The sequence below is a fragment of the Campylobacter hyointestinalis subsp. hyointestinalis genome (genome assembly GCF_013372145.1).
Taxonomy (GTDB): Bacteria; Campylobacterota; Campylobacteria; order Campylobacterales; family Campylobacteraceae; genus Campylobacter; species Campylobacter hyointestinalis.
Window position 1 is genome coordinate 626,633 of sequence record NZ_CP053827.1, and the last position, 115,343, is coordinate 741,975.

The 115,343-nt window shown below is 33.8% G+C and carries 119 protein-coding genes and 1 pseudogene (2 of these 120 running past the window's edge); 69 read left to right on the forward strand and 51 right to left on the reverse strand.

The features are described 5' to 3' along the window. The 4 genes in view from CHHT_RS03385 to CHHT_RS03400 are tightly spaced (at most 3 nt apart) and all read left to right on the forward strand, a layout consistent with a single transcriptional unit that may run on beyond the window. On the forward strand, window positions 1-949 hold the 3' portion of the coding sequence (locus CHHT_RS03385; protein WP_034962738.1) for an efflux RND transporter periplasmic adaptor subunit. The gene continues 233 nt to the left of window position 1, outside the view; the window shows 949 of its 1,182 coding nt (coding positions 234-1,182); its start codon lies off the left edge, out of view; its stop codon occupies window positions 947-949. Then, on the forward strand, window positions 946-2,871 hold the full coding sequence (locus CHHT_RS03390; protein ID WP_034962740.1) for a MacB family efflux pump subunit: 1,926 nt from the start codon (window positions 946-948) through the stop codon (window positions 2,869-2,871). Before CHHT_RS03385 ends, CHHT_RS03390 begins: the two co-directional genes overlap by 4 nt. A gap of 2 nt (window positions 2,872-2,873) precedes the next feature. Next, window positions 2,874-4,172 carry a TolC family protein gene (locus tag CHHT_RS03395; RefSeq protein WP_034962742.1) on the forward strand — a complete coding sequence of 433 codons (1,299 nt, stop codon included), beginning with the start codon at window positions 2,874-2,876 and terminating at the stop codon, window positions 4,170-4,172. Between the two features lie 3 nt (window positions 4,173-4,175). Beyond that, window positions 4,176-5,450 carry a ComEC/Rec2 family competence protein gene (locus CHHT_RS03400; protein WP_034962744.1) on the forward strand — a complete coding sequence of 425 codons (1,275 nt, stop codon included), beginning with the start codon at window positions 4,176-4,178 and terminating at the stop codon, window positions 5,448-5,450. Here CHHT_RS03400 and CHHT_RS03405 read toward each other — a convergent pair. From CHHT_RS03405 to CHHT_RS03415, 3 genes are all read right to left on the reverse strand, one after another. Further along, on the reverse strand, window positions 5,440-6,666 hold the full coding sequence (locus tag CHHT_RS03405) for an ArsS family sensor histidine kinase (RefSeq protein WP_034962746.1): 1,227 nt from the start codon (window positions 6,664-6,666) through the stop codon (window positions 5,440-5,442). The two genes, CHHT_RS03400 and CHHT_RS03405, sit on opposite strands and share 11 nt — an antisense overlap. Then, entirely contained in the window at window positions 6,663-7,337 is a 675-nt protein-coding gene (locus tag CHHT_RS03410; RefSeq protein ID WP_034962747.1) for a response regulator transcription factor, read from the reverse strand. The genes CHHT_RS03405 and CHHT_RS03410 overlap by 4 nt, the downstream gene beginning before the upstream one ends. A 78-nt stretch (window positions 7,338-7,415) precedes the next feature. Further along, window positions 7,416-8,831 (reverse strand): Do family serine endopeptidase, encoded by a 1,416-nt coding sequence (locus CHHT_RS03415; protein ID WP_034962749.1) that lies wholly within the window; start codon window positions 8,829-8,831, stop codon window positions 7,416-7,418. 163 nt (window positions 8,832-8,994) lie between these two features. On the opposite strand from CHHT_RS03415, the gene CHHT_RS03420 reads away from it, so the two are divergent. The 10 genes from CHHT_RS03420 to CHHT_RS03465 all read left to right on the forward strand — a co-directional run bounded on the left by CHHT_RS03420 (window position 8,995) and on the right by CHHT_RS03465 (window position 19,060). Continuing rightward, window positions 8,995-9,858: a DnaJ family protein gene (locus CHHT_RS03420; protein ID WP_034962751.1), complete on the forward strand. Its 864-nt coding sequence runs from the start codon at window positions 8,995-8,997 to the stop codon at window positions 9,856-9,858. Between the two features lie 10 nt (window positions 9,859-9,868). Next, window positions 9,869-10,240, forward strand: coding sequence for a heat shock protein transcriptional repressor HspR (locus CHHT_RS03425; protein WP_034962753.1), 372 nt, complete (start codon window positions 9,869-9,871; stop codon window positions 10,238-10,240). A 5-nt stretch (window positions 10,241-10,245) separates the two neighbouring features. After that, window positions 10,246-11,874 (forward strand): cation:proton antiporter, encoded by a 1,629-nt coding sequence (locus CHHT_RS03430; protein WP_034962755.1) that lies wholly within the window; start codon window positions 10,246-10,248, stop codon window positions 11,872-11,874. A 17-nt stretch (window positions 11,875-11,891) separates the two neighbouring features. Further along, on the forward strand, window positions 11,892-13,328 hold the full coding sequence (locus CHHT_RS03435) for a potassium/proton antiporter (protein WP_034962756.1): 1,437 nt from the start codon (window positions 11,892-11,894) through the stop codon (window positions 13,326-13,328). A 61-nt stretch (window positions 13,329-13,389) separates the two neighbouring features. Further along, entirely contained in the window at window positions 13,390-14,151 is a 762-nt protein-coding gene (locus CHHT_RS03440; RefSeq protein WP_034962759.1) for a TSUP family transporter, read from the forward strand. 67 nt (window positions 14,152-14,218) lie between these two features. Beyond that, window positions 14,219-14,899 carry a F0F1 ATP synthase subunit A gene (locus CHHT_RS03445; protein ID WP_034962761.1) on the forward strand — a complete coding sequence of 227 codons (681 nt, stop codon included), beginning with the start codon at window positions 14,219-14,221 and terminating at the stop codon, window positions 14,897-14,899. Between the two features lie 194 nt (window positions 14,900-15,093). Then, entirely contained in the window at window positions 15,094-15,630 is a 537-nt protein-coding gene (locus CHHT_RS03450) for a thiamine phosphate synthase (protein ID WP_034962764.1), read from the forward strand. Window positions 15,631-15,664: 34 nt separating this feature from the next. Continuing rightward, on the forward strand, window positions 15,665-17,107 hold the full coding sequence (gatB, locus tag CHHT_RS03455; RefSeq protein ID WP_370510339.1) for an Asp-tRNA(Asn)/Glu-tRNA(Gln) amidotransferase subunit GatB: 1,443 nt from the start codon (window positions 15,665-15,667) through the stop codon (window positions 17,105-17,107). Between the two features lies 1 nt (window position 17,108). Then, entirely contained in the window at window positions 17,109-17,999 is an 891-nt protein-coding gene (locus tag CHHT_RS03460; RefSeq protein WP_064019700.1) for an NAD(P)H-dependent glycerol-3-phosphate dehydrogenase, read from the forward strand. Next, the gene (locus tag CHHT_RS03465; RefSeq protein ID WP_034962768.1) at window positions 17,996-19,060 is read left to right on the forward strand and encodes a glycoside hydrolase family 3 N-terminal domain-containing protein; all 1,065 of its coding nucleotides are present in this window, start codon (window positions 17,996-17,998) and stop codon (window positions 19,058-19,060) included. The genes CHHT_RS03460 and CHHT_RS03465 overlap by 4 nt, the downstream gene beginning before the upstream one ends. On the opposite strand, the gene CHHT_RS03470 is transcribed toward CHHT_RS03465, so the two are convergent. The 13 genes from CHHT_RS03470 to murJ form a co-directional block, all read right to left on the reverse strand. Next, window positions 19,055-19,486 carry a hypothetical protein gene (locus CHHT_RS03470; RefSeq protein WP_034962770.1) on the reverse strand — a complete coding sequence of 144 codons (432 nt, stop codon included), beginning with the start codon at window positions 19,484-19,486 and terminating at the stop codon, window positions 19,055-19,057. The two genes, CHHT_RS03465 and CHHT_RS03470, sit on opposite strands and share 6 nt — an antisense overlap. Further along, the gene (rarD, locus tag CHHT_RS03475) at window positions 19,483-20,352 is read right to left on the reverse strand and encodes an EamA family transporter RarD (protein ID WP_034962772.1); all 870 of its coding nucleotides are present in this window, start codon (window positions 20,350-20,352) and stop codon (window positions 19,483-19,485) included. Before rarD ends, CHHT_RS03470 begins: the two co-directional genes overlap by 4 nt. Then, window positions 20,345-21,097, reverse strand: a complete 753-nt coding sequence (locus tag CHHT_RS03480) for an amino acid ABC transporter ATP-binding protein (RefSeq protein ID WP_034962775.1) — start codon at window positions 21,095-21,097, stop codon at window positions 20,345-20,347. The genes rarD and CHHT_RS03480 overlap by 8 nt, the downstream gene beginning before the upstream one ends. Before the next feature lie 7 nt (window positions 21,098-21,104). Next, entirely contained in the window at window positions 21,105-21,767 is a 663-nt protein-coding gene (locus CHHT_RS03485) for an amino acid ABC transporter permease (RefSeq protein WP_034962777.1), read from the reverse strand. Then, window positions 21,760-22,518 carry a transporter substrate-binding domain-containing protein gene (locus CHHT_RS03490; protein ID WP_034962779.1) on the reverse strand — a complete coding sequence of 253 codons (759 nt, stop codon included), beginning with the start codon at window positions 22,516-22,518 and terminating at the stop codon, window positions 21,760-21,762. Before CHHT_RS03490 ends, CHHT_RS03485 begins: the two co-directional genes overlap by 8 nt. A 126-nt stretch (window positions 22,519-22,644) precedes the next feature. Continuing rightward, entirely contained in the window at window positions 22,645-23,187 is a 543-nt protein-coding gene (pgsA, locus tag CHHT_RS03495) for a CDP-diacylglycerol--glycerol-3-phosphate 3-phosphatidyltransferase (protein WP_034962781.1), read from the reverse strand. After that, window positions 23,184-23,972: an enoyl-ACP reductase gene (locus CHHT_RS03500; protein ID WP_034962783.1), complete on the reverse strand. Its 789-nt coding sequence runs from the start codon at window positions 23,970-23,972 to the stop codon at window positions 23,184-23,186. Before CHHT_RS03500 ends, pgsA begins: the two co-directional genes overlap by 4 nt. Further along, a complete protein-coding gene (gene dapA / locus CHHT_RS03505; RefSeq protein WP_034962785.1) occupies window positions 23,972-24,868 on the reverse strand; it encodes a 4-hydroxy-tetrahydrodipicolinate synthase in 897 nt (298 codons plus the stop codon). Before dapA ends, CHHT_RS03500 begins: the two co-directional genes overlap by 1 nt. Then, window positions 24,865-26,115: a M16 family metallopeptidase gene (locus CHHT_RS03510; RefSeq protein WP_034962787.1), complete on the reverse strand. Its 1,251-nt coding sequence runs from the start codon at window positions 26,113-26,115 to the stop codon at window positions 24,865-24,867. Before CHHT_RS03510 ends, dapA begins: the two co-directional genes overlap by 4 nt. Continuing rightward, entirely contained in the window at window positions 26,116-27,174 is a 1,059-nt protein-coding gene (locus CHHT_RS03515) for a quinone-dependent dihydroorotate dehydrogenase (RefSeq protein WP_034962789.1), read from the reverse strand. It lies immediately after the preceding gene. A gap of 51 nt (window positions 27,175-27,225) precedes the next feature. Beyond that, window positions 27,226-28,944 carry an ABC transporter ATP-binding protein gene (locus CHHT_RS03520; protein ID WP_034962864.1) on the reverse strand — a complete coding sequence of 573 codons (1,719 nt, stop codon included), beginning with the start codon at window positions 28,942-28,944 and terminating at the stop codon, window positions 27,226-27,228. Continuing rightward, a complete protein-coding gene (gene cysS, locus CHHT_RS03525) occupies window positions 28,941-30,320 on the reverse strand; it encodes a cysteine--tRNA ligase (RefSeq protein WP_034962791.1) in 1,380 nt (459 codons plus the stop codon). The genes CHHT_RS03520 and cysS overlap by 4 nt, the downstream gene beginning before the upstream one ends. Then, window positions 30,307-31,704 carry a murein biosynthesis integral membrane protein MurJ gene (murJ, locus tag CHHT_RS03530; protein WP_034962793.1) on the reverse strand — a complete coding sequence of 466 codons (1,398 nt, stop codon included), beginning with the start codon at window positions 31,702-31,704 and terminating at the stop codon, window positions 30,307-30,309. The genes cysS and murJ overlap by 14 nt, the downstream gene beginning before the upstream one ends. A gap of 347 nt (window positions 31,705-32,051) precedes the next feature. Here murJ and CHHT_RS03535 point away from each other — a divergent pair, with 347 nt between their 5' ends. From CHHT_RS03535 to CHHT_RS03585, 12 genes are all read left to right on the forward strand, one after another. After that, on the forward strand, window positions 32,052-33,953 hold the full coding sequence (locus CHHT_RS03535) for a DEAD/DEAH box helicase (protein WP_064019702.1): 1,902 nt from the start codon (window positions 32,052-32,054) through the stop codon (window positions 33,951-33,953). Between the two features lie 239 nt (window positions 33,954-34,192). Further along, window positions 34,193-34,471, forward strand: a complete 279-nt coding sequence (locus CHHT_RS03540; RefSeq protein WP_147513118.1) for an EexN family lipoprotein — start codon at window positions 34,193-34,195, stop codon at window positions 34,469-34,471. A gap of 3 nt (window positions 34,472-34,474) precedes the next feature. Beyond that, window positions 34,475-34,597 (forward strand): hypothetical protein, encoded by a 123-nt coding sequence (locus tag CHHT_RS09110; RefSeq protein WP_255199061.1) that lies wholly within the window; start codon window positions 34,475-34,477, stop codon window positions 34,595-34,597. Window positions 34,598-34,830: 233 nt separating this feature from the next. Then, window positions 34,831-35,397, forward strand: a complete 567-nt coding sequence (locus tag CHHT_RS03545) for a molybdopterin-guanine dinucleotide biosynthesis protein B (RefSeq protein ID WP_034962795.1) — start codon at window positions 34,831-34,833, stop codon at window positions 35,395-35,397. A 1-nt stretch (window position 35,398) separates the two neighbouring features. After that, window positions 35,399-36,241: a class 1 fructose-bisphosphatase gene (locus CHHT_RS03550; protein ID WP_115600596.1), complete on the forward strand. Its 843-nt coding sequence runs from the start codon at window positions 35,399-35,401 to the stop codon at window positions 36,239-36,241. Next, window positions 36,234-36,563 (forward strand): hypothetical protein, encoded by a 330-nt coding sequence (locus tag CHHT_RS09115; RefSeq protein ID WP_034962799.1) that lies wholly within the window; start codon window positions 36,234-36,236, stop codon window positions 36,561-36,563. Before CHHT_RS03550 ends, CHHT_RS09115 begins: the two co-directional genes overlap by 8 nt. 25 nt (window positions 36,564-36,588) lie before the next feature. Next, window positions 36,589-38,478 carry a methionine--tRNA ligase gene (gene metG, locus CHHT_RS03560; protein ID WP_034962802.1) on the forward strand — a complete coding sequence of 630 codons (1,890 nt, stop codon included), beginning with the start codon at window positions 36,589-36,591 and terminating at the stop codon, window positions 38,476-38,478. Beyond that, on the forward strand, window positions 38,478-39,455 hold the full coding sequence (locus tag CHHT_RS03565; RefSeq protein WP_034962805.1) for a hypothetical protein: 978 nt from the start codon (window positions 38,478-38,480) through the stop codon (window positions 39,453-39,455). Before metG ends, CHHT_RS03565 begins: the two co-directional genes overlap by 1 nt. Before the next feature lie 11 nt (window positions 39,456-39,466). Further along, window positions 39,467-40,105 carry a Crp/Fnr family transcriptional regulator gene (locus tag CHHT_RS03570; protein WP_034962808.1) on the forward strand — a complete coding sequence of 213 codons (639 nt, stop codon included), beginning with the start codon at window positions 39,467-39,469 and terminating at the stop codon, window positions 40,103-40,105. Window positions 40,106-40,205: 100 nt separating this feature from the next. After that, window positions 40,206-40,763: a cytochrome c3 family protein gene (locus CHHT_RS03575; RefSeq protein WP_232051103.1), complete on the forward strand. Its 558-nt coding sequence runs from the start codon at window positions 40,206-40,208 to the stop codon at window positions 40,761-40,763. A gap of 13 nt (window positions 40,764-40,776) precedes the next feature. After that, window positions 40,777-42,126, forward strand: coding sequence for a multiheme c-type cytochrome (locus CHHT_RS03580; RefSeq protein WP_034962810.1), 1,350 nt, complete (start codon window positions 40,777-40,779; stop codon window positions 42,124-42,126). A gap of 280 nt (window positions 42,127-42,406) precedes the next feature. After that, on the forward strand, window positions 42,407-45,967 hold the full coding sequence (locus CHHT_RS03585; RefSeq protein ID WP_074898803.1) for a S8 family serine peptidase: 3,561 nt from the start codon (window positions 42,407-42,409) through the stop codon (window positions 45,965-45,967). A 225-nt stretch (window positions 45,968-46,192) separates the two neighbouring features. Here the strand turns inward: CHHT_RS03585 and CHHT_RS03590 are convergent, their stop codons facing one another. The 3 genes from CHHT_RS03590 to CHHT_RS03600 form a co-directional block, all read right to left on the reverse strand. After that, entirely contained in the window at window positions 46,193-46,405 is a 213-nt protein-coding gene (locus CHHT_RS03590) for a hypothetical protein (RefSeq protein WP_034962816.1), read from the reverse strand. Next, window positions 46,398-47,276, reverse strand: a complete 879-nt coding sequence (locus CHHT_RS03595) for a hypothetical protein (RefSeq protein ID WP_034962818.1) — start codon at window positions 47,274-47,276, stop codon at window positions 46,398-46,400. The genes CHHT_RS03590 and CHHT_RS03595 overlap by 8 nt, the downstream gene beginning before the upstream one ends. Window positions 47,277-47,826: 550 nt before the next feature. Beyond that, window positions 47,827-48,873 (reverse strand): dehypoxanthine futalosine cyclase, encoded by a 1,047-nt coding sequence (locus tag CHHT_RS03600; protein WP_034962820.1) that lies wholly within the window; start codon window positions 48,871-48,873, stop codon window positions 47,827-47,829. Window positions 48,874-48,983: 110 nt separating this feature from the next. Here CHHT_RS03600 and CHHT_RS03605 point away from each other — a divergent pair, with 110 nt between their 5' ends. Further along, a complete protein-coding gene (locus tag CHHT_RS03605) occupies window positions 48,984-49,343 on the forward strand; it encodes a copper resistance protein NlpE N-terminal domain-containing protein (RefSeq protein WP_034962822.1) in 360 nt (119 codons plus the stop codon). Beyond that, window positions 49,343-50,533, forward strand: a complete 1,191-nt coding sequence (locus CHHT_RS03610; protein ID WP_234945123.1) for an MFS transporter — start codon at window positions 49,343-49,345, stop codon at window positions 50,531-50,533. Before CHHT_RS03605 ends, CHHT_RS03610 begins: the two co-directional genes overlap by 1 nt. On the opposite strand, the gene CHHT_RS03615 is transcribed toward CHHT_RS03610, so the two are convergent. Together CHHT_RS03615 and CHHT_RS03620 are read right to left on the reverse strand one after the other, a co-directional pair. After that, the gene (locus CHHT_RS03615) at window positions 50,528-51,307 is read right to left on the reverse strand and encodes a CheR family methyltransferase (protein WP_034962826.1); all 780 of its coding nucleotides are present in this window, start codon (window positions 51,305-51,307) and stop codon (window positions 50,528-50,530) included. The two genes, CHHT_RS03610 and CHHT_RS03615, sit on opposite strands and share 6 nt — an antisense overlap. Beyond that, a complete protein-coding gene (locus CHHT_RS03620) occupies window positions 51,300-51,866 on the reverse strand; it encodes a CheB methylesterase domain-containing protein (protein ID WP_034962829.1) in 567 nt (188 codons plus the stop codon). Before CHHT_RS03620 ends, CHHT_RS03615 begins: the two co-directional genes overlap by 8 nt. Before the next feature lie 117 nt (window positions 51,867-51,983). Here CHHT_RS03620 and CHHT_RS03625 point away from each other — a divergent pair, with 117 nt between their 5' ends. From CHHT_RS03625 to CHHT_RS03650, 6 genes are all read left to right on the forward strand, one after another. After that, complete coding sequence (locus tag CHHT_RS03625) at window positions 51,984-53,867, forward strand: flagellar assembly protein A (RefSeq protein WP_034962830.1); 1,884 nt, start codon at window positions 51,984-51,986, stop codon at window positions 53,865-53,867. Next, window positions 53,864-54,418, forward strand: a complete 555-nt coding sequence (gene ruvA / locus CHHT_RS03630; protein WP_074898804.1) for a Holliday junction branch migration protein RuvA — start codon at window positions 53,864-53,866, stop codon at window positions 54,416-54,418. Before CHHT_RS03625 ends, ruvA begins: the two co-directional genes overlap by 4 nt. A 9-nt stretch (window positions 54,419-54,427) precedes the next feature. Further along, complete coding sequence (locus CHHT_RS03635) at window positions 54,428-55,465, forward strand: D-alanine--D-alanine ligase (protein ID WP_034962832.1); 1,038 nt, start codon at window positions 54,428-54,430, stop codon at window positions 55,463-55,465. 66 nt (window positions 55,466-55,531) lie between these two features. Next, on the forward strand, window positions 55,532-55,768 hold the full coding sequence (locus tag CHHT_RS03640) for a type II toxin-antitoxin system Phd/YefM family antitoxin (RefSeq protein WP_034962834.1): 237 nt from the start codon (window positions 55,532-55,534) through the stop codon (window positions 55,766-55,768). After that, entirely contained in the window at window positions 55,758-56,474 is a 717-nt protein-coding gene (gene estV, locus CHHT_RS03645) for an EstV family lipase (protein ID WP_034962835.1), read from the forward strand. The genes CHHT_RS03640 and estV overlap by 11 nt, the downstream gene beginning before the upstream one ends. Before the next feature lie 2 nt (window positions 56,475-56,476). Continuing rightward, a complete protein-coding gene (locus CHHT_RS03650; protein WP_034962836.1) occupies window positions 56,477-57,901 on the forward strand; it encodes a Mur ligase family protein in 1,425 nt (474 codons plus the stop codon). A 130-nt stretch (window positions 57,902-58,031) separates the two neighbouring features. On the opposite strand, the gene CHHT_RS03655 is transcribed toward CHHT_RS03650, so the two are convergent. Continuing rightward, entirely contained in the window at window positions 58,032-60,329 is a 2,298-nt protein-coding gene (locus CHHT_RS03655) for an autotransporter outer membrane beta-barrel domain-containing protein (RefSeq protein ID WP_176318066.1), read from the reverse strand. Between the two features lie 240 nt (window positions 60,330-60,569). Between CHHT_RS03655 and CHHT_RS03660 the strand changes: the two genes are divergently transcribed. After that, window positions 60,570-60,797 carry a hypothetical protein gene (locus tag CHHT_RS03660; RefSeq protein ID WP_034963719.1) on the forward strand — a complete coding sequence of 76 codons (228 nt, stop codon included), beginning with the start codon at window positions 60,570-60,572 and terminating at the stop codon, window positions 60,795-60,797. On the opposite strand, the gene CHHT_RS03665 is transcribed toward CHHT_RS03660, so the two are convergent. After that, window positions 60,775-61,977 (reverse strand): acetate kinase, encoded by a 1,203-nt coding sequence (locus CHHT_RS03665; RefSeq protein ID WP_034963721.1) that lies wholly within the window; start codon window positions 61,975-61,977, stop codon window positions 60,775-60,777. The genes CHHT_RS03660 and CHHT_RS03665 overlap by 23 nt on opposite strands. Further along, window positions 61,974-63,374, reverse strand: coding sequence for a phosphate acetyltransferase (gene pta, locus CHHT_RS03670; protein WP_034963723.1), 1,401 nt, complete (start codon window positions 63,372-63,374; stop codon window positions 61,974-61,976). Before pta ends, CHHT_RS03665 begins: the two co-directional genes overlap by 4 nt. A gap of 67 nt (window positions 63,375-63,441) precedes the next feature. Between pta and flgH the strand changes: the two genes are divergently transcribed. The 4 genes from flgH (at window position 63,442) to lpxD (ending at window position 67,402) form a co-directional block, all read left to right on the forward strand. Beyond that, on the forward strand, window positions 63,442-64,146 hold the full coding sequence (flgH, locus tag CHHT_RS03675) for a flagellar basal body L-ring protein FlgH (protein WP_034963725.1): 705 nt from the start codon (window positions 63,442-63,444) through the stop codon (window positions 64,144-64,146). 155 nt (window positions 64,147-64,301) lie between these two features. Further along, complete coding sequence (locus CHHT_RS03680; protein WP_034963727.1) at window positions 64,302-65,978, forward strand: acetolactate synthase large subunit; 1,677 nt, start codon at window positions 64,302-64,304, stop codon at window positions 65,976-65,978. Window positions 65,979-65,981: 3 nt separating this feature from the next. After that, a complete protein-coding gene (gene ilvN / locus CHHT_RS03685) occupies window positions 65,982-66,443 on the forward strand; it encodes an acetolactate synthase small subunit (RefSeq protein WP_034963729.1) in 462 nt (153 codons plus the stop codon). Next, complete coding sequence (gene lpxD / locus CHHT_RS03690) at window positions 66,443-67,402, forward strand: UDP-3-O-(3-hydroxymyristoyl)glucosamine N-acyltransferase (protein WP_034963730.1); 960 nt, start codon at window positions 66,443-66,445, stop codon at window positions 67,400-67,402. The genes ilvN and lpxD overlap by 1 nt, the downstream gene beginning before the upstream one ends. 190 nt (window positions 67,403-67,592) lie before the next feature. On the opposite strand, the gene CHHT_RS03695 is transcribed toward lpxD, so the two are convergent. Next, entirely contained in the window at window positions 67,593-68,192 is a 600-nt protein-coding gene (locus tag CHHT_RS03695; protein ID WP_034963732.1) for a DedA family protein, read from the reverse strand. Window positions 68,193-68,279: 87 nt separating this feature from the next. On the opposite strand from CHHT_RS03695, the gene nadC reads away from it, so the two are divergent. Together nadC and CHHT_RS03705 are read left to right on the forward strand one after the other, a co-directional pair. Then, window positions 68,280-69,110 carry a carboxylating nicotinate-nucleotide diphosphorylase gene (gene nadC / locus CHHT_RS03700; protein WP_034963734.1) on the forward strand — a complete coding sequence of 277 codons (831 nt, stop codon included), beginning with the start codon at window positions 68,280-68,282 and terminating at the stop codon, window positions 69,108-69,110. Continuing rightward, the gene (locus CHHT_RS03705) at window positions 69,107-70,153 is read left to right on the forward strand and encodes a quinolinate synthase (protein WP_034963736.1); all 1,047 of its coding nucleotides are present in this window, start codon (window positions 69,107-69,109) and stop codon (window positions 70,151-70,153) included. The genes nadC and CHHT_RS03705 overlap by 4 nt, the downstream gene beginning before the upstream one ends. A gap of 11 nt (window positions 70,154-70,164) precedes the next feature. On the opposite strand, the gene CHHT_RS03710 is transcribed toward CHHT_RS03705, so the two are convergent. Genes CHHT_RS03710 through CHHT_RS03730 form a run of 5 tightly spaced genes read right to left on the reverse strand, consistent with a single transcriptional unit; the run spans window position 70,165 to window position 77,207 of the window. Beyond that, window positions 70,165-71,862 carry a sensor histidine kinase gene (locus CHHT_RS03710; RefSeq protein WP_051663799.1) on the reverse strand — a complete coding sequence of 566 codons (1,698 nt, stop codon included), beginning with the start codon at window positions 71,860-71,862 and terminating at the stop codon, window positions 70,165-70,167. Further along, complete coding sequence (locus CHHT_RS03715; RefSeq protein WP_051663800.1) at window positions 71,855-73,528, reverse strand: ABC transporter substrate-binding protein; 1,674 nt, start codon at window positions 73,526-73,528, stop codon at window positions 71,855-71,857. Before CHHT_RS03715 ends, CHHT_RS03710 begins: the two co-directional genes overlap by 8 nt. After that, window positions 73,521-74,207, reverse strand: coding sequence for a response regulator transcription factor (locus CHHT_RS03720; protein WP_059431614.1), 687 nt, complete (start codon window positions 74,205-74,207; stop codon window positions 73,521-73,523). The genes CHHT_RS03715 and CHHT_RS03720 overlap by 8 nt, the downstream gene beginning before the upstream one ends. Window positions 74,208-74,241: 34 nt before the next feature. Continuing rightward, window positions 74,242-74,796 (reverse strand): hypothetical protein, encoded by a 555-nt coding sequence (locus tag CHHT_RS03725; protein ID WP_034963738.1) that lies wholly within the window; start codon window positions 74,794-74,796, stop codon window positions 74,242-74,244. A gap of 2 nt (window positions 74,797-74,798) precedes the next feature. After that, entirely contained in the window at window positions 74,799-77,207 is a 2,409-nt protein-coding gene (locus CHHT_RS03730) for a molybdopterin-dependent oxidoreductase (protein WP_034963740.1), read from the reverse strand. 164 nt (window positions 77,208-77,371) lie between these two features. Here CHHT_RS03730 and CHHT_RS03735 point away from each other — a divergent pair, with 164 nt between their 5' ends. From CHHT_RS03735 to CHHT_RS03790, 14 genes and pseudogenes are all read left to right on the forward strand, one after another. Then, window positions 77,372-78,547 (forward strand): Opr family porin, encoded by a 1,176-nt coding sequence (locus CHHT_RS03735; protein ID WP_034963741.1) that lies wholly within the window; start codon window positions 77,372-77,374, stop codon window positions 78,545-78,547. 163 nt (window positions 78,548-78,710) lie between these two features. Then, entirely contained in the window at window positions 78,711-79,541 is an 831-nt protein-coding gene (purU, locus tag CHHT_RS03740) for a formyltetrahydrofolate deformylase (RefSeq protein ID WP_034963743.1), read from the forward strand. Continuing rightward, window positions 79,542-80,030 (forward strand): tRNA (cytidine(34)-2'-O)-methyltransferase, encoded by a 489-nt coding sequence (locus CHHT_RS03745; protein ID WP_034963745.1) that lies wholly within the window; start codon window positions 79,542-79,544, stop codon window positions 80,028-80,030. Next, complete coding sequence (locus CHHT_RS03750; RefSeq protein WP_034963747.1) at window positions 80,018-81,298, forward strand: endonuclease/exonuclease/phosphatase family protein; 1,281 nt, start codon at window positions 80,018-80,020, stop codon at window positions 81,296-81,298. The genes CHHT_RS03745 and CHHT_RS03750 overlap by 13 nt, the downstream gene beginning before the upstream one ends. Window positions 81,299-81,302: 4 nt before the next feature. Further along, entirely contained in the window at window positions 81,303-81,458 is a 156-nt protein-coding gene (locus tag CHHT_RS03755; RefSeq protein ID WP_370510340.1) for a hypothetical protein, read from the forward strand. A 52-nt stretch (window positions 81,459-81,510) separates the two neighbouring features. After that, window positions 81,511-83,532: a glycine--tRNA ligase subunit beta gene (gene glyS / locus CHHT_RS03760; protein WP_034963749.1), complete on the forward strand. Its 2,022-nt coding sequence runs from the start codon at window positions 81,511-81,513 to the stop codon at window positions 83,530-83,532. Further along, a complete protein-coding gene (locus CHHT_RS03765; RefSeq protein WP_034963751.1) occupies window positions 83,529-84,614 on the forward strand; it encodes a DNA adenine methylase in 1,086 nt (361 codons plus the stop codon). The genes glyS and CHHT_RS03765 overlap by 4 nt, the downstream gene beginning before the upstream one ends. A gap of 183 nt (window positions 84,615-84,797) precedes the next feature. Continuing rightward, on the forward strand, window positions 84,798-84,968 hold the full coding sequence (locus CHHT_RS09120; RefSeq protein WP_232051104.1) for a hypothetical protein: 171 nt from the start codon (window positions 84,798-84,800) through the stop codon (window positions 84,966-84,968). 159 nt (window positions 84,969-85,127) lie between these two features. After that, a complete protein-coding gene (locus CHHT_RS09125; protein ID WP_250637044.1) occupies window positions 85,128-85,622 on the forward strand; it encodes a lyase family protein in 495 nt (164 codons plus the stop codon). Then, window positions 85,610-86,152, forward strand: a complete 543-nt coding sequence (locus tag CHHT_RS09130; RefSeq protein ID WP_252903526.1) for a lyase family protein — start codon at window positions 85,610-85,612, stop codon at window positions 86,150-86,152. The genes CHHT_RS09125 and CHHT_RS09130 overlap by 13 nt, the downstream gene beginning before the upstream one ends. Window positions 86,153-86,206: 54 nt before the next feature. Further along, a pseudogene (locus CHHT_RS03775) lies at window positions 86,207-87,609 on the forward strand (DASS family sodium-coupled anion symporter). Window positions 87,610-87,635: 26 nt separating this feature from the next. After that, a complete protein-coding gene (locus tag CHHT_RS03780; RefSeq protein ID WP_159428473.1) occupies window positions 87,636-87,803 on the forward strand; it encodes a hypothetical protein in 168 nt (55 codons plus the stop codon). Then, window positions 87,772-88,428, forward strand: coding sequence for a WYL domain-containing protein (locus tag CHHT_RS03785; protein ID WP_051663801.1), 657 nt, complete (start codon window positions 87,772-87,774; stop codon window positions 88,426-88,428). Before CHHT_RS03780 ends, CHHT_RS03785 begins: the two co-directional genes overlap by 32 nt. Next, the gene (locus tag CHHT_RS03790; protein WP_141079403.1) at window positions 88,410-88,580 is read left to right on the forward strand and encodes a WYL domain-containing protein; all 171 of its coding nucleotides are present in this window, start codon (window positions 88,410-88,412) and stop codon (window positions 88,578-88,580) included. Before CHHT_RS03785 ends, CHHT_RS03790 begins: the two co-directional genes overlap by 19 nt. 81 nt (window positions 88,581-88,661) lie before the next feature. On the opposite strand, the gene CHHT_RS03795 is transcribed toward CHHT_RS03790, so the two are convergent. The 8 genes from CHHT_RS03795 to CHHT_RS03830 are packed head-to-tail and all read right to left on the reverse strand — an operon-like array spanning window position 88,662 to window position 93,152. Further along, window positions 88,662-89,066, reverse strand: a complete 405-nt coding sequence (locus CHHT_RS03795; protein WP_034963754.1) for a hypothetical protein — start codon at window positions 89,064-89,066, stop codon at window positions 88,662-88,664. Further along, window positions 89,063-89,326: a hypothetical protein gene (locus CHHT_RS03800; RefSeq protein WP_034963756.1), complete on the reverse strand. Its 264-nt coding sequence runs from the start codon at window positions 89,324-89,326 to the stop codon at window positions 89,063-89,065. The genes CHHT_RS03795 and CHHT_RS03800 overlap by 4 nt, the downstream gene beginning before the upstream one ends. Beyond that, window positions 89,316-91,382 (reverse strand): heavy metal translocating P-type ATPase, encoded by a 2,067-nt coding sequence (locus CHHT_RS03805; RefSeq protein ID WP_034963758.1) that lies wholly within the window; start codon window positions 91,380-91,382, stop codon window positions 89,316-89,318. The genes CHHT_RS03800 and CHHT_RS03805 overlap by 11 nt, the downstream gene beginning before the upstream one ends. Continuing rightward, the gene (locus tag CHHT_RS03810; protein ID WP_034963760.1) at window positions 91,369-91,665 is read right to left on the reverse strand and encodes a hypothetical protein; all 297 of its coding nucleotides are present in this window, start codon (window positions 91,663-91,665) and stop codon (window positions 91,369-91,371) included. The genes CHHT_RS03805 and CHHT_RS03810 overlap by 14 nt, the downstream gene beginning before the upstream one ends. Then, on the reverse strand, window positions 91,662-91,979 hold the full coding sequence (locus CHHT_RS03815; RefSeq protein ID WP_034963762.1) for a hypothetical protein: 318 nt from the start codon (window positions 91,977-91,979) through the stop codon (window positions 91,662-91,664). The genes CHHT_RS03810 and CHHT_RS03815 overlap by 4 nt, the downstream gene beginning before the upstream one ends. Next, window positions 91,960-92,238, reverse strand: coding sequence for a hypothetical protein (locus tag CHHT_RS03820; RefSeq protein ID WP_034963764.1), 279 nt, complete (start codon window positions 92,236-92,238; stop codon window positions 91,960-91,962). The genes CHHT_RS03815 and CHHT_RS03820 overlap by 20 nt, the downstream gene beginning before the upstream one ends. Beyond that, a complete protein-coding gene (locus CHHT_RS03825; protein ID WP_034963766.1) occupies window positions 92,231-92,839 on the reverse strand; it encodes a hypothetical protein in 609 nt (202 codons plus the stop codon). The genes CHHT_RS03820 and CHHT_RS03825 overlap by 8 nt, the downstream gene beginning before the upstream one ends. Continuing rightward, window positions 92,820-93,152, reverse strand: coding sequence for an HMA2 domain-containing protein (locus CHHT_RS03830; protein WP_034963767.1), 333 nt, complete (start codon window positions 93,150-93,152; stop codon window positions 92,820-92,822). The genes CHHT_RS03825 and CHHT_RS03830 overlap by 20 nt, the downstream gene beginning before the upstream one ends. 337 nt (window positions 93,153-93,489) lie before the next feature. Here CHHT_RS03830 and CHHT_RS03835 point away from each other — a divergent pair, with 337 nt between their 5' ends. From CHHT_RS03835 to acpS, 10 genes are all read left to right on the forward strand, one after another. After that, window positions 93,490-93,699: a hypothetical protein gene (locus CHHT_RS03835; protein ID WP_034963769.1), complete on the forward strand. Its 210-nt coding sequence runs from the start codon at window positions 93,490-93,492 to the stop codon at window positions 93,697-93,699. Between the two features lie 155 nt (window positions 93,700-93,854). Next, a complete protein-coding gene (locus CHHT_RS03840; protein ID WP_034963771.1) occupies window positions 93,855-94,574 on the forward strand; it encodes a M23 family metallopeptidase in 720 nt (239 codons plus the stop codon). A 58-nt stretch (window positions 94,575-94,632) separates the two neighbouring features. Further along, on the forward strand, window positions 94,633-95,076 hold the full coding sequence (locus CHHT_RS03845; RefSeq protein WP_051663802.1) for a hypothetical protein: 444 nt from the start codon (window positions 94,633-94,635) through the stop codon (window positions 95,074-95,076). 2 nt (window positions 95,077-95,078) lie between these two features. Beyond that, window positions 95,079-95,738 carry a response regulator transcription factor gene (locus tag CHHT_RS03850; protein WP_034963773.1) on the forward strand — a complete coding sequence of 220 codons (660 nt, stop codon included), beginning with the start codon at window positions 95,079-95,081 and terminating at the stop codon, window positions 95,736-95,738. Next, the gene (locus CHHT_RS03855) at window positions 95,731-96,867 is read left to right on the forward strand and encodes a sensor histidine kinase (protein ID WP_064019715.1); all 1,137 of its coding nucleotides are present in this window, start codon (window positions 95,731-95,733) and stop codon (window positions 96,865-96,867) included. The genes CHHT_RS03850 and CHHT_RS03855 overlap by 8 nt, the downstream gene beginning before the upstream one ends. Window positions 96,868-96,939: 72 nt before the next feature. Beyond that, on the forward strand, window positions 96,940-97,563 hold the full coding sequence (locus CHHT_RS03860; protein ID WP_034963775.1) for a trimeric intracellular cation channel family protein: 624 nt from the start codon (window positions 96,940-96,942) through the stop codon (window positions 97,561-97,563). Window positions 97,564-97,568: 5 nt separating this feature from the next. Next, on the forward strand, window positions 97,569-98,720 hold the full coding sequence (locus CHHT_RS03865) for an aspartate aminotransferase family protein (protein ID WP_059427049.1): 1,152 nt from the start codon (window positions 97,569-97,571) through the stop codon (window positions 98,718-98,720). Further along, window positions 98,720-99,592, forward strand: coding sequence for a fumarylacetoacetate hydrolase family protein (locus CHHT_RS03870; RefSeq protein ID WP_034963776.1), 873 nt, complete (start codon window positions 98,720-98,722; stop codon window positions 99,590-99,592). Before CHHT_RS03865 ends, CHHT_RS03870 begins: the two co-directional genes overlap by 1 nt. 60 nt (window positions 99,593-99,652) lie before the next feature. Beyond that, window positions 99,653-100,174, forward strand: coding sequence for a flagellar basal body-associated protein FliL (gene fliL, locus CHHT_RS03875; protein WP_176318067.1), 522 nt, complete (start codon window positions 99,653-99,655; stop codon window positions 100,172-100,174). Further along, the gene (acpS, locus tag CHHT_RS03880; protein WP_034963780.1) at window positions 100,171-100,518 is read left to right on the forward strand and encodes a holo-ACP synthase; all 348 of its coding nucleotides are present in this window, start codon (window positions 100,171-100,173) and stop codon (window positions 100,516-100,518) included. Before fliL ends, acpS begins: the two co-directional genes overlap by 4 nt. On the opposite strand, the gene cysK is transcribed toward acpS, so the two are convergent. The 3 genes from cysK to CHHT_RS03895 are packed head-to-tail and all read right to left on the reverse strand — an operon-like array spanning window position 100,515 to window position 103,124. Continuing rightward, a complete protein-coding gene (cysK, locus tag CHHT_RS03885; RefSeq protein ID WP_034963782.1) occupies window positions 100,515-101,432 on the reverse strand; it encodes a cysteine synthase A in 918 nt (305 codons plus the stop codon). The two genes, acpS and cysK, sit on opposite strands and share 4 nt — an antisense overlap. Before the next feature lie 10 nt (window positions 101,433-101,442). Beyond that, window positions 101,443-101,856, reverse strand: coding sequence for an RrF2 family transcriptional regulator (locus CHHT_RS03890; RefSeq protein ID WP_034963784.1), 414 nt, complete (start codon window positions 101,854-101,856; stop codon window positions 101,443-101,445). Next, a complete protein-coding gene (locus tag CHHT_RS03895) occupies window positions 101,853-103,124 on the reverse strand; it encodes an O-acetylhomoserine aminocarboxypropyltransferase/cysteine synthase family protein (protein WP_034963786.1) in 1,272 nt (423 codons plus the stop codon). The genes CHHT_RS03890 and CHHT_RS03895 overlap by 4 nt, the downstream gene beginning before the upstream one ends. A 254-nt stretch (window positions 103,125-103,378) precedes the next feature. Between CHHT_RS03895 and hcp the strand changes: the two genes are divergently transcribed. From hcp to CHHT_RS03910, 3 genes are all read left to right on the forward strand, one after another. Beyond that, on the forward strand, window positions 103,379-104,710 hold the full coding sequence (hcp, locus tag CHHT_RS03900) for a hydroxylamine reductase (RefSeq protein ID WP_034963788.1): 1,332 nt from the start codon (window positions 103,379-103,381) through the stop codon (window positions 104,708-104,710). 131 nt (window positions 104,711-104,841) lie between these two features. Next, window positions 104,842-106,272 carry an NAD-dependent succinate-semialdehyde dehydrogenase gene (locus CHHT_RS03905; protein WP_034963790.1) on the forward strand — a complete coding sequence of 477 codons (1,431 nt, stop codon included), beginning with the start codon at window positions 104,842-104,844 and terminating at the stop codon, window positions 106,270-106,272. Window positions 106,273-106,357: 85 nt separating this feature from the next. After that, window positions 106,358-107,314 carry a DMT family transporter gene (locus CHHT_RS03910; protein ID WP_232051105.1) on the forward strand — a complete coding sequence of 319 codons (957 nt, stop codon included), beginning with the start codon at window positions 106,358-106,360 and terminating at the stop codon, window positions 107,312-107,314. 32 nt (window positions 107,315-107,346) lie between these two features. Here CHHT_RS03910 and CHHT_RS03915 read toward each other — a convergent pair whose 3' ends face one another. Then, on the reverse strand, window positions 107,347-107,574 hold the full coding sequence (locus tag CHHT_RS03915) for an HP1242/YdcH family protein (RefSeq protein WP_034963791.1): 228 nt from the start codon (window positions 107,572-107,574) through the stop codon (window positions 107,347-107,349). 57 nt (window positions 107,575-107,631) lie between these two features. Next, window positions 107,632-108,819 carry a bifunctional glutamate N-acetyltransferase/amino-acid acetyltransferase ArgJ gene (argJ, locus tag CHHT_RS03920; RefSeq protein ID WP_034963793.1) on the reverse strand — a complete coding sequence of 396 codons (1,188 nt, stop codon included), beginning with the start codon at window positions 108,817-108,819 and terminating at the stop codon, window positions 107,632-107,634. 100 nt (window positions 108,820-108,919) lie between these two features. On the opposite strand from argJ, the gene CHHT_RS03925 reads away from it, so the two are divergent. After that, window positions 108,920-109,084 (forward strand): hypothetical protein, encoded by a 165-nt coding sequence (locus CHHT_RS03925; RefSeq protein ID WP_159428474.1) that lies wholly within the window; start codon window positions 108,920-108,922, stop codon window positions 109,082-109,084. Window positions 109,085-109,292: 208 nt separating this feature from the next. Here CHHT_RS03925 and CHHT_RS09320 read toward each other — a convergent pair whose 3' ends face one another. From CHHT_RS09320 to CHHT_RS03965, 8 genes are all read right to left on the reverse strand, one after another. Further along, window positions 109,293-109,844 carry a hypothetical protein gene (locus CHHT_RS09320; protein WP_064019716.1) on the reverse strand — a complete coding sequence of 184 codons (552 nt, stop codon included), beginning with the start codon at window positions 109,842-109,844 and terminating at the stop codon, window positions 109,293-109,295. A 433-nt stretch (window positions 109,845-110,277) separates the two neighbouring features. Then, complete coding sequence (locus CHHT_RS03935) at window positions 110,278-110,529, reverse strand: hypothetical protein (RefSeq protein WP_034963794.1); 252 nt, start codon at window positions 110,527-110,529, stop codon at window positions 110,278-110,280. 46 nt (window positions 110,530-110,575) lie between these two features. Then, on the reverse strand, window positions 110,576-110,755 hold the full coding sequence (locus CHHT_RS03940) for a hypothetical protein (protein WP_034963796.1): 180 nt from the start codon (window positions 110,753-110,755) through the stop codon (window positions 110,576-110,578). Between the two features lie 68 nt (window positions 110,756-110,823). After that, window positions 110,824-112,422 (reverse strand): autotransporter outer membrane beta-barrel domain-containing protein, encoded by a 1,599-nt coding sequence (locus CHHT_RS03945; protein ID WP_034963798.1) that lies wholly within the window; start codon window positions 112,420-112,422, stop codon window positions 110,824-110,826. A 143-nt stretch (window positions 112,423-112,565) separates the two neighbouring features. Next, on the reverse strand, window positions 112,566-113,024 hold the full coding sequence (locus CHHT_RS03950; RefSeq protein WP_074898762.1) for a hypothetical protein: 459 nt from the start codon (window positions 113,022-113,024) through the stop codon (window positions 112,566-112,568). A gap of 697 nt (window positions 113,025-113,721) precedes the next feature. Further along, window positions 113,722-114,852, reverse strand: a complete 1,131-nt coding sequence (locus CHHT_RS03955; protein WP_059425323.1) for a potassium channel family protein — start codon at window positions 114,850-114,852, stop codon at window positions 113,722-113,724. 25 nt (window positions 114,853-114,877) lie between these two features. Beyond that, window positions 114,878-115,072 (reverse strand): 50S ribosomal protein L28, encoded by a 195-nt coding sequence (gene rpmB / locus CHHT_RS03960; protein ID WP_034961499.1) that lies wholly within the window; start codon window positions 115,070-115,072, stop codon window positions 114,878-114,880. Between the two features lie 114 nt (window positions 115,073-115,186). Beyond that, on the reverse strand, window positions 115,187-115,343 hold the 3' portion of the coding sequence (locus CHHT_RS03965; RefSeq protein ID WP_034961496.1) for a MetQ/NlpA family ABC transporter substrate-binding protein. It continues 617 nt past the right edge of the window; only the last 157 of its 774 coding nucleotides appear in the window; its start codon lies beyond the right edge, outside the window; the stop codon is at window positions 115,187-115,189.

Sequence of the window (115,343 nt, forward strand, 5' to 3'; positions counted from 1 at the left end):
AGTAGGCGATAGGATCGCTCAAATCGACTCGGTTCGCCAAAAAAATAGTTTAGATCAGCAGTTGGCTGCCCTTGAGATACTAAAAGCAAAACTGAACTCAGCCAAGATCTCTTCAGACGTCGCTAAAGTCCAATACAACAGAGAGTTAAAGCTTTTTGAAGCAAATGCGACTTCTAGTGAGAGTTTGGAAAACTCCAGAAGCGATCTGAGCTTGAAAAATGCAAATTTAAAAGAATTAGAAGCTCAGATAAAACAGACTCAGATAGAAATAGATACTGCTAAGACGAATTTAAATTATACCGACATCAGATCTCCTCTTGATGGCGTCGTAGTTTCCGTGCCAGTAGAAGTTGGTCAAACCATAAATGTAAATCAAACTACGCCGACTATCGTAAATATCGCAGATCTATCTAAAATGGAGATTAAAATGCAGATCAGCGAAGGCGACGTAACGAAAATAAAAGTCGGAGATAGAGTCGAATACTCAATACTTTCTGATATAAATACGAAATATAATGGAATTTTAAGTTCTATAGATCCGGGACTTACTACGCTAAGTGATGGCAAATACAATACTACTAGTAGTTCAAGCAGTAGCTCTACTAGCAGCAGTTCAGCAGTGTATTATTACGCTAAACTTCAAGTAGATAATAACGAAGAGATCTTACGTATCGGAATGACTACGCAAAGCACTATCATCGTAAAAGAGATAAAAGACACGCTTTTGCTTCCTACATTTGCTATAAAAAGCGATAAAGAAGGGAACTACGTTATAGTAAAAGATGGTGAAAATATCAGAAAAGCAAGAGTTAAAACTGGTATAAGCAGTAGTATAGATATACAAATTTTAAGCGGTGTAAATGAGGGCGATGAGGTTATCACTTCTCAAATAAGCCAAAACGATCTAAAAGATCGTATAAATTCGTCTAGAGCAAAGATGAGAATATGATAAAACTCCAAAACATAAAAAAGAAATTTATCACCGGTGGCGTAGAAACTGAGGTTTTAAAAGGGATAAATTTGTCTATTAATAGGGGTGAGTTCGTAGCTATCATAGGTCAATCAGGTAGCGGAAAATCCACTCTTATGAATATACTTGGGTGCCTTGATACTCCAAGTAGTGGAAAATATCTGCTTGAGGATCAAGATATAAGTAAATTTGATAGGGACGCGCTATCAAATTTAAGGCTAAAGACGTTTGGTTTTATATTTCAGCGTTATAATCTTCTAAACTCAAACGATGTAAAAAACAATGTCGCGCTTCCTGGTGTTTATGCTGGTGTGGGTAAAAAAGATAGGTTAAATTTTGCAAAAGAGCTTCTTTCAAAACTTGGCTTAGAGAGTAAATTTGATACATACCCAAATCAGCTAAGCGGTGGGCAGCAACAAAGAGTCAGTATAGCAAGAGCTCTTATGAATGGCGGAGATATCTTGCTTTGTGATGAGCCAACTGGAGCTCTTGATAGCACAAGTGGCGTAATGGTTATGGAGATCTTAAAGGATCTGCATAAGAGCGGACATACTATCATAGTAGTAACTCACGATAAAGATATAGCGTCTTGGGCTGATAGGATCATAGAGATAAAAGACGGCAATATTTTGAGCGACAACAAAAAGCAAAATAATATATATGAATTTAAAAAAGTTTCAGAAGGTATAAAAAAAGGGTTTAAAGCTTCGTTAGATAGGTTTTTAGAGAGTTTTAGTATGTCTGTTGGTGCTATAAAAGCACATAAACTTAGATCTTTTCTTACTATGCTTGGTATCATTATCGGTATAGCTTCTGTTGTTTGCGTGGTTGCTTTAGCAAAAGGATCTCAAGAAAAGATTCTAAACGAGATAAATAAAGTCGGCACTAGTACTATTATGCTAAATCCTGGAAAAGCACCAGGCGATCCAAATAGAAATAAAATAAAAAAATTTACGCTTGATGATGCGGAGTTACTTTCCAAACTTGAGTTTGTGGATTACGCTACTCCTACTGTTTCACAATCAGGCTTACTTGTGTATGCAAATCAAAATGCAAACGCAAATTTAAGAGCTGGAAGTGAAAATTATCTAAAGATCACCGGTGTAAAGGTCGTTTTGGGTAGAGATTTTAGTAGTGATGATATAAAAAACTCAGAGTCGGTGATCATCATAGATACCGATGTAAAGTCTTCGTTTTTTGGTCAAAATGATCCCATAGGTAAAACTATACTTTTTAATAAAAAACCTTTTAAAATCATCGGTGTAGCAAAAAAAGACGAAGGGGCTTTTGGTAGTGAGAATTTGACAGTTTATATGCCTTATAGCACGGCGGTCAATAAAATAACAGGCGATAGAAACCTAAGATCCATAACGGTTAAACTCAAAAGCAATGTAAATGCTCAGCTTGCCGAAAGCACCATAAAAGAAGTGATGAGCGTAAAACGCGGAGATAGCGATTTTTACACAAGGAATTCAGATACAATAATGCAAACCATAAAAAGCACTACAGATGCGATGAGCTTGCTGATATCTGGTATAGCTCTCATCTCGCTTATGGTCGGCGGAATAGGCGTTATGAATATCATGCTAGTTAGTGTTTTTGAGAGAACCAAAGAGATAGGCATCAGAATGGCCATAGGTGCAAAAAGTAAAGATATAATGATACAATTTCTTATAGAAGCTATACTTCTTTGTGCTATAGGCGGTGCTATAGGCGTGGGACTTGCCTATCTTATAGGATATCTTTTCAATATGTTCGGTGCTAGTTTCAAGATGATATTTAGCACAACTTCAATATTTATAGCTTTGGGGGTTTCTAGCCTTATTGGTATAATATTTGGCTATATGCCAGCACGTAATGCAGCTAAGCTCAATCCAATAGATGCATTATCAAGGGAGTAAATTTGAAAAATATAATATACATTTTTATAGGACTTTTGTTTGTCGGTTGTGCTTCAAAAAACATAGATTATAAAGTCAAAGAAGTGAGTTTTTATACTCCGACTTGGTATCTGGATTTTAATCAAACAGTGCTAAATAGACTGATAGATACTGCTTTAAAAAATAATGAAGATATAAATATCGCAGTTCTTAGTTTAAGACAAGCTATGCTAAAAGCAGGTGTTGCTAAAGCTGATTTTTTTCCAACTCCTAGCGCAAATGCAAAAGCAAGCACGTCAAGAGATATAAGCAAAGATAACGACTGGAAAAATGGTTTTTCGAGCGATTTTTCGCTTAGTTATGAGCTAGATATCTACGGCAAGATCTTTGACAATTTTGAGAGTTTAAGCTGGGATGCGGCTAGTAGTAATCTAAATTTAGCAAATTTAAAGCTGACTATCATAAATTCTATCACCGATACGTATTTTAATATACTTTACATAAACGACGCTATAAGAAATCTTAAGCAAAATTTGGTAAATTTAAATGAGCTAGATAGACTTGTCATCACGAAATACGAACTCGGTAAAGAGGAAATTTTGAGCGTTAGGCAGAGTAAACAAAATCTTTTAGATCTACAAAATAGCCTTCTAACTCAGCAAAAGAATTTGCAAACAAGCTATGAAGTCCTAAAGAATTTAACTAGAAGCGATATAAGCTTAGATGATCTTAGTTTAAGTGGTGTAGAGTTAAGAGATATAAGTCTTGATATCAAATTTGACACTTTGAAAAATCGTCCAGATATAAATGAAGCGATATCGTCTTTAAACGCCGGTTTTTACTCATACAAAGTTGCTCAAAAAGATCTATATCCTAGTATAAATATAGGAGCTAGCTTAAGCGATAGCGATGATAAATTTAGCGATAGTTTTGGATTTAATATAATAGGTGGAAATTTAAGTATAAAGCTACCATTTTTAGACTATGCAAGACTTAGTAAGCAAGTAAAAATCTCTGAAGCCGAGTTTGAAAAGCGAGTTTTGACTTATGAAAAAACGTTATCAAATGCGACAAATGAAGTCATAAAATACAAACTATACTATGATATCGACAAACAAAGCTATGAGAATTTGCTTTCTATAGTAGAGCAAAGAGTGATGATAGTAGGTATCTATGAGTCAAAATACGCGCTTGGAAAAGCTCAGTTAAAAGATCTTTTAGAAGCTAAAAATTTACTTATAAGTGCACAAAAATCACTGTTAAATCAAAAATATAGATTATTAAACGACGAGATAGGTTACTACAAAGCCATAGCGTGGTGATAAATGAAAGCAAAAACACAAATTCTAGCATTTGTTATGTTTTGTGTTTTTGCTTTTTTATGTAATGTCTGTTATGAATTTTTTAAATTCAGACAATTTACGCAAAAATCACATCAATTTTTAAACGTTAAAGTAGAGCAAAGCTATACAAAAGAGGGTAAAAATGCTAAGACGTATAATGTTTTAAGATTAAACGCTGGAGAGTTTAGCTTTTACACTACTTTAAAAGGTAGTCAGATAGATATCGCAGATAAAAAGTATCTAAAAGTCGGCGTTCTAACTAAGAATTTGGATTTTGTAAATTACATAAAGCATACGTTTTATCTTCCAAATTTCAAAATCGCGCCTATAGATAAAGAGCCGAATTTAAAAGATAAATTAGTAGATTTTATAGCGTATCAGCACGAAATTCCAAAGCTAAAAGAGCTTTATTCTGCTCTATTTTTTGCAACTGCTATAAGTAAAGAGCTTAGGACAAATGTCACTAACTGGGGTGTGGCTCATATCATCTCTATTAGTGGATTTCATTTGGGATTACTTTTTGGATTTTTGTTTTTTATGTTAAAACCTCTGTATAAAATAGCTCAAAACAACCATTTTCCATATAGAAATGCAAATTTCGATATAACTTTTGCTATTTTGGTATTGATGTTTGGCTATCTTTGGTTGCTTGATTTTACGCCTAGTTTTTTACGTTCGCTTATTATGGCTTGTATCTGCTTTATTTTACTTAGCTTTGGACTTAAAGTTTTTAATTTTACGAATTTATTTCTTACTATAGTTATTGCTCTTAGTTTTAGTCCGTCTTTGATTTTTTCTATTGGATTTTATTTTTCTTGTTTGGGAGTATTTTTTATATTTTTATATATTCATCATTTTGGCGATAAAAAAGATCTTACAAGTAAAACAAAAATAGCTCTGCACGCTCTTTATTTGGAGATATTCGTATTTAGCGCTATGAACATTCCTGTTTATTATTTTTTTAGCTCTGCTAGTTTTTATCAGCTTAGCGTTATACCTTTAGGATATATTTTCGTTGTTTTTTATCCTGTGAGTATAATTTTGCATATTTTTGGATATGGAGGCTTACTAGACGAATATATGCTTAGTTTTTTAAATTTAGCTTATGAACAGACTAAAATAGAGGTGCCGACTTGGCTTTTTATATGTTTTAACGTCTCTTTGTTATTTTCTATTAAATTTAAAAAACTTGCTTTGCTAGTAGCGTTTGTCGGTATGGCTTTGTTTATGATCCCTTTAACGCTAGCTAGCTTTTGAGATTCGTAAATTTAAAAATATTTAGACTATTTTTATACTCATATTCTAGTTTAAATCCATGAGATCTTAGTATGTTATCTACTATATAAAGTCCTAATCCAAAGCTTTTTTTAGCATTGCTTCCTTGCGTAAATGGCTCTGTATAGTATTCAAGATTTTGCTCTAATTTGTCTGCGTTTGTGATGAATTTGACTGAGTCTTCATTTACGGTGATGATGATATGCTTGTCGTTTGAGTATTTTATACCGTTATCTATCATATTTTTAAAAGCTACACTCATAAGCTTAAAGTCTGCGTTTATATTTAGATCATTGATCACGTTTATGGTTACAAGCTCTTTTTCTATCATCGCTAGATCTATGGCTTCGTCGATTATATCTATGACTTTGCAAGGTTTTGCGTTTTCTACTTCCAGTCTTGAAGTCGCTCTTTCGACTGCTGCGAATTCGTTTATCAGACTTTCTAATCTTTCAAAAACGTTTATTAGTCTTTCTTGATTTTTATTTTTTTCTATCATTTCGGCTGCGATTCTGCCTTTTGTGATAGGAGTTTTGAGTTCGTGCATTATGTTTCTAAGAAATAGCTGACGTGAATGGTTGAGTGATTTTATCTGGCCGACTGCGTTGTAAAATGCGTCTGCTACTTCTGAAATTTCATCATTTCCGGTACTAACGTTTTTGATATCTAAATTTCCTGTTGCAAATTTATCTATCTGTCTTTTTAGTTTTCTAAGCGGTTTTATCTTGCGTATGATAAATACGTACGTCATAAGCAGTATAAAAAATACCAAACCAAATATAAATTTGATGATATCGTACCGATAAGGCTGATAATCTTTATCTTCTAAAAGTAAAGTAGTGCCTTTATGAACTATCTTTAAATAATGCCTTTTTTGATATAGCAAAATAGCGCTGGAGCCTATATCTGCGGTTATTTCCTCTATTGTAGTTGAACCGTTTAAGATAGCGTCTTTTATGTCTTTGTCCTCTATGCGAGGCATATTTAAATTTTGTGTTTGCTGTAGGTATTCTTCTTTATTTATGAGATCATTCATATGTAAAAGAGTCGCTCTAGCTACTACAGAATACTTTGTGTTTAGCTCTCTTGTGTAGTTTTGTTTGTCATAGTCCATAAGCCAAAGAAAAGCTAAAAATATACTTGTAGTTGCAATGATAAATATAAGAGTTATCGTATAAAATATGGAAGAAAATTTCATTGAACTAGCTTATATCCGACACCGCGTATAGCATGTATGTATTTTGGATCTTTGGGGTTTTCTCCTAGTTTTGTCCTGATGCGTCCTATGATGACGTCTATGCTTTTGTTTGTGCTTTCTTCATTTATAGAGTTGCAGTTATAGATGAGCTCTTCTCTGCTTATAGCTCCACCTTCTTTTTTGATGAGGTATCTTAGTATGTCGTACTCAGCGACTGTTAAATTTAAAGGTGTATCTTTTAGCGTTATAGTATGTTTAAAATCATCACAGACTAGATCTTTTTTTTGTAAGTTTTGCTCAGCTTGCGTTATGTTTTGTCTTCTTAGATGGCTTTTTATACGTGCTAATAACTCACCTGGATTATATGGTTTTGGTAGATAATCGTCCGCTCCTAGCTCAAAAGCATTTACCTTATCGCTTAGATCGTGTCTTGCGCTTGAGATGATGATAGGAATATTGTGTTTTTTTCTTATCTCTTTGCATACTTCTAGTCCGTCCATTCCAGGCAGACTCAGATCAAGTATGACAAGATCGAATTTATTTGTATTTAACGTAGAAAGTCCAAGATAAGGATCGTCGTTTGTCGTGATTTTTATATCAAATTGTTCTAAGTACTCTGTTAGTATCTCGGCTAGTTCTAGATCATCTTCTATCATCAAGATATTTATCATTTAAAACCTTTTTTATTTTTTGTAATTATAACAAAAAAAGAGTTATAGGATAGCCCATAAGGGCTATAGCTTTTGGGATTATTTCAAGACTAGTCCCATCAAAACACCTTTTCTGTTGATCCAAATCATAAGCTTACTGTTTTGATTTTTACTTGATTTTATCTCTTTTATATAATCATCAACACTATTTATGATCTTTTGATTTATCTGAACGATGATATCTCCTGGCTCAAAACCAGCGATCGAAGCACTTGAGTCTTCTTTAACATCGGTTATAAGTACGCCTTTTATATCGCCTGGAATTTGGTTTTTATATCTAACTTCATCAGTGATATTTTGCAAGCTTAGACCGTTGTCAAAGTATGTATCTTTTTTAGATATATCTCCTGATTCCATATTTATGAGTTTTAAATTTACCGTTGAGATTTGGTTTGCTCTTTCGTAAGTTATCGAAATAGTTTTATTTGGTGATAGTGATCCTACTAGATTTTTAAGATCATTTGCATTTTTTATATCTTGATTATCTACTTTGATGATCAGATCACCCCTTTTTAGTCCTGCTAATTCTGCTGGTTTATCTTTTTCGACATTTGTTATAAGAGCGCCTTCTTTGTTTTTATATAATTCTTTTTGATCATCTGTTAAATTTGAGATCATAACTCCTATATATCCACGCGTGATCTTTCCATCGGTTATTAATTTTTGCGCTATTGTTTTTACCATATTTGATGGGATCGCAAAGCCTATACCGTTGTTTCCGCCGCTTCTACTAAGAATGGCAGAGTTTATGCCTACAAGCGCTCCTCTACTATCTACTAAAGCTCCTCCGCTATTGCCTGGATTTATACTAGCATCGGTTTGGATAAAGTCTTCATACTGATTTAATCCGATATTATCTTTATTTAGTCCAGAAATAATACCGCTTGTTATACTTCCTCCTACTCCAAATGGATTTCCTATAGCAAATACAAGGTCTCCTTCAAGAAGTTTTGAGCTATCAGCAAAACTGATAGCTTGGAAATTCTTTGCATCTACTTTTACTATGGCAAGGTCTGTTTTTGGATCTACTCCGATGATCTTGGCCTTATACTCTTTTGAGCTGTCTAATAGCGTGACTATGATCTCATCGGCGTCTTCTACAACGTGATAATTTGTAACTATATATCCATCGCTTGATATAATAACACCAGAACCTAAAGAGCTTGTTTTTTGACTTTTTTCTTTTGGTATATTAAAACGAAATCCGAAAAATTCTTGGAAAAAAGGGTCGTCCATCAGGCTATTTATATTATGCTTTACTTTTACGGTTTTTGAAGTAGATATATTTACTACTGATTTTTTGGCTTTTACTATGGAGCTATGATACGATAAAACAGTGTTTTGATCGCTGCTTGGATTTACTCTTGTGTAGTTTTGGCTAGCATCGCTAAAACTGATATTTGCCGCCATAAGGCTTGAGGCTGCAATGATAGAAATAATGGTTAGTTTTTTCATACGATATCCTTATTTAAATTTTTTGTAATTATAATATTTGGCTATAAATGCAAATTTAATATTTTTTTCTCAAATGTAAATAAAAAAATAGCTTAAAGTTGATTGACATACACTAAAGTATTATGCTATAATCAGTATAAAAAAATATAAGTGAGGTAATATTATGAGCAATAGCTTATATGAAACACTCGGAGTTGATAAAAACGCAAGTAGTGATGAAATAAAAAAAGCATATAGAAAATTAGCTAGAAAATATCACCCAGATATCAATAAAGATCCGGGTGCGGAAGATAAATTTAAAGAGATAAACGCAGCCTATGAGATACTAAGCGATGATGAGAAACGCACTCAGTACGATACCTATGGCGACAATATGTTTGGTGGGCAAAGCTTCCATGATTTTGCAAATGCTCAAGGCGGAGCAGATATCAATGATATCTTAAGAAATATTTTTGGTGGAGGCGGAGGTTTTGGTGGATTTAGCGGTGGTTTTAGTAGTCGCGGTTTTGGTGGATTTAGTGATGGATTTGAGCCAAATTTAGATATAAATACAAAGATCACTATACCATTTAGCGCTGCTGTAAATGGCGGAGAGTATACTATAAATATATCTGGAGAAAGCGTAAAGATCAAAATTCCCGCTGGAGTAAATAGTGGTGAAAAGCTAAGAATTCGCTCAAAAGGAAAAAGCCTAAATGGAAGAAGAGGAGACGCTATTTTAAATTTAGAAGTTAGCGGGGATGATACTTATAAAAGAGATGGCGACGACTTGTATAAAACCGTAGATGTTCCTCTAAAAACTGCGCTTTTTGGTGGTAAAATAGAAGTTTCTACCTTTAAAAAAGACGTAAGTATAAAAATATCCCCTAATACAAAAAACGGTCAAAAGATAAGACTTAAAGGATATGGCGTACAAAATAGAAAAAGTGGAATTTACGGAGATATGTATCTAAGCGTAAATGTGATCCTTCCAAATGTTGATATGTTGGATAAAGATCTTGCTAAAATGATGCAAGATAGATTATAAAAGGTAGATTATGAAAAGTTATGAAGAGCCGGTTTATTTGATAAGTGTTGTTGCTAAAGTTTTAAGTATTCATCCTCAAACATTAAGGCAGTACGAGAGAGAAGGTCTTGTAGAGCCTTCTCGTACCGGCGGTAAAATGAGATTGTATAGTGAAAAAGATCTTGATAGGATAAAAATGATCCTTAGGCTTACTAGGGATTTGGGCGTAAATTTGGCCGGAGTAGATGTCATACTTAGGCTAAAAGAACAGATAGAAGAGTATGAAAGCACTATAGACGAACTAAAACTAAGTATGGAACAAATGAGTAAAAATGACACTAAAAGATCTCTAGTGAAACGAAAAAATAGCTACGATTTGATATTTTTAAATGACAAAAAGTAGATGATATGGATGGTTTTTTAGAGTTATTTTTAGTAGCTACGGCGTGCGCTGTTGTTTTAAATGTCGTATTCAAACGCTATGAGATGCCTACCATAATAGGCTATATTATCACCGGAATTTTTATAGCAAAAATATTTGGACTTACATATGATACTAAGATAACGCATATTGCTGAGTTTGGTATAGTATTTTTGATGTTTACTATAGGGCTTGAGTTTAGTTTTAAGCATCTTATGACTATGAAAATAGATGTTTTTTTAAATGGACTACTTCAAGTTTTTATCACGGGAACTATATTTTCTATATTTTTACAATATACGTTTGACATAGGACAAAAGACTGCCATAATCATAGGTTTTGCGTTGTCTCTTAGCTCCACAGCTATAGTTTTAAAGACGCTAAATGATAATGGCGATATAACTCAAATTTATGGTAGAAAAGCTCTTGGGATACTTCTTTTTCAAGATATAGCAGTTATTCCTCTTTTGCTTATGATAGATATATTTAGCTCAAAAGCTAGCTCTGTTGATGATCTTGTCATCACTACTTTGACTAGTGCTGCTATCCTTCTTGTACTGCTTTATTTTATAGGAAAATATATTTTTAATATGGTCTTATACTTTGTCGTAAAGACAAACTCACAAGAGATCTTTATAACGACTATATTATTTACAGTTATCGGAGCTAGTTTTTTAGCTCATTATTTTGGTTTTAGTTATTCTTTGGGTGCGTTTATAGCCGGTATGCTTATAGCAGAAACCCAGTATAAACATCAGATAGAAGCCGATCTTATACCTTTTAGAGATCTTCTTCTTGGATTTTTCTTTATTACTGTTGGAATGCAGATAGATTTTGGGATAATTCTCAAAAATTTATTTGTAGTGGTAATGCTATTGCTAAACGTGATGATAGTAAAGATCATAGTTGTTTATGGTATTTTACTTATACGATTTAAAAAAAGAGTCGCTATAAAAACTGCTCTTAGTGTATGTCAGATAGGTGAGTTTGCTTTAGCTATATTTGCTCTTTTAAATTCAAACAATATGCTCGACATAGAAACGACTCAGGTCTTAACGGCGGTCGTTGTTTTATCTATGATAATCACTCCGTTTATATTAAAAAATATAGGAAAAATAGCCGATCAGCTAGAAACTACAGAAGATACTCCAGAGCCGCAAAAGATAAAAATCGATCCTTTGAGCGAACATTTTATAGTTTGTGGTTATGGAAGGCTTGGACAAGAAGTAGTAAATAGACTAAAACAGCAAGGTCTTCCGTATCTTGTTTTAGAAAGCGATCTTAGTTTAGTTCAGCTAGGTAGAAGCCGCAATGAAAATGTCTTTTACGGAAATGCAACTCAAAAAGTTACGTTAGAACAAGCCTTTATACAAACTTGCGCTGCTGTTATCATAACAGTAAGCAATGAGCAAAAACTAGAAATGATAGCAAATGCGATAAAAAATATAGGATATAATGTAAATACTGTCATAAGATTTACCGGCGTGGAAGAGAAAAAATTATATTCAAATTTCGGACAGAATTTCCACTTGATAAGGGAAGAAAGAGCAGTAGCTAGAGTCTTGATACATGAAGCTCTTCAATGCAGACTAGATAATAACGACGATAATATTTAAATTTAAAAGGATATTCTATGGATCAAACACTCATGCTTTTTGGAATACTATTTTTACTTAGCATTATATTTAGTAAGATTTCAGATAAGTATGGCGTCCCTGTTCTTTTAATGTTTCTAGCCATAGGAATGCTAGCTGGAAGCGATGGAATATTTGGACTTGAGTTTGATAATGCCAAAATAGCAGGAGACGTGGGAACTATAGCTCTTGTTTATATACTCTTTGCGGGTGGATTTAACACCGGATTTAAAGAGCTTCAACCAGTACTTAAAACAGGCATCGTTCTTTCTACTTTAGGAGTAGTTATTTCGGCTGTTGTTACTGGTATTTTTGCTTATTATATTATGAACTTTAGCATATTAGAATCCTTGCTTTTTGGAGCTATCATTAGCTCTACTGACGCTGCTGCTGTGTTTGCTATAATGAAAACTACGAAATTAAAAAATAATCTATCATATTTGCTTGAATTTGAAAGCGGTAGCAATGACCCAGCGGCTATATTTTTGACGGTGACTATTTTGGGACTTGTAACTGCAACCGCGCTTCCAGATACATTTACGCTTATAAAAGATTTTAGTCTTGAGTTCATCTTTGGAGGACTTATGGGGTACGCTTTTGGCTCTATGATCCCTAGTTTGATGAATAAAATAAAGCTTGGATACTGGGGATTGTATCCGGTTTTGCTGATTTCTATAGTAGCAATTTTGTTTGGTTTAACTGAAAAAATAGGCGGAAACGGTTATATAGCCGTTTATGTAGCAGGAATATTTGCAAATAAAAGAGAGTTTTTGTATAAGAAAAATTTAGTTGGATTTTTCGAAGGTATTGCTTGGATGATGCAGATATTTATATTCCTTACTTTAGGACTTTTGGTATTTCCAAGTGAACTCCCAAAAGTAGCGTTTTTAAGTTTTATGATGGCAGTTGTTATAATGTTTATCGCTAGACCTATAAGCGTATTTATATCTACTATGTTTTCAAAATATACCAATAAAGAAAAGCTATTTATATCTTGGGTTGGGCTTCGTGGCGTAGTTCCTATCATACTTGCTACTTATCCGCTCTCTGCTGGAGTCCAAAACGCTCAGATCATATTTAATACAGTATTTTTCATAGCTATCATATCTGTTCTTGCTCAAGGTATTACTTTAAATAAAGTTGCGAAATATTTCGGTGTTATCGACGAAAAGAAAAAGTTTATAGGTGCTATGACAAGCGTTCCTATACGTTATAGCGGTATAAGACAGTTTTGCATCGGTCAAGATTCAAAGATTATCGGTAAAAATTTGAGCGAGCTTGAGTTGCCTGATTATTTTTTGATACTTTTATCTAAAAGAAATGATGAATACATAAAAGTAAGCGGTTCGTTTGAATTTAGGGAAAACGACTTGCTTTTGATACTTTGCGAGGATGAACAAAAATATCAAAAAACCCTAGAAGTTTATGAATTTTGATTTTTATCATAATGTCAGCTTATCTGATGTAAAATCGGCAATTTAAATTTAAAGGCTGGTTATGGAATTTGAGCTTTGGCATTATGGATTACTGTTTTTTGTAGCATTTTTTAGCGGTTTTGTTGATGCTGTCGCAGGAGGAGGCGGACTTATCACGGTTCCAGCTCTTTTATCTGTGGGTCTGCCTGAGCATATTGCACTTGCCACAAATAAACTACAAAGCACATTTGGAAGTTTTACAGCTACTGTAAATTTTAGTCTAAAAGGGTTGATAGATTATAAAGAGCTTTTTGCAGGTATAATTTTTACTTTTATAGGCGCTGTTTTAGGTACTACTTTTGTGCTAGTCATAGACGCAAAAATACTTAGTTATCTTATACCGGTGTTTTTGGTTTTGATTTTTGTTTATACTATTTTGAGTCCAAAGATCGGCGAAGAAGATAGAGCTGCAAAACTAAGTCCTAAGGTCTTTTATATAGCTTTTGGCTTAATACTTGGATTTTACGATGGATTTTTTGGACCAGGAACTGGATCTTTTTGGATGTTTGCTATGGTTGCTTTACTAGGAATACATATGAAAAAAGCCGTCGCTCATACGAAGGCCTTAAACTTTATATCAAATGTTGTTTCTCTGGGCGTTTTTATAGCTGGTGGACAGATACTTTGGATACTAGGTACAGTTATGGGTTTTGGGCAAGTTTTAGGGGCGTATTTTGGTTCAAAAATGGTTATTAAAAAAGAGGTTAAATTTATAAGAACTATATTTTTGATAGTCGTTGCTTGCACTATCTTAAAGCTTGTTTATGATTTGTTATTTAAGTAGATAATTTTACTTAGATTTAATCTAATTAAGGGTATAATCGCAAGAAAATTTCAAACAAGGTTGTTTAATGAAAGAACTCTTTTTGTTTTCAAATATGATTGTAGATAGCCACGCATTTACATATCTTTTTCATCTTATTTTAGTAGCTATCATTGTTTTGATCGTCGCAAAATTAGCTACAAGATCTATGCAACTAGTTCCAAGAGGCACTCAAAATTTACTAGAAGCTTATCTTGAGGGTATAGTATCTATGGGACGTGATGTTATGGGTAATGATGAGCTTGCTAGAAAATATCTTCCACTTGTTGCTACGATAGGTCTTATCGTTCTTACAAGTAATGTTATAGGTATCATTCCTGGATTTGAAGCACCTAGCTCAAGTCTAAATTTAACTCTTTGTTTGGCACTCTGCGTATTTTTATATTATAATTTTGAGGGTATCAGAACCCAAGGAGTTATCAAATATTTCACTCATTTTATGGGACCAAATAAAATTCTAGCTCCACTTATGTTTCCTATAGAGATAGTTTCTCATTTATCACGTATCGTTTCATTGTCATTTCGTCTTTTTGGAAATATCAAGGGTGATGATTTGTTTTTGATGGTTGTTCTAAGCCTTGCTCCATGGGTAGCTCCGCTTCCTGCATTTGCTTTGCTTACATTTATGGCTCTTTTACAAACGTTTATATTTATGATTCTTACTTATGTTTATCTTGCTGGTGCTGTTGTAGTCAGTGAAGAACACTAAGAGTTTGATATCTTTTGTTAGATATCTGCTTCATTTTATGATAGGCGCATCTTGGGCGATCACCGTCCTTGGTGCTGTTTTTGTGAGTTTTAAATTTTATTTTGTAGCTTCGTGGATCACTTTTTTGATTGGAGCTTCCATAGGGCTTTTTTTACTTCTTCTTTTTTATACCATTCTTTATATTTTTGAGTTAAATGTTAAGTTACGCAATAACAGATCCTAAGCTATATCCAAATTTAAAAGATAGTTTTTTTAAATTTAAAAGACTTAAAACAGCTGATTTTATACTTTTTAGAGATAAAATTTATAACGATTATGCGAAAAAAGCTGAAATTTTTATGAGTTTAAAACCAAATTTTAAGGCTAAATTTATAATACATAATGATATAAACCTAGCATTAAATTTAAACGCCGACGGTATCCATTTTAGCTCAAATTTGATAGTAAATTTAAAAAATGTTCCACAGAATTTAATCAAATTCGCCAGTACGCACAATGAAAAAGAGATAGAAGACGCTATAAAATTCGGCGCTGATTTTATAACTTTTAGCCCTATATTTTCTACTCCAAACAAAGGCGAACCAGTCGGTATAGAAACCCTAAGAAAAATTGTTTTAAATTCATCAATTAAAGTATTTGGACTTGGCGGTATAGTCACTAAAGAGCATATAAAAATGGTGGAGTTGACAAAAGCCACTGGATTTGCATCTATCAGATATTTTGCTAATTAAAAATTCAATAAATTTATGATAAAATCACACAAATATAGATAATAAAAAAGGTAATTTTATGTTCGAAACTGTTATAGGTTTAGAGGTGCATTGCCAACTAAACACGAAAACAAAGATATTTTGCGGTTGTAGCACTAGCTTTGGCGATGAACCAAACACTCACGTATGCCCGACTTGTCTAGCACTTCCTGGAGCGCTTCCAGTGCTAAATAAAGAGGCCGTAAAAAAAGCTATTAGCTTTGGTAGAGCCATAAACGCGACTGTAAATAAAAAAAGCGTATTTGATAGAAAAAACTATTTCTATCCAGATCTTCCAAAAGCATATCAAATTTCACAATTTACCATTCCTATCGTTGAAAAAGGTGAACTTTTCATAAAAGTAGGTGGTGAAACAAAAAGAATAGGCGTAACAAGAGCGCACCTTGAAGAAGACGCTGGTAAAAATAACCACGAAGCAAATAAAAGCCTAGTAGATCTAAACCGCGCAGGAACTCCTCTTCTTGAGATAGTAAGCGAACCAGATCTTAGAAGCAGTGACGAAGCAGTGGCGTATCTCAAAAAACTTCATAGTATACTTAGGTTTTTAAATATCAGCGACGCAAATATGCAAGAGGGCTCATTCCGCTGCGATGTAAATGTCAGCATACGCCCAAAAGGCGATGAAAAGCTTTATACAAGAGTAGAGATAAAAAACCTAAATTCATTTAAATTTATTCAAAAAGCTATAGAATACGAAGTAGAGCGTCAAATAGCGGCCTGGGAAGATGGCAAATACGACGAAGAAGTTTATCAAGAAACAAGGCTTTTTGATACAAATAAGCTTGTTACAAAGTCAATGAGAAGTAAAGAAGATAGCGCAGAGTATCGTTATTTCCCAGATCCTGACTTGCTTCCTGTTATAATACCTGATGAGATGATGGAAGAAGCTAGTGTGCTTCCTGAACTTCCTGATGAGAAAAAAGCTAGATATGTCCGTGAGCTTGACATAAAAGAGAGTGATGCTGAAGTCATCATAAGTAGTTATGAAATGGCTAGATATTTTGAAGATCTCATAGAAGCAAAAAACTCACCAAAACTTGCCGTTACTTGGCTTTGCGTGGAGCTTTTAGGACGTCTTAAAAACGGGGTTACTATAGAAACAAGCCCTGTTAATAGCAAAAAACTTTCAAATTTAATAAGTCTTATAGAAGATGGAACTATCAGTCAAAAAGCTGCAAAAGACGTGCTTGATTATGTTATGGAACACGATGAAGATGTTGGTAGTGTTATAGAAAAACTTGGTCTTAAGCAAGTTAGCGATGACTCGGCGATCTTAGCTATCATTGATAGCGTTTTAGATACAAATAGAGATAAAGTGGTTGAGTTTAAAAGCGGAAAAGATAAACTTTTTGGATTTTTTGTGGGTCAGGTTATGAAAGAAGGAAAAGGCGCATTTAACCCGAGTAAGGTAAATGATCTGCTAAAATCAAAGTTGTAATATGAAAATAGCAATAATAGGAGCTGGAAAATGGGGAGAAGCGCTATTTAACGCTCTAAGTCAGAACAATGAGTGTGTCATAAGCTCAAGAACTAAGCGGAATATTTCAAATTTTGTTAGTATAGAAGATGCTTTTGAGTATGAGTATATCGTATTTGCGTTAGCTACTCAAAAGATCAGAGAGTTTCTAAGCTTACATTTTAAAGATAGAGATCAGAAGTTTCTTATTGCTTCAAAAGGCATAGAAACTAGTAGTGGTAAATTTATAGACGAGATATTTGGCGAATTTGCATCGCCTTTGAATTTAGCGTTTTTGAGCGGTCCGAGTTTTGCTAGTGAGGTAAAACAGAAGTTGCCGTGTGCTTTGGTGATCAGCAGTCATAATGAAAATTTGGCAAAAACTTGGGCGGGTGTGTTTCCAAATTTTATCAAAACATATATAAGTGGCGATGTCATAGGTAGTGAAATTTGTGGAGCGTACAAAAATGTTATCGCGATCGCGAGCGGAATCTGCGATGGCTTGAGCCTAGGAAATAATGCAAGAGCGAGTTTGATCTCACGTGGACTTGTAGAGATAACCAGATTTGGTTCGTATTTTGGTGCTAAAAATGAGACGTTTTTAGGGCTTAGTGGGGCAGGAGATCTGTTTTTGACTGCTTCAAGTGAACTTTCAAGAAACTATAGAGTAGGGCTTGGGCTCGCAAAAGGAATGCCTCTTGATGAAATTCTAAAAGAGCTTGGAGAGGTCGCAGAGGGCGTGCCTACAGCTATGGCTATAACTAAAATCTCTAAGCAAAATTCTATCTACACTCCTATAGCAAATGAAGTTTGTGCTATGCTTGAGGGTAAAAACGTAAAAGAGTCATTGCGTGATTTGTTGAGAAAAAAATGAAGAAAATAATACTATTCTTTGCTGGTATTTGCTTATTATTTGGTGCTTCAAAAGATGAAGCTGAGCTAAAAAAAATGATCGGTCAAATGGTTATGGTGGGATTTAGCCACTCAAGTGCAAATGATAGCTGGACTGATCAGCTAGTACTTGACGCAAACCTTGGTCGGATAGGCGGGGTTATGCTTCTTTCTAGAAATATTAGCACCAAAAACGAACTTATCAAACTTACGAAAAAACTATCTTCGTCAAAAGCAAAGCACAAGCTTCTTATAGCGATTGATGAGGAGGGTGGGAAAATCAGTAGATTTATAAATAAAGATGGTTTTAAACATTTCCCATCAGCTTATGAAGTCGGTAGCAAGATGAATTTAAAAGAAGCAAACGCTATATATAAGGATATGGCAGATCAGCTAAAAAGTCTTGGTATAAATATGAACTTCGCCCCAGTAGTTGATGTTTATAATCCAAACTCATCTATAATAGGGCAAAAAGATAGAGCGTTTAGTAAAAATCCAGATGAAGTTATAGCATACAGTAGTGAGTTTATAAAAGCTTTTGATAAGGCAAACGTAAAAACCGTATTAAAGCATTTTCCAGGTCACGGAAATGCTATAAAAGACACTCATAAAGAAAAAACCGTTGTAGACAACTATGATTTTGAGGAATTAAAACCGTATTTTGAACTGATAAAGCGAGATGAGGCTGACTTCGTGATGGTAGCTCACGTATATGTACCAAAGCTAGATGATAAAAATCCGGCGGTTTTGTCAAAACATATAGTAAGTGATATCTTAAAAGATCGTTTTAAATTTAAAGGTGCGGTTATAAGTGATGATCTTCTTATGAAAGGTCTTGGCGAGCTTAGTATAGAACAAAAAGTAATAAAAGCGATAAATGCCGGAGTAGATATTGTCTTGGTTAGTGAATATTTTTTAAATAACTCAAATTCTATAAAGATAGTAAATGACGCAATACTAAATGCACTAAATAAAGGAAAGATAAGCAAAGAGCGTATAAAAGATGCTTATACAAGGATACTTAGATCAAAAAAAGGTTTATGAACTTAGCTTGTCAAACTCAGCTTTTAGATCTTCTTTTATCTTTTGGCTTATAGCTTCTGCATCTTTTAAATTCGAGATTACAAAGTCATCTACTTTGCTTAAAAAGCCAAATAGTTTTTCTTCCCAAATTTGCTTATTTCTATTTGTGTTCATAGTTTGTATGAATACCAGTTCTTTACTAAAATTTGCGATATTTTCTAGTAACTTGTCTTTATCTGAAATATCATTTATTTCGCCATTTTGAACTAATTCTTTGAGCCATGATAATTTTTGGTCTATAGCATTACAAAAGTCCGCGTAATAAGAAAAATCAGGATTTAGCTCCTCATTGTCTATTTTTTGCGTTACTTTTCCTAATTGTTGTTTTATAACTGCTCCTACGATAAGAACCGCTATAAGCATAAGTATAATGTCGCCTTGATTCATCTTTTTCTCCATATTCCATTTAAGCCGGCTAATGCCAGACTGATCCAAATAAGCATAAAACTTACTAGCTTGTAGTTATCAAGCGTTTCGTTATATAAAAAAACAGCAATCAAAAGGCTTAAAGTGGGGCTGATATATTGCAAAAAACCGATAGTTGATAGCCTTAAGTATTTTGTTGATGCATTAAATGTAAGCAATGGTAGTATAGTTACTATACCGCTTAAAAATAATAAAAGACCAGTTGCGCTAAAATCAAAATCACTTTTGTGATTAGATCCAAGATATGTCAAATATATCAGCGCTATCGGAAATAAAAGTAAGGTTTCTATAAATAATCCCTCAAAACTAGGAATGCTGACTTTTTTTCTAAGAAGTCCGTAAAATGCAAATGATAATGGCAAAATAAGAGATATAAAAGGTAGCGATCTAAGAGCGTAAATTTGAATGCAAATAGCGCAAAATACGATGAGAAGTGATATTTTTAATGCCAAATTTAGTTTTTCTTTTAATATTATAGCGCCAAGAAGTATGGATATAAGTGGATTTATGAAGTATCCAAGACTTGTTTCTATTATCTTATTTTGTTCTACGGCATATATAAATACACCCCAGTTTATAGCTATCAAAATCCCGGTTGCAAGTAGTAGAAGTGCTACTTTTTTTATGCGAAGCAGTCTTTTTACGTTTGATAATTTATGAATGCACTTTAAAAATAAAAATAGAAACAGAGCCGACCAAACTATCCTGTGAGCTAGTATTTCAGTAGGGCTAACGCTTCCAAGTAGTTTAAAATATACTGGAAATACACCCCACATAGCAAATGTAGATATACCAAAAAATAGTCCGGTTCGCGTTTTTTTATCCATCTTGATTTGCTATATTGCCTATAAATTTGAGAATTCTTCTGTTTTTTTGATTTGAGAAAAAATCATCTGGGTTTTCTATAGTGAGTATCTCGCCACTTTCTAAAAACATGATTTTACTAGCGACATTTTTTGCAAAACTAAGCTCGTGAGTTACTAGTATCATAGTTTGTTTTTCTTTAGCAAGAAGCTTTAGTGTATTTAAGACCTCTCCTACAAGCTCTTTATCTAGTGCGCTAGTTGGCTCATCAAGTAGTAAAATATCTGGTTTTAAAGCGACTGCCCTTATGATGGCTACTCGCTGCTGCTGTCCTCCGCTCAAAGAACTCGGATATAAGTTTATCTTATCTTCCAATCCTACTTTTTTAAGAAGTTCTAAAGCTAAATTTGCAGCTTCAAATTTATTCATTTTTTGAACTTGAATAAGACCTTCGGTTACATTTTCAAGAGCTGTTTTATGCGGAAAAAGATTGAAGGATTGAAATACCATACCCATTTTTCTGCGTAGTTTTAGCGTATCTGATCTGCTTATATGCTTGCTAAAATCGAGCTCTAAAGACTTATCGCAAAAGCTGATAATACCGCTATCTGGATTTTCTAGTAAATTTAAACATCTCAGCAGCGTAGTTTTGCCACTTCCGCTTGGACCTATTATGGCTAGGACGTCTCCTTTATCCACATGAAAATTTATATTTTTTAAAATTTGGTTTTCTTTTATTGATTTGTTTAAATTTGTTATATTTAGCATATTTCACCTATAAATGTTTACTGAATTTGATCTCAAGTTTTGTTTGTAAATAGCTTAAAAATATACATATTACCCAGTATATAAGCGCAGCCTCTGAGTATGTTAGCAAAAATTCGTAATTTTGACTAGCTATGGTTTGAGCCTCTCTAAATAGCTCGGTTACTAGTACGACTGAGGCTAATGAGCTATCTTTTACAAGAGCGATAAATGTATTTGATAGTGTTGGAAGTGCGATTTTAAACGCTTGAGGAGAGATGATCCTTATAAAGGTGTTTAAATGACTCATTCCTATGCTCCAGCCAGCTTCCCATTGGCTTTTAGGTACAGCTAAAATACTAGCTCTGATCGTCTCGCTTGCATAAGCTCCGATATTTAAACTAAAGGCGATAACGGAACTTATAAAAGGATTTAGTGTGACACCGATGTTTGGAAGACCATAAAATATGATAAATAGCTGAACTAAAAGAGGAGTGCCTCTAATGATAGATATGTAAAATCTACATACTATCTGTGATATTTGGATAATGAAGCTTTTCCCGGTATTTATACGGATCATAGCTACAATTACTGCGATAGATATACCGACAAAAAATGAGATAAGACTCAAAGGGATCGTATAAAAGACAGCCCCTTTGAGCATAGGAATAAATGACTCTAAGAGGTTATTCACTTACATCAACCCCAAAATATCGTTCGGAGATCTTTTTAAGTGTACCGTCTTTTTTCATACTTTCAAGAGCTAAGTTTATCTTATCTCTAGCATCTGTTAGCTCTTTTTTAAATAAAAATACGCTTCTAGTTCCATCTCCTGTTGTAAAAGCAATCTTAACGTTTTTATCATTTGTAGTTTTTAAGTAGTTTAAAATAGCAAGCTTGTCGTTCATGGTTCCATCTGCTCTTCCTTGGCTTACTGCTTTTAACGCCGGAGCTAGGTTGTCTACTAAAACGATTTGTGCGCCATTTGCGACTGCAGTATCGTAATATGCGCTTCCTATGGCTTGAGCTATTTTAGTACCATTTATATCTTTTAGCTCTTTGATATTTTCATTATCACTTCTGATAGCTACAGCCGCACTAGTAACTATATAAGGTATGCTAAGCGTATAAAGTTCAGCTCTTTTTGGATTGTTATCGCTGATCTGATTTGCTATCATATCAAAGCGACCGCTATTTAGCCCAGAAAATATAGCATCCCAGTTTGTTTCGAAAAACTCAGGTTTAAAACCAGCTCTTATCGCAGCTTCAGTGATGACATCTACGTCATAGCCTATTAGCTTTCCAGTTGTATCGTGGTATGTAAATGGAGCGTATGTGCCTTCGGTTCCTATTCTTAAAACTGTTTTATTATTGTCTTTTGTATCTGCGCTTTGGCATCCTGCAAAGATAAAAAGTGCAAATATCAAACCTAATATCTTTTTCATAACTATCCTTTAAATTTTTTCGTAATCATATCCAAAACGACTGAATATGTCAAGAATAAGTAGTATATATTTTATAAGTAAGATATATCGATATTTCTAAGTTATTTATTTAATAATATAGTTTTTTTATATTCTTTTATTTTTTATGTATGCTAGTATGTATTCTAAACCAGAGTAAAGAGTAAGTGCTACTGCTATCCACAGCAGTATATTTCCTCCCCACCATTGCATGATCAAAAATCCTATGGCTATCATTTGAAATATTGTTTTGACTTTTCCAGCTATAGATGCACTCACGTCGATATTTTCGCTAGCCATAACTACTCTAAAGCCTGTTATAAAAAACTCACGGATAAGTATAAGATAGATAGCCCATGCATTTGCACGGTCTATCATCATAAGACCTAAAAAAGCTGCCAAAGTTAGCATTTTATCGGCTAATGGATCTATTATGGCGCCTAATTTTGTTTTTTGATTCCAATTTCTAGCGATATATCCATCAAAAAAATCAGTAATGCTTGCCACTACGAAAATAAGAGCACAAAAATAGTTCAGCCAGCTTATAAGTGCTGTATTTGTTTTATTTTCTAACTCTAAAAGTAGAAAAAAAAGCAAAGGAGCAAGCAATATACGGATAAATGCTAATGAATTTGGAAGATTTAAACTCATTTGAATGTTGTACCGCCATCGATTATAAAGGTATGCCCTGTTACCCAGCTAGCTTTTGAACTACATAAAAATAGGCATGCTCCTGCAAGATCTGTTGGTTGTCCCATACGTCCTAGCGGGCTCAAGGCAGCTGTTGCGTTCCTGACTTCTTCATAGTTTGTGAAAGCTCTTAAAGCGTCTGTTTCTATAGGTCCACCGCTTACTACATTTACACGGATATTTTTATCTCCGAGCTCTGTTGCAGCGTATCTTGCCATAGCTTCTACGGCTGCTTTTGCGGTTCCATGACCGCTATAGTGTTCTATATAGACTAAATTTCCTGTCGAACTAAGGCTTATAACGCTTCCGCCGCCGACTTTTTCCATCCTTTTTGCCGCTTCTTGAGTTCCACAGACAAAAGCATTTACTGTTGCGGTAAAGATATTGTTGATACCACGAGGTTTTAATTTCATAAATTTAGTATATCCGCCTGCTACTGCACGACCTGAGATTATGGCGTTTGATATGAAAAAATCAACTCTATCAAAATCCTCATCTATTTGTAAAAATAGCTCTTTATAGCTTTCAGGTTCTAGTATATTTAAAGCGTAAGCTATAGCTTTGATACCAAATTTATTTTCAAGCTCTCTTGCTTGCTCTTCAGCCATTTCTTTATTTGAATTATACGTAAATGCTATATTTGCTCCAGCATTAGCAAATTCCAAAACTATAGCTCTGCCAATTCCCCTTGTTCCACCGCTTATTACTAGGGTTTTACCTTTAAACTCGTCATTATAACAACTCATTAAAATCCTTTTATATCATAACTTTTCATAATTTCTTCAATCTTTTTTAGATTAGCTGTGCTTGGGTTGCAAAGCGGAAGCCTGTACTCTAAAGTATCTATAAGACCAGCTATAAACATAGCGGCTTTTATAGGTATAGGATTACTTTCGCAAAACATTATTTTATTTATATTATAAAGCTTATCGTTTATCTCTTTTGCTTTTAAAAACTCATTATCAAGTGCGTAGTGAGTAAGTGCTGCAGTTTGATCTGGAAGTAGGTTTGAAGTAACTGATATGACGCCTTTTCCACCATTGCTTAAGATCGGATAGTTTATCGCATCTTCACCACTTAAAACATAAAGTTTAGGCTCGTGAGCTAGTAGATCAACGCATCTATCTATGCTTCCGCTCGCTTCTTTAACTCCATAAATATTTTCGCAGTCGTTAAATAGCTTTATGACCGTCTCTGGAAGTATATCGCACCCTGTGCGACCAGGAACATTGTATAGTAATACTGGAATATCAACTGAATTTGCTATAGCTTTATAGTGTAGATACAAGCCTTCTTGCGTAGGTTTGTTATAATACGGTGCTACTGAGAGTACGCCATCAGCTCCGTGATCTTGTGCAAATTTAGCAAGTCCGATCGCCTCATGAGTCGCGTTGCTACCAGCTCCTGCTAGAACTTTTACATTTGTGTTTTTGCAAGTATTTACGGCTATTTCGATGCAAACTCTGTGTTCATCATGAGTAAGAGTAGCGCTTTCTCCGGTAGTTCCTACTGGAACCACTGCATCTACGCCGTATTTTATCTGTCTTTTTATAAGTTTTTCATATCTTGCTTCGTCTAATTTTCCATTTTTAAATGGCGTTATGAGAGCTGTCATAGCTCCAAAAATGGCTGCTTTGCTCATTTTAAACCTTTCTTGAGTATTATTGTTGTTAAATTTTTGCTTACGAAATATCTATTTGCGATGTCTTTGATACTTTGTGAACTTAAAATTTCTGAAGCATTTTCAAGCTCGTAAAGCGGCTCTATGTCGCCTCTTGCTATGTAGCTACCGTATAAATTTGCTAGTTTGCTTGCGCTGGTTAGAGAATATACAAGATCCGATCTAAGTGAGTTTTTTATCTTAAATAACTCATCATCGCCTATTAGTTCTTGTTTTGTTTGCTCTATCAAATTTAAAAGCTCAATTTCAACTTTACTAGCGTCTATTTCAGGGTTGCAAACTGCTAGAAATACAAATAATCCCTCGTCTTTACAATCTATAGGATAGGCATAAATTTGATTTACCAAATTTAGCTCGTCCATAAGTTTTTTTTGTAAAATAGAGCTTTTTCCACTACTTAAATAATTGCTAAGAGCGCCAAGCTCTATTTGATCTTTATGATTAAAAGGTGGTATCTTATAAGCAAGACCTAGCATCTCTACATCGCTATCTTTATGTAAGATCACTTTTTTTTCGCCATTTTGATCTGGTTCTTTAAAGTAAAAATTTGGAATATCTTTTCTGTTTTTTATCTTAGAAAAATGTTTTATACCGTATTCAAAAGCCGTTTTTTCATCACAATCCCCAGTTATCATCAAAAAAGCATTTTTTGGCTGATAATAAGTCTGCCAAAACGCTTTTATATCTTCAATGTTCCAGTTTTCTATATCTCTAAAAAAGCCGATTGGAGTCCAGTGGTACGGATGATATATAAAGGCATTATTAAATAGCCTAAAATACATAAGCCCGATAGGATTATTATCGGTTCTCCATCTTCTCTCTTCTAATACAACGTCTCGTTCTGTTTGAAACTCGTCGTCTTTTAAAGCCAAATTTTCCATAATATCTGCGTAAAGTTCAAGACTTTTATCTAAATTTGCATTTGAACATTTTATAAAATAATGTGTATAGTCAAATCCTGTGCTTGCGTTATTTACGCCACCAAAGCCCTTTACTATCTCATCAAATTCCCCAGCTTTTCTAGTTTTGGTGGATTTAAAATTTAAATGTTCTAGCATATGAGCTATACCGCTTTTTCCCATAGTTTCATTGCGACTACCGACTTTATAAAATAGGTCTATGCTTATAACATTTGAACCCAAGTTGAGAGGAGTGTGATATATCTCAAACTCATTTTCTAAAGTAATCTTTTTAAATTTAGGTAACATCTATTTTCCTACGTTTATGCCGACTGCTTGAGTTATATTTGTAAATCCATCTTTTGATAGAAGTTCGCTGAGTTCTGAGCCCATCTTTTTGCAGATCATAGGTCCTTCAAAAATAAAACTTGTATAAATTTGGACTAAATTTGCCCCCATTTTTATACGTTCGTACGCATCTTCACTACTGCTTATACCGCCGCAACTGATAAGAGTTATTTTGCCAAAAAGCTCGTCTGCGACTGCTTTAAACAACTCCTTGCTTTTTTGAGTGATCAAAGCTCCGCTTATACCGCCGAAGTTTTTTGCATTTTGACTTAGAGTATAATCCACGCTGGTATTATTTATGATAATAGCATCAGCACCAAAGCTAAGTGCGTTTTGGCATAGTTCTATTGCTTTCTTAGCTTCCATATCAGGAGCTATTTTTAGTATTATAGGTAAATTTGTTAGAGGTTTTAACGTGCTAAAAAGTTCTTTTATAAAGCTATTTTCTTGAAGAGCGCGCAGGTTTGGAGTATTTGGTGAGCTAATATTTAACACAAAAGCATCGCAAAGTCCGTTAAATTCTCTAACTAAAAATTCATAATCTTTTAGCGCTTCATCGTTTGGCGTAATTTTATTTTTACCTATATTTGCAAATAATGGCAAAGCAAACGGATATAGTTTTTGCGCTCTATCTTTTATCTTCTGGCTACCGTCGTTATTAAATCCCATTGCATTTTGTATGCTTTTTTCTTCTATAAGTCTAAAAAGTCTCGGTTTTGGATTTCCGTTTTGAGGTTTTGGAGTGAGTGTTCCATACTCCAAAAAACCAAATCCAAAGCAAGAGAGTGGTTTTGCCATAGTTAAATTTTTATCAAATCCGCCAGCAAGTCCTATCGGATTTAGAAAATTCGTTCCAAGTATATTTTGAGATAATTTTGTGTCTATATAACAAAATTTATCTACTAAAATATCTGCCGCAAAAGGCAAATTTATAACGCTTCTCATACCGTATTCGGCTATTTTGTGAGCGGTTTCAGGCTGAAATTTAAAAAATATTTTTTTTATATCATTATAATCCATAATCATCCTTATAAAGTGAGCAATTCTACCCTAGAAACCCTAAAATATCTATTAAATAAGATTGCCTAATTTTAATTTTTTATATACCAAACATTCGTTTTCCAAACTCTCATCATTGCCAAATCCAACTATCTTTCCCTTATCTAAAACGGCTATTTTATCGGCATTTTTTACCGTGCTTAGGCGGTGAGCTATAACAAATATTATTTTATCTTTACTTAAATCTTCTATGGCTTTAGTGATCTCTTTTTCACTTTCATTATCAAGCGCACTTGTCGCTTCATCAAATATGAGAATTTGTGGATTTTTATATAAAGCTCTTGCGATCGCTATCCTTTGGCGTTGTCCACCACTCAAATTTGCTCCAAACTCATCAAGCACTGTATAAATTCCTTCACTAAGATTACTTACAAAGTTATAAGCATTGGCTAGTTTTAAAGCTTTTATGACTTTTTGTTCGTCGAATTCTCCGCTATAAGCTACATTTGCTGCGACAGTGTCATTAAATATATAAACTCTTTGAGTGACTAAACCTATATGATCTCTTAGATCTTTTAAGCCAAACTCGCAGATGTCGTTTTCATTTATAAGAATGCTTCCACTATTTGCGTCGTAAAATCTCATAAGTAAATTTATAAGAGACGTTTTTCCTCCGCCGCTTCCTCCGACTATGGCTATCATCTGTCCTTTGCTTGCCTTTAAGCTTATACCGTTTAAAACTTTAATCTCTCCGTAGGCAAAATGCACGTCTTGCACGGTTAAAGAATTTATTACTTGAGGGAATTTAGTACTTCCGCCGACTATACTAGGAGCAAGATCAAGAAGATCGAAAGTTCTCTCACTAGCAGCTACTGCGTCTTGCATTTTGTTATAAAGACTAGAAATCCTTTTTATAGGAGTGTAGAGCATAAAAAGCGCAGTCAAAAACGAGAAGAAACTTCCTACGCTAAGACCGCCATCTATGACTTGTTTTCCGCCTATGATGATAACTGTTGCTATGCCTATAGAACCTAAAGTTTCCATCATAGGACTTACTAGTTCGTTTATTTTTACGCTTTTTAAATTTAGTTTGAAGAAGTTTTCGTTGTGTTTGTCAAATCTATCTAATTCTCTATTTTCGGCATTATTTGCTTTTATGATCTCTATGTTTGAGAAAATTTCACTTAAAACAGAGCTGATGTCGCTTGTTTGTTCTTGAGATCTTCTTGAGATCTTCTTCATTTTTTTTGCTAAAAGTGAAAGTGGATACACTGCTGCTGGGAAGATAACTAAGGCAAAAAGAGCTAAAAGTGGACTTTGGTATATGACGACAGCCAAAAGTCCTATGATAGTTATAAGCTCGCGAGCGAGTTCTGGTATGATATTAGAAACTATGCTTCTTATGCGTTCTATATCATTCGTGTTTCTACTGATAAGCTCACCTGTTCTAAATTTGTTGAAAAAGCTCATATCTAAAAATAGTAGATTATCTAGCAATTTATGTCTAAATCTTTTTACCATATCTTGTCCGATGTAAGCCGTAAAGTATGCTTGCAAGTATGTTCCAAGGCTTTTTACAAAGTATATCGCTATGATAGCATAAGGCAGAAGATAAAGTAGATCTTCGTTTTTTTCTACAAATATTTTATCAAGTACCGGTTTTACTAGATACGCTGAAACTGCAGTTCCCACGCTTGCCATTATCATACCTAGCAAGACAAAACCAAACTGCGCAATATAATCTTTAAAATACGGCGAAAATCTTTTGAAAATATCTATAACGCCCCTCATATTTTCTCCCACATAACGCCATTAGCGGTGTCCATGATAGATACGTTTAAATTTGCAAGCTCGGCTCTGATCATATCTGCTAAAGCAAAGTTTTTATCTTTTTTAGCTTTGTTTCTTTGCTCGATTAAGCTTAAAATTCGTTCTTTTTCCTCGCCATCTACTCCCCATTGAAACCACTCGAACTCATCAGCATAGCCTATTCCTAAAAGCTCTTTTATAAACTCTAAATTTGCAACAGTAACTGCTTTAAAAGCTTTGTTTTTTGGCTCATTATCCAGAGTTTGATTTGCTAAGTTTATCATCTCGTCGATGATGCCAAGACTTGCTGAGATATTTAGATCATCTCCCATAAACTTAAGCAAATCGTTTTTAAGCTTATCATCTACGTTTGAAGCAGGTATTTTGCCAAGTCTCTTTTTCAGGCGGTAAATTTTATCAAGACGTTTTTTGCTTGATTTTAGATCTTCTATATTGTAGTTAAAATTTGCTCTATAATGACTGCTCATAAGATAAAATCTAAGAGCTTCACCAGGAACTAGCTCAAGAGCGTCTTTTATAAAAAATGAGTTTCCTAGACTTTTACTCATCTTTTCGTTATCGACTTGTATGAAACCATTATGCATCCAGTATTTTGCAAGATTTTTATGTTTTGCACATCTACACTGTGCGGCTTCATTTTCGTGATGCGGAAAAAGTAGATCTGCGCCTCCTGCGTGGATATCTATCTCAAATTCGTCGTTTCCTACAAAATGTTTTTGTATCATTGCTACACATTCGCTGTGCCAACCAGGTCGTCCTTTTCCAAAAGGGCTTTCATACCATTTTTCATCGAATTTCCAAAGAACGAAATCTTTAGGATCTCTTTTTTCATCACTACTTTCTACTCTAGCTACTAAATTCTCATCTTTTCTACCACTTAGGCTTAGATAATTTTCATCTTTACTAGTATCAAAGTAAATTCCATCATCAAGTTTATACGCAGAGCCGTTTTTTACGAGTTCGCTTATATAAAGTATGATATCATCTAAGCTAGTAGTCGCTTTTGGACTAATGCTAGGTTCTAAAACGTTTAAAGCACACATATCGGCTTTATATCTGTTTATATAGTGGTTTGTTATATCTTCTAGGCTCTTATTAGATTCACTCATTTTTTTAAGAATTTTATCGTCTATGTCGGTGAAGTTTTTTACAAATTTTACCTTATATCCAAGAGCTTTTAAAGTGCGGCGAAGCAGATCAAAGCTTATGCTGCTTTTTGCGTGACCTAAGTGAGCGTCATCATACACAGTAGGTCCGCATACGTAGATATTTGCTTCATTTTCTCTTATAGGTTTAAATTCGACTTTTTGTTTTAAAACGCTATCATAAATTTGCATAAATAATTTCCTTGATAAAGGTGATCAAACCAGCAAAAATAACCCCACTTAAAATAGTTATTGCGGTTTTTTTGCTTAGGATTATATCTAAAAACTCTCTAAAACCAAAAATAAAAATAGCATAACCAAACAGATACGCTCCAGATAGCGATCCAGCGAGTGCTAGTCCCACAGCTCCAAAAGGCTTAAATAAAATAAGGCTTAAGGCTATATTTATAACTAGCGAATATACTGAAATTTTTGCTGCTATGCGTTGTTTCATATTTGCGTAAAGCCAAAGCGAAAATAGCTTGTAAAGCCCATACGGAAGCAGTCCTAACATATACATCTGTAAAACTTTTGCTGCTTCAAGAGTATTTTGCTTATCAAACTCGCCGCGTTCAAATATCAGCCATATAATCTCATTTGCTAAAATTACACCGCCTATAGTAGAGAAAAGTAGTAGGAAAAATAGGACGTGAAAGCTTTTGTCCAGTAAAAATTTCGCGTTTTGTGTATTTTGTGCTTTGATCTGTTTTGAAATTTTTGGAAATATTGCAGTGCTTAAAGCGATAGCAAAAAGTGCGAGTGGAAGCTGAAAAATTCGGTTTGCATAGTAAAGATAGCTGATGCTTCCAGCTACTAAAAAGCTAGCTATAAACGTAGAGATAAAATCGCTTAGTTGATTTGCGCTGCTTCCTACAACGCCTTGAGAAAAATTTATCCAAAATCCTTTGCTAGAAGCTCTTTTTCCTTTGATAAATTTATATACGCCAAGTGTTAAAAGCTTCATCAAATTTAGCCTTTTAAGAGCGATTAAGTGAGCTAAAACTTGAAGTATTCCACCAGCTACAACGCCCCAGCTAAGATATCTCACTGACTCATTTGGTGGTAAGTTATAAGCCAAAAGTAGTGCTACTATCATCGCTAAATTTAGTAGAGCAGTACTAAAAGCAGTCGTGCTAAAATGATTTTTATACTGCAAAACAGAGGCGAAAGTAGTTACGCTAAATATACAGATGAGATACCAAAAGTTTATTCGCACCAATGGAACGGCTAGTTCTATAGTTTTATCATCAAATCCAAAAGCTAAAAGTTTTGTAACAAACGGTGCGAAAATCATCACGCCAAGACTTAAAATAAGCATAAAAGAGATAAATTTTAAAAGCACTTCAGCTAGAAAAAGCCCTTTATGGCTAACTTTTACGAAATTTGGTAAAAAGCTTTGAGTAAAAGCTCCCTCTCCAAAAAGTCGTCTAAATAAATTTGGTAGTTTAAATGCTACAAAAAATATATCGCTCCACACGCTTGCCCCAAGAGCAAAAGCAGTCAGCAAGTCGCGAACAAGCCCTAAAACACGCGAAACCAAGATCCCAAAACTATTTGTAAAAAAGTGTTTTAACATAAACTCCGCCAAAAAAATTATTGTTATTTTAAATAACAAATGAAAACTTTGTTTATTATATCTTTGGTTTGCTAAATTCGGTATTTAAATTTACTGTAAATTAAGGTCAAATTTATAAAAATCATAAATTTTTACTTAAATTTAAAAATATTTTGCTAAAATAAGTCTTGTTTTTAAGTATAATTAAAGCAAAATACCCAAAAGAGTTTTTGACCGACGACAATTCAATAATTCCACACTATATGATTGCTTTTTGAGATTCTCTTTATATTTTAGTTTTATAAGATCAAACTTATTTTTACAAATTTTTAAGGCTTTAGCCTTTAACACAAAAGGAATAAATTTTTATGTTATTTTCAGATTTCGATCTAAGCTCTGCTATTTTAGAAGCATTAAAAGAGCTAAATTACGACGCTTCTACGCAGATCCAGCAAGTCGCTATACCTGCGATAATGCAAGGAAAAGATATCTTAGCAGGAGCTAGAACAGGTACAGGTAAAACCGCTGCATTTGCCTTGCCTATATTGGAAAAATTATCGTCAAAAGACCGCAACAAAAAGCGTCCTCAAACTCGTGTTTTGATACTAGTTCCTACAAGAGAACTTGCAAATCAAGTCACGCAAAATATCAAATCTTACGCGAAAAAATTACCGTTTAAAACTTTGCCTATATTTGGTGGAGTTAGCTCTTACCCACAAATTCAGGCTTTAAAAAGTGGTATAGATATCGTGGTGGCGACTCCTGGCAGACTTTTGGATCTTGCTTTACAAAACGCTTTAAACTTAGAACACATCGACACATTAATATTTGACGAAGCTGATCGTATGTTTGATATGGGATTTATCCACGATATAAAAAGTATCGTTAAAATGTTACCTGATAATAGACAAAATTTGCTATTTTCCGCGACGTATCCAAGCGAAGTTATGGCGCTTTGCAACTCTATGCTAAAAGATCCTGTGCGTATCCAGATAGAGGAGCAAAATAGCACTGCTTTAAACATCATACAACGTGTGATTTTAGTAGATAGAGATAAAAAAATGGAGCTTTTAAACGAAGTTTTTGGAGTGGAAGACATAGATCAAGCTTTAGTTTTTACTCGTACTAAAAAAAGTGCGGATAAATGCTCGTCTTATCTACATACTTTGGGCTTTAGCGTAGCTGCTTTGCACGGAGATAAAAGCCAAGCTGTTCGCTCAAAAACGCTTGAAAAGTTTAAAAACGGCAAAGTCAAGATATTAGTCGCTACAGACATAGCAGCGCGCGGACTAGACATAAAAGAGCTTCCATTTGTCGTAAATTTAGAGCTTCCAAATGTGCCTGAAGATTACGTTCATAGGATAGGTAGAACAGGACGCGCTGGAAATGACGGCGTTGCGATATCTTTGGTTTGTGTTGATGAGTTTAAGTTTTTAATCGACATTGAAAAATTGATAGATAAAAAGCTTATAAGAGAGAGTTTTGCAGGTTTTGAAGCTGATCTTAGTGTTAAGCCTCAGCCTATCAGACGCGGACAAAATATGAACAAAAGCTCTGAACGTCCACAACGAGATGGCAAAAACGGCAATAAAATAGATAAAAAAGAGAGAAAGCCAAGAGAGTTTGGCAGTGATAAAAAAGACGAGTCAAAACGCAGTAGAAAAAGAGACGATTTTAAGGGCGAATTTAGAGACAGACCAAAAAAAGACGATAAAAGAAGCTTTGATGATAAAAGATCTAAATTTGGCTTTGATAAAGACTTTGGCGTAGATGAGCGTGAGACTAAAAAAGACGGCGATTTTAAACGTAAATTTAAAAAAGACGAACCAAAACGAGAATACAGAAGAGACAGTGCTAATGCTGAATTCCCAAAAGGTAAAAAAGAATTTTCTAGAAATAGTCATACAAAAACGTCAGATAGTAGTTTTGATAGCGAAGCAAAGAAAGAATTTAAATTTAAAAAAGATGATAAAAAATTTGGCGAGAAAAAGCCTTTTGAAGATAAAAAGAAATCATTCGGCGATAAAAAATCTTTTGATGACAAAGATAAAAAATTTAGTGGTGAAAAGAAATTTGGTTCTGATAAAAAGCCTAGAAGTAGCGACAAAAGTTCTGATGAGAAATATTCTGATAAGAAATTTAGCCCTAAAAAGAAATTTGCAAGTGACAGACCAGACAGAAACGATAAATTTGCTAAAGACGGCTCAAAACCAAGAGCTTCAACCAGACCACGCAAACCACAATCTGATAAAAAATCCCCTACAAAATAGATATTTTATAGCGATTTAACCAAATTTAGCATTATGAAAATAGTGCTAAATTTATTTTTATTGAAAAATAAAAATTAATATCGAGTATATATAAATATATTAATATAAATATTGTATAATTTTTATTTTTAATTGATTTACTAATATCGCTTCTATTTTGTTTATTTTTATTTTATGAAAATAAAATAGATTTTGAAAATAAATTGCTTAAAAATATTAAAACTTTTAGAAGAAACAAAATGAAATTTTTAACACCTGTGATTGGCTCTTTAGTAGTAGTTGGATTTTTATTTGGTTGTAGTGAAGAAAAAGCTAAAACAGTAGAGTACTATAAACAAAATATACCTGAAGCAGAAGTTAGACAAAAAGAGTGTAAAGCAGCTAAAGAATTAACTCAAATTCAAATAGAAGACTGCAAAAATGCAGGAGCTGCACTCTATGCCGAATCATTTAAAAAAGGCACTGGTACTCATAATCTAAGAAGTTTAGAAGAGTCTAAAAAAAAGTTAGGTTTCTAAAAAATGAATAATGATTTCTTTCAAAAGCTCGGTGATAGTATAAAAGATGTCCTTGAAGTTATTAAACAGGCTTCAATGAGTGATCAAATAACTCAAATTATAAAAGCTAAGAAAGTAGCGGCATAGTTTTATTTATTATTTAAATTTATTCCTTTTTATATATTATTTGATTTATTTGTAATTGTTGTAGGTTGTTATGGTTGGAATTTATTTTTTATACTAAAATTATAATAAATAAATTCATCATATTAAGATTTTTAAAAACTACAAAAATGCTTTATATACAATTTTTGATACAATAAACCATTTTTTATGATTATTTCGCTAAAATATATCCCAAAATTTAACAAGGATATCTTATAAAACGTTTAGCTGTGGCAGTTTCTGGTAAAAGTGGAAGCGGTAAAACAACACTTATCGCTAAAATCGCCGAAAAGCTCATATCCAAAGGCTACAAAGTAGCTATCACAAAACACGATCCTGGCGATAAGGCTAAATTTGATAAAGAAGGAAAAGATAGTTATCTTTTTAGCTCACTTGGCGCGGACGTCGCAGTAGTAAGCCCAAAACGCACTACTGTGCTTTTGCAAAGCGGACTTTTTGGAGGGAGTGAGCGTGTAGGCTCAGAAGCTCACGACAATAAAACAGAGGAATTTTCACCTAGTAAAACAGAGTGTGAGAATGACTTAAATAAACTTATAGGCTATTTTGGTGAGTTTGACTATCTCATAGTTGAGGGGCTTAAGTTTATCCCGCTTCCACGCATTACAGTTTTTAGAGATGAGATTGATGAGAGATATAAGCCATTTAGCGATGCTTACGTTACAAATTTAGACGGTTTGAGCGACGAAAATAAACCTAAATTTGGGCTTGACGATATAGAAAATATCATAAAATGGATAAATAATAATGCAAAAAGGGTATAAAATGCAAGAGATCATAAAAACGATAGAAAAAATCGCAGTTAAAATAAGTGAAGAGCTAAAATATGCCGACCTTGGCTACACAGATCACGCAAACTCCACAGGCGATACTCAGTTAAAACTTGATGTCAAAAGCGACAACATCATCACACAAGAGTTTATAAAAGTTTCGAGCGTAAGATCACTCGTAAGCGAGGAGAAAGAAGATGCGCTTGACATCCATAAAGATGGCGAGTTTATCATCGCTTATGATCCTCTTGATGGAAGTAGCTTAGTCGATGTAAATTTCGCCGTCGGAAGTATTTTTGGTGTATATAAAAACGAGTTAAAACCATCAAATTTAGTAGCAGCGATCTACTGTATTTATGGACCTAGACTTGAGATGGTAGTGTGTGAAGACACTCCAAAACTTTACCGTTTGGATAGAAACGGAAGCTTTAAATTTATAAAAGATCTAAGCCTAAAAGAAAAAGGCAAACTAAACGCGACTGGCGGTACTCAAAAAGGCTGGAGCGAGACTCATAGAAACTTCATCAAAGCTCTATTTGATGAGGGATATCGCCTTAGATATAGTGGCGCTATGGTTAGCGATCTGCATCAAATTTTACTTAAAGGCGGCGGACTTTTTAGTTATCCAGCTACGACTGACGCACCAAATGGAAAGCTTAGGGTAACTTTTGAAGTCTTGCCTTTTGCTTTTATATATGAAAGAGCAGGCGGTGCTACTACAAATGGAAAAAACAGGTCGCTTTTTGATATAAGCTTAGAAAAAATCCACCAAACAACGCCTTGTTTTTTTGGATCAAAATATGAGATAAACAGGCTTTTAGAGTTTTACAATGATTGAATTAAAAGAATTTAAAAATATCGATGAAGATTTTTACGAGAGTAAAAAACAAGATTTGCAAGAGTGTCGAAACGAAAATGTTAAAGATATGACAAAAAGTTGCTCAAACTGCTCTAAAGTATTTTATTGTGATAAGATAAAAGAGTTTGTAGAGCTACGATTTCAGATAACTATTACAAAGCTTAAACAATGTCAAGAAAGCAATTCTTTAAACAGTTGTATGAGCTGCGAGCTATTTTTTATGTGTCAAAATAGAAAAAATTATGTCGATGCCACTTATGAAAAGATGAACGAGGGTCGCGGCGGCGAGTTTGACTTTTAAATTTAACTATAATAAGGAAAAAATAATGAAAAAATATATAACTTCACCTATTTATTATGTAAATGACGTACCGCATATCGGTCACGCATATACAACCATTATAGCCGATACTATGGCTAGGTATTATCGCTTGGTAGGATATGATACGTTTTTTTTAACAGGTACTGACGAGCATGGTCAAAAGATAGAAGAGGCCGCTAAAGCACACAATAAAACACCAAAAGAGTATGCTGATGAAGTGAGTGCTAAGTTCAAATCGCTTTGGGATAGTTTTGATATAAGCTATGATAGATTTATCCGCACTACTGATGAAGATCACAAACTAACTGCACAAAATGCATTTATGAAAATGTATGAAAAAGGAGATATCTATAAAGGCGAGTATGAAGGCAATTACTGTGTTAGTTGTGAGAGTTTTTTTCCTACAAAAGATCTTATAGATGAAGAGTTTTGTCCTGATTGTGGTAAAAAAACCCGTATAGTAAAAGAAGAAAGCTACTTTTTTAAACTATCTGCCTATCAAGAAAAACTTTTAAAATGGTATGAAAAAGACGGCTGCATACTTCCAAAAGGCAAAAAAAATGAAGTCATAAGCTTCGTAAAAGGTGGTTTAAAAGATCTATCTATCACTAGAACTAGCTTTGAGTGGGGAGTGAAGCTTCCTAGTAGTTTAAATGAACCGCGCCATGTGATGTACGTGTGGCTGGACGCTCTCATAAACTATCTTTCAGCGCTTGGTTATACTACTGATAACAAAAGAATGGATTATTGGAACGACGCGATGCATTTAGTCGGAAAAGATATCTTAAGATTCCACGCCGTGTATTGGCCTGCATTTTTGATGAGTTTGGAGCTTCCTCTTCCTACTAGCGTGGCTGCTCACGGCTGGTGGACGAGAGATGGCAAAAAGATGAGTAAAAGTATAGGAAACGTAGTAGATCCTAAAAAAGTTGCAGATGCTTATGGGCTTGAGGCTTTTAGATACTTTTTGCTTCGAGAAGTACCATTTGGTCAAGACGGCGATTTTTCTCAAAAAGCTCTTATGGATCGCATAAATAGTGAGCTTAGCAATGATCTAGGAAATTTACTGAGCCGTATAGTCGGAATGAGCTCAAAATACTCAAACTATGATATAAATAAAGAAAACGTGGCTAAGTTTTATTTAGCAGAGCTAGAGACTGCCAAAACTCATCTTGAAGGTGCTATAGAAGCTATAAACGAAGTAGCTACAAATCGTTATTTAGAGGAACTTTGGAAAGTTTTAAATCTAGCAAACGCAAGCGTGGCAAAGTACGAACCTTGGAATTTGATAAAAGAGGGCAAAAGTGATGAGGCAAACGCTTTAGTCGCTTTGGTGGCAAATTTGCTTGCAAAAGTTGCCGTGCTACTAAGTCCTGCTATGCCAAAAAGTAGTGAGAAAATAGCTAAAACTTTGGGTTTTGAGATAAATACTAAGACTTATAATGACATTATTTTAAAAAATGAGCTTTTAAACTTAAAATCAAGTAATACAGAACCTCTTTTTACCAAAGTAGAATCTGAACTAATGGCACCGCCCACACTTCAAAAAATAGAGCCTATAGAAAATAAACAAGAGATAAAAATCGACGACTTTAAAAAATGTGTGATAAAAGTAGGAACTATCTTAGAGTGTGATAATATCGAGGGTAGCGATAAGCTTTTGAAGTTTAAAATCGATCTTGGCGAAGCTAATCCTCGTCAGATCATAAGCGGTATCGCTAAATTTTACGAGCCAAAAGATCTGATAGGAAAGCAAGTTTGTGTTTTAGCAAACTTAAAACCGGCTAAGATATTTAAACACTTAAGCGAAGGAATGATACTTAGCGCAGAAGATGGTAAATTAGCGCTTCTTAGTACTTTAGCACCTGTAAAAAACGGAAGTTTAGTAGGATAATGCGTATAGAAAATCTAACTCGCCTTGTTGATGGAGAGCTGCAAAATAGCCCAAAGATAAGTATGGTGAGTGGATTTTGCATTGATGCGAATCTAGCTAAAAACGGTTTTGCTTTTATAGCTTTTGACGGTGATGAAAACGAAGTAGAAAAAGCTATTGCAAATGGCGCTTATGCCGTTATCTTTGATACGAAACTAAAAGTTTTAGAAAGCGAAATAGCATATATAAAAGTAGATAGCTTAAACCTATGTTTGCTTCGTTTGATACGGTTTTTTGCTACGAGTAAAGAGATAAACTTTATCTGTGTAAAAGCCGTTGAGTTTTGTATATTAAAGCATTTGACGATACCAAAAAAAGTAAAATTAATCGGTTCTAATCTGCAAAATATATTTTTAGAAATTCTAGAAGCTGAGCAAAATAGCATATTTTTTTGCCCCCATTTACAAGTGCTAGAAAAATTAACTCCTAGCTTTTCGTATTTAGAAGATGAAAAAGCTGTTCTTATAAATAAAAGTTCTATCTTTTTTACAAATGCCTTGCTTGCTAAAAACTACTATCAAAACATTATATTTCCATATATTTTTGCAGATGAACTATCTAAAATAGCACGCTTTTTTATAAGTAAAAATATAGATTTTAAATTTAAAAACATAAATGATTTTCCACATTTTAAGCCTTTGTTTATAGATAGATTTTTTTGTATGAAACCATTTGGTAGCACCGAAAGAGCTTTTATAGTAGAAAATGATGATGAGTTATTTATCAAAGAAGCTAACTTTTTAAAGTCTAAATTTAGTGATGTTTTGATATGCGTACCAAGTACGCAAAACTTAAGTTTTGATGCAGATTTTATTTTTAATGATATAAAAGAGCTAAAAAATTTAAAAGATTTTAGATACGCTCTTGTCAAAGCTGAGTTTGAAGAGCTAAGCGCTATGCTAAATGAAAAAATAAACGAAGAAAGTTTGTTTGAGTAAAGGAATAAATTTTGATAAAGCAAATCCCATTTTTTACAGATCTAAATGAAGAAGAGATAAAAAAGCTTGAAAATATCTCTGTTTTAAAAAACTATAAAAGAGATGAGTTTTTATTTATGGAAGGCGAAGAAGCAAAGTGGTTCAATGTACTCTTAAAAGGAACTATAAAAATTTATAAAACAACTCCAAAAGGCAAAGAGATATTTCTACATACGATTACTCCGATCTCTTTGGTGGCCGAACTAGTAAATTTTGAAAATATACCTTATCCCGCTAGTGGTATATTTTTAAGCGATTCTGAGGTTCTAAGGATAAATTATCACAAATTTGAAACAGAATTTTTACAAAATCCAAAAATTTGCTTTAAACTTTTAAAATCTATGGCTTCAAAACTTAGAATTATGAACAATGTGTTACAAAATGAACTAACCCTTAAAAGTGATGCAAAAGTAGCAAAATTTATAGTAGAAAATCATGAGCTATTTTCTACGCTAAAACACGTTCAAATAGCGTCTATACTGAATATTACGCCTGAAACTTTTTCAAGAATCATCACGCAATTTAAGCAGCAAAATCTGATTAAATTTGATGATAACCTTAATCTTGTATTTAAAGATAATGAAAAACTTATAAATATTTTTAATGCATAAAAACTTTCTTATAAATTTATTTACTTTTTTATTTTCATTTTGTTAAAAATATGTTAGAATACCGTTCTAAATTGTAGAAAAGAAATTTTCTAGGGAGGGAGTGGAGTTGAGAAAGACAAAGCTTTTTACTATAGCTATCTTTATTATAGGTGGCTTAGTTGGCCTTGGATTTGCTCTTGGTATAGCACAGTTTATGTATGTGACTGGTGGAGATAAGTTTTGCACATCTTGTCATGTTATGGAACCTATGGTTGGCGCGTATAAAAACGACATTCACGGCGGAAATAACAAAGTTGGATTTAAAGCAGAGTGCGTTGCTTGTCACTTACCACATGACAACATAGTTAAATATACGTATCAAAAGGCTGTTAATGGTATAGTTGAAGGTGCCATTACTCTTTTTGGCAACCCAGAAAAATACGACTGGGAAGCTAGAAGAAAAGAGTCTAAGAGATATGTATATGACAGTGGTTGTATGCACTGCCATGGTGATATAAAAAATGTTTCTTCACAAAATATGAAATCGTTTTTGCCGCACCGTGATTATTTTGCCAAAAACATAAACAAAACTTGTGTCGAATGTCATGAGCACGTCGGGCACAAAAATCTTGGTTTTCACCTTAAAGCTAAATTTGGTGATTTAAATATTACAAAGTAAGGAGATTAGCAAAATGCTTAAAAAATTAGTTTTAGCATTAACCTGTTTTGCCGCTATGGCTTATGCTGATAGCGTTGGAAATATCAATCTTACAAAGACAATGAAGGTTGATAGAAGCTTAAGCCCATTGGCTAAGCAATGTGTGGAGTGTCACGCTGATAAAACTCCGGGTATCGTAAATGACTGGAAAAGTTCACGCCATGCTCACGCTGGTGTAAGCTGCTTGGATTGTCACGCAGTTCCAGCTGATAGCCCTATGGCGATCAAAAAAGAGCACCCAAAAGATAGTGGTAATCACGTAAGTATTTTAGTAAGCCCAAAAACTTGTGCTAAATGTCACTCTAAAGAAGTTGAAGAATTCCAACAAAGTGGTCACGCAAGAGGCGGAGTTCAAATGTTTGCTAAAAAAGGTATGATAGATCTAATGTACCACTATGAGGGTAGAGATCATCCAGATCTTAAAGATTCTCCGTCTGCAACTGGTTGTATACAATGCCATGGTATGGAGATCAAACTAGATAAAGAAGGTTATCCAGTTCCTGGTAAAGGCTGGCCAAACTATGGTATCGGTAATGCTTATCCTGATGGTAGCGTAGGTAGTTGTAAATCTTGCCACTCAAGCCATACATTTGATATGACTGAAGCTAGAAAACCATCTGCTTGTGCATCTTGCCACCTTGGACCTGATCATCCAAACATCGAGATCTACAATAACTCAATGCACGGAAAGATCTTCAATGCTGAGGGCAATAAATGGAAATGGGATAGCGCTCCAGATACTTGGGACGTTCCAGACTATAGAGCTCCAACTTGTGCTACTTGCCATATGAGTGGAATAGGTGATCTAAACACTACTCACAATGTTAGCTTACGTCTAAAATGGAATCTATGGGCTCCACATAGCAAACAAAGAACAGGCGGTTTCGAAACTGCTGCGTTTGAATATGCTAAATCTGGTAAAATGACAGCTGGTAATGTACTTGCAGGTAATCCAAAAGGACCTGAGGCTGCTAGAACTGAGATGAAACAAGTATGTAAATCTTGTCACTCAACTAAATCAACTGATTCATTCTTTGTAAGTGCTGATATGCATGTTGAACTATACAACAACTATCACACAGACGCTAAAAAAATGCTTGATGACTTGAAAGCAAAAGGTCTTCTAAAAGCTGATGAGTGGGCAGATGAATTCCAAAGAATTTACTACCACTTATGGCATCACGAAGGTCGTCGTATGAGAATGGGTGCTGTAATGGGCGCTCCTGACTATGCTCACTGGCATGGTGTATTCGAAGTACAACAAGACATCAGAAAACTACAAGATATCTATGATGCACGTATCAAAAGCGGCAAAATAGAATAGTCTTTTTCACTTCACAAAAAAAGCCTCGCTATTTGCGGGGTTTTTTAAATTTATATCATTGAAACCATACAATCTCTTTTAAAATTCTCATTTTATTTTTATTAAATTTAGTTTTGAATCTGATTTTTATCAAAAATATTTAATTTTTTCGATTGTATTTATAAGCATACATAATATATTTAATTTAAATTTAAGTTAAAATTTATTAAATTTGCAAATTTAATTTTAAATATTTAAATTGCTTTCCAAAGTCGATTTAGGCTATGGAGAAGAGGTGCAAATGAATAAAATTTCAAAAATCACATTCTCGTTAGTATGTGCAACGGTTTTATTATCAAATGCAAATGCATCAATACAGGCGAATGAAGTTGCTGATAAATTAATCAATCTTGATAAGGCAAGACAAGAAAATCCAAATATAAACGGTTCTGGTATAGTGGTCGGCGTAGTTGATAGTGTGTTTAATACATACAATCCTATCTTAAAAGATAAACTAATAGGCTCGATCAATAATAATATTGACCCAGAGCGTTTTGGTTCGCATAAATCCACTATGCTTCACGGCACTCAAGTAGCATCGCTTATAGTCGGTAATGGTGATGAGCTAAAAGGAGTAGCAAACGGTGCTAAATACTATGGATTAGCCTATCTAAATCCAAGTCCATCATACAATGGTAATCTCAAAGCCGATGTAGAAAAAATGATACAAAGCGGCGTGAAAGTTATAAATCACAGCTATGTAAGCGATGGATTTGCTCTTATAAATCGCAAATGGGATGATGGCTTAGAGTTTATAGATAAAAGTAATCAAAATAGCAATGCCATAAGTTATGCAGAATTTCAAAAACTTATCCAAAGTGATATAAGCCTAAAAAGAGCACAAATTTTGGCCGAACTTTCCAAACAATATGGTATCTTAAATGTCGTAGGTATAGGAAATGACGGCTTTATCTCGCCTAGAGCAAACTCTATTTTACCAAGCTATGATGAGAGCTACCGCGGACTTTTGGCAGTCGGCGGCGTAAATGCGGATAAAATTTCTACCCAAAATGACGGAAAGTTTAAAATCAGCGGCATTACAGAAGAAGACTGGAAAGCAGTAGCAGGTAAATGGAGTGAAGGAAGTGGCGATAAAAGTAAAACAATCCTAAACGAATTAATAACAAAACAGGGTATTTTTAGTTATAGCAATTTTTTTAAAGGCGGAGCGTCGCTTTATGGCGTTGTAGCTCCTGCTCAAAACTTAACTACCGCAAATGGAAGATATAATTACAAATATTATGAAGATGGAGAAAAAATAGATAAAGAACTAACGATAAATAGCTCTTCTGGTACTAGCTTTGCGACGCCACTTGTTAGTGGAGTTGCAGCTTTAGTAGAGCAAAAATTTCCATTTTTAAAAGGTTCGCAAATCGCCGATGTAATCTTAACTACGGCAAATACAAACGTCACGCTTCCAGAACTAATTGTTACCAGAAATGTTGGTAAGACTGGAACGGCGAATTTTTATAGTGTTTTTTATATAACAAAAGATGTTCCAAAAAATGGCAATGATGTAAATTTAGACCAGGTTAAGCAAGATTTAATAAAAGCAGGATTTAAAACAAGTGATAGTGATAGTACGATAGCAAAATACATTATAGACAATCTATTAAAAAGCAATGCGGACGTAAGCTCTAAGGATAAAACATATCCTATATCAGTAGTTAAACTAAGCAAAGAAGAGATCATTGGTAGTGGTATATTAGACGCTCAAAAAGCCTTAAAAGGTTTGGCAGCTATAAATATAAATCGCTTAAATTCTAATGATATCCAAGAGTTTGACGACGGTAATGGAGTTAAAAAGTATTATGCATTTTACACTATAGATACTAAAGGGCAAAACGGTGAATTTGCTTTTACGAATGATATAGATGAGATAAAATGGGATGAAAAGTATCATCTAAATGATGCTATAAACTCTCTTAAAAGCGACAGTCTTGTAAATACAAATTTATCTACTCTCGAAGCTGGATTTATAAAAACGGGAAATGGAACGCTTAAATTTAGCGAAAATACTTTAAGATACAACGGACCTACGATATCACGCGGCGGAGCTTTGGAGCTTCATAACGTCACTGCTGAAAATACGGCACTTTATGCGGACAAAGGTGGTAAGATTTTGATATCTGGCGATAAAACTAGCGTAAAGAAAAATTTATATGCCATTAACGGTGGTGAAGCTAAAATCGTCGGAAAGCTGATAAATGGTGATGTTTTTGCTAAAAATGGTGGTATGATAAGCGGAACAGGAACTATAGCTAAAAACCTTATAAATGAGAGCGGTATCGTTATGCCAGGTAGTGCAGGGCAAGTAGGCACTCTAAATGTAAGCGAAAAATATACTCAAAATAAAAACGGAAATTTATATATAAATTTCAATGACAAGTCAAATTCAGATATTATCGCTACAAATTACGATATACAAGGCGGAAATTTAGTTTATATCCCGCTTAGTGGGCAGTTTTTTCAAAATGGACAGGAGATTGCTATTAAATTTGACAAACTTGAAAATGACAACAATTTGGATAAATTTGATATCATTAATGTGCAAGATACAAGCACTCTAGACTTTGAGCTCAAAGACAAAAACGATAAAAAAACTATAATAGTAAGCATCAAAGAAAACGCTTATGAACCGACAAATGGTACTCAAGACGCGAGTAAAGTCATCTCGCAAGCCTTAAAGCAGATCAGAGAAATGCCAAATTTAAGCAAGAATTATCAAGATTTTTTTGGTAGATTAGATACAACAAGTCAAGACGAAAAACAAGAAATTCTATCTAGCACAAACCCTGACTATGCGCTCTCAAACACGAAAGATACGCTAAATTTCCAAAACAGATCTATGCTAAATAATATGTCGTTTTTGGTAGGAAATTCTATGAGCAGTTCTGCAAAAATAGCAGCGATAGCTAAAAATTCACAATTAGCTCTTATCAATAGCGATATGACGGATAATATAGTTTATGATATCTTGCAAAGCTATGGGGCGGCTTTAAGCCAGAGCGAAATTTCTAGCAAGGTCTCATACTCGCATTTTAAAGGAGATACATATAAAACAGATACTTACTCTGTGGATCTAAGCGCTAAAAAATGGGTAAGCGATGATGTAAAACTAGGAGCGTTTTTAAACTACTCTCATCAAAAAGGAGACTATAAATTCGCAGATGTGACGAGCCAAATAGTGTCCGTAGGCTTAAGTGGTTTGAAAGATTTCGAGTTTATAAACTTGATAGGCGGTGTAGATGCTGGAGTAGCGTTTAACGATATGAAGCGCCAAATTTCAGCGTCAAATACAGAGTTAAACGCAGACTATAAGGGGTATTTTATCTCAACCGAGCTTGGTATCTCAAAGGATTTTGTTATAAATGATAGCTTTACTTTGACGCCGATCTCGATCTTGAACTATATATATTCTAAACAAAACGGTTTTGAAGAGAGTGGAAATATACTAGCCAAAGGTTATCAAGATATAAACTTAGATACGTTAAACTTAAGCATGGGCGCGAATTTGGCATATAACTTTACTAGTCAAAACAATACCTTTACGACGATAAACGGTTTTGCATTTTACACAAGACGTCTAAATGATGATAATTTTGCAAGCAAAGAGTATTTTATAGATGCGAGAGATAAAATTTGGGTGCAGAGTTATAAGCTAAATAAAGATAGCGTTTATTTTGGTATCGATACGAATATCGAAAAAGGCAATAAATTTATTAAATTTCTTATTTCCAGTGAGATAGCAAAAAATGAGCATAGCGTAAATGCAGCTATCACAGCGGGACTTAAATTCTAAAAAATAGTTTTTATTTATAAAGAGGATAAGTAGGTGTTTTTAGAAAATCATTACAAATTGTACTGAACATAAAGCTAAACTCCGCCGCTCTAATGGCTATAAGCGGCGAGAGAAAGCTAAATTTTCCACAGCAATACAGTAAGTATAGCGATAGTTAGTAGTAATGATGCGTATATGATGCAGAAATTTATATTGTTTATAAGCCTGCTTTTTATTGACATTTTTTCAAATGCCAACACTAGATAGGATATCGTCTTTTATCTGAGTAGCTTTTATCTCTACTTCATCGCCGTTGTTTAGATCATTTAAATTTATATCTTTTAAGGATACAAACCGCTTACCTTTCAGACTAAAAGAACATATAAATCTATTTCTTTTATCTGTACTTAGCGTAAGATCATTTATCTCTCCGTTAAATGTATATGTAAAGTTATTCATAGGTGCTAAAGCCTGCATATCCTTTGGCTAGTACGCTATCTATGCTATCACTAGCTATGTTTAGCATACCAGTCATACTAGCACCTGCTTCAAGGATGGATTTTTGTTGAGGATTATTTTCTTTGTTTTTAACAACTGTATATATAGAGGTTGTATCGCTAAGTATGTCAAAACTATATATATTTGAAAAAGTCGTGCTGGTGGTGGATAGCTTAAGTATATTTTTTGGATCATTTATATGATTTGATAGATCGTTAGGGGCTATGACTCCGGCGTTGCTTTTAACAAGATTTATCCTATCTCCGACATTTAGGCTTGTATTGTCGTTTGCTAAGGCAACTCCTAGTTTAGACACTGAAAAATTTGGTCTGTTAGTTAGAGTAAATACGGTATCGTTTGGAGCTATGTTTTTGGGAAGATAGAAATTTATAAACTCGAAATTTGCTATATTGCTTACAAATAGTCCTTTTGACGCTATATTTATGGTATTGCCTGTGAAGGTGTCACCAGTGCCACTACCTTTATTTCCGCCGTAAAGTATAATATTTGCTCTAAATTTAGGGTTTCCTAAGATATTTACTGTGTTTTTTTCTACGTTTTTATCATCAGAGAATCCACCTATAACATTATTGACTGTTTCACTACCTGTACTTATAACCGTTACAATATTGTTTGATATAGAAGACCTTGGAGCTATTGTATTTGGGATAAAACCACCACCGGTGCTTATTATGCTTTTAGGAGCAATTCCTAGAGTAGTAGTACCACCAACATGGTCGTATACTATAATTTCTCCTGCTACTATACTTGTGCTAGCAAAATTCGTAGCTACAAGACAAGCTAATATAACATTTTTTCTGTTTCTTTCCATAAGATTTCTCCTAAATTAAATTTCACAATATTTTTTTAGTTTTCAATTTGAGAAGTATTTTTTATTAGAAAGAACTATAAGTTAATAAGAGTTAATTATTAATCTGTAGATTTTAATAATAAATAATCTTAGTGGCGAATTATATTCGAGTTTTTATTAAAAAAATATAAAATAATAAAAATTGCTTATTATCTTATAAATATTGATAATATTATATAATGCGATGTTATGTATTTTAGGGAATCTGATAATGGTCAAATAAATATTTATTTATGATAATTTTTTTAAACTTTTATGCGAAAAATAAATTTTATAGTCCCAAATTTTGGATAATTTTTTAAATTTAAAATTGATTTATATAAATTTAGATTATTTTTTTTATTGTTTTATAATGAAAAAAGATGGTAATAGCTATAAAAAAGAGAATTTATTAAAAATTTACTATAAGCAGTGCAAACAAAGCAGGATTAGATAAATTTGCTTAAGATATCATTTTGATGAATTTTTGATAAATAATAATCTGAAAATTTAGAAGTTTATACTTTGGAGACTAAAACATCTCCAAAATATCATAGTTTGTGTTACGTTTAGCAGGAATTTCGCCTATATCTTTGATGATTTCTATCATCTCATTTTGGCTCATTCTAAAGTTTGCTCCGGCTGCTTTGACGACGTTTTCTTCCATCATAGTGCTACCTAGATCATTTGCTCCAAATTTTAATGCAAGTGCCCCAACATAACTGCCTTGAGTTACCCAGCTACTTTGTATATTTTTAAAATTATCTAAAAATAGTCTTGAAACTGCAAGCAGTCTTAAGTATCTATTTGGCGATTGTTTTTTGATATTTGGATACTCTTCTTTTAATTTAGTGTTTTGTGACTGAAAACTCCAAAGTATAAAAGCTCTAAAGCAGCCCGTTTCGTCTTGAAGACGTCTGATCTTATCCCAGTGCTCTACTATCTCAGTGTCAGTTTCAACTGTGCCAAACATCATCGTAGCCGTAGTTTTCATACCTATAGAGTGAGCTTCTTTGTGGATATCAAGCCATTTTTGGCTACTGCATTTTTTAGGCGCGACTATATCTCTTACTCTATCGCTTAGCACCTCAGCACCAGCTCCTGGGATACTATAAAGCCCTTTAGCTTTTAGACGTTTTAACACCTCAAGCGTGGATATCTTAGAAATTTTTGCTATATAGTCTATCTCTACGGCAGAAAATCCATGGATGTCTATCATAGGATACTTTTTTGCTATATGTTCTACAAGGTCTTCGTACCATTCTATCTTAAGTTTTGGATGAACTCCGCCTTGAAATAGAATTTGCGTACCGCCTATAGCGATGAGCTCATCTATTTTCTCATCTATTTGCTCAAAGCTTAGCAAATAAGCATCATCCGCATTTACATGACGATAAAATGCGCAAAATTTGCAGTCTATAAAACACGCATTTGTGTAGTTTATATTTCTATCTACTATAAAAGTCGTGATCTTTTGTGGGTGAAGCTCTTGTTTTTTGGCAAAGGCAAGTCTTCCAAGCTCGTTTAAGTCCGCATTATGAAGCAAATTTAAAGCATCATCTACGCTAAGTCTATTCAAAAATAATCCTTCTGTTTTTTGGCGAAATTTTATCACTAATTTACAAAATAACGGCTTAATTGCCTTAAATTTGGATATAATTACTCTTTAAATTTTTTAAGGAGAGTAGTATGAAAAAGAGATTATTATGCCTTTTTATGGTTGCGTTTTTTGTGGGTTGTTCATCGCAAAGTGGAGTAAAGACGTTTAAAACATCTTTGCCTTGCGGTGATTGTGACGAAATAGTTTCTGTTTTAGTTTTAGACGATAACGGAAGCTTTAGCTTAAGCGATACTTACGTAAAAGATACAAATCAAACTTTTACTAAAAATGGCGTTTATAGCGTGGAAGGAGATATTATCGTGATTGTAGATAATAATGACACTTTACGTTTCAAAAAAGACGGTGCAAATTTAAATAGACTAGATCTAGAAGGAAACGTCGTAGAAGGTCCATTTAAGGATAATTATATTTATAAATTTAGCAAATGATAAAATATCTAGCACTTCTAAGATACAATAGAAATCTTAGAATTTTGACTTCTATACAGATGATATGCTATTTTGGTATGTGGTTTTCACATACTGGAATTTTTACTCTTCTTATAGATCTAAAAGCTCCTGTTTGGGCTCTTACTTTGGCAGCTGCTATGGCTTTTATACCAAATGTATTTTTAGCTCCGATAAACGGGATCATTATAGATAAATTTAACCCAAAACCTATGATGATATTTTTGATGTTTATAGAAACTGTGAGCGTTTTAATGCTTGTTTTTATAGATGATCTTAGTCTTTTATGGCTTTTATTTGTTTTGATATTTGTACGAATGGGAGTAGGGGTTACGTATTTTCAAACCGAAATGAGCTTGCTTCCAAATTTGCTGAGCAAGAAAAATCTCAAACTAGCAAACGAAATTCACTCTATCATCTGGGCGGCTTCATATACTGCTGGAATGGGCATAGCCGGAGTTTTTATACACTGTTTTGGTGTCAAAGAGGCGTTTTTGTTTGATTTTGCACTTTATATATTTGGTATTTTTCTTCTAACTAAGCTAAATATTCCAAATATCGTAAAAACCAAAACTCAAAAGGCTTTTTTGATGATGAAAGAGGGTTTAAAATACATAAAAAACAACCCACTTATAGTGCATCTTATCTTACTTCACTCTTTTGTAGGGATCACCGCTTATGACAATTTGATCGCTCTTATGGCGAGTTATCAGTATAAGGAGATCTTAAGTGCGTCGCTTATCATAGGGTTTATGAATATGACTAGAGCCTTGTCTCTTGTAGTAGGTCCTATAATGCTTAGTAAATTTATAAATACAAAAACTCTGTTTTGGCTGTTTATCGGCGAGTTTTTAGGTATAGGACTTTGGGCTATTTTACAGTTTAATTACTATCTTGGACTTATCGGGCTTATAGCAGCTGGATTTTGTACTTCTAGTCTTTGGTCATTTACATTTACTATGCTTCAAAACAGCTGTGACAAGAAATTTTATGGTAGAGTTATAGCGTATAAAGATATGGTATATTTTATTATCTCGGCTTTTGTTTCGCTCGCTATCGGTGCTGTGTATGAGCTAGGTATAAGCCTTATGGCTATAACTTTTAGTATGGGATCTGCGTTTTTGATAGGCGCGTTTTATTATAAATTCGTATATGAGAAGTATAAACTATAACTTCTCATAGTAGCTAGCACTGATATCTATAACTTTTTTATAAGTATCAGTGTAGGGTACTAGATCGGCATTTCCTACGTATAGTCTTCCGTTTGGTTTTAAGATCTTAGCAAATCTCTCTATGGCATTTAGCCTATGGGCTTCATCAAAATATATAAGCATATTTCTTGAGCTGATGATATCAAATATCCCGAGTTTGAAAAATCCCGGATCAAATAAATTTGCTTGTTTAAACTCAATTTTACCTAAAAGCTCTTTTTTGATCTTAAATTTATCTTCTATTTTAGTAAAATATACGCCGAGTTCTTTTTGATGTAAATTTTTTACGGCTCTTTCGCCGTAAATTCCTTTTTCGGCTTGGTCTATGACCTCTGAGTTTATATCAAGTCCTGTTATCTTTACTTTGTTTGCTATGCCTACTATTTTTGCAAGTATAGCTAATGAATAAACTTCATCGCCGCTACTACATGGTATGCAGAGTATATTTACATATCCTTCTAGAGAATTTGCGTATTCTATTATGGCATTTAGTTGCCTTAGTTCTCTATAAAAATACGTTTCATTTACGGTTATAAGATTTATAAATTTTTGCCTTAGAGAGCTATCGTATGAAATTTTTTGTATCAATTCATCGGCGTCATCTATGGAATTTAAAGCTGCAAAATTCGTGATCCTATGTTTTAAAATTCCTTTTTTATTTGCAAGGTCGTTTCCGCTAAATCTCTTTGCCGCATCTAGTATCTTATCTAGATTTTCTAAAGATAAATCATTCATGTATAAATTTCTCTAATTCTATTTTTATGTTTTGTAAATTTGCAGTTTCTAGCTTTGGGTTTAACTCTTTGGCACGTTTTGGCATACCGTAGACTACGGCTGTTTCGTCATTTTCGGCTATACACTTTGCTCCTGATTTATATAGTTTGTCAAGTCCGATCGCTCCATCATCTCCAAGTCCTGTTAAAAGTATAGCAAGAACATCGCTAAACTTACAAGCGCTCACCGCCGAAGAAAATAGCATATTTACATTTGGATTAAATATAGTTGGAATTCCGCTGATGTCAGGAGCTATTATGAGCTGTTTTGTATCTAGTATGATACTGTTTTTTTCGCATATATAAATTTTATTTTTAAGTATCTCTTTGTCTTTGACCATAGTTACTTCAGACTTTATATTTTTATTAAATTGCGCAACAAAGCTGGGCATAAATGTTTTGTTCATATGCTGAGCTATGACTATAGAAACGTTTTGTGGCAATATAATATCGCTAAAAAGCTCTCTAAGATGCCCTGGACCTCCAGTAGAGGCTCCTACTAGTACAAGTTTTTGTTTCAAATTTGAAACTCCGTTTTAGTTTATAAAGTCAAATTATATCACTTTTTCATTTTATATCAAATTTAGAAGCATTTGTGTATAATTTTAGCTCATTCTTTGAGGTTATTAAGGATATAAATGGCAGAAGTAAAAGGTGTTATGTCACCTATAGTCATAAATACAAAAAATGTTTATGAAGATTTAGAAGCTATAGCGTATAAAACAAACGTAGATATAAACAGTATCGACTTTAATATTTTAGCTATATATACAAAATACAAAACCGACGCTGATAGTGAATTTAAAGATGTTGATGAAGAATCTTTAAATATATTTAACGACGATGAATTCATCTCAAACAAAAGTCTTGTTATATCTCAAAGCTATAATGTAGAGTATTTTGATAAAAGCACTAGAAGTGCTTCTTTGATGCCTAAAATTTCTTTGGGCGCAAATAAAAGTATGACAAAGATAGTTGCAACTATAAAAGAGAGCTTAGATGTAAAATACACACCTACGTTTGAATCAGAGCTCATAAACACAATATACAAAAAGCTCATAAAAGTCGGAGTTTTGATAGGTATAAGAAATTCTCTAATGCTAAGAGAGATAAAAAGACTAACTTCTGTTTTACGCATAAAAGGCATAATAGACAAAAGCGTCACATTTGTGGTGACTTCAGGACTCGATGCTTTGCCAAGCGTAGATGACGCTATCATTTACTATTACATCAACAAAACAAAAGAGGGTGGCAAAAAAGATAAGGTTGATTATGCAAACCGTGGATTTATCCAAAGCGTTAGTCCTGGTGAGCTTATCATCGAGTATATAAAACCTAAATTTGGATCTCCTGGAAGAAACGTAAAAGGCGAACTCATACCAGTAAATGATCCTAAAGTAACAAATCAAGTTCAGATAAACTATACCGATAATATCGAAATGCGTGAAGATGAAAATAGCATAAAATATTTTGCTAAAAAAAACGGATATGTAAGCAAAGATAAAGATACTTACGATATCGCAGATGAGTTAGATGTCAATGAAGTAAGTTTTAAAACTACTGGTTCGATAGATGCAGGACTAAATACAGACGTAAAAATCAACATAAAAGAAAGTGATGTTTTAAAAGACGCAGTAGGTACTGGTATGAGTATAGAAACTGCTAAGATCAATGTAGAAGGAAACGTAGCAAAAAACGCACGTATAGTTGCTAAAGAAGTAAATATAGGCGGACAGACTCACGCCAAATCCACTATCGAAGCAGACAGCGCTTTCATCTCTGTGCATTTAGGAAAACTTACCTGTGATGAAGCTACTATAGATAGACTAGAGGGCGGTTACGTAAAAGCTAAAAAAGTTACGATAAACTCGGCTATAGGTGGAGAGATAATAGCGTCTGAAGTCTATATAGGCAAGTTGTTTTCTAACGTAAATATAACGGCTTCAGTTATAGTGCAAGTAGATGAGCTAAAAGGTAGCAATAATAAATTTATAATAGACGCCGCCAAGATTTTGGATTATGAAGATAAATTTAACGAATACATGCAAAAGATCTCAAATCTTCAAAGCGAGATAGCCGCTATGCCAAGAGAACTAAAGAAAAAACGAAGCGTTATAGAATCAAACAAAGAGTCCGTAAATCTGATAAAACAGAGGATAGAAGAGCTAAGAAACGATTCTAAAACTCCGCCGATATCATTTATCAACAAACTAAAAGATTTTCAAGCTTTAGTTCAAGAGTACAACACAGAACTAAAAGAATTTCAAGGCAAAAAGGCGGCTTTAGATGATTTGCACGATGAGTTAAGACAAATGCAAAGTATGGTTTTTGATGCTAAGATCATAAATAAAGATAGATGGAAAGAGCTAAACGAGATCAAATTTAAACTGATCGAACCTAAAAAAGAGATCATATATAGCACAAAAGAAAACGAACTAGCAAAGCTCATTATGCTTAAGCATCTAGTCGTAGCAGATGAAGACGTGTACGAGATAAAAAAATCAAACGAGATAGACCTATGATAAAAGCAATAGAAGGAATAATCACAAAAAAAGAGCCAACTAGTATTTGGCTAAAGGTGCCTTGTGGCGTAACGTATGGCATTTTTATATCGCTTTTTACAAGCTCAAATTTAAATAAAGGCGACAATGCAGAGCTTTTTATTACTCAGATCATCAGAGAAGACGCAAATTTACTTTATGGCTTTATCAAAGAGAGTGAGCAGCGCATTTTTGAAATGCTTTTAAAGGTAAATGGTATAGGTGCTGCGACTGCTATGGCGGTATGTTCTTCTCTAAGCCCAGATGATTTTAGTAGAGCGATAATAAATGGAGATTCTGACACTTTAAGAAGAGTTCCTGGTATCGGGCCAAAGACTGCTAGAACGGTCATCGCTCAGCTAAGCGATGCTAAATTTAGCGAGATAAGCTCTATGGAGAGTTATCAAAATGAAGCGTTTATGGCTCTTGAGAGTTTAGGTTTTAAAAGAGATAAAATTTCAAAAGTGCTTAGCGAATGCATGAGCGGCGACACGACTTCACTTATAAAAGAAGCACTTAAAAAACTTGCTTAAGGAAATTTGATGAAATTCGGTATAGTATTTGGTGGAAATAGTTTTGAGCACGAGATAAGTATAGTTTCTGCAGTGTCAGTTAAAAATGTTTTAAAAGCTGATCTTAGCTTTATCTTTGTAGATAAATTTAGAGATTTTTATCTGATAGATAAAAAAGATATGAGAGCAAATTTCTTTAGTAGTGGCAAGTATAAAAACTCTAAAAAGTTATATTTACAACAAGGTGGTTTTGCTACCCACTCACTCTTTGGAATGAGTCAGCTAAACTTGGATTGTTATATAAATTTAATCCACGGAAGTGACGGGGAAGATGGCAAGATCGCTGGTATGTTCGAGTTTTACGGTCTTAAGTTTATAGGTCCAAGACTTGAAGCGAGCGTGCTTAGTTTTAACAAAGAGCTTACTAAACTTTTAGCTTTAAAATGTGGCGTAAAAACACTGCCTTACGAGATGATAAAAAGAGGCGATAAAATCAAAATGCAATTACCATTTATCCTAAAACCTGCTCGTCTTGGAAGCAGCATAGGAGTAAGTATAGTGCATAAGCTTAGTGAGCTTGACTATGCTTTGGACGTGGCTTTTGAGTTTGATAGCGATATCTTAGTAGAGCCTTTTATGAGCGGCATTAGAGAGTTTAATCTAGCTGGATTTAGGGTTGGCAATGAGTTTGAGTTTTCGCTCATAGAAGAGCCGACAAAAAAAGAATTTCTTGATTTTGAGCAAAAATATATGAGTTTTTCAAGTCGCACTTCAGTAGAAGCGAGTATCAGCCAGGAGTTAAAAGAGGCCATAAAAAAAGCTTTTATGGATATTTATGATGGCGGAAACTTTGATGGCGCTCTGATAAGGTGTGATTTTTTTGTTCTTGATAATGAAATTTATCTAAATGAGATAAATCCAAACCCAGGAAGTATGGCAAACTATCTATTTACAGACTTTAGTGCTTCAGTACAAAAACTCGCTAACTCTATAAAATTACCTAAAAATATACAGATTGATTATAAATTTATACACTCCATAACAAGTAATAAAGGCAAACTGAACTGATACTTTAAAATGTTTTAAGCCAAATTTATGTAGAATTTTGTGTAAAATTCTACATAAGGACGCAATATGGCTACATTTAGTAAAAACGAAGTATATACTGCCACAGAGGTCGTTAGAAATTTTAGTTCTATCCTTACAAAAGTTTCAAAAGCCGAGATGAAAAGAGCATTTATAGTTAAAAACAATCGCTTTGAAGCCGTACTTTTAAATATGGATGAGTATGAAAGACTAAATGAAGCCGTAGTTTTGCTAGAAGCTATTTATACAACAAAAAAAGTAAAAAAGGAAGAAGATGGCAAGTAAAGAAGTAACTATCAAAAGTCATAGATACACTATCAGCTATGAGATATTTAATCCTACTTTGGAGCCTTGCATACTCATACTTCACGGTTGGGGTGCAAATAAAGAGATAATGAAAAAGGCTTTTTTACCATATTTTACAAATTTAAAACAAATTTATATCGATCTTCCCGGGTTTGGAAATAGCCCTCTAACTCATCCTTTATATACGAAAGATTATGCTAATATCGTTCGCGAGTTTTTAGACAAGCTTGATCTTAAGCCTGAGTTTATTTTAGGTCATAGTTTTGGTGGCAAAGTAGCGACTTTGCTAAATCCACCAAATTTAATACTTCTTAGCAGTGCTGGAATCATTCAAAAGAAGCCATTTTTAGTAAGACTTAAGATCAAAATATTTAAATTTTTAAAGCTTATCGGTTTTGGTAAATTTTATAAATTTTTTGCGTCAAAAGACGTAGCTGGAATGAGTAAAGAGATGTATGAGACGCTAAAAAATGTTGTTGATGAGAATTTCTATAATATTTTTAAAAATTACAAAGGCAAAGCTTATCTGTTTTGGGGTAAAGAAGACAGAGCAACGCCTTTAAAAAGTGGCGAAGAAATAGCAAGGATCATCAAAAATAGTGAATTCTATCCGCTAAGCGGAGATCATTTTTTCTTTTTACTTCACGCAGAGTTTATCACAAAAACCATTCAAAACAGAGATTAAAAATGCTAGAAAATATATACTTACTTGCCGCCACTCTTCTTTTTACGCTAGGGCTTGGCTACTACCTTATAACTGCTTTGCAGTGGTTTAGCTATAAGTGGGAGCGTATCTTGCTACACTACACAAAGCCGCTTTGGCACGTCTATTTTGCTATTATACCGTTTGGAGTTTTTGCAATTTTTAGCACTTTTTGGTCAAGCTTAACTCCTATTTTTGCCGGTTTATATCTTGTTGCTCTATTTTTTTGGCAAAGAAAACTTGATAAAAAACTTGTATTTACAAGTAGGATAAAACGATTTTTTTGCTTTTTGCTTTTTGCTTTTTTGATTTTTAGTTATTTTTTGCTAAATCAAATTTTGGTTTTAGTTTTCTCACTTGCTATCTCATTTTTACTTATGGAGCTTTACGAAAAACTCTTATATATCAAATTTAAAAATAGTGCCAAAAACAAGCTTGCTTCTATGCCAGATCTAAAGATAGTTTTGATAACGGCAAGTTTTGGTAAAACTAGTATGAAAAACTTTTGTGCGTCTTTGCTTGAAAAAGATTTCAATGTCTTAAAAACCCCTCGCAGTGTAAATACGCTAGCAGGTATCATAAAAGATATAAATGAAAATCTTACGCCCAAAACTCAAATTTACATAGCTGAAGCAGGAGCTAGGCTTAAAGGAGATATAAAAGATATAGCTCAGTTTTTAAACCCACACTTTGTCATCATTGGCGAGATAGGAGCTATGCATATCGAGTATTTTAAAAGCTTAGAAAATATCCGTAGTACGAAGCTTGAAGCACTTGTCAGTAAAAACTTAGAATATGCGTTTTTGCATAGTACGACTTTGAAAAAAGAGGACGAGAAAACTTGCATTTATGACCATAAAGTCAGTGATATAAGTGCAAATCTAGATGGTATCAAATTTAGGCTAAATGATACCTGGTTTAGCTCAAAACTTTTAGGTGCATTTAATGCGCAAAATATCGCCGCTTCTGTTTTACTAGCGTTAAAACTTGGCGTAAAACAAGACACTTTAAAGATGAGCGTTTTAAATTTAAAAAATGTAGAGCATAGGCTAGAAAGACTTGATGCTGGTGGAAAGATCATCATCGATGATAGTTTTAACGGAAATTTAAAAGGTATGAAACAAAGCTATGAGCTAGTAAAAAGTTATAGTGGTAGAAAGATTTTGCTTACTCCTGGCATCGTAGAAGCAGACGATGAGCTAAATGAAGAGCTATCTAAAAGCATAAATGAAATTTTTGACGTAGTCGTGATAACAAGCGGTATAAACCAAAAGGCTCTTACTAAATTTTTGAGTAATCCTGAAGTAATAATCCTAAAAGATAAGTCAAAAATGCAAGAGTTTTTGAGCCAAAATACGACTAGCGGCGATCTTATACTTTTTAGTAATGACGCTCCAAGCTTTGTATAATCAAGATAAAATTTAAAGTTTTTATAGATTAGTATAGACCACAAGAGGATTGCAACTCTTGTGATCAAAAGGAGAGAAATGTCTGCCATCAAAAAGATGGCAGTTTGATTAGTATCCTAAAACTAGCATATTAGAATTTATATTTTACGCCTAAGCTTCCATTGACGTATTTATCGTCTCCGTTTGTTTTAAAACCAACACTTATGGTAGTAGATAAGTCTCTTGTCACTGCATACTCACCACCTGCTATCACTTTAGCATACGTATCTTTGCTCTCATCTGCTTTTGTGGTAAATGAAGTGCTAGCGCCTCTAAATTTAGACACTAAGTCATCTCTGCTTACGCTGAGTTCTTGCTCAACGCTAGGAGCTACAAACATAAAGCTTCCGTCACTTAGGTATTGTCTAAACTCTACGCCTAAGTTTGCACTAAGAGTTGAGCCATCTATTTTGCCAACTTCATAACCTTGTATTGTAGCATTGCTTAGAGTAAAGCTATCGTTTTTGTTGTATGCGTAATTTAGCCCGATAAATGGTTTGATAAAGAAGTTATTTTGAGCTTTAACCACATAGCCGTAAGTCGCAGCGATATTTATAAATTTAGAATCATAATCGCCATTTAGGTATTCATTTACTAGCTTATAGTTGTTTATATCGTTTTTACCTATACCAAAGCTTAGTGTAGTATCAAGCTCACTATCGCCAAGGTAAGCACGACTGTAAATTCCAAGCTCAAAGTTATCTGCTTCACTCTCTAAGTAGCTTGTATCTAGATCTGATTTTGCATAAGTGAAGTATGAACCAAGCAAGAAGTTATCAAAGCTTCTATCATATCCTACGCTAAATCCATAAAGTTTTGGATCGCCATTATCGGTGTATCCTTTAGCTCCTATGACGTTTGCCCACAGCGAGTTATCATAGTCAAATCTTTTTGTGTATTCTTTTATGATGCTTGATAGTGCAGAGTTGTCGCCACTTGCTAGCTCTAAGCCTTCCATATTTTTTATAGCACTAGCTAAAGCAAGATCTTTGCTATATGGAGAGCTAAGCTTAGCAAGTCTAGTCATAGTATTTGTTTGGTTTGCCATAGATAAAGCAGTAGCTGGAGCGTTAAGACCGCCACCTATAACATTGCTTAGAGATTTGCTTGCTTCATTGATAGGTTTTTCTATCTGCTCTGCGATGTCTTGAGCTATAGTCGCATCGGTAACTTTGTCCAATTCATCTGTAGTTACTAAATTTAGATTATTAGCTACAAAGCTTCCCAAACCAGCTTCATTTAGTGATTTTACTACATTTGAGTTGCTTGCTTTTACTACATCTGAAAATGAACTAGTTACGGTTATTTTATTTAACTGCTCTTTCATACTGTTTAAAGCTGCTAAAAGCTCGTTATAAGCTTTTTTTTGATCATCTGTTATAGCATCATCAGCTAGTAAATTTTTTAGCTTTACTGCATCGTAATTAGCATGGTTTATAGTGATACCTTGAGTTTTAATAGCATCTATTGTGGCGTTTGTTATCTCAGCACCTTTTGCATTTTTTAAATCAGTTCCGATAATTTTGTCTAAGTCAGCTCCATCAATTCCGCCTAATTCTGCAAGCTTTGCGTTAGCTATATCTGCTTGCCTTTGCAAAGCTTCATCATTTTTTAAATTTTGAGTTTCAGAGATAAATTTGTGGTCTGGATTAAAAGCTATTGCTTTTGCATCTCTAATAGTTTCGTTTAATTTATCTGCTTTTTTTACGAAATCATTCAAAGCTTGCATTATTTTTGGTTGAAGAGTTTTTAATGCTTCTATATTTTTATTTGCTTCTGCTGCTTTGTCACCTTTACCAGCTACGCCGGTGTATATGGTATTGATTAGATCAGATACAGTTATTGTAGCGTCGCCTGTTACGGCTTTATCTAGTAAATCAGTATCATCTTTTTTTAGCTTGGTATTTAGCGTTGCGTAAATTTTAGTGGCATTTTCGGCTACATTTTTTATATCAAGTTTATCTTGATCTTTTTTTGCTATATTAGAAAATAATGTTTTAATATCCTTAGCGACTTTTATAGCTAAATCTTTTGCAGCATCTTGTTTGTCTGTGTTTATTTTAATGTCGTTTGTGCCGTCATTTATTAATGTGCCTTCTTTTGAATTCGGATCGATTGTTATAGTTTGCAAATTATCAGATTCTAAACCGTTTGCGAGATTCGTGAATTCAACGGCTAAATTTTGTAGCTCTTTAGCAGAACTTCTAAAGTTTGCTATAACTGTTGCAAATTCTGTTTTATGCCAGTTGGCTGAATAAGCTAGCCCAAAAGCTTTAAAGTATGCCTTTTGAGCCTCATCTTTAGGAATTTCTACGGCTAAAAGGCTCGACCCCCCCCCTATTGTCATAAGCGCTGAAGCTAGCACCAAAGAAAGTTTAAATCCTTTCATGATTTCTCCTTAAAAATTAATTTAATGGGGTGAGAGTATAGCACATAAATGGCGTAAAAAGCAATTTTTGTTTAAAATTTATTTTTGATAACGAATATTGCATACTTTGAACGTTTCGTAATGTAATGTTTGGATATGGGGGGGGGTAGGAAGAAAGTGATTTTCTTTAAATTTAATAACTTTTTTATATTTTCTTAAGAAAAAACGGTAAATTTAGAAAGGGCTGGGATTTTAGTGAATATGGAAAACTTAAATTTGAAAACCAAAACCACTAAAGTGGTGGTTTCTGTGAAAACAAGCGAAGCGCTCGGCTTGTCCGATGTTTCTGTGAAAACAAGCGAAGCGGTGCAAGTGCAAAGCACGAAGCAGGTTTCTGTGAAAACAAGCGAAGCGCTCGGCTTGTCCGATGTTTCTGTGAAAACAAGCGAATGCGACCATAAAAGGGTCACATTCCCAAATTTTCGATGACGCGAACAGTATCTTCGGCGATAGCTAGCTCTTCATCAGTAGGCACTATGATGATACGTACTTTAGTCTCAGGTAGCCCGACGCGGCGTGGTTCGCCTAGCGGGACACTATTTTTGTTTTTATCCATTCTGATACCGAAAATCTCTAAACCGCTACAAACGGCTTCTCTGATCCTAGCATCGTTTTCGCCGATACCTGCTGTAAATATGATAGCGTTTATCTCGCCAAGAATTGCTATATATGCGCCTATGTATTTTTTGATACGCAATACAAACATATCAAAAGCGAGTTTGGCGTTTTCATCGCCTGCGTCCATTTTAGCTTCTATCTCACGCATATCGTTTGAGCCGCTTATGGCTAAAAGTCCGCTTTTTTTGTTCATTATGGTATCTATCTCTTCGCCGCTTAAATTTGCATTTTTCATCAGAAACGGAACTATAGCAGGGTCGATGTTACCACATCTTGTCCCCATCATAAGTCCCTCAAGAGGAGTAAGACCCATACTTGTATCTATACATTTTCCGTCTTTTATGGCTGCTACGCTTGCACCGCTTCCAAGGTGCAGCGTAATACAGCTAAACTTATCAAAATCAATTCCTAGTATCTTTGCACCTTGCCTTGCTACAAAGTTGTGGCTCGTTCCGTGTGCGCCATAACGTCTTATTTTGTATTTTTCATAAAACTCTAAAGGAAGCGGATACATATATGAGCTTTTTGGCATAGTTTGATGAAATACAGTATCAAAAACTGCTACGTTTGGAATGTCTGGTCTGACTTTTAAAGTCTCTTTCATACCGGCAAGATGAGCAGGGTTGTGAAGTGGGGCTAGGGGGATTAACTCTTCAATTGTTTTCATAACTTTTTCGTCTATCAAAACAGCATCATCAAAGAGATCTGCACCTTGAACTACTCTGTGTCCTACGCCGTCTATCTCATCTAAGCTTTTTAGTGTGTGACTGACAAATAAAAGCTCGTTCATTATGTCTATCCCAGCGCCGTGGTTTTCAATCTCTCCAGATCTTTCAAAGATCTGGCCTGTTTTTAGGACGGTTAGTTTTGCGTGTGAGTTTTTAGAGCCTATCTGTTCTATCAAGCCTTTACAAATAGCTATTTTGTTTTGCATATCATAGAGTTTAAATTTGATAGAACTACTGCCGGAATTTATAACTAAGATTTTCATCTGTTTTCCCCTTGAGATTGGATTGCGCTGATTAGGACGGTATTTACTATATCTTCTACCAAACAGCCGCGGCTTAGGTCATTTACTGGTTTGTTTAGTCCTTGAAGTATAGGTCCGATAGCAACGGCGTTTGCGCTTCTTTGGACGGCTTTATACGTGATATTTCCACAGTTTAAATTTGGAAATATAAATGTATTTGCGACTCCTGCGACTTTTGAGTTTGGAAGTTTCTTTTTAGCCACGCCTAAATCTACTGCGGCGTCAAACTGGATAGGACCTTCGATATCTAAATTTGGTGCTAGAACTCTGGCTTTTTGTGTAGCAGTTTCAACAAATTTTACGTCTTCCCCGCTTCCGCTACTGCCTGTTGAGTAGCTGAGCATAGCGACTTTAGGTTCTAAGCCAAAATCACGTGCCGTTTTGGCTGTACTTATGGCTATGCTAGCAAGCTGATCTGTAGTGGGATTTGGAGTGATGGCGCAATCTGCAAAAAGCTGAATTTTGGTATCTAAACACATTATAAAACTACCACTAACTGTGCTAATGCCCGGTTTCATTTTTATAAATTGAAGTGCTGGCCTTATAGTCTCTGCTGTAGTCGTACTAGCGCCGCTTACCATAGCGTCACATATACCCTTATATACTAGCATAGTTCCAAAATACGTTCTATCTTTCATCAGCTCACTAGCTTTTTCTTTAGTCATTCCTTTTTCGCGTCTAAGTTCGTATAAAGTAGTGGCGAATTCATCACTAAGATCACTATTTTGCGGATCATAGACCTTTATATCTTCTAAATTTAGTCCGTATTCACGAGCTTTTTTATTTATTTGGTATTTATCGCCTAAAAGTACGATATTGACTGCTTTGTTTTCAAGCAAGATAGCAGATGCTTTGAGTATGCGCTCATCGTCACTTTCTGGTAGGACTACTGTTTTTAAATTTGACCTAGCTTTTTTATAAAGTAGATTTTCAAATCTAAGAGGCGTTAAAGCGTTGCTACTAGTACTAAATATCTCTTCTATGTCATTTAAAACAGTGAAATTTAGCGTCCCTTTTTTAAATTCGGTATCTTTTGAAAGCAGGAATGGCGCATTTAAATTTTTAGCTAAGCTATCGTCTAGGGTTTCTATAAATCCACCTACTACTATAATGAAATCAGCGTCTATTTTGTCAAATTCTGTTATAACGTTTTTTATCAGTTCATTTTGTTTTGAACCTAGCAGATATAATTTTGCTTGATTTTCTTCAAAAATAGTGTTACTATTTTTCACATTATTTTCTCCGATAGGTAGAAATGTGACAATTTTTTTGTACGTACTGTTTAATTTTTCCAACAATTTTTGTTTAAATTCTTCCTTTTGAAAGTCTGAATTTAAAACATAAATAGCCCTTAGCATACTCTTCTCCTAGTTTTGGAACTTAATTTGCTTAAACATTGTAGCATATTTATATTTAAGGTATATTATGAAAACAAAATATATTTTTATTTCAATTTTGTCTGTGTTTGCAGGTTGTGCTACGGGAACCGATCCGAAGATATCTATGCAACCTCCTGTTTATGTCGAAGAGCTACCATCAAGGGAGAACGGACTTGGGCAAAGTAATCCAGGAAGTCTGTTTGGTAGAGGGGATAATCCGTTATTTTCAGATAGAAAAGCTATGAATGTCAATGATATAGTAACTATAGTCATAGAAGAAACTACAAGCCAAACATCAAAGGCAAATAAAGCTACTGAAAAAGATAGTACTATATCTTTAAACGGCGGAGCATTTACTACGCCAGAGGGCTCACCGCTTAGCGGACCTTTAAGAGACGTAAATAAAATAGCCGGTATAGGATTTAGCGGTGGCAGCTCAAATAAATACAGTGGAAGCGGTAGTAATAGCAGAAATGAAGCATTTAATACGACTATTTCAGCTAGGATCATAAAAGTTTTAAATAACGGAAATTATTTTATAGAAGGTAGTAAAGAACTTCTTGTAAATAATGAAAAACAGATCATACAAATAAGTGGAGTTATAAGACCTTATGATATCAGCCAAAAAAATGAGATAGAGTCAAAATACATAGCTGATGCTAAAATTCTCTATAAAACAGAGGGTGAGATACAACGAGCTACAAAAAAACCGTGGGGAACAAGTCTTTTGGAAGCTATCTGGCCTTTTTGATTTCTTGTATATGACCTAATTTATTTAGTAAATGTGTAAAAAACACACATTTACTACTATAAATTTAGTGCTTTATCTTATATTTTTATACTCTTTTAATTTTACTTAACTAAACTAACGTTATAATTTTAGCATTTTTATACAAAGGTGGAATGATGAAAAAATTAAATGGTTCACAGATGATCAGTGAAGCATTAAAGCACGAAGGAGTTAGCGTTGTTTTTGGCTATCCCGGGGGAGCGGCTTTAAATATATATGATGAGACTTATAAGCAAAATTATTTTACTCATATACTTACTCGTCACGAACAAGCAGCAGTTCATGCAGCTGATGGATATGCTAGAGTTACAGGAAAAGTAGGTGTTGCTTTTGTTACAAGTGGTCCTGGTTTTACAAATGCTGTTACAGGGCTTGCTACTGCTTATGCTGATTCGATTCCACTGGTGCTCATAAGCGGTCAAGTCGCATTGCCGCTCATAGGTACAGACGCCTTTCAAGAGATAGATGCAGTGGGCATTTCACGTCCTTGTGTAAAACATAATTTTTTAGTTAAGACAGTAGATGAGCTTCCGCTTGTGCTAAAACAAGCTTTTTATATAGCAAGGTCTGGTAGACCAGGACCTGTGCATGTAGATATACCAAAAGACGTTACTGCTGCAATAGGCGAGTTTAAATACCCTGATGAGATAAAGATGCAAACGTATAAACCAAATACCAAAGGTCATCCAAATCAGATCAAAAAAGCCTGTGACGCCATAGCAAAATCAAAAAAACCTATAGCATATATAGGCGGTGGAGCTATAAGTAGCAATTCAAGTGATGAGATAAGAAAATTTCTATCAAAAACAAAGATACCAGCAGTAGAGACGCTTATGGCTCTTGGAGTTTTAAGAAGCGATGATGAACTAAATTTAGGTATGGTAGGAATGCACGGAAGTTACGCTGCAAATATGGCTCTTAGCGAAGCTGATCTTATCATCTGTTTGGGCGCAAGATTTGATGATAGGGTAACTGGCAAGCTTAGTGAATTTGGCAAAAACGCTAAAGTCATACACGTAGATATAGATCCAAGTAGTATCGGTAAGATAGTAAATGCTGAGTTTCCTATAGTCGGAGATCTAAAAAACGTTATGATAGAACTAAATAGCAAAATAGATCTAGATCCTGCGAATTTCGCTTCGTGGAGAGATCAGATAAAAATCTACGAAAATCTTCATCCGCTTGGTTTTAAAGATAGTGATGAGGTACTAAAACCGCAGTGGGTAATACAAAATATAGCTAGTATAGTAGGGGATGATGCTATCATAGCAACAGACGTCGGGCAGCACCAAATGTGGGTTGCGCAGTTTTATCCGTTTAATCATCCAAGGCAGCTTCTTACAAGCGGTGGATTAGGCACTATGGGCTTTGGTCTACCTTCTGCTATGGGCGCTGCGTTTGGAAGTGATAAGCCAGTCATCGCAGTAAGCGGGGACGGTGGATTTCTTATGAATGTTCAAGAGCTTATGACTTTGAGCGCTAATAAAAAAAGAGTTATAAATATAGTTTTAAATAACAACTTTTTGGGAATGGTTCGTCAGTGGCAAACATTTTTTTACGGTGGACGTTACTCAAATACGGATCTTGAGTTGCAGCCTGATTTTGTAAAAGTCTGCGAAGGCTTTGGCGGGATAGGATTTAGCGTAGAAACAAAAGACGAATTTAAAAAAGCCTTGCAAACAGCTTTAAAAAGCGATACTGTTAGCGTTATAGAAGTAAAGATAGATAGATTTGAAAACGTTTTACCGATGGTTCCAGCAGGCGCTGCGATCTATAATATGATTTTGGAGTAAGAGATGAGAAGAGTTATATCAGCTATAGTTTTAAATGAACACGGTGTTTTGAGCCGTATCGTCGGGCTATTTTCAGGGCGTGGATACAACATCGACTCGCTTACGGTTGCTCCTATCCCAGAAAGTGAGTTTTCAAGAGTAAATATCGTAACTAGCGGTGATGAGAGGGTTTTTGAACAGATAGTTAAACAGCTTCATAAACTCATACCTACATATAAAGTCATAGATAGTGGTGAGTTTATCGAAAAAGAGATGGTTTTGGTAAAAATTTCATTGTCTGAGGACTTTAGCGGACTTGACGCGATACTAAAATCATACAACGGAAGCGTTGCAAATGCAAATGAAAACTACATCATAGTTATGGCGTGTGATAATGCTAGCAGGATAGACTGCTTTATAAAAGTTATGAAAAAATATAATCCAGTTCAGATAGTAAGAAGTGGATCTGTGATGATGGAAATTTGATGAAATTAAGTGAAATTTATAAATTTTTGTGCTTGGAATTTAGTGGAGCTGATATTGAAATTTTGGCTTTAAATTCGCTTGGACGTGCAAATGAAAATGAGCTTAGCTACTGTGATAGTCCAAAAAACGCTAAATTTATAGAAGAGAGTAGAGCTGGAGCTATTTTAGTGACCAAAGATCTGGCAAATTTAGTTAAAAGTAGAGCCGTAATAGTAGAAAATCCTCATCTTGCTTTTGCTTTGCTATCAAAGCCGTTTTCTAAACCGCTTTTTTATCCAAAAGTAGAGTCTACCATAGATAGCACTGCAAAGATAATGCCAAATGTCTATATAGGAAGCAATGCTAAGATAGGTAAAAATGCGGTAGTTATGGCTGGAGCATATATAGGCGATAATGTCACGATAGGAGATGAGAGCATAATCCATCCAAACGTAGTCATCTATAATAACTCAAAAGTTGGCAGTCGTTGTCATCTAAATGCGAATTGTGTTATAGGGAGTGATGGTTTTGGCTTTGCGCACACAAAGCTTGGAGAGCATATCAAAATATACCATAACGGTTGGGTAGAGATAGAAGATGACGTAGAGATCGGAGCTTGCACAACTATAGATCGTGGAGTTTTTGAACCAACTATCGTAAAACGCTACTCAAAAATAGATAATCTAGTTCAAATAGGTCATAATTGTGAGCTTGGATTTGGTTGTATCATAGTTTCTCAAGTAGGTCTTGCAGGAAGTAGCAAACTAGGTCGCAATGTAGTCATGGGCGGACAAAGTGCGACTGCTGGGCATCTTAGTATAGGCGACTTTGCACAAGTCGCAGGTCGCGCAGGAGTGACGAAAGACTTACTTGGTGGCGAACAATACGCTGGATATCCAGTAATGCGGCTTAAAGAGTGGTTTAAAGTACAAGCTAAGATATTAAAAGAATTTGGGATAAAAAGAAAATTTTCGCAATAGACTTTTTATCTTGTAGATGAAAAGTCGGCTAAAATTTGGAATAGCAAACAAATTTAACGCAATAGAAAACTCGTATGAGTTTTCGGCGAAAATTTGAAAATATGACCCATATATCAAAGGTAAAATAGCCTCAAATGGCTATTTTACGGTGAAAATTTTGAAGCATTTGTTTTTTATATTAAGAAAAAAATTATTTTTCCTTTTTTTTGATATAAAGATAGACTGCTGTTATAAAAAATACTACAAATATCAGAGCTATGGTTATGATATGCAGATACTCTTTTATAAGCTCTTCTTGATCTCCAAGTATATATCCGATAGCCATAAGTATAGCAACCCAAATTCCAGCTCCTAGAGTCGTAAGCAGTGAAAATCTAAATATATTCATTTTAGCAAGTCCAGCAGGTAGGCTGATGTACTGACGAATTCCAGGAAGTAAGCGGCAATTAAAAGTCGATATCTCGCCGTATTTTTCAAAAAATGTTTCAAATTTTCTCATTTTTTCTTCAGTTATGCCGACAAATTTACCGTATTTTTCTATAAAAGGACGTCCAAAAAAGTAACATAGATAATAATTAAACAGTGCTCCAAAAAGGCTTCCCGAAGCTCCTGATAAAAATGCTAAAAACATATTCATATCGCCTTTAAAAACTAGATAACCAGCTGGTATCATCACTACTTCACTAGGAAATGGAAAAAAACTACTCTCAAGCGCCATAAGTAAAAATATACCTATATATCCCCAGTCCGCGACTAGATCGACTAAAAAATTTATAATACTTTCCAGCATAAATTTATCCTTTTAAAAAGGGTGTATTTTACCCATATTTTTTAAATTTGGATTGAAATTCGTATTGTTTTTATATATAATAATACTATGAATGAAAATATAAATGAACTTATAAGATTGGCTCTTAAAGAAGATCTAAACGATCAAGGCGACATTACAAGTCTGGCGATTTTTGGCTCGCAAGAGGATGAATTTATCCTTATTAGCAAAGATAATGGTGTGCTTTGTGGTATGGATATCTTTACAAAAGTTTTTAAATTTATAGATAGCAAAATCAAAGTAGAAACATACTTTTATGATGGAGATGATATAGCTTATGGTAACGCTATAGCTAAAATATCTGGGAGGGTTACTAGCATTTTACAAGCTGAAAGAATAGCTATAAATTTCATAAGTTATCTCTGCGCTATAGCGACAAAAACTTCGCTTTTCGTAAAAGAGGCTAATGGCGCAGTAAAGATATTAGATACTAGAAAAACACTACCTGGATATAGAATGTTAGCAAAATACGCCGTAAAATGCGGTGGCGGTGAAAATCATCGGATAGGGCTTTTTGATATGGTTTTGATAAAAGACAACCATATAGACGCTGCAGGCGGCATTACAAACGCAGTTACTAAAGTAAGACAAAAATACGGAAATAAATTTAAAATAGAAGTAGAAACTAGAAATTTAGATGAAGTAAGAGAGGCTTTGAGCTTGGATATCGACATTATTATGTTAGATAATATGAGCTTGGATATGATGAGCGAAGCAGTCAAGATAATATCTAAAAAAGTTTTTGTAGAGGCATCTGGAAATATGAGCTTCCAAAGGATAAAAGAGGTTGCAAACTGCGGTATAGATGCTATCTCTTTTGGCGAGCTGACTCACTGTGTGAAAGCTTTTGATTTTTCTTTGAAAAAGGAGTTTATATGAATTTAGACGAAAAAATAGAAAATATATTATCTAAATATGGTGATAAAATAATAATAGCGGCCCATCACTACCAAAAAGATGAGATAGTAAAATATGCGAATTTAGTTGGGGATTCGTATAAATTAGCCGTGGAGTGTTCAAAAGGCGACGCCGAGTTCATCGTGCTTTGCGGAGTGTATTTTATGGCTCAAAGTGCGGCTTTACTAGCTAAAAATACTCAAAAAGTACTCATACCAGAAACTAGCGCCGGCTGTCCTATGGCCGATATGATAAGCGGCGATAAAGCAGAAGCTATCATCACTAAGATAAATAAAATGAGCGGTAAAAATGTAGCTCCTATAGTTTATATGAACTCACTCATAGACTCAAAAGCAGTTTGCGGTAAATTTGATGGTTCAGTTTGTACTAGCTCAAATGCTAAAAAAATTATATCATACTTCTTAGATCAAGGTCGTCCGGTATTTTTCTATCCTGATCTGCATCTAGCTTGCAACTGTGCAAACAAGCTGGGTATAGCACGTGAGCAAATGGCGGTTTTTTCTAGAGATATGAGCTTGAGGCTAAACTGCGATATAAAAGACGTAAAAATGTTTTTGTATGATGGATACTGTCACGCTCACCAGAGATTTAAAGTAGAACACATAGATGACATCAAGGCTAAATTTAATGATATAAATATCATAGTCCATCCAGAATGCAAAGAAGACGTCGTGGCAAAATCGAACTTTGTAGGTTCTACGGATTTCATCTATAAAACGGTTTCAAATGCAAAACCAGGCTCAAAATGGGCGATAGGTACTGAGCTAAATTTCGTAAATAGACTAGCCTTGCAAAATCCAGATAAATTTATAATCCCGCTTGCCAAATCACCTTGTTTTAATATGGAAAAGATCACGCTTCAAAGCCTAGCAAATACACTTATGAATATACAAAATCATATAGAAAATGGTGAGGCGCTAAACAACTTACTAAAAAGCGATGAATCACTAAGATCGGACGCGGAAAAAACATTGAGACAAATGATAAAGATAAATGAGTCGTAAGATCAGGCAACTTATGCTTTATGAGTGCTTTTAGGCTCGATCTTTAAAACTTTTATAGTAAAAAGTGCGCCTTCATCGGTGTTTTTAACATTTATGAATCCGTACATGTTTCTTTCTATAATGTTTTTTGACATATATAGTCCGATCCCAGTTCCTTGGGTTTTATATCTGGTGGTAAAGTATGGCTCAAAAATTTTATCTAATATTTTTTCGGCTATACCTCCGGCATTATCTGAGATTTTTACTATGGAGTAATTATTGCCTTCTTTGATCTCTATATTTATTCTTGGGAATTTAATTTTTCGTTCTATGATTATGTCTTTTGCATTGCTTAAAATATTTAGTATTACTTGAGAGTATTCATTTTTATATCCTAAAATATTTGTATCTTTTATCGTGTTAAATTTCAAACTTATTTCATGATATCTTAGAGAAGATTCTATGATTTTTGCTGCTTCTTTGCATGCGTTTTGAACAGAAAATATCTCTTTTTCGCCTCTTGGTTTAAAGAAATTTTGAAAATCAGTTATCGTTTGAGACATATAAGCAGTAAGTTTATTAGCTTCTTTGATTTTTTCATTTAGGTATTTTTTATCAAATTTGTTAAAATCATAAGTAACTTTCATATTCATATGAATAGCAGAAATTTCCGCTAACGGTTGTCTCCACTGATGAGCGATATTTCCTATCATTTCACCCATTGCTGCTAATTTGCTTTGTTGTACTAAAAGTTGTTCTTGTGCTAAACGTTGTTTTATCTCTTTATTGATACGTTTTTCTAGGTTATCGATCATATCATTTATCATATTTTTTAGTTCGTTTAGTGATTTATCGTTTGTGTTTTCATACAATCTAGTTCCTAAATTTCCACTTTTTAGATTTTCTAATATTTTTGTTGCATTTTTTATTAAGGCTTCATTTTGTTCAATATTATTGCTGATATATAGGATATTTTTGTTTATTATCGTTGCCATTTGTTTAAATTCGTCGTTGCATGATAACTCTATTTTATTTACTTGAGTTTTTTTATCATTTAAATATTTAAAAAAATCGTTCAATCCATTTTGTACCAAAGATATTGAGCTTATGATATTATTTGAAATAAGCCAGTTTATAAAAACAGAAAAGATAAGAATGAGCATTATGCTGATAATTATCTCAAATTTGATTTCTTTTGTTTTTGTAACTGCGTCGTTATATGCGATAGTTGAGTTGTTTAATGATTTTCTTTGTAAATTTAAGAGCCTATCCATAAGTATATCAAACTGTTTTTTTGCTACGGTAGTGATGTTGATATATGCACCTTCTTCAAACTCGTCATCTAAATATTCTTTAGTCTGATAAAAGAGATTTTTGTAATTATTCCAAATTTCGTAAATTTCGTAGTTATATCGTTTGACGTCGTTAAAATTTGCATTTAAGTGTTTGATGATCTCGTCTATTTCTAGCTGTATATTTTTTCTTATATCTTGGTTTGGCGCCATTACTAAAGAATGACTTAATTGTCTTAGATTGTAAAGTGGAGTTATGATGTTGTTTTGAAGAGATAAAACAGCTTGTGATTTGCTATGTACATCTCTTAGTATGATTTGATTGTCTTTGCTTATATATATTGTTTTATAGCCTAAAATACTTATTGAAATAAGTAAGATAAAAAACAATATGCCAAGTTTAGTTTTTATGCTTATATTTTTTATAAATTTAATCATGTGTATATCTTTTTGGTTTGATAGGTCTTTTTAGCTTGTCTGGATAGTGTTTATCCTTTCTAATAGACCAGTGGTCGTTGCTTATCTCTATCTCCCATAAAGGTATAATGCCTCCTTGATATGGTTTAAAAATCACTTCTTTATTTACGGCTATTATTTTGTTAGGAGAAGGGACTCTTAGCGTATATGCTTTGGCTCTAGCTCTTAGTAATATATTTTTAACTACCTTTTTATACTCGTCACTATTTGTTTTTGTGATAAAAAATTTATCGATATAGTTTTGCATAATTGGATCTGGTGGTATGGTTGACCAGACACTGTTGTTTTCATATATAAAAAAGACAGTCCATGGATTTTGATAATACCAGTCATCATTTCCCCAGATGAGCAGATCCCATTTTTGTCTGTTTTTATTTGAACTAGTTGTTAAAAGTTGTTTATAAATATCTTTTTCGCTTGATGTGATTTTATAGTTAAATTTAACTCCGTACTCTTTTAGTTGGTATTCTATACCTTTTAATAAAAATAAAAATCTATCTTGAGTAAATACTTCTAAAATTAGTCCATTTAACAAGGAATTTAGTTTTTGTTTTGAGAAGATGTCTTCTTTTATAGACTCTTCTTTCGCGATCTCTTCTACTACTTTATAGTTTATAGAAGCTGTAAATGGAGATATTTTACCTTCATTTTTATAAACAAATTTTAGTAAATTTTTACGGTTTAATGCCTGATTTAAAGCTATTCTTACATCTTTATTTAGAAGTTTTTTATTGCCATTTATGAGATTAAAAAATATTGTTATATTATCGGTTGATTTCGAGACTATTAATTTAGCGTATTTTGACGTGATAACATCTAATTTTTTGTTAAAAGGTATAGGTGCTAGATCTAATTTACCTTCAAATTTAGTTATATCATCCATAGCTTGCTTTATACTAAGTTGCGTATATACTGTTATATATCTAATCTTTGGATACTCTTTGTTCCAGTAAAATGGATTTGCTTCAAGTTCGATTTTATCAGTATGCCTATCTCCTCTTGCGTATCCACTTTTTATGATATACGGACCCATTCCAAAAGCACCAGCAGCTCTATTTGCAGTTCCGGTTTCTTCTCCGATTGGATTGTATTTTTCAATGTATTCTTTAGTATAAAAATATACTCTTGCAAGATCTGTTAAAAACATCTCATAAGGTTGCTTCAATATGATTTTTAAATGTGTTTCATCTAATTTATACACTTCAAAATCGATCTTATCTATATTCGTATATAAAAATGGATTTTTTTTGAAAAAATTAAGATTATATATGGCATCGTCTATACTAAAATCGGTTCCATTTTGGAATTTAAGATTTTTTCTTAGTTCAAATATATATGTAAACTCATCAACTCTTTTATGACTTTTTGCTAGATCATAAACCCAACCTTGTTCATTGTCATAAGAGCGTATAAGACCAGCATTTGTGGATTTTGCAATGTATGAATACGGAATAGAAGGTAAAAATATATTGATATGTGAGTTTGGATGAAGTTGCTTTGCTTTATTGTCTTTTGTTGTATCGTCTCTATACTCAAATTCATTTACTAAGTAAGATAAATCACTTGCCCAAGAAAATGCGTTTAGCCATAGAAAATAACTAAAAAATAATGCTATGAATTTAAGCAAAGCGATATCCCAAACCAGATATATTTATTATTATATCTGTTGGTAACTTTTTTCTTAAATTTCTAACAAGCGACCTTAGAGCGCTATCTGTCATAATATCTGCATCCCAAACTCTACTTTGAAGTTCTTCATACGTTGTTATTTTTCTTTGGTTTTTAATCAGCACTTCAAAAAATAACATCTCTTTTTTATTTAAATTTATAGACTTATTTTTATAATAAAGCTCTTTCTTGTCAAAGTCATAAGAGTAATCTTTATCTACTTCTAATTTCACTATATTATTTATATCTAATATGCTAACGCATTTTTCTAAAGTTTGCAGCAAAATATCTAAGTCGATAGGTTTTACTAGATATTTTTCCATATGTAACTCAACGGCGTCCATAAGATATTTTTTGTCTATATGAGCCGTTATCATTATGATAGGAGTTTTTCTATCTTGCTCTCTTATTTTTTTTACAAGCTCGATACCATTTAGTATAGGCATATGAATATCGCTCAGTATGATATCTGGGGCTTTATCTTGGTAAATCCGATAAGCTTCATCGCCATTAGAAGTCTCAAAGACTTCTTTGACGTAGTATCTCAAGCTATCAGCGATATTTTTTCTTATGCCTTCTTCGTCTTCTGCGTAAAGAACTTTTAGTGTTTGTAATTTATCTAACATTTTACCGTTCATAATAACTCTTTTACTTAAGAAAGTATATCAAAATTTAGTTAAGATCATTACTTAGTCCGTTTGATGCGTTTGATTTTAAATATCTCAAAAGATATTTTGATTCTGCTTCGTCAAGCTTTGCAAAGTCTTTCATAGGTAGAAATAGCGCTTCCCATTCAACCATTGTATGATGCTTTACATCTTGTGCGGCATGACACTGGGTGCACATGTCAAAAAAGAACTCTTCATGTTCTTCCCATACTTCTTTGCTGTCTTTTGTCAGGTACTGCTTATCTATGATACCGACTAACTCTACTTCATTTTCTTGTTTATTGTTTGGTTTAAACCCATCTTCTAATGTTGCTATTAGCAGTTCTTTATTTTTAGTAGAATATACGTTTTTACCATCTATAAAACCATTTATCGCTATTTTAGCTTTATCCCCTAAATCTTTTGTAAGTTTTACTGGAACGCCTAAATATATATTTGCTATTTTTTCATTGTCGGATTTTATCTTTGTATCTTGAAAAATATAAAATATATCATTTGAGCTTACTGTTGATATAAGTATCCCGGATAAAATTAATTTTATGATTAGTGTCTTTTTCATTATTATGCTCCTATTATTACTGGTGGCTGATATGCATTATTTGGCGAGATTGAGCTTACTTTTTTTATCGATACTAAGCAAGTGTTTGCAGTAGTTGCTTGTGCCATTGACGAAGACGGTCTTGATGAGGTCAAAACATTTACTTGTCCAGAATTGCATCTTGAGTTATCTGCTTTTGGATCTTCTGGAGAATACCATGCGCCTTCTTCTATAGCTACGACGCCTTGCCTTATGGTTTTTGTTATTACTACTCCAGCAAGTATGCTACCTCTGTCGTTATAAACCTCAACTACCTCTCCATCTTTTATGTCAAATTTAGCAGCATCTTCAGGTGATATCCTTATAGGTTCTCTACCTTGAACTTTATGAGCATTTTGCACCCAAGTGTTATCAAGCTGCGAATGAACTCTATATGTAGGATGTGGTGAAAGTAGGTGAAGCGGGTATTTTTTAACTAGTTTTTCATTGCCGAGCCATTCAGCAGGTTCTATCCAGATGGGATGCCCTACAAAGTCTTTATATCCAAAACTTGCAAATTTATCAGAGTAGATTTGAATTTTGCCTGTTTCTGTTTTTAGAGGATTTGCTAATGGATCTTTTCTAAATTCTTCATGTCTGACGTATTGTCTTGCTTCATCTGGGATATCATATTTTACAACACCTTTTTTCCAGAATTCTTCAAAAGATATATTTAATTCTCTTGCAGCATAAGATCTGGCATAAAATCTTTGGATCCACTCCATAGTGGTTCTTCCTCTTGTAAATTTTTGTTCTTTATCAAATCTTTTTGCAAGATTTGCAAAAATTTCATAATCGTCTTTGGATTCGTATCTAGGCGAAATGACTTGTTTCATAGCAAAAATTCTATCATTTGAGTACGACATACCAGATGTTATATCGTTTCTTTCTAAAGTAGTTGTTGCTGGTAAGACTATATCTGACATTTTTGCAGTCGGAGTCCACCATGGATCAATCGTTACTACAGTATCTAGTTTTTTCATAGCTTTTATAAGCTCATTTACGTCTGGTTGATGTCCTATAGGAGAGCTACCAGTACATAGCATAAATTCGACTTTAGGATAGGTTATTTGTGTGCCTTTAAACGTAATCGTTTTACCTGGATTATTTATAAGATCACTCATTCTTGATGCTGGGATATTTAAATTTACAGTATTTCCAGATCCTTGACTCATACCTCCAACCGTTATCTTACCAGAAGCTGCGTCCCCACCGCCTTCATAGTGCATAGAAAAGCCAAATCCTCCGCCAGCTAGTCCGATTTGTCCAATCATAGAAGCTAAAGTTATAAGTGCCCAATCGACTTGTTCGCCGTGATGAGCTCTTTGCATAGCCCAATTGCCTGCTATAAAAGTTCTATTTTTTACCATAACGTCTGCTAATTCTTCTATCTGCTTAGCAGGTATCTCTGTTAGCTTAGAAGCCCATTTTGTATTTTTGTCTATTTTGTCATTTTTACCTAATAGATATGGCAGAAATTTATCAAATCCATAAGTATATTTTTTTATAAATTCTTTATCGTATTTTTTTGATTTATACAGATAATTCATCATACCAAGCATTAGCGCTACGTCAGATCCTGGTCTTATTTTTATCCATTTGGCTTTAAATTCCTGAGCAGTTCTAGTATAAATAGGATCTATGGATATAAATTTGATTCCGGCTTTTTTATACTCTTCGTAAGCGTCAATGTGTCTGTTGTTTGGTACAGACCAGCCTACTGTATTTGTTTTATAAAGATCTGTTCCCCAAAGAACCATAACTTTTGTATTTTTGATGATCTGTTCATGAGCGGTTTGTATAGAATAAACTTCCATATCTCCTACTACAATAGGATTTGTTGGTCCAGCAGCTCCGTTTGAGTATTCTCCAGCAGTTCCTACGGCTCCACCTATAAGATTAAAAAATCTTCCAGCCAATGCATTTGGTTTAAATGCCCCAGGGTGCGACCATCCGCTATAAGCAGAATTATATAATGCTTGATTACCGCCTTTTTGTTGGGCTGTTTTTATAGCATCAGCCACCAAGTCCAAAGCTTTATCCCACGATACTCTAACAAATTCTTCAGATCCTCTTAGCTCTCCTATTCTTTTGCCTTCTAAATAACTTTTTCTAACAACTGGATATTTTACTCTTGAGTTTGTAGTTGTTCTATCGCTTAAGGCTTGAACCATAACAGTAGGATTTGCATCAGAGTCTAGTTGAGATGATATATCTACTATTTGCCCTTCTCTTACGTGAGCATAAAATGGTCCAAAATGCGAAGCATGTGGGATAAGCTCTGTTCTGTTTAAAAGCTCTTTTGCACTAATACTACTTAAAGAGCCGTTCGCCATAAGGGCAGCCGTTCCTAATACTCCTTTTTTTAAAAAGTCTCGTCTTGAATTTTGCATTTTTTTGATCCTTATTAAAGTTATGATGAAACGATAACAAAAAAATGTAGCAAAAAAATCGCTAAAAAAGATTTCTTTATATCTTAAATTTTATATGCATGGTAGTAGATTTTTATTCGATTTTTTATTGCTAACATTTCGATATTTCAAAAAAAGGAGAACTGATGAAAAACTTAAAAAGTTTATCTGCGGTAGTAGTGTTGTCGTTGTGTAGTGATATAAGCGCAAATAGTTTAGCAGAAGCTCTTAGCGGAGGTAAGGCTAGTGGCGAAGTAGCTGCAACATACGAAATGAGAAAACAAGATAAAGAACTTAGTTTGTGGAATAATTATTATTCTAATACTAATTATGCTGTCGGCTCTGTCGCATTAAAATATGAAACATTGGAATGGAAAAACATAACTTCTACTATTAAATTTAGAGGCTACAAAACCTTATTTGAAGGCGGAGACGATGAGATGCATTATACTGGTTATGGAGATTCTGCTGAGAGATTTTATAAAAATGGTAAAAATAGAAATGTAGATTTTGAAGAGATATTTTTAAAATATAATATAAATAGTTTTTCCGTGATAGCCGGTAGACAGTTCATATCGACTGATTGGATCAATAAAACGCATGATGCCATAAGAGTAGGAGCTAGTTTTGGAGATACTACGTTAGATGCGATTTACTCTTATAAGTATGGTAGAGTGTATGCTAGAGACTATAGACCTTTAGTCGAAACAAATGATAATGATGGTGTTTATAAAGCGGATTTGACTCATAAGATAAATGAGTATATATCGGCTAGCGTATATGATTTTACTGCCCCAAATATTAGAGATATCTATGGTGCAAAGATAAATTTAAAATTTGCAGAGTCTTCTTTAAGAGTTCATTATGCTTTTAATAAAGATAAAAAAGATTCGTCAAAAGATTCAAGTCTTATAGACATAATGTTAAGTACAACTTATAATGGCTTTACTCCTTATATTGGATTTGTCGGTATAGACAGCGATGCTAGATTTAACTATATGGCAGGCGAGATCATTATTCCGTTTGAAGAAGGCGATCAAATGTATTTAAAAGGCGCTAAAACATACTATGCCGGACTAAATAAGTCGTTTGGAGACTTTAGCGTAGGTGTTCTTTATGGTATTACTACTTATGATGAGTCAAATGATCTTTCTGGAAAAGCTGGAAATTTTAGAAAAGACGAATTTAACCTATGGCTTGGGTATTTGATCACTAAAAACTTAAATGCGAATTTAGGTTATGCAATGACAAACGAAGATAAAGACGATCTAGCTACTACAGATTTACAACAGATAAATTTAACTTTTACATATAAATTTTGATATAAAATTTCATCAATTCTCCTTTTAAAAAAGAGGAGAATTGTCATCTGCGATATAGATAGTAGTTATACTAATATTATGCTTGATATCTATTTTCATAGTTTAACTTTTAAGCAAAAAAACTGTATAATCTATCCAATTTTTTTAAATTTTTGGAGCGGTTGTGGATTATATTTTAAAGATTGATTGCAATGATGAAAAAGGTCTCATACTAAGAGTTAGCGAGATAGTATTTAAAAACGGGCTAAACTATGTGAGTACAAGCGAATTCGTCGATCACGAGAATGAGCGTTTTTATATGCGTGCTGTTATAGTAGGCGATGTAAATTTAGATGAATTCAAAAATACTTTAAGCGCATTTTTACCGCGTGATGCGCGTATTTTTTGTGAAGAGATCAGAAAAAAAGATATTGCAATTTTAGCTACAAAAGAAAATCACTGCTTAGGCGATCTACTCATCAAACATAGTAGTGGCGAGCTAAATGCTAACATAGTTTGCGTAGTAGCAAATCACGATACGCTTAAGCCTTTAGTAGAAAAATTTGACATTCCATTTAACTTGGTAAGCGCTGAAAATCTTAGTAGAGAGGAGCATGAAAATGCGGTTTTAGAAGTGCTTAAAAAGTATAAATTTGATTATATGGTTTTAGCAAAATATATGCGAATTTTAAGTCCTTTTTTTGTATCGAATTTTCCTAAGAAAATCATAAATATCCACCATTCGTTTTTACCTGCTTTTATCGGCGCAAATCCATATAAACAAGCTTTTGAGCGAGGAGTAAAGATCATCGGAGCGACCGCTCATTTCGTGACTGATGACTTAGATGAAGGACCTATCATCACTCAAGACGTTATAAGGGTAAATCACGAAATGACTTGGAAAGATATGCAAAGAGCTGGAAGAAATGTCGAAAAAGTAGTACTTAGCAATGCTTTAGATCTTGTTTTTGACGAGCGCGTTTTTGTACATGAAAACAAAACGGTGATTTTTTAGATGTTTAATATAGTTTTAGTAAATCCGCAGATCCATACAAACACAGGAAGTATCGGAAGAATGTGTGTAAATTCAGGCTGTAAACTACACATCATTAAGCCTTTGGGATTTGAGATAGATGATAAACATTTACGCCGTGCTGGGCTTGATTACTGGGCTAAACTAGATCCAAAAATCTGGGATAGTTTGGAGCAGTTTTTAAGTATAAATACTAAATTTAAAGATAGATTTTTTTTCGCTACGACAAAGACAAATCAGCTTTATTTCAATGCCAAATTTCAAAAAGGAGATTTTATATTTTTTGGTTCTGAAACGAGCGGATTGCCACTTGATCTTATGCGTTTAAATAAAGAAAACCGCATAACCATACCTATGACAAATGATGGTAGAAGTCTAAATTTAGCAACAAGTGTAGGTATAGTGACTTATGAAGCTATTCGCCAAAATATAGATGAATTTGATTTTAGGGATGAGATTTGCGAGTTTTGATCATACTTTTTATGTGTGTGTTTGCATTTTGCGCTGAGCTTAAAATCGCTACTTTTAACACTGAAAATTTATTTGATGGCACACAAAATGGTAACGAATATAAAGATTTTAGAAACGGTAAATGGAATAACGCTAAATATTCTCATAAACTAAACCAAATCAGTAATGTTATAAAATCCATAAATGCCGATGTTATTGCACTTCAAGAGATAGAAAATGAGGGAGTTTTAAAAGACTTAGCTATCAAATCAGGCTATAAATATTTCAAATTCGCCCTGAGCGATAAAAATTCACCATTTGGACTTGGTTTTTTGTCTAAAAAGCCTATTGTAAGTAGTAAAATATTTAACGTAAATGGTGTAAAAACAAGACCGATTTTAATGATAGAAATAGCGTTTGCCAAAGAAAATATAAAGCTCTTTACGGCTCATTTACCCGCACAAAAAAATAGTTTAAAATATAGAAAGATAGCAGCAGATACGTTAATAAACGCCGCTAAAGGCAAAAAACACGCTGTAATCTTAGGCGATCTAAATAGTGATTTTGGATATGGCTTTTTGCTAAATGACTTGAATGGTGAGTTTAAAAATATGTGGGAATTCATGAATTCTTGGCAAAGAAAGTCCCATGTAAGAGGGAGCGCTATAGATCATATAATGCTTAGTAATGATTTTTTTAGTGGCGGTGATCTGATATATAAAAAAAATAGTTTTAGCGTTTATGATAAAAGCAGCGCCTCAGATCATTATCCGATTTATGTTGTTATCTCAGATGAACAAAAAATGCAAAATTTACAATTAAAAAATATAAATGAAATTTATAAACCTAGCAACGAACCTTCAAGGATAATCGGTGTTTTGATTTACCGTGATGATAAAGGCTTTGTTCTAAGTGATGAAAATAGACGTGGAATTTATGTTTTTACGGATAAAAAACTTCCTCTTGGCACAAAAATCGATATGAGCGTTTTTGAAACAAAAGAGTATAAAGGAAATCTCGAAATCACGAATTTCGATATAAATAGCGTTCAAACCGGAGCTTATGAGAACCTAAAAGATTTTATGCTTAGCTCTAGTGATTTAAGTATGGCTAGGAGCGGAGATGTCTTGCACTCTATAAGTCTAGAATTAAAAGATGGTTATGCGTACATAAACTCGCAAAAATTTAAAGTTTATAGTAAATTTAGAAGTTTAAAAGATGGTATCTATGACTTTAAAAATGTTTTAGTTTGGAGCTACCGTGGGCAAAAGGAGCTTATAGTTGAGTGATTTTTTGAATTTTTTAATGTGGATTTTGATAGTTTTGTTTGTGTTTGTTTTTGTGGTAGGATTTAACCGTCAGATGATGGAAAAAAACCGCATTAGAGATGAGATAATAGCTAAAAGAAAAGAAGCAAAGCAAAACGAAGAAAATAAAAAAGATAAGTAAGTTTTAGTGCTATAAAGCTATTTGTATTTATAACGAAAAATGGAGATGAAAAATGAGATTATTGATTGAGATCGGCGTAGAAGAACTGCCGGCGATTCCTTTTTTAAAAGAGTTAAAAAATATAGTTCCAAAATGGAAAAGTTTGCTGGACGTTTACGGGCTTGAGTCTAAATTTGAGTTCGAATTTACGCCTAGAAGACTGATGATAAGCGGTGAGATCCCTGAGTTTTCAAAAGATATAGAAGCAGAGTTTATAGGTGCTCCAAAAGCTGTAGCACTTCAAAATGGAACTTGGAGTGCAGCTGCAAAAAGTTTTGCTAATAAATGTGGGATAAGCGAAGCCAAGCTTGAGTTTAAAGATATAAAAGGTAAAGAGGTTTTATACTATAAAAGTGTTCAAAAAGGAAAGCTTGCAAGCGAACTTTTACCAGAAATGATCTCTAAATTTGTAAGTTCTTTAAATTTTGGAAAGTCTATGCGCTGGGGAAGCGGCGAATATGAGTTTATTCGCCCGATCCGCTCGCTCATCTGTATGCTTGATAATGAAAGCGTTGAGTGTGAGTTAATGGGAGTGAAAAGCGATAAGGCGTTCTATCCTCATAGAAGATATGGGTATGAACTTATTAAATTTAATACCATAGACGAGTACTTTGAGCTTCTACCTAAATTTGGTATTATGCTTAAAAGCACGGATAGAAAAGCTAAAATACTTAGCGAATTTAAAGAGATAGAAGCCTCAAGCGGTCTTAAGATAGAGCTTGACTTTGAGCTTTTAGACGAAGTTGTAGCCATAACAGAGTTTCCAACGGCTCTACTTGGCACTTTTGAAAAAGAGTTTTTGGAGGTTCCTTCTGAAGTCATCATCACTTCGATGAAAGAAAATCAACGTTATTTTCCACTTCATGATAAAAATGAAAAGTTAAGCAATCATTTTGTAGTGGTAAGCAATGCTTTAAGTGATGATAAAACACTCATTGTAAAAGGAAATGAAAAAGTACTAAGAGCTCGTCTTAGCGATGCTAAATTCTTTTGGGAGAGTGATCTAGCTGCTGAGTTTAGTAGTGAAAAACTAAAACAAATATCGTATTTAAACGAACTTGGAAGTATGTATGATAAAGAAATTCGTGAGCGATTTGTCGCAAGGACTTTAAGTGGATTTTATGATAAAGAATTAAAGATCGAGTTTGATGGCGACTATGAACACGAGCTTGATCGCGCTGTGATGCTTTCTAAAGCAGATCTAACTACTGGTATGGTTTATGAATTTACGAATTTACAAGGCATTATGGGCGCTTATTACGCAGCTTACAGAAGAGAAAATCCTTTTATCGTAGAAGCGCTTAGGGAGCAGTATCTACCAAGTGGGGAAGGAAGCAAATGCCCTAGAACTTTGTTTGCTAGCATAGTTGCAGTCTCAAATAAGCTAGACACGCTTATGGGGCTTTTTAGTATAAATAAAATACCTAGTGGCACAAAGGATCCTTACGCGCTTAGAAGGGCTGCTAGTGGTATTATCAAGATAGTTTTAAACTTAGGTATAAATTTTGATGTTAAAACTGTTTTAAATGCTATAAAATCAAATTATAAAGAATTTGATATAAGCTTGCTTGAAAACTTTATATACGATAGACTTTACTCTATGCAAGATGCTAATCCTTCAGTTGTCAAAGCTTGTATAAATAGCGGTGAGAGCGACATCAAAAAGTTAAATTTAAATATTTTAGCTTTAAACGAAATTTGTAAAAAAGATGATTTTAAAGAGAGTTTTTCTACATTTAAAAGACTTGCAAATATCATAAAAGACGCTGAGATTTGTACTGTAAATGAAGCGCTCTTTGAAGAGGAAAGTGAAAAAGAACTAAACTCTAAATTTAAAAGTTTAAATTTAGATGAAGAGAATGCAAAAGATTATCTTGAGAGTCTTTTTGGACTAAAACCAGACATCGATAAATTCTTTGATAGCGTGATGATAAACCACGAAAATGAGAGTATCAAAGCAAACCGCAAGGCTCTAATCGGTCAGATCTATAAAGCGTTTTTACGTATCGCAGATATCAAGGAAATCAGTAATTGAGGCAGGATCAAGCATTTTTAAGAGATCAGCTTATAACATATATTGGAAATAAGCGATCCTTGCTTGGGTTTATCGAAGACGGACTAAAATTCGCAAAAGACGGTCTTAATAAAAATAAGATAAGTTTCGTAGATCTTTTTAGTGGATCTGGTATAGTCTCAAGGCTAGCAAAATCTCACAGTAGTAAGATCTTCGCAAATGATTTGGAGTTTTATTCAAAAATAATCAATGAGTGCTATTTGTCGAATTTAACTCTAAATTTGAAAAAAGATATAAATTTTTATTTTGATAAATTAAGCGGAATTTCCGAGTTTGAAAGCGGGTTTATAACAGAGCTTTACTCAGCAAAAGATGAAGATAACATCACAAAAGACGATAGGGTATTTTTCACAAAACGAAACGCACTTTACATTGATACGATGCGTAAAGCGATCGATAAACTTCCTAGTGGGTTGCAAGCTTATTTTTTAGCTCCACTTTTATATCTAGCTAGTAATCATACAAACACAAGCGGAGTTTTTAAAGGCTTTTATAAAGATAAAAGCGGAATAGGACAGTTTGGCGGAGCTGGAAGAAATGCGCTTTGTCGGATAACTAAAAATATAGAACTTCAAAAACCGGTATTGTCAAATTTCAAATGCGACTTTGAAGTCACGCAAAAAGACGCTATGGAGTTTGCAAAAGATATGGATAACGTGGATGTCGTCTATCTCGATCCTCCGTATAATCAGCATCCATACGGCTCAAACTATTTTATGCTAAATTTAATAGCAAAGTACGAAAGACCTATAGAGATCAGTAAAGTCAGCGGCATACCAAAAGACTGGAATAGAAGCATTTATAACAAAAAATCACTAGCAGCGGAAGCTTTTTTTGATCTTTTGCGTGCTTTAAAATCAAAATATCTTTTGATATCATTTAATAACGAAGGTTTTATAAGCAAAGATGAGTTTTTACAAAATCTAAAAAAGATAGGCAAAACCGAACTAAAAGAGCAAAAATACAACGCTTTTAGGGGAAGTAGAAATCTATCAAAAAGAAACTTACACGTTACTGAGTGGCTCTACATAGTAAAAAAATAACTCCTTTTTTTAGACTATTAAATTTCTTTTACTAGATAATTTTTTATCTCTTATCTTTATATCTCACAATATCTCGCATTTTTATCTATTTGGATTAAAAATATAAATCAAATTTAAAACGGACAAAATTTGACCATAAGAGTGACTAAAATTTCATTACAAATTAAATTTGAGGAGAACAAAATGGCTTCAAGTACTATAGATAGTAGAGTTTTTGGCGTGCTTTTTGCAAGCAAAGAGATGAATAAGATCTTCAGTGATGAAAATAGAACTCAAAAATGGCTAGACACCGAAGCGGCTCTTGCTAGAGCTCAAGCAAAACTAGGTATCATCACCGAGCAAAGAGCAGAGTAGATCACTAAATTTGCAAAAGCCGAACTTCTAAATTTAGATGAAATCGGTGAGGGATATAAGAGTTCGATCACTATAGTTCCTCTTCTTAGAGTTTTTAAAAAGGCCTTTGATGATGATAGTGGTGAGTTCGTACATTGGGGCGCTACAAGTCAAGATATCATGGATAATGGACTTATACTTCAGATCCGTGAAGCTCACGCGCTCATTACTAAGCTTCTTACTGCTTCTTATGCTCACTGCATTGAAATATCTGAAAAATACAAAAATACAGTTATGGCTGGTAGAACTCACGTGATACACGCTTTGCCTATAACTTTTGGATTTAAAACTGCTATGTGGGCGCAAGAGATTCGCCGCAGTCTAGATAGACTAGAAGAGATAAAACCAAGACTATTTGTAGGACAACTCAGTGGAGCAGTAGGAACTCTAGCTTCTCAAGAGGGCAAAGGACTTGAAATGCAACGCCTTATGATGGCTGATCTGGGTTTGAATCAACCAGTAATATCATGGCATCCAAGCAGAGATCATATCGCTGAGTACGTCAGTGTGCTAGCTATCATAGCTGGTACTTTAGGTAGGATCGCAAGAGAGATTTTGAGCTTGCAAAGAACTGAAATTTGCGAAGTCGAAGAGCCTTTTTTATGGGAAAAGTAGGAAGCTCTACGATGCCACACAAAAGAAATCCGCAAGTTTGCGAGGGTATCATCGCTCAGTCTCGCATCGTGCGATCTCAAGCTCCACTTGCAGTAGAAGTCATGGGATGTGAAAATGAACGCGACTGGGGTTGTGAGCTAGTAGAGTGGGACTGCGTACCAAAAGCATCTATCTATCTAGCAAACGCTCTTAAAAGCACAAATGACGTCTTAGAAAATTTGATCGTTTATCCAGAACATATGAAAGAAAATCTAAACAAGCTCAAAGGAGCGATGCTAAGTGAAGCTGTGATGCTACATCTTGGCGAAAAACTCGGTCGTTTATCGGCTCACGAGATAGTTTATGAAGTATGTATGAAAGCTTTCACTGATGGTAAGCCTGTGATAGATGATCTTTTAGAGCGTGAAGAAGTGGCTAAGCATTTTACAAGGGCTGATCTTGAAGAGATTATGCAGCCAGAAAAATACGTTGGTTTAAGCGCTGAGTTTGTCGATAGAGTAGTAGCAGCTAGCAAGGATATCTTAGGATAAGTTTATTTGGTTAGGTTTATACCTAAATTTAGTTAAATTTAAAAAGGGTTGGATATGAAAAGCAAATTTATAAAAGGCTTAGTAGTCATAGCTATCGGTGTGCTTGTGTGGTTTTTGCCTCATCCAGACGCAGTCAGTGCTCAGGCGTGGCATCTTTTTGCTATCGTTTTAGCGACTATCTTAGGGCTTATTTTTCAGCCGCTTCCTATAGGAGTGGTTGCTTTTTTTGGTGTAACAGTAGCGATTTTGACAAACGTTATGAAGCCTTCTGAAGCGCTCAGTGGATATGCTAGCACTACTATTTGGCTCATTGTGTGTGCGTTCATGATAGCTAGAGGATTTATCAAAACAGGTCTTGGCAAACGCATAGCTTATAAGATCATAAGTATATTAGGTGATAGCACGCTAAAACTTGGATATTCTATCATCATAAGCGACGCGGTCATCTCTCCAGCTATGCCAAGTAGCGGTGCAAGAGCAGGTGGAATACTTTTTCCTATAGTCAAATCCTTATCTAGCGCCTTAGGCTCAGAGCAGGGTGAAACTCGTAAAAAAGCTGGTGCGTTTTTATGCAGACACTTTGGCAAGGAAACGCTGTAACAAACGGTATGTTTCTCACATCAATGGCGGGCAATCCACTCATAGCTAGCTTAGCGCTAACTACTTTTGGTGTGGAGATCTCATGGGGGCTTTGGGCTATGGGAGCCATAGTACCAGCGCTTGTTTCTTTGGCGGTGATACTTTATGTACTTTATAAAATTTACCCACCACAGATCAAAGACTATCCACAAGGTAAAGAGATAGCTAGAGCTGAGCTAGCTAAACTAGGCTCGCTTCAAAAAAACGAGATTGTGATGATAGGCGTATTTATCGGAGCTTTGATATTGTGAGCTACTGGAAGCATCACATGGCTTAATGCTACTACTGTGAGTATGATAGCAGTCGGTGTTATGCTTGTTTTTGGCGTACTTGAATGGAATGATTTTATAGGTGAAAAGGGCGCTTGGGATACGCTTATTTGGATGGGTTCTTTGATAACTTTAGCCGGTGGGCTTTCTAAGCTGGGCTTTGTGACTTGGTTTGCCTCATGGATGAGCGGTACTATGGGTGGGCTTAGCTGGACTTTGGTAATGGGAATTTTGGTTCTTGTTTATGTTTTTACTCATTATTTTTTTGCTAGTTTGACTGCGCATATTACCGCGATGTATGCGACGTTTGGAGCTGTAGCTATAGCTGCTGGAGCAGACGCTGTGTTTGTAGCTCTTGTCTTTGCATACGCATCAAATTTGATGATGCCAGTTACTCATTATGGTGGTGCACCAGCTCCTATTATATTTGGCGCTGGATATAATACGCAAAATGAGTGGTGGCGACTTGGTTTTATCATTACTCTGATAAATCTTGGTATATGGATAATAATCGGTGGAATTTGGTGGAAAGTTCTAGGATTGTGGTAGAATTAGGCTAAATTTAAGGCAAAGCGATGAAAAATAAAAAGATCTTTGAGATTTTAGAACTTTTAGACGAGCTGACTTCTGGTCGTGAGGTCGTAGTGAAAAATTACGCCTTAAAAAGTGGTCTAAGCGATCGAACTATCAGAAGATATCTTGGGGATTTGCGTGAGTTTTTTTGGGGAAAATGCTATTTTTAGTATTTCTCAAGGCTCATATATCTGCAAAAATAAAGAACTTTTCAAACGCTTTGTTATGCCAAATGAACAGCAAGATGAGAGTGAAAAACTCATAGATATGCTCCACATTATCAACCCGGGTTTTGCTAAGTTTATGCCTCAAACTCACAAAAAAGTAGATGCTAAACTCACAAAAGAGTTAGCAAGCGTGTTTTTGATAAAAGGTAGTCCGCATGAGCAAAGCCCGAATTTACGTATCTTTGGACTGATACAAAAGGCTATTAAATTTAGAAGATATTGCGATTTGACTTATGAAGATGAAGAGCTAAAAAATGTCAAGATTTTAAAGATTATTTATTCTAAGGGCAATTGGCAACTAGCGACGCTTTGCGATACTAACCAAAACAACGGATATAAGGTGCTTAGGTTATGTTTTGTCAAAGACGTGACAATCAAAAAAAGTTCATTTTATATCGATGACTATACCGAGAATTTCGTTAGAAATAGTGAAACATTTATGGATGGATACAGACAAAAGGCTTATGAATGTATCGTCGCAGTCTCGCCAAACGTAGCAAAATACTTTAAGCAAAAGCGTTTTTTTCGCTCACAAAAGATCATCGGCGAATGCGAGAAGGCTGGATAAAGATCAGCTATGAGATCACTAGCGATGATATGATAGTGATGCTGTTTAAACGTTGGTTTCCAGATATGGTTGTACTAAGTCCTACTGCTTTGCGAGATAAATTTAGTCTGATGCTTAAAGACTACAATAAACTTATGAGTGAATTTAAGTAAAACTTGCTTTTGTATATCGGTAAATTTAACTGATTTTTGCTTGAACTTAGCGTTTAAATTTGGTCAAATGTTTATTGAATTCTAAAACTTTCCGCTATAAAGTACTTTTTCATCGAAGTCGTATTGTACGTATATTTTTCCGTCTGTTTTTCTAACGTCTCTTAAGTACCTAGCTATGTCTGCAGCTGTTTTTTCAAAAGTTTTTTGGCTTATTTTCGTTTTTCCTATCAAATTTGCTTGCGTGTCTTTTGTTTGCGCTTTTAAATTTACATCAGACAATATATCTTTATACATCAGCACTATATCTTTTTGATTTTGCTCATCTATACTCATATAACCAACTTCTATATCGTAGCTAGCTTCGTCATTTTGCGTCTGTAAATTTGAAGTTTCTTGCTCTAAGATCTGAGTGTTTTTAACTGCGCTAGTTTGATTTGTACATGCACTAAAAAGTAGTGCAAAAGTCAAAATGTAAAGTTTTTTCATATATCTTTTTTAGCTTTCTTTTTACTTTGTTCGTTTAAAAATTTAGCATATTTCGTGCCATAAAGACTAGCGTGCCAGACGCTAAATCCTATTAAAGCTACTCCAGATACCGTGTGCAACTTCGCGGCTTGTCTATTTTTTAAATTTAAAGCCGTTATGGCTAGTAGTGCTAGACTAGTACCCATCGCTATCTTAGCAGCGCTTCTTTGAAACTCTATATCTAATAATTTTCCGCTTATTATATCAAATTTATCTTGCATTAGTGTTCCTCGTATTTAGTGAATTTAAAAGTAGCGCTATGGTTGTTCCATTGTGTAAAACTGCGGTTTGGATAGGGTTTAGCTTACCAAGAGTAGCTCCTAGTAAAATGGCTGAATTTATACCTACTGTAGCTTTGAAATTTGTATTTATCTTATCCATTGTTTTGTTTGCTATGAGCTTTACTTTTGCTACTGAGCATATATCGTCTTTTAAAAGACTTATATCTGCACTCGCTTTTGCGATATCTGCGCCTTTACTCATACTTATGCCGACATTGGCTTTAACTAAGCTTGGAGCGTCATTTATCCCGTCTCCTATGAAAGCTACTTTTTTACCTGAATTTCTTAAATTTTCGATAATCTTTGCTTTATCAGTAGGCAAACAGTTTGCAAAGACTCTGTCTATACCTAGATTTTTTGCAACTTCTTCAGCTTTGCTTTTTATATCTCCGCTTAGCATTATTATCTCTTTTACGCCGTATTCTTTTAGTTTTGAGATGCAATCTTTTGCATTAGCTCTTATCTCGTCTTTTAAAGCTATAACTCCTATGAGCTTTTTATCATAAGCTATATAAAGTAGAGCTGGACCGCTATTTTCTAAAATGTCTAGCCTGTCTTTGTGCGCTCTAAAATCCACCATTTCATCATCTTCTAAAAAGTGACGACTACCTATGATAACCTCTTTGCCTTTTACAGTCGTCTTTACTCCATGAGCTACTATAAATTCAACTTCTTCATGATGTATATGATGAAAGCCTCTTTGGTGTGCTGCTTTTACTATGGCTTCTGCTACTGGATGAAAATAGTGTTCTTCGGCGCTTGCACTTAAATTTAAAAGCTCATTTGGGCTTATGTTTTCATCGAAGCTATAAATTTCGCTTACGCTTAAGTTTCCATAAGTTAGCGTTCCTGTTTTGTCAAATACAAAAGTATCAGCTGCGCTTAACGCTTCTATAGCTTTTGCACCTTTTATGAGTATTCCATCTCTTCCGCATCTACTAATGCTGGTTTTAAAAGCAACCGGAGTTGCTAGCTTAAGAGCGCACGAATAATCTGCTTGTAATACAGAAGCCATTGACATAGTGTTTTTATTTATCAAATAGCTAAGTCCTGCAAGTCCTAAGGTGACCGGGACTAATTTATTGGCTAGTTTTGTAGCTTTTAGCCCTATGTTTGATTTTTCGTTTAGGCTTGACTGGATGTATTTTTTGATACGATTCGTCGTCGTTTCGTCTCCTATGAGCTCAGCCCATATTTTTATACGTCCTTCTTCGACTATAGTACCGCTCATAACAAGATCGCCTCGCTCTTTTTTTACAGGCTGGGCTTCTCCGGTCATACTGACTTGGTTTATACTTGCGCTTCCTTCTACGATATATCCGTCGATAGCTATGCTCTCGCCAGTAGATACTACTACAATATCTCCTTTTTTTATACCATTCGTATTTACCAAAACTAGCTCGTTTTTACCGTCTTTTTTTATCTCTATCCAAGCCTCTTTTATGCTAGGTTTTGCTAGTTCTTTTATGAGATCGTCACTTTTATGGACGGTGCTTTCTTCTATATATTCGCCCAAATTTAAAAGCAAATTTGTACCATTTGCCGCTCCGTAGTCTCCTCTTGCAAGGCTAACACTGACTGCTAAAGCCTCAAGCGTTTTGCTAGTAAGACCTTCGCTAAATAGCTCATAAGATCCAGCTTTTAGTAAATTTATCGAACCATATAATGAAGCTAATTTATTAAATTTAGCATTATTATTTAAAGCACTAAACACTAAAATAGCTATCGATTTATAAATTTCGGCTTTGCTGGGCTCTTCTTTTTTATTTTTTAACTTTTTTATTTCTATACTTTGCAAACGCCTAAGTATTACATTTAAACTAGAATTATGAGTTACGATGATACTTTTTGCAGCTTTATTTACTCTTACGTTTGTAATCTCGTCGAATTTAAGGATATCTGCTTCTAATCCTCTTTCGTCGCTAAGCCTGTTTAAGTCATCGCATATAAATCTAATTCTATTGCCGATTTTGCTGGCAATGCTAATTCTTTGCATTTATTTCGGCCTTAGCATCTTCAAATCTCTCCTTTAGTTCCTCAGCTCCTGCTTGAAGTAAATTTGTTGCTTTGACTATAGCTTTAAATATAGCTTGTTGCGCGTTTTCATTTGTAAGTACATAAGTTAGTCCAGCGCCTATCAAAAGGCCTTTTAAAAATCCTGCGGTATTAAAGTTTTCAGGTATAAAAGGAGCGTCTTTTGCAAAGTTATTTATAGCATTATCTAGCCCTTGTGAAGCTGAGTTTTGGTCGTTGTTATTGTTTATATATGGATTTGTCACTGATCTTCCTTTGTATTTATAAATTTATTTGTAATTCCTACAAGAGTTATGCCCAAAGCTAAATTTAAAGCAGCTTTTGAGTACTCGCCTCTTACTATGTTATTTGAAGCTGATATGCCAAAGCCTGCTATGATACCGCTTTCTAGGCTAAATTTGAGAGTTTTTTTAACAGCAGTTTTAGGACCTATTTTCGCGTCTTTTACCTCTTTATAGTAAAAAGCACCGCTACTGATAAATCCTATAAGAGCTCCGCTTAAAAAGTTATCTCCTGGCAAACGCGAGCTAGAAAATAGCCTATTTTGAGATAATCTCATTAGCTTTTGCCTTGTTAGCTGTAGTTTTTTTAGCTGTTCTTTTTGCTTTTACGGGCGCTTTTTCTGGTTGCTTTTTGAGCTTAGACATAGTTTCGTCTTTGGCTTTTATAGCTATATCTTTTCCTTTTTCAAGTCCGCACATAAGTTTATCTTTTATAACTTTTCTATTGTTAAAAGCTAGTATTGCTAAACCTCCCGCTACTGCTCCTGCTATAAATGGAAGTGCCATTTTAAATCCTTTATCTGAAGTGTTATTCATCATTTTTGCCTTTGTTTATCATTTCGTTTATCATCAAACCTACTAAAGAGCCAGCTGCAATACCGCCAAAAAATGAGAAATTTGGATTTTTTAAAAGATTTTGTAGATCGTCTTTGCTAGCCTTACCAGATGCGATTAAATTTGCTTTATCAAGAAATTCTTGCATGTCATTTGTGCTGTGTTCGTTTTTGTTTTTATTTGCACTGTTTTTGTTAAAAAGTTGCTGTTTTAAAGCTGGGATATATTCGTTATTAGAAGTAGCCCAAAGTCTAAAAAATAGATCTTTTACATCATCGTCTAGATCTTTTACGCCGTTTTTATAAAATTCGTTTAGCTCTAGCTCATAATTTAAGCAAACGATAAGTTTTTCATCTAATTTTGAAGGAGTTATGACTTGGTGATCGTAGTTTTGCAATTTGTAATTTTTGATACTGGCTAAGCTTTCTAGCAGTATGATTCCATTTTTTTTGATAGCTAAAATTTGAGCGAAGATATCATTATCATCTTTAAAATTTGAATATATAAGCAAACCTTTGTTTTCATAATTGTAAGCTAAAGAGAAGATCTCGTCCTTTGTCTTTTTATTTAAATTCGTTTGCATGATATTCCTTTTTGATTTGGTTTATCTTTTGAGAGATATTTTCTAAATTTATGCCATTTAGCAGATCGTGCCAAATTTCTTGTGGAAATTTATGATTGTCGTAAAGAATCGTTATAGAGCCTACCATTTTATTAAATTTTACGCTATGTATGCCTTCTATTTTCTCTATAATTTCATCTAATTTATGTAAATTTACTTCGTTTTGTAGGTCTTTTATTTTTGGAGAAACTCTAACTCTAATACGTCCAGGAGTGCTATGGATCAAAGAGCAGTAATCAGCTACTTGTTTTAATATATCTATGTTTGAGCCCATTTATTTTGTTTCCTACTATTGATTTTATCGATATGATAAAGCTTTTATTTGTTATATTATATAAAAATATTTTAAAAAATTCTTTATCAAAACTTACTTTTTACAGATTATAATAAGCAATATCAAGATAATTTAAAAATTGTAATGAAAATATCCTTAATAAAATATAAAATTTAACCGATAAAATGGGTAAAATATGGAAAATTAATAATAATTTTTATCATATTTTTTGATAATCTAAGTTTATAAATGAAATTTGTTATCATAAAGCTTGGATTAAGATTGTTTTGATATTATTCGCAAAATTTATTTTTATATATTTGCGTAGGAGATTTACTTGACTTATGACGAACTAGAGCTTGAAGCTATGATACAAGAGGTTTTAGAAGAGTTTGGTGACTTCGAAAATTTGGATGACGAAGAGCTTTACGAACTTATAGAAAATACAAAAAATTTCACTGACGGTGATGCTGAAGAGGCTTATGAACATCTTAATCAGTATAGCCCTATAAGTAGAAAGAGATTTGTGAATTTATACTCGGTTTAACAGTTTTAAATTTACGTAAATTATGATATCATAGATTTAGAAAATATCTTTTTTTGGATCTACGATGAAAAAACTAATACTATTTTTTATATTTATTACGCATTTGTTCTGCGCTAGTATCAATAACGGCGAGCTTGAGATCATTACCATGAGATGTGAACTTCGCTAAAAATCTTACTATAAATGATAAATTTACTCCTTGGCTAAAACATCCTACGAAACCCGGTTTTATGATAGCTTTTATACCAGTAGATTATAATGCCAGTGGAGTTATGAGCATAAAAAATACTATAAACGATACCGTGGGGCATACTGAGTTTGTCATATCTAAAAAAGATTATAAAACAGAAGATATAACCTCTATAATCAATAAATTTAAGATAGACGATAAAACAGCAGAGCTAATAAAAAAAGAAAAAATAAATATGCAAAAAATTTATAATACTGTTAGTGGCGATATATATTTTGATAGTAATTTTATCAAACCATTAAATAGCTTTGTAACAAGCGAATTTGGAAGTATTAGAGTGGTGAACGGAAGCTTTAATCACTACCACAATGGTATGGATTTTAGAGCCAAAGTAGGGCAAAAAGTCATCAGCTCAAATTCTGGTATAGTTCGCGTAGCGAGCTTCAAACATGATAGCGGACATAGTGTAGTCATAGATCATGGTGGTGGGATCTATACGCAGTATTTTCATCTAAGCAAAGTGTTTGTAAAACCTGGTATAAAAGTAGCCAAAGGTGATGTTTTAGGGCTTAGCGGTGCTTCCGGTATGGTTAGCGGCTCACATTTGCACTTTGGCGTGGTGGTAAATGGTGTGCAAGTAAATCCGTCTGTTTTTATAGAAAAAACTGATAATTTATTTAATTAACAATTGCTCAACAAATTTCGATTATAATTCTGTTATATTTCAACATAAAGGATATAAAATGAAAAACAAAGTTTTATCAGCAGTTTTAGCTGTATCTATTTTAGGAAGTTTAGCTTTTGGTGCGGATAGTGCGGCGGTGCAATTTAGCAACAAGGTATTTGCTGCAAAGAAAGAAGCTAGCGTAAAAGATTCTCAAATAAGAGATATTTGTATGAAAATTCATAATGAAATGTTGGATATAACAAAAAATATGACTCCGGCTCAAAAAGATGATTTTGCAAAAGAATTTAGAATGCAAATGAGAAAAAATATGGCCACTTTAGGAAAAGACGAATATTTTAACCCAAGAGTTTGTGGTAAATTTATGAGCAACAAAAGAATGAACTCAAACTACGGTATGATGGGCAATGGATGTGGTATGATGGGTGCTCAAAATGGCGGAAACGGCGGTATGATGGGTAATGCCAACTGCATACAAGATGACTGTCCTTATACTAAATAAGTATGAACAAAATCCTAGTTTTAGAAGATGAGCTGATGCTCGCCGATATGATGAGTTCATATCTGGAGAGCTTTGGCTATGAAATTACGCTAAGTGATAATTACGATGAAGCACTGAGTTTTGCCTATGAAAATCATTTTGATCTTTTGATCTTTGATGTTAAGATCATAGGCGGAAACGGTTTTGACTTGCTTGATGAGTTAAGAAACTCAGGCGTAAAAACTCCTTGCATTTTTACTACTTCGTTAAATGGTATAAATGACGTCACAAAAGGCTTTAAAGCAGGATGTGATGACTACATAAAAAAACCGTTTGAACTAGCCGAGCTTTTACTTAGGGTAGAAAATATCCTTAAAAGAAACTTTTGCCAAAATTCACAAGACATTGTTATAAATGAACATTTAAAATTTGATATACTTCAAAAAAGACTGTTAAAAGACGACAAGCCTGTTTTGCTCTCTAAAAAAGAGAGTAAGCTATTAGCTCTTTTTTTACAAAATAAAAATAGAATTCTTTCAAGAGAGGAGATTTACTCTCAAATTTGGGATTATGACGAGCTACCTAGCGAGCTAAGTTTAAGGGTTTATGTAAGAAATTTAAGGAAGATAGTCGGAGAAGATAGGATCATAAGTCACTCTAAACTCGGATACGAATATGCTTAATAAAAAATACTTTCTTCCTATATTTTTACTTTATACTATAACTAGTAGTCTATTTTTGATATTTTTTACACTTTCATACTATAAGACCACAAAAGATGATATATATAAAAAAACAGCTCATGAGCTAAGAGCATATGCAAGCGAGATAGAGTTTATGCTACGTATAAACGGTGGCTATGAGGAAATTTTAAATTTACAAAATGAGTATGAGATAAATCTTTTTGATATAAAATCTGGTAGGTATATAATAAAAAAATTTGATAAACCAGAATTTAAAAACAAATTTTATAATGACGATCACTATATGTATTATTCGGACGATATTCATTCAAGAAGAAGAATGGTGGAGCTAAACTTAGACATCAGGACATCTGGTCCAAAGCAAAGCATAGACGCTCTGTTTTTGCGTACTAGCGTGATATTTGTAGTTGTTTTACTAGCGATATTTATCATAGCTTATTTTATAGTAAGACTCTCGTATCTACCGCTTTTAAATCAGATAAAAACGCTAAATAATTTTATCACAGATACGACTCACGAGATAAATACTCCTCTTAGCGTGATCTTGATGAGCACTGAAATGTTTGATAAAAATCCTACGAAATATCTTGAAAATATCAAAATAGCAGCTAAAACATTATCGCATTTATATAGCGATCTTTCGCTAAATTTAAAAAATGAACCAAATCATATAGAAACTTTAAATTTAAAAGATATTCTCGAAAAACGTATCCAGATATTTGAACTAAGTGCCGCAAATAAAGGCATAACTATAATATCTAAATTTGAAGACGTTAAGATAAATACCGATAGTTCTAAATTTAAAAAGATATTTGATAATCTTTTATCAAATGCTATCAAATACGCCTTTAAAAACTCAGATGTTGTAGTGAGTTTGGATAGCTCCACTCTTAGCGTGGTAAATCATGGAAATGTCATAGAAAAAGAGAATTTGAGTAAGATATATGATAAATTTAGCAGGTTTGATACTCAAAATGGCGGTTTTGGCATAGGACTTAGCCTAGTCAAACGCTACTGCGACGATCTTGGGTTTGAAGTTTATTGTCAAAGTGCTAATGAAAAAACCGAGTTTAGCGTCAAATTTAAAAACAAGTATAAAAAAGCTTGAGATTAAATAATCTTTATTTTATTTTTTGAATTTAAATTGTAAAATACTACAAAATTTACCAAAAGTAGGCAAATGGAAGCATTTTTACTAGCTGAGTACGTAGGTATAGCTTCGGCTGCGCTGAGCGGTTTTTTGTTCGGGATCAAGCGAGGTTGTGATTGGCTCGGCGTTTTTTTAGCTGCGTTTTTAACTGCGCTTGGTGGCGGACTTATGAGAGATGTTATAGTTGGACGTCCGGCGTATTCATTTACTCATTTTATGCCAGTTATTATCGTCATCGGCGTGATGATTTTTGCTATATTGTTTAAATTTCATCACGAAGATAGACAAGGGCTTGAGAAAAAATTTATATTTATTATGACTGATGCGGTTGATGTGATAAGCTTTTCCATAGTAGGTTCTATCGTAGCTCTTGAGTATGGACTAAATATCTTTGGTGTGATACTTGTGGCATTTTGCAACGGAGTTGGGGGCGGTATTTTAAGAGATGTGCTACTAAATGAAGTTCCTTGGTTTTTAAAAACCGGACTTTATGGAACTATCAGTATGAGCATCGGTCTTATATATTATTTTATGAGTTTGTTTGAACTTACAAATATATACTGGATTATGATTTTATTTGTATTTGGTATTGTTATCAGACTTTGTGCTTACTATAGAAATTGGCATTTGCCAGAAATTCATTATAAGGAGTAGTTGTTATGTTGATGCAAAATTATGCTAGGGTAGGTTTAGGTTTTAAATGCGGTAAAGGCTCTGTACTATGGGATCTTAACGGAGAAGATTATATAGATTTTGCAAGTGGTATAGGAGTTTGTTCTTTAGGGCACGCGCATAAAAAATTAGCAAAAACCATCTCAAAACAAGCTCATACTCTTTTACATACTTCAAATATATATAAAATAAAACCTCAAGAAGAGTTAGCAGATAAAATCTCAAGACTTTTAGGCAGTCCGTATTATCTATTTTTTGCAAATTCAGGGGCTGAAGCAAATGAGTGTGCTATAAAACTTGCCAGAAAATATGGTAATAGTTTTGAAAACAAAAAATATGAGATTATCACGTTAGGAAATTCATTTCACGGTAGGACAATTGCGACTTTAAAACTTACTGGACAAGAAAAATTTCATCCAAATGATTTTGCGCCATATCCAGATGCTTTTAAATTTTTTAACTCCATAGATGAGATCATCGAAAATATAGGTGAAAATACTGTAGCAGTCATGGTAGAGCTGGTCCAAGGTGAAGGCGGAATAAATCCTTTAAAAAAGGAAGAAATTCAAAAGCTAGCCAAAGTCCTGAAAGAAAAAAATCTTTTATTTATCACCGATGAAGTTCAATGCGGAATTTATAGAACAGGAGAGTTTGCGACAAGTAAGCTTTATGATGTTGAGCCAGATATCATAACCTTTGCAAAAGGTCTTGGTGGAGGCGTAGCCATAGGAGCGTGCGCAAGCAGGCAAGATATCTTTAAGCCAGGTGATCACGGAAGTACTTTTGGTGGAAATTTTTTGGCGAGTAGTGCTGGAATATGTGTCTTAAATGAGTTAGAAAAGATGAAAAAAACAGGAAAATTAGATATCACTATCGCCAAATTTACAAAAAAACTTGATAATATGGTCGATCTTTTTCCAGATATTTTTGAAAAAAGAGTAGGGCTTGGGCTTATGCAAGGTCTTGTTTTAAAAGATCCACAAAATTTAAGCAAGATCTTTAATAAAGCTTTAGAACATAGAGTTTTGGTTCTCAAATCAGGAAAAAATACAGTGAGATTTTTACCACCTTTAAATATCAATAAGAAAGAGATCAAACAAGGTTTTAAACGCTTAGAAATGGCCATTTCGGATCTATAATGAAGCTTTTGACATATAGTATAAACGGTGTTGATAAAGTTGGAGTGATCGGCTTTGATGATAGTGTGTTAGATATTTCTTTAGCTGGAATTTACAAAAAGGATATGAATGATCTTATAGTAACTAGCACTAAAGATGAGCTAAGCAAGCTAAGAGAGCTAAGCCAAAAAAGTGGAGGTCTAAACCTAAAAAATATCACGAAAAGAGCCGTTATACCTCATCCTTTACAAGACGTGATATGTCTAGGTATAAATTTTATTGAACATGCTGTTGAGTCATATAATTTTAAAAAGATTAAATTTGATGGCAAAAGAGAGTATCCGGTATATTTTTCAAAACGTGTAAATGAAGCAGTCGCTGATGGCGGTACTATTTTATCTCATAGCGATATCACGAAATCTTTGGATTATGAAGCAGAGCTAGCCCTCATCATATCAAAAGATGCCAAGAACGTTTCTAAGGACAAAGCACTTGAGTATGTATTTGGCTGGTCTATCATAAATGATATAAGCTCTAGAGATATACAAAACAAGCATAAGCAGTGGTATTATGGTAAAAGTTTAGACAGATCTTTGCCATTTGGTCCTTGGATAGTGACTAGCGATGAGCTGGACGTTTCGAGTTTGGATATCAAATCATTTGTCAATGGCGAGCTAAGACAAAACTCAAATACTTCAAAACTCATTTTTGACGCGGCTTATGTTATAAGCGATCTTAGCAAAGGTATGACGTTAAAAGCGGGAACTATCATATCTTTGGGTACGCCAAGTGGAGTTGGTATGGGATTTACTCCGCCGAAGTTTTTAAACAGCGGCGATGAAATAGTCTGCTTTATAGAGGGCATAGGTGAGCTAAAAAACATTATTTTATAGATTACAAAATCTAAATTCAGCTAAATTTGGATAAAATATATAAAAAATCAAGGAAATTTTATGGCAGAAGAAGTAAAAGAAGAAGTAAAGAAAAAGGGCGGAAACGTACTACTTATAGCAGTTATAGGTATACTTGTGTTTTTACTGATCATAGGTGGTTTAGTTGCCTTTATAATGCTTGGATCAAGTGATGAAAATGCTGCTGCAAGGCAGCCTCAAGCTACTACTACACAAGGTCCAGCTCCTAGCCCAAAACAGAGGTCAAATGACTTTTTTAATATAGATCCGATGTATCCTATGGATCAGTTTTTAGTAAATTTACTTAGCGAAAGCGGTTCTAGATTTCTAAAAACGGCTTTAAATTTAGAACTTAGTGAAGAGACTCTTGCCCCAGAGATAGACAAGAAAAAACCTCTCATAAGAGATATTATCATAAGAACTTTATCATCAAAAACTTACGAGGATGTAAGCACGGCAAAAGGTAAAGAGCGACTTAAAGATGAGCTTGTAACAAAGATAAATGAGACCTTAAGAGACGGTTATATCAAAAATGTTTATTTCACCGATTTTATAGTTCAATGATCGGTATAGATATAATAAAAATTGATAGGATAACCAAAGCTAAAAGTAAATTTGAAGATAAATTTTTATCTAAATTTTTATCTTTAAACGAGATACAAATCGCTAAAAACGATGCTAGTTTAGCTGGATTTTGGGCTGCAAAAGAGGCGGTCTCAAAAGCTCTTGGTTGCGGGATATGCGCCGAGTTTGGCTTTTTAGATGTGGAAATTTATAAAGATAACAAAGGCGCTCCAAAGCTTAAATTTGAGCCTGATGTAATACATAAATTCGGGATAAAAAATAGCAGTCTTAGCATCACGCACGATGGCGGATTTGCCATCGCTGCTGTGATTATAGAAAATTAATCATCAAATACGGTTGTAGAAAGATATCTCTCTCCAGTATCACAAAGTACCGTTACTATAGTCTTGCCTTGATTTTCTTTTCTCTCTGCTATAGTTTTAGCTGCATAAACATTTGCACCGCTTGAAATTCCTACTAAAAGACCTTCAGTTCTTGCTAGTGCTTTTGTCGTATTCATAGCGTCTTCATTCGATACGGTAATAAACTCGTCTATGATGCTTTGGTTTAGATTTTTAGGTATAAAGTTAGCTCCTATGCCTTGTATGGCGTGAGGTCCTGCTTCGCCTTTTGTTATAAGAGGCGATTTTTCAGGCTCGACTGCTATGATCTTTATATTTGGATTGCGCTCTTTTAGCGCTGCCCCTACACCACTAACCGTTCCTCCTGTTCCAAAACCAGCTACGAAAATATCTACTTTGCCATCAGTATCGTTTAAAATTTCAACTGCGGTTGTTATTTTATGCATCTCAGGGTTTGCTGGATTGTCAAATTGACTTGGTATAAAACTGTTTGGGTTTTCTTTTGCAAGCTCTAATGCCTTGTCTACTGCGCCTTGCATACCGTATTTTGGTTCTGTTAAAACTAGCTTAGCTCCAAATGCTTTTAGTAGTTTTTGTCGTTCTACGCTCATTGAGCTTGGCATAGTAAGCATCATCTTAAGACCGAGCTCTGCGCAAACCATAGCTAGTCCAACTCCGGTATTTCCGCTAGTAGGCTCTATGATGACGCTGTTTTTATCTATTTTTCCATCTTCCATAGCACGCTTTATCATATTGAAAGCTACTCTATCTTTAACCGAATGGCTAGGATTTAAAAATTCGCATTTTGCAAGTATTGTTGCATTGTTTCCGAATTTATTTATTTTTACAAGAGGTGTATTTCCGATCAACTCTTTTACGTTGTTTGCTATTTTCATAATTTTTTCCTTATATTACATAGTTTAAGTATTTTTTAGCTTCTGCTTGGTACTTTTTAAAACTACTTAGTGGCTCTTTGAACAATTCTGTAAGCTTGTCGTCGTATTCTCTAAATAGCAGATCATAAGTCGCATGTTTTGAATACCCAGGTGTCAAGCAAAAATCGTTTTCGATACATTTAAAAACATCATAAAACGTTATCTCGTCTAGCGTTTTGAGCAGGAAGTATCCGCCTTTAAGCCCTTTGATACTACCTACGAAACCGCTGTTTCTTAGTGCGTTCAAGACTTGCTCTAGGTAGTTTTTTGAAACTCCTATATTTGTAGATATGTCTTTTAAAGAAACAGGATTTTGTCCATCGCCTTTTGATATCTCATAAATCGACATCAATCCATAAACACCTTTTGTACTTAGTAAGCTCATTGCATTGCCTCTTGCAAGTCGTCTATCAAGTCTTCGGCATTTTCTAAACCGATGCTAAGTCTTATAAGTCCGCTTTTTACACCGGCATCTTCTAGCTCTTTATCGCTTAGTTGTTGGTGAGTAGTGCTGGCTGGATGAGTGATTATTGATTTGCTATCACCGATATTTACTACTATGCTAAATAATTTTACTTTATTTAAGATCTGCGCTGCAGTATCTCTATCTCCGACATCAAAGCTAAGTAATCCACTAGCAAGACCGTCTGTAAAGTTTTCTTTTATATATTTATTTAGTGGTGAGCTTTCAAGACCGGGATAATTTACACTTTTTACTTTTGGATGAGCTTCTAAAAATTTAGCTACTTTTAGCGCTGTTTTAGAGCATTCTTTTACCCTTAAGCTCAGTGTTTCAAGCCCTGCGATTAACTGCCAAGCATTAAAAGGCGATAAAGTAGCACCTATATCTCTTAATAAACTTAGTCTGATCCTTAGAGTAAATATATCAAAATTATCGATGAGATCAGCATAAACAAGCCCGTGATAGCTCTCGTCTGGAGTGTTAAAATGACTATATCTAGGATTGTTTGCTAGTTTGGCGTTTAGTCCAAAGCTACTTACAACTGCTCCACCTATGCTCAAACCTTGTCCACTTATGTATTTACTAGCGCTATGGATGACCACATCGACACCTTTTGTGATAGGATTAAATAGCGCAGGAGTAGCAACAGTGTTGTCTGCTACGGTCACAATGCCGTATTTGTTTGCTATATTTACGATCTTTTCTACGTTTGCTACTGCTATTTGAGGATTTGACAATGTTTCAAAATACACCGCTTTAGTATTTTCATCTATTAAGCTTTCTAGATCGTCAGCAGTATCTGCGTCAAAAATTCTAGCTTCTATGCCAAATCTTTTTAAGGTATGGGTAGCGAGCGTAACAGTACCGCCGTATATCTTTTGACCAACTATTATGTTGTCTCCAGCGCCTGCTAAATTTGCTATAGCAAAAAATATAGCTGCTTGTCCGCTTGAAGTACTTATGCCAGCTTTACCGTTTTCAAGTGCAGCTATCCTAGCTTCAAAAACATCTAGAGTAGGGTTTGTAAGGCGAGAGTAAATTTGTCCTAACTCTTTTAAAGCAAATCTATTTGCCGCAGTTTCACAACTACCAAAATCATAAGCAGTGGTTTGGTAGATAGGAACAGCCATAGATCCAAAAGCGTCTTTAGTGTTGTAGCCAAAATGCGTTGCGATACTTTCTTTTTGCATCGTTTTTTCCTTTTTATAAATTTATTTGTTTTGAAATACTATCAAAAAAATAAATAAATGTCAAGTATATCTGTATGATTAGTATATTTTATATATAAAAGCCTTAATTATCGTTCTATAAATCATATATCATATATATTATTTAAATAAATATATCTATATAATATATTATTATAAATTGATTTATATCAATAAATTTCTACATGTTCAAGCTACAATTTCAAAGTTAGCAATATAAATTTAAAAGGAATAAAATGAGTAAAGAACTAGAAATGTTTTGTCATCAGTGTCAAATGAGTGCCCCTGGAGGTTGTGGAAGTAAGGGGCAAACAAGCGGAACTTGCGGTAAAGATAGCACGTTAGCTAGACTTCAAGATATGATGATATTTGGTTTAAAAGGTATGAGCGCGTATCGCCACCACGCAAATGAGCTTGGTGCAGATACGAAAAAAGTCGATGATATCATCTCTAAAACGCTGTATTTTACACTTACAAATATGAACTTCAACTTTGATGAGCACATAGTTCAGCTTTTAGAAGTAGGAAAAGCCGGAGTAGAAGTCATGGACGCTTTAAGTGGCGCTCACACTGCTAAATTTGGTGTGCCAACTCCAGTAAAAGTTACACAAAATAGAGCGTACGGCAAAGCTATCTTAGTAAGCGGACACAATCTTCACGCTTTAAAAGCTCTGCTTGAACAAACCGAGGGTAAGGGTATAAATATCTATACTCACTCAGAAATGCTTCCTGCTCACGCTTATCCTGAGCTAAATAAATTTAGCCATTTAAAAGGAAATTTAGGTAAAGCGTGGTTTGATCAAACTAAACTTTTTAACGAGTTTAAAGGTGCTATTTTGATGACTACTAATTGTATCGTGCCACTTCGTAAAAACTGCGAGTACGCAGATAGGCTATTTGGCTATGATATAGCTGGAACAAATGGTATAACTCACATAAATGGCGACGACTTTAGTCCACTTATACAAAAAGCTTTAAGTCTGCCTGAAATAAGCGGATTTGATAGCGATGAGTCCATAGTAACAGGACATCACTATAAAGCGGTTTTACCTATGGCTGGAGATATTTTAGAAGCACTTAATTGTGGTAAAATAAGAAGATTTTTCGTGATCGCAGGATGTGACGCACCTGGAAGTAGTAGGAATTATTATAGAGAATTAGCACTTTCTTTACCAAAAGATTGTGTGATACTAACTTCGAGCTGTGGTAAATTTAGATTTAACGACGTTGATTTTGGATATATAGAAGGTACGAAAATACCGCGCTACTTAGATCTTGGTCAGTGTAACGATAGCAACGGAGCGGTTAAAATCGCCACTGCATTAAGCGAGGCAACTAGCATAGCTATAAACGACTTACCGATTTCTATCGTGCTTATGTGGATGGAGCAAAAAGCCATCATTATACTTCTTGCGCTTTTATATCTTGGAGTAAAAAATATACATATTGGCCCAACATTGCCAGAATTTATAAATGAAGAGATACTGAATTTCTTGGTAGATAAATTCAATATAGGACTGATAAGCGGTGATGCTAAAGCCGATCTGATAAAATATCTTAGCAAGTAAATTTAATAGATAAATTTAAATAGTTAAATTTGATATGGAAATTTGGAAATCAAATTTAAAAAATTGATTTTTAAATTTATGCGTGTATCAGACTTGTTTTGTTAGAATCTTTTTAAATTTAAGGAGATAAAATGGAGCAAGTCAAGTACCTTTTAAATCACGAAAACATTAGTTTTACAGCTATCAATGATAGTATAAAAGTTACAAATCCAGCTACTAAAGAAATCCTAGCTTATGTCAAAAAGAGTGATGAAACAAGTCTAACAGATATCATCAAAAATGCAAATTTAGCTTTTAAAAGCTGGTCTGTAGCTTTAGCTAGTTTTCGCAGTGATATACTGATGAAATGGTATGAACTAGTCATACAAAATAGGGCAAATTTAGCCAGACTTATGACTTTAGAACAAGGAAAAAGTCTTAACGAAGCTAGCGGTGAGATAGCGTACGCGGCTAGCTTTATAAAATGGTTTGCCGAGCAGACTTTAAGAAATGACGGCGATATTTTGACAAGTGTTAAAAAAGATGAAAAACTTCTTGTTGTAAAACAGCCCATAGGCGTTTGCGCTGCGATAACTCCTTGGAATTTTCCTGCTGCTATGATAACTAGAAAAGCAGCACCAGCACTTGGGGTAGGGTGCGCTATGATAGTAAAACCAGCTAGTCAAACTCCACTTAGTGCTTACGCTTTGGCAAGTTTGGCTTACGCTGCAGGCATACCAAAAGATCTATTTGTCATCATTAGCGGGGACGCTAGTATGATAAGCACGGCGTTTGCAGACTCAAAAATCATAAGAAAGATAAGTTTCACCGGCTCAACTGAAGTAGGTATAAAAATTTATGAAAAAAGCGCGAAAACTATCAAAAAACTTAGTCTTGAGCTAGGTGGAAATGCTCCATTTATAGTATTTGACGATGCAGACTTAGACAGAGCAGTAGATGGAGTAATGGCTAGTAAATTTAGAAATAGCGGTCAGACTTGCGTTTGTGCAAATAGAATATATGCTCAAAGCGGTATTTACGATGAGTTTTGTGCTAAACTAAATATCGCTATAAAAGGTTTAAAACTAGGAAACGGCTTAGAAAATGGGGTAAATCAAGGGCCACTTATCGATGAAAATGCTCTTAAAAAAGTAGAAGAGCATATAAATGACGCTTTAAAAAAAGGCGCTAAGTGCTTAAGTGGCGGTAAGAGAAGCTCTCTTGGAGGAACTTTTTTCGAACCGACTTTGCTAAGCGGCGCGACTAAAGATATGTTAGTAGCGCGTGAAGAGACGTTTGGACCGCTTTGTCCGGTTTTTAAATTTAAGAGTGATGATGAGGTGATAGAAGCGGCAAACGATACTGACTTTGGGCTTGCTAGTTATATCTTTACGAATGATCCTAAAAGACAATGGAAAGTGTCTGAAAGTCTAGAGTACGGAATGGTCGGTGTAAATACTGGGCTCATCAGCAACGAAGTAGCCCCTTTTGGTGGCGTAAAGTTTAGTGGACTTGGACGCGAGGGAAGCAGATATGGTATGGACGAATACACGGAGCAAAAATATATCTGCTTGAATTTGTGAGTTTGATCTGCTAAATTTACACGTATCTACATATAAATTTAGTGACAAATGCTATATTTATATAGATAAATTTAGATCTTAAAGTATGGTTTTAGCTACAAAAGACTATACTCATTTTTTAAATTTAGATCTCAAATGGTACAACGGACAAAATATGACTGCTAACAAAAACTTCTTTTATTTCCTGCTTTTTTTATCTATGGTTGCATGGGGCGGCTCTTGGGTAAATATGAAAATTTTAGTGGATTATGATGATCCGTTTAATCTGATTTTTATAAGGTTTGGGATCGCTGCTATAGCTATGATACCGATCATTTATTTGTTAGGACATTCATTTAAGATAGATCTTAAAAGTTTGGTCGTATCAATTTTGGCAGGAATTTGCTTGATTTCTTATATGTTTTGCTTTTATTATGGTACGAAATACGGTACGGCTTCGCTAGGTGGTGCTATGGTTACTACTATGATACCGATCATCACGTTTGTTATTTTGATATTTTTAAGAAAAAGAAAAGCCGGCGCTAAAGATATATTTGCTCTATTTTTAGGAGCTTTGGGAGTTGGTACTATGCTAAATGTATGGAAATTTGATATGCAAAGCATACTAGCCGTGCAAAATTTATACTATGTATCGGCTGCATTTCTTTGGGCTATTCTCACTATTATAAGTGCAAAATCCAAAATATCTCCTATAGTTTTTACTTTTTATCTTTATGTAATGTCATCTTTTATAGATGCCGCGTTATTTGTTAAATTTGATGAGATTGGTTCGTTCGATAAAATATTTTGGATAAATATGATATTGATATCATTTGGAGCGACTGTTTTTGCAAACGCTATTTATTTTTTAGGCGTAGAAAAATTAGGAGCCGCAGAAGTCAGCTCATTTGTATTTTTAGTCCCATTTTGCGCTATTTTGCTTAGTTTTATATTTTTATCAGAAGATATAAAAGTATCTATCGTTGTAGGGACAGTGCTTACTTTGTGGGCTGTAAAATTGCTAAACAATATAAAAATATTTAAATTTAAAAGTGTGAGATGAGAGAGTTTAAGCAGAGGCTTAAACTCATAGAATTAATTCGCTTTTGAGTTTTTATATTTCATAAGTATGGCGTATGCTTCGTCTTTTAGTCTTAATTTCTCTTTTTTAAGAGTTTCAAGCTCGAAAGAGTCAGCGCGTTCTCTGCCTTCTTCTATATCTTTGATTCTTTGATCTAGTTCGTTGTGTTTTTCAAAAATACTGTCAAATCTAGCATTTTTACCTTTTAATTCCGTGATAAGATCCCTGTATTCGTGTAACATATTTTCTCCTTGATATAAGTGGTTTATTATTTTACCAATTTGTTACTTAAAACTCATTTATGATCGGTAATCAGCGTTGATTTTGACGTATGTGTGACCCAGATCACATCCATAAGCGGTAAATTTACCTTCCCCAAGTCCAATCTCACAGCGGATCTTGTAGCTATCTTTCGTCATAACTTTATGTGCTTTTTCTTCAGAGATCTCATCAAGCTCGGGATGATCTTTGTCAAATACTAAAACATCGTCATAATATATCGATAGCTTTTCATCATCACACTCTATGCCGCTAGCTCCTATAGTAGATGCGATCCTGCCCCAGTTTGGATCTTCGCCGAAAATCGCTGTTTTGACTAAGAGGGAATTTGAAAGAGCTTTGGCTGCTTTCATAGCTTGCTCGTTGTTTAATGCTCCATTTACTTCAAATGCTACTACTTTCGTACTTCCTTCGCCGTCTTTTACTAAATTTAGAGCCATAGTTTTTGTGATAGTTTCAAGTGCAAATTTAAACGCAGTTTTGTCATAGACTCCGCTTTTTTGTGAGCTTAGAAGCATCAATGTATCATTTGTGCTAGTATCTCCATCTACGCTTACAGCATTAAAGCTTTCTTCTACGCTAGCTTTAAGAAGCTCGTCCATATCTGATTTTGGTATATCCGCATCTGTCAAGATAAAGCATAGCATTGTCGCAAATGCTGGGTTTATCATACCAGCACCTTTGCAGATGCAAGCTATGTTAAAGCTTTTACCGTCTTCAAGTTCTACTCTAAAAGCTATCTCTTTTTTAAAGCTATCAGTCGTCATTATCGCTCTAACGGTTGCGTCTGAGTTGCGTGAGTTAAAGTCGAATTTGTTTGCAGCTTCTATTATTTTATCTTTTTTAAGACGATATCCTATGACTCCAGTTGAGCTCATTATAGGATTTATTAAATTTAGCTTTTTGCTAAGTTCTTTAAATATATCATCTATATCGTCTATCCCTTTTTTTCCTGTCATCGCATTTGCGTTTTTTGAGTTTAAAAGTATGAAATTTGTTTTAAAATCATTTCCGTATCTTAAAAAATGTCTTATCGGTGCAGCTTTAAATTTATTGCTAGTAAAAATAGCGCAAACTTGCACCGGCTCATCGCTTCTTATGAAGCCTAGATCATTATCTCCGTTTGTTTTAAATCCAGCATTTAAGCCGCCAAAATAAAATCCACTCACATTTTCAAGCCCATTTTTGAGACTGATTAGGTTAAACATATCGCACTTAATCCTTTAGGAAGTATAAAAAATAATGCGATTATTGTATCATTTTGGAACTTAATTAAGCATTTATTTAGGCTGAGATGAAGGATGCGCAATGAAAATCATAAGAGATGTAGTTAGCAATCTTACAGTAGATTCGCAAAGAGAATTGAAATTTCCTTATTATGAAAAAATAAAAAATAGCTTTTATGTGGATGATAAATATTGTAAATTTATTCTTTCTAGAAAATGGTATCTTAAAAAATATAAGCGATGGTGATGAAGATATCAGTTGCTTGTATAAGAGACAAACGCAGATTTGCTGTCTATACATAGTCATATAGTGCGTAAATTTAATACCATATCAACTTTTGTTGATGTTAATGCTTTATGTTAAATTTGCTTCTACACAATGATCATTAATATACGTATTGAAAAATTACTTAGTATTTTACTAGGAAGCTTCTTTTTAATACTATTTGTTTTTATTAAAATATATAAATCAAATAGTATTTTTTTTCCATCATCTTTTTTATAAATTTATCGAATAACCCATTTGTAAAGCATTCTTTTAGAAATTCTACTATAAGCGTATTGTAGCTAGTGAAGAATTGTGTATCGTTTGAATTTTGAGTATCATTTTGACTAGAGTTTTTTAAGATATCATTTAAATTATTATCTAATGTAGTATGATTTGGCAAGATATCATTTACTAAGGTGTTTTGGACATTGTCTTTATAATGCTGTTTTATTTTGTATTCTTTTTGAAGTATATTATCTATCTTCCTTGGTTTTTCATCTAATCTTTCTTTTAATTCATTTGATATCAACTCATCTAAGCTAAGTTCACCTTTTAGTATTTTTATATTATCTATAATGTCTTTTTGGCTTAGATACATACCTAGATTTGCAAAGCTTTTTATATTTGATTTTATTTTGTCATATTGCTCTTTTGTTAGCTTATATTTATACTTTTCGAGTATAGCTAAGCTTTTTGCTAGACTATACAGATCAGGTTTGTTTTCTTTTATAATAATCATTGTGAGCTCTTATGGTTTATCTAAAGGATCATCTGCACTAGTATATCCTGCTAATATCTTAATGCACTCTATAATATCTTCTTTGCTTAAGTATATATCTAAATTAGAAATTTTTTTAATATAAGTTTGTATCATTTTATACTCGCATTCACTAAGAATTTTTTGTATTTATCTAAAATATTTATACTGTTTTCTAAATTCTTTGATTCTCTCCTTATTTATTATTTTTAATTTCAATTCATTTTAGATCGTTTATATTTATTTTATATTTTTTATGGACATAAGATATGTATTTTTCAGGTGTTTCTTTTTTAGCTATTTGTATAATAATATCGGCTAGTCCTACATTGCGACTATTTTTTTAAACATTTGTGCTGTTTCTTTAAAGCTTGGATAGGTTTTATCTTTCTTCTTTAGCATTTTAAAACCTTTTTTAAAGTCCATATATTTTGAATATCTCTTTAGAGTCGTTGCTTTTTAATATCCTTATAAAAGATTTGCAACAACTATTTTCTTCACATCTTTCAAACTTTAGCATACCAAGTTCTTGTAGTCCTTGTGAACGTTTATCAGTAACATTAACCTTTATAATTCCGTTTTCATCAGTGGTAGTAATACTTAAAAGATTATTTCCTAAAATATAAAAATTATCAAAAAAGTTATGTATTTGATCTTTTTGCTTCATTATAAAGTTTCTATCTGCTATGATTAGGCTTAGATCGTTTAATCTATTAGTTAGAAGACATGAGGTTTTCTTGGGTATCGTAAATGGCTTGTATTTCTATAGTTTTATCTTTTAAATGATTCAATATGTCTTCGATAGGTTTTTTGTATTTATTATCTACTCCTATCATAAATATATCCGCAGATGTAAAAATGACTATTATGCAAATTAAAACTATCTTTTTCAACGCTTACCCTTTATAGATTAAATTTAAAACACAATTCGGTAAAACAATAAAGCCTTACCGAGAAAGTATTAAAATTCATATTTAAGGCTAAGAGTTCCGCTTGCTCCTTTTTTCTTACCTATAGATTCTTGAGTTCCTAGATCTATAACAAATCTCTCTTTTTTATTATCAAATTTAGTGTATCTGATACCTATCTCTGCTATGCCAGAATTTCCTTTTAGAGACGGAGCGTCTAGATTATAATCAAATGTTAAGTTTTTACCTTTAATATCTCCTCTAAACTCTCTTTCGTAAGCAGCTCCAGCATATAATCCAAAACCATTAGTAAAGTTATAATTATATCTAGCTCCAAGTTTGGTTTTAAACGAGTCGCTTGTATTAAATTTGAATTTAGTCTTAAGAGTTTCTATCTTATCGCCTTCTATTCTAGTATAATAAGCTTTAAGATAGGTATCTATATTTGATCTTTTAGTTAGGTTAAATATTTTTCCTGCTCCAAGATGAGTAGCATAGTATGTTCTTCTAGTATTAAAAGTTGGATTTTCTCCTATACCAAATCCATATCCTTTATAGTCACTTTTTATCTTACCTAGTCTTAAGCTACCTTCGAGATATATATCATTATCAAGTTCGTCAAGTTTGCCTAAATATCCTATTCCATAGTATTTGCTATCGCCCTTACCGTGAATACTTTTGCCGTTAAAATCATTATAGCTATCGTATTTACCTTTACCAAATTCCATAAATAATCCGTGAGTGTAGTTATCGTTTATCTTTTTAGAAACTCCGGCTATTGCATTAGCTCCTTTGATATCTATATGCGAACCTGATTTTAGTCTGGTATCATACCCGTTTGTCCTAGCAAAGACCGAAGGTTTATCATCATAAGATTTATTAAGCATAACTTTATCTATAGTGTCAGTATTTGTTCCTATGATACCTAGCATTCCAGCTCCTGTTTCAAGGATATTTTTTTGAGATGGATTTGTTTTTTTACTCCTAAGTGATGCATACAAAGATTTTGGATCGCTTGATATATCAAAATCATAGATATTTGAAAGTGTTAATGTGGTTAGTCTATGGATATTGTTTGGATTGCCTATATGGTTTTTTGGATCATTTGTGGATATTATACCGCCGTTGTTATTTTTTATAAGTATTACTTTATCTCCTGCTTTTAAAGATTCGTTAGCTCCACTTTGCATAGCTACGCCTATTTTAGATTTGCTTAGATCTGTTTTATATGTATCGCTTAAATTTAATATAGTGTTTCCAGTGAATATATCGCCATCGAAAAGCTCTTTATTTCCGCCGTAAAATATCGTACTTGTTCTAAAAGTAGGATTTCCTAAGATGTTTACCGTATTGTTTGTTGCTGAGCCTTTGCTACTATAACCGCCGTAAACATTACCATTTATAGTTCCACCTGAGATATTTACTACGTTATGGGTTGTTTTGCTTGCAATACTCCTACCACCGCAAACAAAGTCATTTACTGTTCCGCCGAAAATAATTACTTCATTGCTATTTACTTCATTACTATTTGCAAATCCTCCAATAACATTACCATTTACAGTTCCACCAAACATCGTTACTTTATTGTTATTTGTAGCTCCTTGCTTTTGAGTAGTACTAAGAGCAACTTCTCCTCCTATTACCGAACGCATTGTTCCATTTTCTATAATTACTTCGTTATTATTGGCATTACCAAACCTAGACTCTCCTCCGTTTACGTTTAAATCTGCGTCTATAATTCCGTTTTTAATTATTACTTTATTTTTTATTGAGTCTTTATCTCTACTAAATCCTCCTACAACTTTTTTTCAATAGTTCCATTTTCTATAATCACTGTGTTACCTTCTGCATTACCTTCTGAAGCTACACCACCATTGACATATTTAATTTTTCCACCTTTAACTATTGTTTTATTATTAATTACATTTACATCACCTTTATCGCTTTTACCTGTTTCTATTGCAAATATCTGTATATCTTTATTATTTTCAACAATGAGTTTATTATTGCTTACATTTTTTGATTCGCTATATCCGCCCATAGCTTTATTAATTTCCTTTTTTGTACTTAATATCTTTACCTCATTATCTGAATAACTAGATGATGTAAATAAACTATCAGGAAAATTATCAAAATCCTTTAACTCAAAACCGGGTGTTGTACCCCCCCCTATAGGATCATAGACTAACGTCTCACCTGCCAAACAATTTATAGCCACTAAACTTGTAGCTAAAATTACTACTTTAATTTTCATGTTATTCCTTTCTTTGTAAAAGTTACTTTCAGTTCATTTTTTCTTATTTAAAAATTAATTTAACAAATATAAAACTAAAAACACATAGATAAAAACAAATATTTTTATAAATTTTTAAAAATAAATTTAGAAGTTGCCTCCTCCCAAAAAATCTTTTTAGATTTTTTAAAATACTAAAAATCTAAAAATAATAAAAATTTTTTATTAATTTATAGTTCTTAATAAATAATACTAATGAGATTATATATAATTTTTTCTTAAATAAATATAATATAATATAATAATTATCTATTTTTATATAAATATTGATAATATTAGATAATGCATTTTTTGGAAATTTTATATAATTAAAAAATATTTTTTTATTTAGTTTTTAAATACAATAAAAAGATAATTTATTTTGTTTATGATTAAATATCTGTTATCTAGCTCCTTGCAAGATATACTAATCGAAGATATATTAATTGTCATTGAATTATTAAAATTAAATAGAAGCGTGTTGTATATCATTAAAAACAATTAAATTATAATATTAAAATGTATTTAATTGAGAAAAAATTTGCGTTTAAAGATAGTATAGTGTCAAAAACACTTGTTTCTACTTTTATTATCAGTATGGAAATCGAAAGATAACTTATTTTAAGTTTAAATACTAAATATCCATTTTTAAAACTAAAAGTAATAAAAATGGATATTATTAAACATATTTAAATTCCTCTGGTTTGTGTTTGCTAAAAATAAGTTTTTTAGTAGCTCTTATGCTCTCTGCCGTTCCTATGACTAGGAGTTTTGAGCCTGTTCCTATGAGTGTGTCGCCTTTTGGCATAGGTGTAAATTTATTATTTTGATCTCTGATGCCTACGACGTCCGCGTTTGTGATGTCTCTAAGGTGAGTTTCTTTAAGGCGCTTAAATCTAAGCCAAGATAGTTCTGGGACTTTTATCTCTTCTATATCTATAGGTGAGTCTTTTTTGTATAAAAATTGCTCCAACATATTTTCCATATCGGGACGTACACTCACTGCTGAGAGCCTTTGAGCGACAAGTTTTGCCGGGCTTACTACTGAGTTTGCACCGAGCTTTTGTAGCTTTTCGGTATCGTCTTCATTGTCTGAATTCGTCATGATAAAATACGGTTTTATACGTCCAAGCTCTTTTTCATACAATCTAACGGTGGCTATCATGGCTATGTTATCGGCTATATTCGGACTTAGGGTTATGAGTCCTTTGGCGCTTGAGAGATGAGTTTTTAGCAGTGCATTTTGTGTGTGCGGCTCATCTACTATATAATATGGATATTTATATGTTTCGGCAAGCTCTTCTAAATTTTCTTTGTTATCGACTACTACAAACGGTATGTGATTTTCTCTGAATTGTCTGGTTAGTTCTATAGTATAGTTGTTGTGATAGCAGATTACAAAGTGGTTTTTAAGCCTAGCTATTTTGTAGAGCATATTTCTTTCCTTTAAAATTTTTATCAAAGTACCTTTTTTCAGTACTTCTATAACAAGACCCATAGAGAACGTAAAAAGACCAAATCCCATAAGAATAAAAGTTATAGTAAATAATCTTCCGGCGGTATTTATATGTCCGACTTCGGTAAATCCTACAGTTGTAAATGTCATACCGGCTTGATAGATTGCATCTATTAGCGAAAAATTAGTTGTAAAAATATAGCCTAATGCTCCAAAAAGCATCATAGAAACTACAAAGATAAGTGGAAGTCTGAAGTATTTTAGTTGTTGATAAAGTTCATCGTCTAGGCTGTATTGTGGTTTTGGAGTTTCACTCCAGTTGAGGAATTTCTTAATCTTTTGAAGTAAAGACATAAATTCCTCTTCTTAACATAATATTTTAGTTGGCGCTTTGTTTTTTCATTGTTCTAAGTGTAGACGCTGCAACTTTGATTTTTCTAGTTGTACCGTCTTCTAACATAACGCGAACCGTACGAAGGTTTGGCATAAATCTTCTTTTTGTTCTATTATTTGCGTGGCTCACGTTGTTTCCAGTCATCGGGCCTTTTCCTGTTATCGCACATCTTTTTGACATATTTTTTCCTTACAAACAAAAATTTGGGCTGATTATATCTTAAAAAAGTGTAAATCTAGCTTAAATATCTTAAATTATGGGTAGATTTGGGTGAATTCACACCCAAATTTATAATTAGAACGCTGGAATTATGGCGCCTTTGTATTTATCTGCTATGAAATCTTTCACGGCCTTAGTATTTAGTGCTGCGTCAAGCGCTTTGATCTTTTTGCTGTTTTGGTTTCCTTCTTTTACGACTACTATATTTACATATGGACTATCTTTACTCTCT

Excerpts from the sequence above, each read along its gene's own strand:
- argJ (WP_034963793.1), bottom strand. The coding sequence starts at position 108,819 with ATGTTTAACCTAATCAGTCTCAAAAATGGGCTTGAAAATGTGAGTGGA.
- CHHT_RS03795 (WP_034963754.1), bottom strand. The coding sequence starts at position 89,066 with ATGAAAAAACTTTACATTTTGACTTTTGCACTACTTTTTAGTGCATGT.
- CHHT_RS09320 (WP_064019716.1), bottom strand. The coding sequence starts at position 109,844 with ATGATTATTATAAAAGAAAACAAACCTGATCTGTATAGTCTAGCAAAA.
- CHHT_RS03540 (WP_147513118.1), top strand. The coding sequence starts at position 34,193 with ATGAAATTTTTAACACCTGTGATTGGCTCTTTAGTAGTAGTTGGATTT.
- estV (WP_034962835.1), top strand. The coding sequence starts at position 55,758 with ATGGCAAGTAAAGAAGTAACTATCAAAAGTCATAGATACACTATCAGC.
- CHHT_RS03605 (WP_034962822.1), top strand. The coding sequence starts at position 48,984 with ATGAAAAAGAGATTATTATGCCTTTTTATGGTTGCGTTTTTTGTGGGT.
- CHHT_RS03660 (WP_034963719.1), top strand. The coding sequence starts at position 60,570 with ATGGAAAACTTAAATTTGAAAACCAAAACCACTAAAGTGGTGGTTTCT.
- CHHT_RS03510 (WP_034962787.1), bottom strand. The coding sequence starts at position 26,115 with ATGTTACCTAAATTTAAAAAGATTACTTTAGAAAATGAGTTTGAGATA.
- CHHT_RS03445 (WP_034962761.1), top strand. The coding sequence starts at position 14,219 with ATGAAAGAACTCTTTTTGTTTTCAAATATGATTGTAGATAGCCACGCA.
- CHHT_RS03520 (WP_034962864.1), bottom strand. The coding sequence starts at position 28,944 with ATGAGGGGCGTTATAGATATTTTCAAAAGATTTTCGCCGTATTTTAAA.
- CHHT_RS09110 (WP_255199061.1), top strand. The coding sequence starts at position 34,475 with ATGAATAATGATTTCTTTCAAAAGCTCGGTGATAGTATAAAAGATGTC.
- CHHT_RS09125 (WP_250637044.1), top strand. The coding sequence starts at position 85,128 with ATGGATAATGGACTTATACTTCAGATCCGTGAAGCTCACGCGCTCATT.
- CHHT_RS03950 (WP_074898762.1), bottom strand. The coding sequence starts at position 113,024 with ATGAAAATTAAAGTAGTAATTTTAGCTACAAGTTTAGTGGCTATAAAT.
- CHHT_RS03850 (WP_034963773.1), top strand. The coding sequence starts at position 95,079 with ATGAACAAAATCCTAGTTTTAGAAGATGAGCTGATGCTCGCCGATATG.
- lpxD (WP_034963730.1), top strand. The coding sequence starts at position 66,443 with ATGAAATTAAGTGAAATTTATAAATTTTTGTGCTTGGAATTTAGTGGA.
- cysK (WP_034963782.1), bottom strand. The coding sequence starts at position 101,432 with ATGAAAATAGCAAACAACGTAAAAGAGTTGATCGGAAATACACCTCTT.
- CHHT_RS03860 (WP_034963775.1), top strand. The coding sequence starts at position 96,940 with ATGGAAGCATTTTTACTAGCTGAGTACGTAGGTATAGCTTCGGCTGCG.
- CHHT_RS03550 (WP_115600596.1), top strand. The coding sequence starts at position 35,399 with ATGCAAGAGATCATAAAAACGATAGAAAAAATCGCAGTTAAAATAAGT.
- CHHT_RS03820 (WP_034963764.1), bottom strand. The coding sequence starts at position 92,238 with ATGAATAACACTTCAGATAAAGGATTTAAAATGGCACTTCCATTTATA.
- CHHT_RS03845 (WP_051663802.1), top strand. The coding sequence starts at position 94,633 with ATGAAAAACAAAGTTTTATCAGCAGTTTTAGCTGTATCTATTTTAGGA.
- CHHT_RS03705 (WP_034963736.1), top strand. The coding sequence starts at position 69,107 with ATGAATTTAGACGAAAAAATAGAAAATATATTATCTAAATATGGTGAT.
- CHHT_RS03665 (WP_034963721.1), bottom strand. The coding sequence starts at position 61,977 with ATGAAAATCTTAGTTATAAATTCCGGCAGTAGTTCTATCAAATTTAAA.
- CHHT_RS03435 (WP_034962756.1), top strand. The coding sequence starts at position 11,892 with ATGGATCAAACACTCATGCTTTTTGGAATACTATTTTTACTTAGCATT.
- cysS (WP_034962791.1), bottom strand. The coding sequence starts at position 30,320 with ATGCAAATTTATGATAGCGTTTTAAAACAAAAAGTCGAATTTAAACCT.
- CHHT_RS03805 (WP_034963758.1), bottom strand. The coding sequence starts at position 91,382 with ATGCAAAGAATTAGCATTGCCAGCAAAATCGGCAATAGAATTAGATTT.
- fliL (WP_176318067.1), top strand. The coding sequence starts at position 99,653 with ATGGCAGAAGAAGTAAAAGAAGAAGTAAAGAAAAAGGGCGGAAACGTA.
- CHHT_RS03595 (WP_034962818.1), bottom strand. The coding sequence starts at position 47,276 with ATGGAAAGAAACAGAAAAAATGTTATATTAGCTTGTCTTGTAGCTACG.
- CHHT_RS03640 (WP_034962834.1), top strand. The coding sequence starts at position 55,532 with ATGGCTACATTTAGTAAAAACGAAGTATATACTGCCACAGAGGTCGTT.
- CHHT_RS03710 (WP_051663799.1), bottom strand. The coding sequence starts at position 71,862 with ATGATTAAATTTATAAAAAATATAAGCATAAAAACTAAACTTGGCATA.
- CHHT_RS03615 (WP_034962826.1), bottom strand. The coding sequence starts at position 51,307 with ATGAATGATTTATCTTTAGAAAATCTAGATAAGATACTAGATGCGGCA.
- CHHT_RS03450 (WP_034962764.1), top strand. The coding sequence starts at position 15,094 with ATGTTAAGTTACGCAATAACAGATCCTAAGCTATATCCAAATTTAAAA.
- CHHT_RS03695 (WP_034963732.1), bottom strand. The coding sequence starts at position 68,192 with ATGCTGGAAAGTATTATAAATTTTTTAGTCGATCTAGTCGCGGACTGG.
- CHHT_RS03565 (WP_034962805.1), top strand. The coding sequence starts at position 38,478 with ATGCGTATAGAAAATCTAACTCGCCTTGTTGATGGAGAGCTGCAAAAT.
- pgsA (WP_034962781.1), bottom strand. The coding sequence starts at position 23,187 with ATGAGTTTAAATCTTCCAAATTCATTAGCATTTATCCGTATATTGCTT.
- CHHT_RS03735 (WP_034963741.1), top strand. The coding sequence starts at position 77,372 with ATGAAAAACTTAAAAAGTTTATCTGCGGTAGTAGTGTTGTCGTTGTGT.
- CHHT_RS03915 (WP_034963791.1), bottom strand. The coding sequence starts at position 107,574 with ATGTTACACGAATACAGGGATCTTATCACGGAATTAAAAGGTAAAAAT.
- CHHT_RS03625 (WP_034962830.1), top strand. The coding sequence starts at position 51,984 with ATGGCAGAAGTAAAAGGTGTTATGTCACCTATAGTCATAAATACAAAA.
- CHHT_RS09115 (WP_034962799.1), top strand. The coding sequence starts at position 36,234 with ATGATTGAATTAAAAGAATTTAAAAATATCGATGAAGATTTTTACGAG.
- CHHT_RS03745 (WP_034963745.1), top strand. The coding sequence starts at position 79,542 with ATGTTTAATATAGTTTTAGTAAATCCGCAGATCCATACAAACACAGGA.
- dapA (WP_034962785.1), bottom strand. The coding sequence starts at position 24,868 with ATGAGCAAAGCAGCCATTTTTGGAGCTATGACAGCTCTCATAACGCCA.
- CHHT_RS03890 (WP_034963784.1), bottom strand. The coding sequence starts at position 101,856 with ATGAGCTTACTAAGTACAAAAGGTGTTTATGGATTGATGTCGATTTAT.
- CHHT_RS03470 (WP_034962770.1), bottom strand. The coding sequence starts at position 19,486 with ATGAATCAAGGCGACATTATACTTATGCTTATAGCGGTTCTTATCGTA.
- ilvN (WP_034963729.1), top strand. The coding sequence starts at position 65,982 with ATGAGAAGAGTTATATCAGCTATAGTTTTAAATGAACACGGTGTTTTG.
- CHHT_RS03905 (WP_034963790.1), top strand. The coding sequence starts at position 104,842 with ATGGAGCAAGTCAAGTACCTTTTAAATCACGAAAACATTAGTTTTACA.
- metG (WP_034962802.1), top strand. The coding sequence starts at position 36,589 with ATGAAAAAATATATAACTTCACCTATTTATTATGTAAATGACGTACCG.
- CHHT_RS09120 (WP_232051104.1), top strand. The coding sequence starts at position 84,798 with ATGGCTTCAAGTACTATAGATAGTAGAGTTTTTGGCGTGCTTTTTGCA.
- flgH (WP_034963725.1), top strand. The coding sequence starts at position 63,442 with ATGAAAACAAAATATATTTTTATTTCAATTTTGTCTGTGTTTGCAGGT.
- CHHT_RS03935 (WP_034963794.1), bottom strand. The coding sequence starts at position 110,529 with ATGAAGCAAAAAGATCAAATACATAACTTTTTTGATAATTTTTATATT.
- CHHT_RS03425 (WP_034962753.1), top strand. The coding sequence starts at position 9,869 with ATGAAAAGTTATGAAGAGCCGGTTTATTTGATAAGTGTTGTTGCTAAA.
- CHHT_RS03535 (WP_064019702.1), top strand. The coding sequence starts at position 32,052 with ATGTTATTTTCAGATTTCGATCTAAGCTCTGCTATTTTAGAAGCATTA.
- acpS (WP_034963780.1), top strand. The coding sequence starts at position 100,171 with ATGATCGGTATAGATATAATAAAAATTGATAGGATAACCAAAGCTAAA.
- CHHT_RS03925 (WP_159428474.1), top strand. The coding sequence starts at position 108,920 with ATGAAAATCATAAGAGATGTAGTTAGCAATCTTACAGTAGATTCGCAA.
- CHHT_RS03515 (WP_034962789.1), bottom strand. The coding sequence starts at position 27,174 with ATGGATTATAATGATATAAAAAAAATATTTTTTAAATTTCAGCCTGAA.
- hcp (WP_034963788.1), top strand. The coding sequence starts at position 103,379 with ATGAGTAAAGAACTAGAAATGTTTTGTCATCAGTGTCAAATGAGTGCC.
- CHHT_RS03460 (WP_064019700.1), top strand. The coding sequence starts at position 17,109 with ATGAAAATAGCAATAATAGGAGCTGGAAAATGGGGAGAAGCGCTATTT.
- CHHT_RS03405 (WP_034962746.1), bottom strand. The coding sequence starts at position 6,666 with ATGAAATTTTCTTCCATATTTTATACGATAACTCTTATATTTATCATT.
- CHHT_RS03895 (WP_034963786.1), bottom strand. The coding sequence starts at position 103,124 with ATGCAAAAAGAAAGTATCGCAACGCATTTTGGCTACAACACTAAAGAC.
- CHHT_RS03415 (WP_034962749.1), bottom strand. The coding sequence starts at position 8,831 with ATGAAAAAACTAACCATTATTTCTATCATTGCAGCCTCAAGCCTTATG.
- CHHT_RS03440 (WP_034962759.1), top strand. The coding sequence starts at position 13,390 with ATGGAATTTGAGCTTTGGCATTATGGATTACTGTTTTTTGTAGCATTT.
- CHHT_RS03800 (WP_034963756.1), bottom strand. The coding sequence starts at position 89,326 with ATGCAAGATAAATTTGATATAATAAGCGGAAAATTATTAGATATAGAG.
- CHHT_RS03390 (WP_034962740.1), top strand. The coding sequence starts at position 946 with ATGATAAAACTCCAAAACATAAAAAAGAAATTTATCACCGGTGGCGTA.
- CHHT_RS03410 (WP_034962747.1), bottom strand. The coding sequence starts at position 7,337 with ATGATAAATATCTTGATGATAGAAGATGATCTAGAACTAGCCGAGATA.
- CHHT_RS03730 (WP_034963740.1), bottom strand. The coding sequence starts at position 77,207 with ATGCAAAATTCAAGACGAGACTTTTTAAAAAAAGGAGTATTAGGAACG.
- ruvA (WP_074898804.1), top strand. The coding sequence starts at position 53,864 with ATGATAAAAGCAATAGAAGGAATAATCACAAAAAAAGAGCCAACTAGT.
- CHHT_RS03955 (WP_059425323.1), bottom strand. The coding sequence starts at position 114,852 with ATGTCTTTACTTCAAAAGATTAAGAAATTCCTCAACTGGAGTGAAACT.
- CHHT_RS03590 (WP_034962816.1), bottom strand. The coding sequence starts at position 46,405 with ATGAATAACTTTACATATACATTTAACGGAGAGATAAATGATCTTACG.
- CHHT_RS03585 (WP_074898803.1), top strand. The coding sequence starts at position 42,407 with ATGAATAAAATTTCAAAAATCACATTCTCGTTAGTATGTGCAACGGTT.
- rarD (WP_034962772.1), bottom strand. The coding sequence starts at position 20,352 with ATGGATAAAAAAACGCGAACCGGACTATTTTTTGGTATATCTACATTT.
- rpmB (WP_034961499.1), bottom strand. The coding sequence starts at position 115,072 with ATGTCAAAAAGATGTGCGATAACAGGAAAAGGCCCGATGACTGGAAAC.
- CHHT_RS03870 (WP_034963776.1), top strand. The coding sequence starts at position 98,720 with ATGAAGCTTTTGACATATAGTATAAACGGTGTTGATAAAGTTGGAGTG.
- CHHT_RS03680 (WP_034963727.1), top strand. The coding sequence starts at position 64,302 with ATGAAAAAATTAAATGGTTCACAGATGATCAGTGAAGCATTAAAGCAC.
- CHHT_RS03790 (WP_141079403.1), top strand. The coding sequence starts at position 88,410 with ATGCGAGAAGGCTGGATAAAGATCAGCTATGAGATCACTAGCGATGAT.
- CHHT_RS03780 (WP_159428473.1), top strand. The coding sequence starts at position 87,636 with ATGAAAAATAAAAAGATCTTTGAGATTTTAGAACTTTTAGACGAGCTG.
- CHHT_RS03465 (WP_034962768.1), top strand. The coding sequence starts at position 17,996 with ATGAAGAAAATAATACTATTCTTTGCTGGTATTTGCTTATTATTTGGT.
- CHHT_RS03480 (WP_034962775.1), bottom strand. The coding sequence starts at position 21,097 with ATGCTAAATATAACAAATTTAAACAAATCAATAAAAGAAAACCAAATT.
- CHHT_RS09130 (WP_252903526.1), top strand. The coding sequence starts at position 85,610 with ATGGGAAAAGTAGGAAGCTCTACGATGCCACACAAAAGAAATCCGCAA.
- CHHT_RS03580 (WP_034962810.1), top strand. The coding sequence starts at position 40,777 with ATGCTTAAAAAATTAGTTTTAGCATTAACCTGTTTTGCCGCTATGGCT.
- pta (WP_034963723.1), bottom strand. The coding sequence starts at position 63,374 with ATGCTAAGGGCTATTTATGTTTTAAATTCAGACTTTCAAAAGGAAGAA.
- CHHT_RS03830 (WP_034963767.1), bottom strand. The coding sequence starts at position 93,152 with ATGGGCTCAAACATAGATATATTAAAACAAGTAGCTGATTACTGCTCT.
- murJ (WP_034962793.1), bottom strand. The coding sequence starts at position 31,704 with ATGTTAAAACACTTTTTTACAAATAGTTTTGGGATCTTGGTTTCGCGT.
- CHHT_RS03430 (WP_034962755.1), top strand. The coding sequence starts at position 10,246 with ATGGATGGTTTTTTAGAGTTATTTTTAGTAGCTACGGCGTGCGCTGTT.
- CHHT_RS03400 (WP_034962744.1), top strand. The coding sequence starts at position 4,176 with ATGAAAGCAAAAACACAAATTCTAGCATTTGTTATGTTTTGTGTTTTT.
- CHHT_RS03650 (WP_034962836.1), top strand. The coding sequence starts at position 56,477 with ATGCTAGAAAATATATACTTACTTGCCGCCACTCTTCTTTTTACGCTA.
- CHHT_RS03725 (WP_034963738.1), bottom strand. The coding sequence starts at position 74,796 with ATGAAAAAGACACTAATCATAAAATTAATTTTATCCGGGATACTTATA.
- CHHT_RS03500 (WP_034962783.1), bottom strand. The coding sequence starts at position 23,972 with ATGAGTTGTTATAATGACGAGTTTAAAGGTAAAACCCTAGTAATAAGC.
- CHHT_RS03865 (WP_059427049.1), top strand. The coding sequence starts at position 97,569 with ATGTTGATGCAAAATTATGCTAGGGTAGGTTTAGGTTTTAAATGCGGT.
- CHHT_RS03635 (WP_034962832.1), top strand. The coding sequence starts at position 54,428 with ATGAAATTCGGTATAGTATTTGGTGGAAATAGTTTTGAGCACGAGATA.
- CHHT_RS03945 (WP_034963798.1), bottom strand. The coding sequence starts at position 112,422 with ATGCGTTCGGTAATAGGAGGAGAAGTTGCTCTTAGTACTACTCAAAAG.
- nadC (WP_034963734.1), top strand. The coding sequence starts at position 68,280 with ATGAATGAAAATATAAATGAACTTATAAGATTGGCTCTTAAAGAAGAT.
- CHHT_RS03815 (WP_034963762.1), bottom strand. The coding sequence starts at position 91,979 with ATGAGATTATCTCAAAATAGGCTATTTTCTAGCTCGCGTTTGCCAGGA.
- CHHT_RS03910 (WP_232051105.1), top strand. The coding sequence starts at position 106,358 with ATGGTTTTAGCTACAAAAGACTATACTCATTTTTTAAATTTAGATCTC.
- CHHT_RS03855 (WP_064019715.1), top strand. The coding sequence starts at position 95,731 with ATGCTTAATAAAAAATACTTTCTTCCTATATTTTTACTTTATACTATA.
- CHHT_RS03825 (WP_034963766.1), bottom strand. The coding sequence starts at position 92,839 with ATGCAAACGAATTTAAATAAAAAGACAAAGGACGAGATCTTCTCTTTA.
- CHHT_RS03720 (WP_059431614.1), bottom strand. The coding sequence starts at position 74,207 with ATGAACGGTAAAATGTTAGATAAATTACAAACACTAAAAGTTCTTTAC.
- CHHT_RS03655 (WP_176318066.1), bottom strand. The coding sequence starts at position 60,329 with ATGAAAGGATTTAAACTTTCTTTGGTGCTAGCTTCAGCGCTTATGACA.
- CHHT_RS03420 (WP_034962751.1), top strand. The coding sequence starts at position 8,995 with ATGAGCAATAGCTTATATGAAACACTCGGAGTTGATAAAAACGCAAGT.
- glyS (WP_034963749.1), top strand. The coding sequence starts at position 81,511 with ATGAGATTATTGATTGAGATCGGCGTAGAAGAACTGCCGGCGATTCCT.
- CHHT_RS03490 (WP_034962779.1), bottom strand. The coding sequence starts at position 22,518 with ATGAAAAAGATATTAGGTTTGATATTTGCACTTTTTATCTTTGCAGGA.